95 protein-coding genes and 1 pseudogene are annotated in these 111,649 nt (G+C 42.7%); 48 read left to right on the top strand and 48 right to left on the bottom strand.

Translation table 11 applies throughout. The features are described from left to right. Window positions 1-650: 650 nt before the first annotated feature. The 5 genes from BUC07_RS12020 to BUC07_RS12000 all read left to right on the top strand — a co-directional run bounded on the left by BUC07_RS12020 (window position 651) and on the right by BUC07_RS12000 (window position 7,384). Window positions 651-2,186, top strand: a complete 1,536-nt coding sequence (locus BUC07_RS12020; protein ID WP_073169744.1) for an SUMF1/EgtB/PvdO family nonheme iron enzyme — start codon at window positions 651-653, stop codon at window positions 2,184-2,186. A gap of 41 nt (window positions 2,187-2,227) precedes the next feature. Then, window positions 2,228-3,580: a Gfo/Idh/MocA family protein gene (locus BUC07_RS12015; RefSeq protein ID WP_073169742.1), complete on the top strand. Its 1,353-nt coding sequence runs from the start codon at window positions 2,228-2,230 to the stop codon at window positions 3,578-3,580. Between the two features lie 245 nt (window positions 3,581-3,825). Then, window positions 3,826-5,262, top strand: coding sequence for an asparagine--tRNA ligase (asnS, locus tag BUC07_RS12010; protein WP_073169741.1), 1,437 nt, complete (start codon window positions 3,826-3,828; stop codon window positions 5,260-5,262). Window positions 5,263-5,323: 61 nt separating this feature from the next. After that, window positions 5,324-6,778, top strand: coding sequence for an RNA polymerase factor sigma-54 (rpoN, locus tag BUC07_RS12005; protein WP_073169739.1), 1,455 nt, complete (start codon window positions 5,324-5,326; stop codon window positions 6,776-6,778). A gap of 3 nt (window positions 6,779-6,781) precedes the next feature. Next, window positions 6,782-7,384, top strand: coding sequence for a hypothetical protein (locus BUC07_RS12000; RefSeq protein WP_139279559.1), 603 nt, complete (start codon window positions 6,782-6,784; stop codon window positions 7,382-7,384). Between the two features lies 1 nt (window position 7,385). On the opposite strand, the gene BUC07_RS11995 is transcribed toward BUC07_RS12000, so the two are convergent. Together BUC07_RS11995 and BUC07_RS11990 are read right to left on the bottom strand one after the other, a co-directional pair. Next, a complete protein-coding gene (locus BUC07_RS11995) occupies window positions 7,386-8,084 on the bottom strand; it encodes a response regulator transcription factor (protein WP_073169734.1) in 699 nt (232 codons plus the stop codon). A 94-nt stretch (window positions 8,085-8,178) separates the two neighbouring features. Beyond that, a complete protein-coding gene (locus BUC07_RS11990; RefSeq protein ID WP_073169732.1) occupies window positions 8,179-9,219 on the bottom strand; it encodes a sensor histidine kinase in 1,041 nt (346 codons plus the stop codon). 211 nt (window positions 9,220-9,430) lie between these two features. On the opposite strand from BUC07_RS11990, the gene BUC07_RS11985 reads away from it, so the two are divergent. After that, on the top strand, window positions 9,431-11,701 hold the full coding sequence (locus tag BUC07_RS11985; RefSeq protein ID WP_073169730.1) for an inorganic phosphate transporter: 2,271 nt from the start codon (window positions 9,431-9,433) through the stop codon (window positions 11,699-11,701). Between the two features lie 209 nt (window positions 11,702-11,910). Here BUC07_RS11985 and treY read toward each other — a convergent pair whose 3' ends face one another. The 5 genes from treY to treZ all read right to left on the bottom strand — a co-directional run bounded on the left by treY (window position 11,911) and on the right by treZ (window position 23,897). Next, a complete protein-coding gene (gene treY / locus BUC07_RS11980) occupies window positions 11,911-14,595 on the bottom strand; it encodes a malto-oligosyltrehalose synthase (protein WP_073169728.1) in 2,685 nt (894 codons plus the stop codon). Between the two features lie 132 nt (window positions 14,596-14,727). Continuing rightward, window positions 14,728-16,713: a 1,4-alpha-glucan branching protein GlgB gene (gene glgB, locus BUC07_RS11975; RefSeq protein WP_083578227.1), complete on the bottom strand. Its 1,986-nt coding sequence runs from the start codon at window positions 16,711-16,713 to the stop codon at window positions 14,728-14,730. A gap of 29 nt (window positions 16,714-16,742) precedes the next feature. Then, window positions 16,743-20,060 carry a maltose alpha-D-glucosyltransferase gene (gene treS, locus BUC07_RS11970; RefSeq protein WP_073169725.1) on the bottom strand — a complete coding sequence of 1,106 codons (3,318 nt, stop codon included), beginning with the start codon at window positions 20,058-20,060 and terminating at the stop codon, window positions 16,743-16,745. Between the two features lie 11 nt (window positions 20,061-20,071). After that, window positions 20,072-22,063, bottom strand: coding sequence for an alpha-1,4-glucan--maltose-1-phosphate maltosyltransferase (locus tag BUC07_RS11965; RefSeq protein WP_073169723.1), 1,992 nt, complete (start codon window positions 22,061-22,063; stop codon window positions 20,072-20,074). 1 nt (window position 22,064) lies between these two features. Then, window positions 22,065-23,897 carry a malto-oligosyltrehalose trehalohydrolase gene (treZ, locus tag BUC07_RS11960; RefSeq protein ID WP_073169721.1) on the bottom strand — a complete coding sequence of 611 codons (1,833 nt, stop codon included), beginning with the start codon at window positions 23,895-23,897 and terminating at the stop codon, window positions 22,065-22,067. A gap of 265 nt (window positions 23,898-24,162) precedes the next feature. Between treZ and glgX the strand changes: the two genes are divergently transcribed. The 4 genes from glgX (at window position 24,163) to BUC07_RS11940 (ending at window position 29,712) form a co-directional block, all read left to right on the top strand. Beyond that, the gene (gene glgX / locus BUC07_RS11955; protein WP_073169718.1) at window positions 24,163-26,322 is read left to right on the top strand and encodes a glycogen debranching protein GlgX; all 2,160 of its coding nucleotides are present in this window, start codon (window positions 24,163-24,165) and stop codon (window positions 26,320-26,322) included. 743 nt (window positions 26,323-27,065) lie between these two features. Further along, a complete protein-coding gene (locus tag BUC07_RS11950; RefSeq protein ID WP_139279558.1) occupies window positions 27,066-28,022 on the top strand; it encodes a hypothetical protein in 957 nt (318 codons plus the stop codon). An 82-nt stretch (window positions 28,023-28,104) separates the two neighbouring features. Next, window positions 28,105-29,061 (top strand): hypothetical protein, encoded by a 957-nt coding sequence (locus BUC07_RS11945; RefSeq protein WP_073169714.1) that lies wholly within the window; start codon window positions 28,105-28,107, stop codon window positions 29,059-29,061. 150 nt (window positions 29,062-29,211) lie between these two features. Beyond that, window positions 29,212-29,712, top strand: coding sequence for a DUF6933 domain-containing protein (locus BUC07_RS11940; protein ID WP_073169712.1), 501 nt, complete (start codon window positions 29,212-29,214; stop codon window positions 29,710-29,712). Between the two features lie 141 nt (window positions 29,713-29,853). On the opposite strand, the gene BUC07_RS11935 is transcribed toward BUC07_RS11940, so the two are convergent. Continuing rightward, complete coding sequence (locus BUC07_RS11935; RefSeq protein ID WP_073169710.1) at window positions 29,854-31,164, bottom strand: hypothetical protein; 1,311 nt, start codon at window positions 31,162-31,164, stop codon at window positions 29,854-29,856. 9 nt (window positions 31,165-31,173) lie between these two features. Continuing rightward, the gene (locus BUC07_RS11930) at window positions 31,174-32,169 is read right to left on the bottom strand and encodes a hypothetical protein (RefSeq protein ID WP_073169762.1); all 996 of its coding nucleotides are present in this window, start codon (window positions 32,167-32,169) and stop codon (window positions 31,174-31,176) included. A gap of 139 nt (window positions 32,170-32,308) precedes the next feature. Here BUC07_RS11930 and BUC07_RS11925 point away from each other — a divergent pair, with 139 nt between their 5' ends. The 6 genes from BUC07_RS11925 to BUC07_RS11900 all read left to right on the top strand — a co-directional run bounded on the left by BUC07_RS11925 (window position 32,309) and on the right by BUC07_RS11900 (window position 41,154). Next, on the top strand, window positions 32,309-32,992 hold the full coding sequence (locus BUC07_RS11925) for a response regulator transcription factor (RefSeq protein WP_073169707.1): 684 nt from the start codon (window positions 32,309-32,311) through the stop codon (window positions 32,990-32,992). Between the two features lie 23 nt (window positions 32,993-33,015). Then, window positions 33,016-34,782, top strand: coding sequence for a sensor histidine kinase (locus BUC07_RS11920; RefSeq protein WP_083578224.1), 1,767 nt, complete (start codon window positions 33,016-33,018; stop codon window positions 34,780-34,782). A 236-nt stretch (window positions 34,783-35,018) separates the two neighbouring features. Further along, window positions 35,019-37,757, top strand: a complete 2,739-nt coding sequence (locus tag BUC07_RS11915; RefSeq protein WP_073169705.1) for a TonB-dependent receptor — start codon at window positions 35,019-35,021, stop codon at window positions 37,755-37,757. 41 nt (window positions 37,758-37,798) lie between these two features. Further along, window positions 37,799-39,745 carry a hypothetical protein gene (locus tag BUC07_RS11910; protein ID WP_073169703.1) on the top strand — a complete coding sequence of 649 codons (1,947 nt, stop codon included), beginning with the start codon at window positions 37,799-37,801 and terminating at the stop codon, window positions 39,743-39,745. Window positions 39,746-39,909: 164 nt separating this feature from the next. Then, the gene (locus BUC07_RS11905; protein ID WP_073169701.1) at window positions 39,910-40,368 is read left to right on the top strand and encodes a toxin-antitoxin system YwqK family antitoxin; all 459 of its coding nucleotides are present in this window, start codon (window positions 39,910-39,912) and stop codon (window positions 40,366-40,368) included. Window positions 40,369-40,806: 438 nt separating this feature from the next. Beyond that, window positions 40,807-41,154, top strand: a complete 348-nt coding sequence (locus BUC07_RS11900) for a carboxypeptidase-like regulatory domain-containing protein (protein ID WP_073169699.1) — start codon at window positions 40,807-40,809, stop codon at window positions 41,152-41,154. Window positions 41,155-41,277: 123 nt separating this feature from the next. On the opposite strand, the gene mnhG is transcribed toward BUC07_RS11900, so the two are convergent. The 8 genes from mnhG to BUC07_RS11860 are packed head-to-tail and all read right to left on the bottom strand — an operon-like array spanning window position 41,278 to window position 47,696. After that, window positions 41,278-41,595, bottom strand: a complete 318-nt coding sequence (gene mnhG, locus BUC07_RS11895) for a monovalent cation/H(+) antiporter subunit G (protein WP_073169697.1) — start codon at window positions 41,593-41,595, stop codon at window positions 41,278-41,280. Further along, a complete protein-coding gene (locus BUC07_RS11890; RefSeq protein WP_083578223.1) occupies window positions 41,588-41,863 on the bottom strand; it encodes an MrpF/PhaF family protein in 276 nt (91 codons plus the stop codon). The genes mnhG and BUC07_RS11890 overlap by 8 nt, the downstream gene beginning before the upstream one ends. 3 nt (window positions 41,864-41,866) lie before the next feature. Then, window positions 41,867-42,199 (bottom strand): Na+/H+ antiporter subunit E, encoded by a 333-nt coding sequence (locus BUC07_RS11885; RefSeq protein ID WP_073169692.1) that lies wholly within the window; start codon window positions 42,197-42,199, stop codon window positions 41,867-41,869. Further along, window positions 42,196-43,692, bottom strand: coding sequence for a proton-conducting transporter transmembrane domain-containing protein (locus BUC07_RS11880; RefSeq protein WP_073169690.1), 1,497 nt, complete (start codon window positions 43,690-43,692; stop codon window positions 42,196-42,198). Before BUC07_RS11880 ends, BUC07_RS11885 begins: the two co-directional genes overlap by 4 nt. Next, the gene (locus tag BUC07_RS11875) at window positions 43,692-44,036 is read right to left on the bottom strand and encodes an NADH-quinone oxidoreductase subunit K (RefSeq protein WP_073169687.1); all 345 of its coding nucleotides are present in this window, start codon (window positions 44,034-44,036) and stop codon (window positions 43,692-43,694) included. Before BUC07_RS11875 ends, BUC07_RS11880 begins: the two co-directional genes overlap by 1 nt. Further along, complete coding sequence (locus tag BUC07_RS11870) at window positions 44,036-44,455, bottom strand: MnhB domain-containing protein (protein ID WP_073169684.1); 420 nt, start codon at window positions 44,453-44,455, stop codon at window positions 44,036-44,038. Before BUC07_RS11870 ends, BUC07_RS11875 begins: the two co-directional genes overlap by 1 nt. Further along, window positions 44,452-46,758 carry a hydrogen gas-evolving membrane-bound hydrogenase subunit E gene (gene mbhE / locus BUC07_RS11865; RefSeq protein ID WP_073169682.1) on the bottom strand — a complete coding sequence of 769 codons (2,307 nt, stop codon included), beginning with the start codon at window positions 46,756-46,758 and terminating at the stop codon, window positions 44,452-44,454. The genes BUC07_RS11870 and mbhE overlap by 4 nt, the downstream gene beginning before the upstream one ends. A gap of 26 nt (window positions 46,759-46,784) precedes the next feature. Further along, window positions 46,785-47,696: a universal stress protein gene (locus BUC07_RS11860; protein ID WP_139279557.1), complete on the bottom strand. Its 912-nt coding sequence runs from the start codon at window positions 47,694-47,696 to the stop codon at window positions 46,785-46,787. A 196-nt stretch (window positions 47,697-47,892) separates the two neighbouring features. Here BUC07_RS11860 and BUC07_RS11855 point away from each other — a divergent pair, with 196 nt between their 5' ends. Then, window positions 47,893-50,655: a phosphoenolpyruvate carboxylase gene (locus tag BUC07_RS11855; RefSeq protein WP_073169678.1), complete on the top strand. Its 2,763-nt coding sequence runs from the start codon at window positions 47,893-47,895 to the stop codon at window positions 50,653-50,655. 5 nt (window positions 50,656-50,660) lie between these two features. Here the strand turns inward: BUC07_RS11855 and BUC07_RS11850 are convergent, their stop codons facing one another. Next, window positions 50,661-51,809, bottom strand: a complete 1,149-nt coding sequence (locus BUC07_RS11850) for an AraC family transcriptional regulator (protein WP_073169676.1) — start codon at window positions 51,807-51,809, stop codon at window positions 50,661-50,663. 114 nt (window positions 51,810-51,923) lie between these two features. Here BUC07_RS11850 and BUC07_RS11845 point away from each other — a divergent pair, with 114 nt between their 5' ends. Genes BUC07_RS11845 through BUC07_RS11835 form a run of 3 tightly spaced genes read left to right on the top strand, consistent with a single transcriptional unit; the run spans window position 51,924 to window position 54,468 of the window. Continuing rightward, a complete protein-coding gene (locus tag BUC07_RS11845; protein WP_073169674.1) occupies window positions 51,924-52,424 on the top strand; it encodes a hypothetical protein in 501 nt (166 codons plus the stop codon). A gap of 2 nt (window positions 52,425-52,426) precedes the next feature. Next, window positions 52,427-53,074 carry a hypothetical protein gene (locus BUC07_RS11840; protein ID WP_073169672.1) on the top strand — a complete coding sequence of 216 codons (648 nt, stop codon included), beginning with the start codon at window positions 52,427-52,429 and terminating at the stop codon, window positions 53,072-53,074. 17 nt (window positions 53,075-53,091) lie between these two features. After that, window positions 53,092-54,468: a T9SS type A sorting domain-containing protein gene (locus BUC07_RS11835; protein WP_073169670.1), complete on the top strand. Its 1,377-nt coding sequence runs from the start codon at window positions 53,092-53,094 to the stop codon at window positions 54,466-54,468. 115 nt (window positions 54,469-54,583) lie between these two features. On the opposite strand, the gene BUC07_RS11830 is transcribed toward BUC07_RS11835, so the two are convergent. Together BUC07_RS11830 and BUC07_RS11825 are read right to left on the bottom strand one after the other, a co-directional pair. Continuing rightward, window positions 54,584-55,507 carry a hydroxypyruvate isomerase family protein gene (locus BUC07_RS11830; protein ID WP_073169668.1) on the bottom strand — a complete coding sequence of 308 codons (924 nt, stop codon included), beginning with the start codon at window positions 55,505-55,507 and terminating at the stop codon, window positions 54,584-54,586. A gap of 212 nt (window positions 55,508-55,719) precedes the next feature. After that, window positions 55,720-56,649, bottom strand: coding sequence for a hydroxypyruvate isomerase family protein (locus BUC07_RS11825; protein ID WP_073169666.1), 930 nt, complete (start codon window positions 56,647-56,649; stop codon window positions 55,720-55,722). A gap of 319 nt (window positions 56,650-56,968) precedes the next feature. Between BUC07_RS11825 and BUC07_RS11820 the strand changes: the two genes are divergently transcribed. From BUC07_RS11820 to BUC07_RS11810, 3 genes are all read left to right on the top strand, one after another. After that, a complete protein-coding gene (locus BUC07_RS11820) occupies window positions 56,969-58,129 on the top strand; it encodes a Gfo/Idh/MocA family protein (protein ID WP_073169664.1) in 1,161 nt (386 codons plus the stop codon). 143 nt (window positions 58,130-58,272) lie between these two features. After that, on the top strand, window positions 58,273-59,274 hold the full coding sequence (locus tag BUC07_RS11815; protein WP_073169662.1) for a sugar phosphate isomerase/epimerase family protein: 1,002 nt from the start codon (window positions 58,273-58,275) through the stop codon (window positions 59,272-59,274). Between the two features lie 84 nt (window positions 59,275-59,358). Next, window positions 59,359-60,666 carry a Gfo/Idh/MocA family protein gene (locus tag BUC07_RS11810; protein ID WP_073169660.1) on the top strand — a complete coding sequence of 436 codons (1,308 nt, stop codon included), beginning with the start codon at window positions 59,359-59,361 and terminating at the stop codon, window positions 60,664-60,666. Window positions 60,667-60,704: 38 nt separating this feature from the next. Here BUC07_RS11810 and BUC07_RS21335 read toward each other — a convergent pair whose 3' ends face one another. After that, window positions 60,705-60,866 (bottom strand): DUF559 domain-containing protein, encoded by a 162-nt coding sequence (locus tag BUC07_RS21335; RefSeq protein WP_262509497.1) that lies wholly within the window; start codon window positions 60,864-60,866, stop codon window positions 60,705-60,707. A gap of 323 nt (window positions 60,867-61,189) precedes the next feature. Between BUC07_RS21335 and BUC07_RS11805 the strand changes: the two genes are divergently transcribed. Then, entirely contained in the window at window positions 61,190-61,987 is a 798-nt protein-coding gene (locus BUC07_RS11805) for a restriction endonuclease (protein WP_073169658.1), read from the top strand. 135 nt (window positions 61,988-62,122) lie between these two features. Continuing rightward, the gene (locus BUC07_RS11800) at window positions 62,123-62,545 is read left to right on the top strand and encodes a hypothetical protein (RefSeq protein ID WP_139279556.1); all 423 of its coding nucleotides are present in this window, start codon (window positions 62,123-62,125) and stop codon (window positions 62,543-62,545) included. Between the two features lie 36 nt (window positions 62,546-62,581). Here BUC07_RS11800 and BUC07_RS20665 read toward each other — a convergent pair. Further along, window positions 62,582-62,740, bottom strand: a pseudogene (locus BUC07_RS20665) (IS1595-like element ISBaba1 family transposase); the annotation flags it as partial. Between the two features lie 223 nt (window positions 62,741-62,963). On the opposite strand from BUC07_RS20665, the gene BUC07_RS11795 reads away from it, so the two are divergent. The 5 genes from BUC07_RS11795 to mgrA all read left to right on the top strand — a co-directional run bounded on the left by BUC07_RS11795 (window position 62,964) and on the right by mgrA (window position 66,885). Next, entirely contained in the window at window positions 62,964-63,758 is a 795-nt protein-coding gene (locus tag BUC07_RS11795; protein ID WP_073169654.1) for a sulfite exporter TauE/SafE family protein, read from the top strand. 4 nt (window positions 63,759-63,762) lie between these two features. After that, window positions 63,763-64,494 (top strand): phosphatidate cytidylyltransferase, encoded by a 732-nt coding sequence (locus BUC07_RS11790; protein WP_073169651.1) that lies wholly within the window; start codon window positions 63,763-63,765, stop codon window positions 64,492-64,494. 4 nt (window positions 64,495-64,498) lie between these two features. Next, on the top strand, window positions 64,499-65,173 hold the full coding sequence (locus BUC07_RS11785) for a phosphatidate cytidylyltransferase (RefSeq protein ID WP_073169649.1): 675 nt from the start codon (window positions 64,499-64,501) through the stop codon (window positions 65,171-65,173). Between the two features lie 47 nt (window positions 65,174-65,220). Further along, window positions 65,221-65,817 carry a CDP-alcohol phosphatidyltransferase family protein gene (locus BUC07_RS11780; RefSeq protein WP_073169646.1) on the top strand — a complete coding sequence of 199 codons (597 nt, stop codon included), beginning with the start codon at window positions 65,221-65,223 and terminating at the stop codon, window positions 65,815-65,817. An 81-nt stretch (window positions 65,818-65,898) separates the two neighbouring features. After that, the gene (gene mgrA / locus BUC07_RS11775; protein ID WP_073169644.1) at window positions 65,899-66,885 is read left to right on the top strand and encodes an L-glyceraldehyde 3-phosphate reductase; all 987 of its coding nucleotides are present in this window, start codon (window positions 65,899-65,901) and stop codon (window positions 66,883-66,885) included. 133 nt (window positions 66,886-67,018) lie between these two features. Here the strand turns inward: mgrA and BUC07_RS20940 are convergent, their stop codons facing one another. Further along, window positions 67,019-67,186 carry a hypothetical protein gene (locus BUC07_RS20940; RefSeq protein ID WP_175552525.1) on the bottom strand — a complete coding sequence of 56 codons (168 nt, stop codon included), beginning with the start codon at window positions 67,184-67,186 and terminating at the stop codon, window positions 67,019-67,021. A gap of 245 nt (window positions 67,187-67,431) precedes the next feature. Then, on the bottom strand, window positions 67,432-68,451 hold the full coding sequence (gene pheS, locus BUC07_RS11765) for a phenylalanine--tRNA ligase subunit alpha (RefSeq protein ID WP_073169757.1): 1,020 nt from the start codon (window positions 68,449-68,451) through the stop codon (window positions 67,432-67,434). A gap of 643 nt (window positions 68,452-69,094) precedes the next feature. Here pheS and BUC07_RS11760 point away from each other — a divergent pair. The 3 genes from BUC07_RS11760 (at window position 69,095) to BUC07_RS11750 (ending at window position 71,259) form a co-directional block, all read left to right on the top strand. Next, window positions 69,095-69,358, top strand: coding sequence for a YkvA family protein (locus tag BUC07_RS11760; RefSeq protein WP_217652689.1), 264 nt, complete (start codon window positions 69,095-69,097; stop codon window positions 69,356-69,358). 367 nt (window positions 69,359-69,725) lie between these two features. Then, complete coding sequence (locus tag BUC07_RS11755; RefSeq protein WP_073169637.1) at window positions 69,726-70,466, top strand: sulfite exporter TauE/SafE family protein; 741 nt, start codon at window positions 69,726-69,728, stop codon at window positions 70,464-70,466. A gap of 88 nt (window positions 70,467-70,554) precedes the next feature. Continuing rightward, the gene (locus tag BUC07_RS11750) at window positions 70,555-71,259 is read left to right on the top strand and encodes a class I SAM-dependent methyltransferase (protein WP_073169635.1); all 705 of its coding nucleotides are present in this window, start codon (window positions 70,555-70,557) and stop codon (window positions 71,257-71,259) included. Window positions 71,260-71,261: 2 nt separating this feature from the next. On the opposite strand, the gene atpG is transcribed toward BUC07_RS11750, so the two are convergent. From atpG to panC, 13 genes are all read right to left on the bottom strand, one after another. Beyond that, the gene (gene atpG, locus BUC07_RS11745; protein ID WP_073169633.1) at window positions 71,262-72,143 is read right to left on the bottom strand and encodes an ATP synthase F1 subunit gamma; all 882 of its coding nucleotides are present in this window, start codon (window positions 72,141-72,143) and stop codon (window positions 71,262-71,264) included. Between the two features lie 6 nt (window positions 72,144-72,149). Beyond that, entirely contained in the window at window positions 72,150-73,748 is a 1,599-nt protein-coding gene (gene atpA, locus BUC07_RS11740; protein WP_073169631.1) for a F0F1 ATP synthase subunit alpha, read from the bottom strand. Window positions 73,749-73,781: 33 nt separating this feature from the next. Further along, on the bottom strand, window positions 73,782-74,321 hold the full coding sequence (atpH, locus tag BUC07_RS11735; protein WP_073169629.1) for an ATP synthase F1 subunit delta: 540 nt from the start codon (window positions 74,319-74,321) through the stop codon (window positions 73,782-73,784). Between the two features lie 11 nt (window positions 74,322-74,332). Beyond that, window positions 74,333-74,827, bottom strand: a complete 495-nt coding sequence (gene atpF, locus BUC07_RS11730) for a F0F1 ATP synthase subunit B (RefSeq protein ID WP_073169627.1) — start codon at window positions 74,825-74,827, stop codon at window positions 74,333-74,335. Between the two features lie 89 nt (window positions 74,828-74,916). Next, the gene (atpE, locus tag BUC07_RS11725; protein ID WP_073169625.1) at window positions 74,917-75,189 is read right to left on the bottom strand and encodes an ATP synthase F0 subunit C; all 273 of its coding nucleotides are present in this window, start codon (window positions 75,187-75,189) and stop codon (window positions 74,917-74,919) included. A gap of 24 nt (window positions 75,190-75,213) precedes the next feature. After that, the gene (gene atpB, locus BUC07_RS11720; RefSeq protein WP_083578222.1) at window positions 75,214-76,332 is read right to left on the bottom strand and encodes a F0F1 ATP synthase subunit A; all 1,119 of its coding nucleotides are present in this window, start codon (window positions 76,330-76,332) and stop codon (window positions 75,214-75,216) included. 151 nt (window positions 76,333-76,483) lie between these two features. Then, on the bottom strand, window positions 76,484-76,870 hold the full coding sequence (locus BUC07_RS11715) for a hypothetical protein (RefSeq protein WP_073169623.1): 387 nt from the start codon (window positions 76,868-76,870) through the stop codon (window positions 76,484-76,486). Beyond that, window positions 76,867-77,088, bottom strand: coding sequence for an AtpZ/AtpI family protein (locus BUC07_RS11710; RefSeq protein ID WP_073169621.1), 222 nt, complete (start codon window positions 77,086-77,088; stop codon window positions 76,867-76,869). The genes BUC07_RS11715 and BUC07_RS11710 overlap by 4 nt, the downstream gene beginning before the upstream one ends. Beyond that, window positions 77,057-77,455: a bactofilin family protein gene (locus BUC07_RS11705; RefSeq protein ID WP_073169751.1), complete on the bottom strand. Its 399-nt coding sequence runs from the start codon at window positions 77,453-77,455 to the stop codon at window positions 77,057-77,059. Before BUC07_RS11705 ends, BUC07_RS11710 begins: the two co-directional genes overlap by 32 nt. A 318-nt stretch (window positions 77,456-77,773) precedes the next feature. Then, the gene (gene rpmF, locus BUC07_RS11700; protein WP_073169618.1) at window positions 77,774-77,959 is read right to left on the bottom strand and encodes a 50S ribosomal protein L32; all 186 of its coding nucleotides are present in this window, start codon (window positions 77,957-77,959) and stop codon (window positions 77,774-77,776) included. Between the two features lie 13 nt (window positions 77,960-77,972). Next, window positions 77,973-78,524, bottom strand: coding sequence for a YceD family protein (locus tag BUC07_RS11695; protein ID WP_073169616.1), 552 nt, complete (start codon window positions 78,522-78,524; stop codon window positions 77,973-77,975). A gap of 153 nt (window positions 78,525-78,677) precedes the next feature. After that, window positions 78,678-79,028, bottom strand: a complete 351-nt coding sequence (gene panD, locus BUC07_RS11690; RefSeq protein ID WP_073169614.1) for an aspartate 1-decarboxylase — start codon at window positions 79,026-79,028, stop codon at window positions 78,678-78,680. Continuing rightward, the gene (gene panC / locus BUC07_RS11685; RefSeq protein WP_073169611.1) at window positions 79,009-79,869 is read right to left on the bottom strand and encodes a pantoate--beta-alanine ligase; all 861 of its coding nucleotides are present in this window, start codon (window positions 79,867-79,869) and stop codon (window positions 79,009-79,011) included. Before panC ends, panD begins: the two co-directional genes overlap by 20 nt. Before the next feature lie 186 nt (window positions 79,870-80,055). Between panC and BUC07_RS11680 the strand changes: the two genes are divergently transcribed. The 3 genes from BUC07_RS11680 to BUC07_RS11670 all read left to right on the top strand — a co-directional run bounded on the left by BUC07_RS11680 (window position 80,056) and on the right by BUC07_RS11670 (window position 82,987). Then, window positions 80,056-80,859, top strand: a complete 804-nt coding sequence (locus BUC07_RS11680) for a glycogen/starch synthase (RefSeq protein WP_073169749.1) — start codon at window positions 80,056-80,058, stop codon at window positions 80,857-80,859. A 149-nt stretch (window positions 80,860-81,008) separates the two neighbouring features. Then, window positions 81,009-82,364, top strand: a complete 1,356-nt coding sequence (locus BUC07_RS11675; protein WP_175552524.1) for a DUF4270 domain-containing protein — start codon at window positions 81,009-81,011, stop codon at window positions 82,362-82,364. Window positions 82,365-82,417: 53 nt separating this feature from the next. Further along, window positions 82,418-82,987, top strand: coding sequence for a manganese efflux pump MntP (locus BUC07_RS11670; RefSeq protein ID WP_073169607.1), 570 nt, complete (start codon window positions 82,418-82,420; stop codon window positions 82,985-82,987). A 274-nt stretch (window positions 82,988-83,261) separates the two neighbouring features. Here the strand turns inward: BUC07_RS11670 and BUC07_RS11665 are convergent, their stop codons facing one another. The 4 genes from BUC07_RS11665 to BUC07_RS11650 form a co-directional block, all read right to left on the bottom strand. After that, window positions 83,262-85,211: a glycoside hydrolase family 97 protein gene (locus tag BUC07_RS11665; protein ID WP_073169604.1), complete on the bottom strand. Its 1,950-nt coding sequence runs from the start codon at window positions 85,209-85,211 to the stop codon at window positions 83,262-83,264. A 316-nt stretch (window positions 85,212-85,527) separates the two neighbouring features. Then, a complete protein-coding gene (locus BUC07_RS11660; protein ID WP_073169602.1) occupies window positions 85,528-87,015 on the bottom strand; it encodes an aldo/keto reductase in 1,488 nt (495 codons plus the stop codon). 96 nt (window positions 87,016-87,111) lie between these two features. Then, on the bottom strand, window positions 87,112-88,746 hold the full coding sequence (locus BUC07_RS11655; RefSeq protein ID WP_073169600.1) for a glycoside hydrolase family 9 protein: 1,635 nt from the start codon (window positions 88,744-88,746) through the stop codon (window positions 87,112-87,114). A 186-nt stretch (window positions 88,747-88,932) separates the two neighbouring features. Continuing rightward, a complete protein-coding gene (locus BUC07_RS11650; RefSeq protein ID WP_073169598.1) occupies window positions 88,933-90,162 on the bottom strand; it encodes an LL-diaminopimelate aminotransferase in 1,230 nt (409 codons plus the stop codon). 143 nt (window positions 90,163-90,305) lie between these two features. Here BUC07_RS11650 and dapF point away from each other — a divergent pair, with 143 nt between their 5' ends. From dapF to BUC07_RS11625, 5 genes are all read left to right on the top strand, one after another. Beyond that, a complete protein-coding gene (dapF, locus tag BUC07_RS11645) occupies window positions 90,306-91,166 on the top strand; it encodes a diaminopimelate epimerase (RefSeq protein ID WP_073169596.1) in 861 nt (286 codons plus the stop codon). A gap of 105 nt (window positions 91,167-91,271) precedes the next feature. Continuing rightward, the gene (gene lysA / locus BUC07_RS11640) at window positions 91,272-92,537 is read left to right on the top strand and encodes a diaminopimelate decarboxylase (RefSeq protein ID WP_073169593.1); all 1,266 of its coding nucleotides are present in this window, start codon (window positions 91,272-91,274) and stop codon (window positions 92,535-92,537) included. 66 nt (window positions 92,538-92,603) lie between these two features. Continuing rightward, the gene (locus tag BUC07_RS11635) at window positions 92,604-92,930 is read left to right on the top strand and encodes a nucleotidyltransferase domain-containing protein (protein WP_073169591.1); all 327 of its coding nucleotides are present in this window, start codon (window positions 92,604-92,606) and stop codon (window positions 92,928-92,930) included. Then, entirely contained in the window at window positions 92,920-94,035 is a 1,116-nt protein-coding gene (locus tag BUC07_RS11630; RefSeq protein WP_073169589.1) for a glycosyltransferase family 4 protein, read from the top strand. Before BUC07_RS11635 ends, BUC07_RS11630 begins: the two co-directional genes overlap by 11 nt. A 5-nt stretch (window positions 94,036-94,040) precedes the next feature. Then, on the top strand, window positions 94,041-94,604 hold the full coding sequence (locus tag BUC07_RS11625; protein ID WP_073169587.1) for an L-threonylcarbamoyladenylate synthase: 564 nt from the start codon (window positions 94,041-94,043) through the stop codon (window positions 94,602-94,604). An 83-nt stretch (window positions 94,605-94,687) separates the two neighbouring features. Here the strand turns inward: BUC07_RS11625 and BUC07_RS11620 are convergent, their stop codons facing one another. The 7 genes from BUC07_RS11620 to BUC07_RS11590 all read right to left on the bottom strand — a co-directional run bounded on the left by BUC07_RS11620 (window position 94,688) and on the right by BUC07_RS11590 (window position 101,188). Beyond that, a complete protein-coding gene (locus tag BUC07_RS11620) occupies window positions 94,688-95,395 on the bottom strand; it encodes a head GIN domain-containing protein (RefSeq protein ID WP_073169585.1) in 708 nt (235 codons plus the stop codon). A gap of 120 nt (window positions 95,396-95,515) precedes the next feature. Then, window positions 95,516-96,052 (bottom strand): ribosome maturation factor RimM, encoded by a 537-nt coding sequence (locus tag BUC07_RS11615; protein WP_073169583.1) that lies wholly within the window; start codon window positions 96,050-96,052, stop codon window positions 95,516-95,518. Between the two features lie 81 nt (window positions 96,053-96,133). After that, complete coding sequence (locus tag BUC07_RS11610; protein ID WP_317039648.1) at window positions 96,134-96,934, bottom strand: 30S ribosomal protein S16; 801 nt, start codon at window positions 96,932-96,934, stop codon at window positions 96,134-96,136. 425 nt (window positions 96,935-97,359) lie between these two features. Beyond that, window positions 97,360-97,629 carry a hypothetical protein gene (locus tag BUC07_RS11605; RefSeq protein ID WP_073169581.1) on the bottom strand — a complete coding sequence of 90 codons (270 nt, stop codon included), beginning with the start codon at window positions 97,627-97,629 and terminating at the stop codon, window positions 97,360-97,362. Window positions 97,630-97,858: 229 nt separating this feature from the next. Then, window positions 97,859-98,413: a crossover junction endodeoxyribonuclease RuvC gene (ruvC, locus tag BUC07_RS11600; RefSeq protein ID WP_073169579.1), complete on the bottom strand. Its 555-nt coding sequence runs from the start codon at window positions 98,411-98,413 to the stop codon at window positions 97,859-97,861. After that, window positions 98,413-99,303, bottom strand: coding sequence for a DMT family transporter (locus BUC07_RS11595; RefSeq protein WP_073169577.1), 891 nt, complete (start codon window positions 99,301-99,303; stop codon window positions 98,413-98,415). Before BUC07_RS11595 ends, ruvC begins: the two co-directional genes overlap by 1 nt. Beyond that, window positions 99,290-101,188 (bottom strand): tetratricopeptide repeat protein, encoded by a 1,899-nt coding sequence (locus BUC07_RS11590; protein ID WP_175552523.1) that lies wholly within the window; start codon window positions 101,186-101,188, stop codon window positions 99,290-99,292. The genes BUC07_RS11595 and BUC07_RS11590 overlap by 14 nt, the downstream gene beginning before the upstream one ends. A gap of 109 nt (window positions 101,189-101,297) precedes the next feature. Here BUC07_RS11590 and lipA point away from each other — a divergent pair, with 109 nt between their 5' ends. The 7 genes from lipA to BUC07_RS11555 all read left to right on the top strand — a co-directional run bounded on the left by lipA (window position 101,298) and on the right by BUC07_RS11555 (window position 111,292). Continuing rightward, window positions 101,298-102,161, top strand: a complete 864-nt coding sequence (lipA, locus tag BUC07_RS11585) for a lipoyl synthase (protein ID WP_073169573.1) — start codon at window positions 101,298-101,300, stop codon at window positions 102,159-102,161. 223 nt (window positions 102,162-102,384) lie between these two features. After that, a complete protein-coding gene (gene lipB, locus BUC07_RS11580) occupies window positions 102,385-103,050 on the top strand; it encodes a lipoyl(octanoyl) transferase LipB (protein ID WP_073169571.1) in 666 nt (221 codons plus the stop codon). A 40-nt stretch (window positions 103,051-103,090) separates the two neighbouring features. After that, window positions 103,091-103,888, top strand: coding sequence for an endonuclease/exonuclease/phosphatase family protein (locus tag BUC07_RS11575; protein WP_073169568.1), 798 nt, complete (start codon window positions 103,091-103,093; stop codon window positions 103,886-103,888). A 533-nt stretch (window positions 103,889-104,421) separates the two neighbouring features. Continuing rightward, window positions 104,422-107,337, top strand: coding sequence for a SusC/RagA family TonB-linked outer membrane protein (locus BUC07_RS11570; protein WP_073169566.1), 2,916 nt, complete (start codon window positions 104,422-104,424; stop codon window positions 107,335-107,337). 22 nt (window positions 107,338-107,359) lie between these two features. After that, the gene (locus tag BUC07_RS11565) at window positions 107,360-108,958 is read left to right on the top strand and encodes a RagB/SusD family nutrient uptake outer membrane protein (RefSeq protein WP_073169565.1); all 1,599 of its coding nucleotides are present in this window, start codon (window positions 107,360-107,362) and stop codon (window positions 108,956-108,958) included. An 81-nt stretch (window positions 108,959-109,039) separates the two neighbouring features. After that, complete coding sequence (locus BUC07_RS11560; protein ID WP_073169563.1) at window positions 109,040-110,338, top strand: Gfo/Idh/MocA family protein; 1,299 nt, start codon at window positions 109,040-109,042, stop codon at window positions 110,336-110,338. Window positions 110,339-110,356: 18 nt separating this feature from the next. Continuing rightward, entirely contained in the window at window positions 110,357-111,292 is a 936-nt protein-coding gene (locus tag BUC07_RS11555) for a 3-keto-disaccharide hydrolase (RefSeq protein ID WP_073169560.1), read from the top strand. The last annotated feature ends 357 nt before the right edge of the window (window positions 111,293-111,649 follow it).

Below are 111,649 nucleotides of genomic sequence, written 5' to 3'. Positions count from 1 at the left end.
CTTAACAACATCAGGAAACTAAGAGGGAAAACATCAAGGTTAATAGCTAAACTTCGTGCACATAAAATAGTCACTAAACTTCCCAAAACTTTTAGATATAGGGTTACAAAAACCGGTGAAGAAATTATAGCACGAATATTAATGTTTAAAAAAATGGATCTAAAATTTTGTTAAGAAAACAAAGTTTTTGAGGATGATAACATAAAAAATATTTTTGAATTGGTAAAATGCTATTTGTAAATGATTTGTAAAACAGACCAAAGAAAAATATTTTTCACAAGTGCGTTTATTTTAATGCATCTGCTTCGTTGCGAAACCCTTGAAATAAATAACTATGTCTGCGGGTTCCGACGCCTCGCATCTACATCAAACTAAACGCATGAATTAAACAGGTTAGATTATATTATGAAAAGTTGGATTGAAATAAATATGTTTTACAGCACAAAAAAATTCACTTTATCCGTTGGGTAGAATTGTTAAGTACAACGTCAGAAGGTTAATATAAACGGCAACTGCATTGCCATGATGAAATTTGATTGGTTCTAAATAAGCTTTAAAAGCATCAATCGCTCATCAATACTTCAGGAAATTATTATTTTTGGGATTTTTGATGAAATTATACAGCCTGTAATTTACAAAACCATTAAAGAATGCTGAAGAAACTGGGGAAATACTTAAGAAAGAAGTTGCTGCTTGTGCTTTTTGCAGGATTTGTAATTGGATTGCTATTTACCATTTACACCAATAAGGCACTGGAATATACCTCAACTAACGAATCGTGCGAGATGTGCCATGTGCACCCACATGTTTTCGACTCATGGAAATTATCTACACACTACGATAATCCATCGGGGTTTCAGGCACGATGCGTTGACTGCCACCTTCCACCCAAAGGAGAAGGGTACCTGAAAGAAAAAATGATAGCCGCCGCAAGAGATGTTTACGGCGTGGTATTTAAAGACAGCGCCGATTACAACTGGGAACAAAAATCGACACTGGAATATGCACAACACCATGTTTTTAAAGAATCGTGCACGCATTGCCATCAAAATTTATTCCCGCTCACGTTAACAAAAGAAGGACAGGATGCCCACCTTTACTATTCTCAAAAAGAAGACGAACTACGCTGCATCAACTGCCACCTGCATGTTGGCCACTACGATCCCAATGCACTGCATGCCAAAAATGTAGAATTTGGAAGCACGGGCGGCGAAAACCTTGAAGTATTCACCGAGCCGGCCCAGGTCATCCAACATGAAAATTTTACCGAAACAGTACCAAATACAACCATCGCTTTCAACATGAAGGCCATTCCGGGTGGTTCATTTAAAATTGGCAGCCCCCAGGAAGAACAAATGCGGGAACCTGACGAAGGGCCACAGAAAGAAGTAGAAGTTAGTCCGTTTTTTATGGCCGAGGTGGAAGTGACATGGGATGAGTTCCTCGCATTTTACGAAGCCACTGCTGCTGAAGGCCGCTCAACCGATACCGAAGGCTCACGCACCGAAGATGATGAAGTAGATGCCATTTCAGGACCTACTCCGCCCTATGGCCAACCCGACCAAAACTGGGGATTGGGCAAACGGCCTGCCATAACTATGACTTACCATGCAGCCGAAACTTACTGCAAATGGTTATCTGCAGTTACCGGAAAAACATACCGACTGCCCACAGAAGCCGAATGGGAATACGCGGCGAGGGGAGGTACAGAAACCCCCTTCTTCTTTGAAGGAGAACCCAAAAACTTCTCTCAAAAAGGTTTCTTCGGAAAGATATTTGGAAAAGAAAGTGACATTATTAATAATTATGTAGTTTACGCTGGGAACAGTGCAGGAAAAACCGAAAAGCCCGATTTGGTTGAACCCAATCCGTACGGACTCAAAAACATGCTGGGGAATGCAGCCGAATATTGTTCTGACTGGTATGCTGAAAACGCTTACGAAAAAATTACTGATGGAGCGGTAAATCCAAAAGGCCCTGCATCAGGCGAAGAACGGGTAATCCGGGGCGGATCGTTTAGAAGCCCTGCAGGAGAAGTAAGAAGCGCTGCACGCGATTATACAAAAACCGAAGAATGGCTGAAAACCGACCCGCAAATGCCAAAAAGTATCTGGTGGTTATCCGACTGTAATTATATAAGTTTTAGAGTTGTTTGCGAATTTGATGAGAAAACCGGAAAAAAATAACTATTTTTAGAATCCTAAATTCAACTAAAAACATATCTGTTATGAGTGAAAATAATTTTTCGAGACGTAAATTTTTAGCCGGAGCAGCCGCAGTAGGTGCTGCCGGAGCTATGGGAGTTGGAACCTTATCTTCTTGTACATCAGGTGGCGGGTCGTCATCAGGTGGTGGTAACTACGATTGGCAACCACACGAAATTGTTCATCCTCCGCTGAGGCAAACCGCCCCGGACGGAAAGGAACTGAAAGCTGGTGTAATTGGCTGCGGTGGCCGCGGATCAGGTGCTGCCATGAACTTCCTCGATGCCGGACCAAATCTTACTATTGTTGCCTTAGGCGATGTTTTTCAGGATCGTATTGACGACCTTCAAAACAAACTGAAAGAACAAAAAGGTGTTGAAGTGCCTGATGAAAAATGTTTTGTAGGTTTCGATGCTTATGAAAAAGTAATCGATGCCGGTGTTGATGTTATTATTCTTGCCACTCCACCAAAATTCCGCCCTGAGCAATTCGAAGCTGCCGTGAAAGCAAGAAAACACGTTTTCATGGAAAAACCTGTTGCTGTTGACCCGGTTGGTATTCGCCAGGTAATTTCTGCATCAAAAATGGCCGACTCACAAGGGCTGAAAGTAGTTACCGGAACACAACGCCGTCACCAGCACAAATACATTAACCTGCTGAAAGAGCTTGAAAATAACGCGATTGGAAACATCGTATCGGCTGATGTTTACTGGAATGGCGGACAACTTTGGTACCGTAACAGCAATCCCGACTGGAGCGAAATGGAATGGATGATTCGCGATTGGGTAAACTGGTGTTGGTTGTCGGGCGACCACATTGTTGAACAGCACGTTCACAACATCGATGTGGCACACTGGTACATGGGGAAATACCCGGTAAAAGCATTGGGCTTCGGTTCAAGGCAACGCAGGGTAACCGGCGACCAGTACGATAACTTTGCCGTTGATTTTGTACTCGACGACGGAAGAAAAATACTTAGCACCTGCCGCCAGATAAACGGTTGTTCAAATGGTGTTTACGAACTTTTCCACGGAACAAAAGCAATGGCCACATCATCACAGGGAGGTACCGCCCGCATCTTTGATGACCAGGGCAATGACATTGCCACTTTCGAAGATCATGAAACCAGTCCTTATGTGCAGGAACACATCAACCTTGTTACCGCCATCCGCGAGGACATAGCGATGAATTATGCCGAACAGACTGCCCTTTCAACTATGGCAGCAATCATGGGAAGGGTTTCAGCATATACCGGAAAAGAAGTAACCTTTGAAGAAATGATGAACTCCGACCTGAAACTCGGACCGGACACCTACATCATGGGCGACATTGGCTACATCGAAAAAGCAAAAATACCTGTACCAGGAGAAGGCTGATAAATGCTACAAAACGATTTAATTTCGGCAGAACTAAAGTTCAGAACTGAAATTTAAATCGAGAAAATAATCAATCAAATTGGTAAAAAACTATTCGTCACCCGACGGATAGTTTTTTTATTTTATTAATTCTTCAAATCTCCAAAAATTGCCACAACCATTTTCCATTTATAACCATAAAAACTTACTTTTGTACCCTTTACAATCAAAACACTTTAAAAAATATCACAAAAAGTAGTTGAACCATGGTAAGACTGAAAATCAAGGACATTCTTCAAAACGGAAAAACCGGTGAAAAAACACTGGTAAAAGCATGGGTGAGAACAAAACGCGGCAGTAAAAACGTAAATTTTATTGCATTAAATGATGGTTCAACTATTCATAACCTGCAGATTGTGGCCGACACTGAAAAATTTGACGAACACCTGCTGCGTGAAATAAACACGGGAGCCGCCCTGGCAGTTGAAGGATTACTTACCGAATCGCAGGGAAGTGGCCAGAATGTGGAGCTGGCAGCCGAAAAAATTGAACTTTTGGGAAAAGCAGATCCCGAAAAATACCCGATTCAGCCGAAGAAACATACGCTCGAATTTTTGCGCGAAAATGCACACCTCCGCTTCCGCACCAACACATTTGGAGCAGTTTTCCGGATGCGCCATGCCATGGCATTTGCTATACATAACTATTTTAATCAAAAAGGTTTTTATTACCTGCACACGCCAATAATTACTGCCAGCGATGCTGAGGGAGCCGGCCAAATGTTCAGGGTTTCAACTTTCGACCCGTTAAACCCGCCACTTACCGAAGAGGGAAAGCCCGATTACAGCAAAGACTTTTTCGGCAGGCCAACCAACCTCACAGTTTCAGGACAGCTCGAAGGCGAACTTGGGGCACTTGCACTGGGTGAAATTTACACTTTTGGCCCCACTTTCAGGGCAGAAAATTCAAACACCACACGCCATCTGGCCGAATTCTGGATGATTGAACCTGAAATGGCTTTCTACGATCTGAAAGATAATATGGACCTGGCAGAAGAATTTTTAAAATACCTCATCCGTTACGCGCTGGATAATTGCCGCGACGATTTGCAGTTCTTAGGCAACAGGCTGAGCCAGGAAGAGAAAAACAAACCCAAAGAGCAACGCTCGATGGATTTGGTTGAGAAACTGGAATTTGTGCTGAACAGCGAATTTGTGCGCATTACATACACCGAGGCTATTGATATTCTGAAAAATTCAAAACCTTATAAAAAGAAAAAATTTCAGTTCCCGGTTGACTGGGGCGTTGATTTACAAAGCGAACACGAACGCTACCTGGTGGAAAAACATTTTAAATGCCCGGTTATTTTAACCGACTACCCCAAAGCCATTAAGGCGTTTTACATGAAACAAAACGACGACGATAAAACAGTTCGGGCAATGGATGTGTTGTTCCCGCAAATTGGCGAAATTATTGGTGGCTCGCAGCGGGAGGAAAGCCTCGAAAAACTGGAAAAACGCATGGACGAAATGAATATTCCGGCAGAGGAAATGTGGTGGTACCTCGACACCCGCAGGTACGGAAGTGTAGTTCACAGCGGTTTCGGACTGGGCTTCGAGCGTTTTGTACAGTTTGTTACCGGAATGGGAAATATTCGCGATGTAATTGCTTTCCCGCGGACTCCCAAAAGTGCAGAATTCTGAACCGGCATGCTTGAAGTCCTTCGAAAAAATAGTAATTTTACGGAGATAACTAAAAAGGGATATGGAGCAAAAACTTTCGTTACAACAAAAGTTGCTGCAAAAGCTTTCACCACAGCAAATTCAGGTGATAAAGCTTTTGGAAATCCCTACTATTCAGCTCGAGCAACGAATTAAAAAAGAGCTGGAAGAAAACCCGGTGCTGGAATATGAGTCGGACTCACCGGACGACAACGAGGACAACGAAAGTTCAGAATCGGAAACAGACCGGGATAACGATGAGTTTTCGTACGACGACTACATTAATGAGGAGGACGATGATATCCCTTCCTATAAAACCTCGGCTAACAACTACTCAAAAGACGACAAGTACGTTGAAATTCCTTTTTCGGTGGGTGCCACTTTCCACGAAAACCTGCGCGAGCAGCTGAGCATGATAAGCCTTCCGGAAGGAGACCAGAAACTGGCCGAATACATTATTGGAAATATTGACGACGATGGCTACCTGCGGCGCGACCTGCTTTCAATCAGCGACGACCTGGCTTTCAACCTGAACCTGGAAGTTCCGGAAGAAAAACTGCTTGAAATACTCCGCATCGTTCAACAACTCGACCCACCGGGGATTGGTGCCCGCGACCTCCGCGAATGCCTTTTACTGCAACTGGACCGCAAAAAAAATGGTTCGCATGTTTTGGCCAGGACTATTGTAAAAGATTTTTTCGATGAATTTACCCGCAAGCACTACGAAAAGATCAAGAAAAAGCTGGACTTGTCGGAAGAAGATCTGAAAGAAGGAATTGGGCAGGTACTGAAGCTGAACCCAAAACCGGGCAGCTCGTACAGCAATCCGCTCAATAAATCGAATCAGCATATAATTCCTGATTTTTTGCTCGATAATGTTGATGGCGAACTTCAGCTTTCGCTAAATCAGCAAAATGTTCCTGATTTAAAAATCAACGACACCTACCTTGAAATGATGCGCTCGCTGGCCGAACGAAACAAAAATAAATCGAAAAACCAGAAAGAGGCCATGCTTTTTGTGAAGCAAAAGCTTGACTCTGCCAAGTGGTTTATCGATGCCATCAGGCAGCGCAACCACACGCTCTTGCACACCATGTCGGAAATTATCGATTTTCAAAAAGAATTTTTCAAGGAAGGCGACGAGTCCAAACTGCGCCCCATGATTCTGAAAGATATTGCAGAAAGGACCGGGCTCGATATTTCAACCATTTCAAGGGTGTCGAACAGTAAATATATTCAGACCCACTTTGGTATTTACCCGTTAAAATATTTCTTCTCCGAAGGATTACAAAAGAATGACGGTGAAGAAGTTTCCACCCGTGAAATAAAAATGATCCTGAAAGAATGTATTGAAAACGAAGACAAACACAAACCCCTGACCGATGAAAAACTCACCCAGATACTGAAAGACAAATCGTATAATATTGCCCGGAGAACCGTTGCCAAATACCGCGAGCAGCTGGATATTCCGGTTGCCCGCCTGCGCAAAAAACTTTAAATATTGAAAAAAGCAGCTCAGATACTATCCATTCTTTTCCACCCGGTTCTACTACCCACCTTGGGATTTGTATTGCTATTCAACTCCGGGTTTTATTTTTCATTTTTATCATGGGAAGCCCAACGCTACGTTTTACTGGTAGTGTTTTTCACCACAGCGGTTTTACCCCTGATTGGAGTGGCTCTTTTGGCACTCCGGTCTAATTTTGATCTGTCGCTTAAGAAAAACAACGACCGCATAATGGCCCTTTTTTTTACGGGAATTTTTTATTACCTGGGATTCTTATTGCTCGGCAGAATAAAAGCCTTCCCCATTTTTAAGGTCATCCTATTAGCATCAGTCCTGGTAATTATTGCCATTTTGCTCCTGTCGCTGAAATGGAAAATCAGTGCCCACATGGCCGCCCTGGGAAGCCTTACCGGGGTTGTTTTCGCTATCGCGTTTCGCACAGGTATAAATCCGTTTATCCCAATTTTAGTATTGATTTTGGCATCGGGGTTGACCGGAACTTCACGGTTAATGCTCGAAAAAAATAACCTGCCACAAATTGCGACAGGTTATATTCTGGGATTTTTAATCGTTTACCTGACAATTTTTTTCGTTTAATTTACTCTACAAATTTGTACCCGATGCCTTTCAGGGTCTTAATGTGCGCACTTCCAATTTTTTCGCGCAGTTTGCGTATGTGAACATCAATAGTACGATCGCCAACTACCACATTTTCGCCCCAAACCGATGAATAAATCTCTTCGCGGGTAAACACTTTCCCGGGTTTTGAAACCAGCAACGAAAGTAGCTCAAACTCTTTACGCGGAAGAACCATTTCTTCGTTGTCAATGCGAATAAGGTAACGCTCTTTATCGATGAGCAGGTTACCAATGGTCATTGTATTGGAATCTTTGTTGTAGGTAACCGGGCCGCTTTCGCCGGTGCGTTTCAACAAAGCTTTTACTCGGCTTATCAACACTTTGGGCCGCACAGGCTTGGAAATATAGTCATCGGCACCAGCCTCAAACCCGGCAATTTGCGAATAATCTTCGCCGCGGGCGGTTAAAAAGGCAATAATGGTATTGTTGAGCGTAGGAATTTTGCGAATTTCTTCGCAGGCTGCAATCCCGTCCATTTCGGGCATCATTACGTCCAGAATAATCAAATGGGGTTGTTTTTTCTCGGCCATTTTAATGGCATCGTGCCCGTTTTGCGCAGTGTAAACGGTGTAACCTTCTTTTTCGAGGTTGTAGCTGATGAATTCGAGAATATCGATTTCGTCATCAACCAGCAGAATTTTAAAATTATTTTCAGTCATGAGATAAAAGTATTACGAACTGTATAAGTAGTTGATTCTTTTTTGCAGTGAGATTAATAAATCTTTAAGCTTACAATAAACAAATTTATTGTTATTATTTGGCTTTTTCAAGTGTAAAGTTAAAAGTTGTTCCCTGATCCACAACACTACGCAAATTAATTGATTGATTATGTGCTTCAATTATGTGTTTTACGATTGAAAGACCGAGCCCGGTTCCGCCCTGTTCCCTCGATCGTGATTTATCTACACGGTAAAAACGCTCAAAAACGCGCGGCAGGTTTTTCTTTTCTATGCCAATACCGTTATCGGTAATTTCAACCATAATGTTCTCATCGAGGTCATGAAACGAGACATGAACAAAACCTCCTTTTTTACCGTATTTAATAGCATTCACCACCAGGTTTGTCAACACTTCCAGTATCCGGTTACGGTCGGCTTTTACATAAATTGGCTTGGACGGTTTATTGATAATTTCGAGTGAAATATGCCATTCATCGGCTTGCCACTGCTCCATTTCCAGCACTTCTTTCACTGTTTTTACAATATCGAAACTAACCATCTTCAATGTTAATTCACCCGATTCCAACTTGGTTATCGACTCCAAATCTTCGACTATCGAAATCATCCGGTCGATACTTTTTTCGGTGCGTTTCAGGTAGAGCATGTTAATTTTATCGTCTTCAATGCCACCTTCCAACAGCGTGAGAATATACCCCTGAATATTAAAAATAGGCGTTTTAAGTTCGTGCGACACGTTCCCCACAAACTCTTTACGGTAGCGTTCCAGCTCTTTCAGCCGTTCAATTTCTTTCATTTGTGTCCGGGCCCACTCTTCCACCTCAGATTTTACATTTGCAAGAAGGTTGGCCGAGTCTGCGGGTTTCTCTTCCATTTTCTTCCCGCTAAGCGGCATATCCTTTATGGCTTTGTAAACCGGGCGGATTTTATCTAAAATATACCGGTTCACAACAAAAAGAATAGAGTAAAAAGAAACCAGAAAAAAGGCAACGGTAAACAGCGCAATTATCCAGATTGCCGGCCCAAGCCACCACGTTAAAAGCAGAAAAACAGCCAACAACAATGTCAACAAAACTGATATATAGGTTGTTAACCTTTTCGAAGAATACGTTTTCATAAATCCCCTTTTTATAAGATGATACTGTTTATTGCAAAAACAGTTTTAATAATCAGATTGATTTCCAACTTGTTTGCGGCTTCAAAAATATAAAAAATTAGGCTCATATCGTTTAACAGTAAATTCATTGTAACTTAATGATTTTTTAATATTTTAGTGGAGTTTAAAGGTTTAATTCGCACCAAAAATTATTGCCCGTAAAACTTAGATAATGGAAAATTTTTACCTTATCATTGTAGTAATCCTCTTCGCACTTGCAATTTCTGATTTAGTTGTTGGAGTAAGTAACGATGCCGTCAATTTTCTGAATTCGGCATTTGGTTCGAAAGCAGCCCCCAAATGGCTCATTTTTTTAATGGCTGGCATTGGGGTACTTATTGGGTCAACCTTTTCCAGCGGCATGATGGAAGTTGCCCGGAAAGGAATTTTTCACCCCGACATGTTTGTTTTTTCCGAGATCATGGTCATTTTCCTTGCGGTAATGATTACGGATGTTATCCTGCTCGATTTGTTTAACACATTTGGGTTGCCCACCTCCACCACGGTTTCCATTGTTTTTGAATTACTGGGTTCGGCTGTGGCTGTTTCTATCGTTAAAATTAAAATGATGGGCGGTACCATTCTCGAGCTTTCAGAATATATCAACTCCGAAAAAGCACTTGCCATTATTACCGGAATTCTACTTTCGGTTTTTATTGCCTTCACCGTAGGCGCTATAATACAGTATATTACGCGGTTTATTTTCACTTTCAATTACCGGAAAAGAATGAAATATTTCGGTTCAATTTTCGGGGGTTTGGCCATTTCGGCCATTGTTTATTTCATTCTCATCAAAGGAATTAACGGTTCTGCATTTGCCGAAATGACAGTGCCAAGCGGCGAACGATTTGGTGACTGGGTTGCCACCCACACCGGACTGATACTTCTTTATAATTTTATCTTTTGGGTTATAATTTTACAAATACTGAGTTGGTTATTCAAAATTAAAATACTAAGACTAATTGTTTTGGTAGGAACTTTTGCACTTGCAATGGCTTTTGCAGGTAACGATTTGGTAAATTTCATAGGTGTGCCGCTGGCTGGGTTTAACTCGTTTAAAGCCTGGGTAGCCGGAGGCGCAGGTTCACCTGATGAATTCACCATGGAAATGCTTGCAGGAAAAGTAGATACCCCCACTTTCATGCTGGGAATAGCCGGCTTAATCATGATTGTCACATTAATTTTATCGAAAAAAGCACAATCGGTTGTCACTACTTCGGTTGATTTATCGCGTCAAAGCGAAGGTACCGAGCGGTTTAACTCTTCGCTTGCAGCCAGGGTAATTGTACGTGGAACCACCAAATTTAACCGGGGCATAAGAAGCATTATGCCTTCCTCGATGATTGATTCAATTCAGGCCCGTTTTACTCCGCCCCCTGCCGGCGATGCCACTAATCCTGACGCACCCGCTTTCGATAAAATTAGGGCGGCAGTTAACCTGGTAGTTGCTAGTGTTTTAATTGCAATTGGAACTTCTTTAAAACTCCCGCTTTCAACCACTTATGTAACTTTCATGGTGGCAATGGGAACATCCCTTTCCGACCGTGCATGGGACCGCGAAAGTGCAGTGTATCGTGTATCGGGCGTATTTTCAGTAATTGGTGGCTGGTTTTTAACAGCTATACTTGCTTTTACTGTTTCAGCTGTAATTGCTTCCTTAATCTCCGTTGGCGGAAAATTTATGATTTTCGTATTCGTTGCTATTGCCATTTTTATGGTTATCCGCACGCATTTGCTATTTAAGAAAAGAAGCCAGGAAAGCCTGGAAGATGAAGAAGAGGCAATTACCGAAAAAGATGCCACCGACAAAGTAATGGAAAAATGCATCAAACAGGTGAGCAAGTCAATTGTGCAGGCGAGTACAGTTTACGACGACAGTATTAAACATTTCCTGAAAGAAAACCGATCGAAACTAAAGGATGCCCTGGAAGTTAAAGATAGCCTGAATAAAAAAGCAAAGAAAAAGAAAAACAAGGTGTTGAACACCCTTTCAAAAATTGAGGAAAACGTAGATTCAGGGCACTTTTACGTTCAGGTGGTTGACTACCAGCGCGAACTGGCCCACTCGCTCAATTTCCTTACCGAACCACTTTTTGAGCATCTCGACAATCAGCATAAACCATTCATAAAAGCCCAAACCGAAGAGATGCAGGCACTGAAAGAAAAAGTGGATCATTTCTTCAACTTTGCACTGAATATTATAAAAGAGAACGAGTTTAACGAAATTGAAAAACTCATTGAGCTGCGCGACAAAATATTACAGGATCTGGAAAAAATGGAAATTGCCCAAATCAAGCGAATTAAAGCCAAAGAGGTGAATACCCGCAACTCGATGCTCTATTTCAACACCATAACAGAAACTAAAAATATGTTGCTGCACGCCATTAACCTGCTCAAATCGCACCGCGATTTTATTACGGTTACCATGAAAGAGCGGGATTGAAAATATTCAGAAACTGAAATTTTCAAAAGGGCATCCATCAGAATTAATCGAGTGTCGTGTTAATCATGTTTTGTCATTTCGGTTATCCACCCAATTTTGTTGGGCACAATGAGGTGATGACAATGAAATTCCAATATGCAAATCGCAAAAAAAAGCAATTTGGAAATACTCTAAATTCCAGGATTCTCAGATTTATCTTGCTTTAAAATTCATTTTGGATTCCTCAAAAACCCGAACGGAACAACATCAAACAAATCTTCCACATTCAAAGCTTTTTCAGCTTCAAGTGTTTGTTTTGTTAACCGGTTTTCCAGCGCGAGAACGTTCGTTCCCGGAAGTTCAACCAGTGTATCCTCCCAGTCAGGATTGGCTGGCATGCTTGCCGTATTCAGTGGCAATATGACTATTAAATGCTGATGGCCAAACTTCCGGGAAAAAGCAATGATGTGCTTTTTGTATTTCCCTGAAACTTTAAACGGAGTGTAGCTTCCTTGCTGAAAAAGATCCGGATATTGATTGCGTTCATTCAGCGTCAGCCAGTTCATCCACTGTTTCAGTTGGCCATCCAACGGTTGATGCCACAAACTTTCAGCCAGATTGGCGGCATCGGTTTGGTAATTTTTGATGATCCAATCCAGGTCAGCCGATAACTGTTCAAAATCAACTTCCCGACGGTTATCAGGATCCACAAAACTTAAGTTCCACTTTTCTGTCCCCTGAAAAGTATCAGGAACTCCGGGGAGGGTATTTTTTAGAATAAGTTGCGTAATGGAATTGGTAATTCCGTGCGGAATGATTTCTTCCATGAACCGTTTCAAACTCGCGGGAAATTTTGCATCGGGTGAAAGGATTTTTCGTACAAATGCAATGGTTTCATTTTCATAAAACTCATCCGGGTCGCTCCACGATGAGTTGACCTTTGCTTCGCGCATCGCCTTCACCAGGTATTCCTCCAGTCGCTTTTTAAATGATTCATCGATTTTTGCATCCATCGGAAAATGGGCACACAACACCTGGTAAATCAGATATTCGTCGTTGGGAGTCGGGATCTCTTTGTTGCCGTCAAATTGTTTGAAGTCACGGTTCAGTTTGTGCCATTCTTTGGTGGCGGCCACCCATGCTTCCGGCACATCGCTGAGCACATTCAGCCGCGCCCGCGCATCTTCGCCGCGTTTGGTGTCGTGGCTTGAAATGACATTCATGGTCAGCGGCATTTTCTCGAACCGCTCTTTCATATAGTTGTGAAACGTTTCCGTGCGAATACCAAAATACGACGGCGAGTCGCCCACTTCGTTGTGACAAATAAACGGGTTGTACGAATAAAACGCCGTGTCCTCAATTCCCTTGGCCATCAGCGGACCGGTAAACTGCATGCAGTGCCTGAAAAGACGATCGGTTTGCGGCACTTCATTTTCCATGCCGGGCAGCTTCAACAGAAACAAATCTTCCAGCAGCAGGAGGGGTTTTTCAAGCGCCGGATTTTTTTCAGCTGCCTGCCCAATAATTTCGCGCACCATCGATTTTTCGTGATCCATAAATTTTGAAGGCGAACGGTAAATCTTGTAAATCGGGCAAAAAACGAGGAATTCACCGATGGCTTTTTTAAGTATTTTTTCATCAGTTTCTGTTTTCATAACAGCACTGAGTGATATGCATTCGCGGGTGAGGTTGTCCAGTTCCCCCTTCAGCCGGTGGTATAAAATGAAGCTGTTTTTCTTGTAAAACACATCCTCAAAATCGTCGGTTTTATCGATCCACTCGTTGTAATATTCATAGAAAAACGGGCCTTTTTCGGGATTGGTCAGCAAGTTATTTACCATCCCCAGAAAATCGTAGCCTGTGGTTCCCTCCACCGGCCAGTCGGCAGGAATCTCCTCATCTTTCTCCAGAATTTTCTCCACTACAATGTAGGTTTTGTCACCCAGCAGTTTTCGCAAACGTTCGAGGTATTCGCCCGGATTGTACAAGCCATCGATGTGATCGATGCGCACGCCGTCAACCAACCCATTTTTCACCCAGTTGGCAATCAGTTTATGGGTGGCTTCAAAAACGTGTTCATGCTGAATGTTTACACAAATGAGCCCGTTGATGGTGAAAAACCGGCGGAAATTAATTTTGGTTTCGGTGTCTTTCCAATACGACGGATAATAATATAATGCATCGATAATTGTTTTCAGCCTTTCCGAATCACTGTTTGCGGTGTGCAGGCAATCATCAACATATTCTTTTGTTTTAATTGATTCCGAATAATCCGCCACCAGTTTTTGCCGCAACTCATCAAAATTGCGAATATTCCGTTCCGCATTCAGAAATGCAGCCACTGTTAACGGAATGTGTACCCGGTTTTCGGCATCCAGTAATTTTGGATACGCCGGAACCGACAGCGGATAACAGTTATCAAAATAATTCAGCCTGAACCCGTTTTCATCCAAACCGATTGACAGTTCTCCGTCTTCAATCAACTGCTCGAGCGGTTTTCCGAAAAATGGCAGCATCAGTTTCCCGTTCAGGTTTTCGTCCGGGTGGGTTTCCTGAATGTCGAAAAAATTGTAAAAAGCAGAATCGCGGCCTTTTTCCAACACATCGTAAATCCACGGATTTTCGGGCGAAAAGGCCATGTGGTTTGGCACGATGTCCTGCACCCAGCCAATTCCGTTTTCATGTAACTTTCCAACCAGGTTTTCAAAATCCTGTTCCGTTCCAATTTCAGGATTAATTCGCAACGGGTTGGTTACATCGTAACCGTGCGTACTGCCTTTCACCGCCTCAAAAACCGGCGAAGCATAAATGGTTTTTACGCCCGATTTCTGCAGGTACGGAATCAATTGTTCGGCATCCTTCAGTGTAAATTCTTTATTAAACTGAAAACGGTAAGTTGATATTGGATTATACATAAGAAGCCCCCTTTTGTTCCCCCATAGGGGAAAAATAAGAATTGGATTTTAAAAATTGTGAAACATGCAATCAAGTCATTTTTCTGTCATTATAATCCCGCGAAGCGGGATAAGGTCCCCCAATTGGGGGATTTAGGGGGCCGCAAACATTACCACTCCCAGTGGTGGCAGCAATACATTAATCGACTGCTCCTCACCGTGGAAAGGAACCGGGTTGGCTGCCACGCCGCCAAAATTTCCCTGGCCGCTTCCGCCATACTGTGTGGCATCGCTGTTCAGAATTTCCAGCCACTTGGTATCTTCCGGCACACCAATCCGGTAGTTGTGCCGCGGAACCGGAGTCAGGTTCACCACCACAATTACCGGATGCTCTTTTTTCTTGTCGTAACGCACAAAGCTCAAAATGGAATTTTTCGAATCGTTGGCATCGATCCATTTGAATCCTTCTCCTGAAAAATCATTTTCATATAATGCCGGAAACCGCCGGTAAACGCTGTTCAGGTCTTTCATGAAAAACTGCAATCCTTTGTGATTGTCGAAATCGAGCAGGTGCCAGTCGAGGCTGCGTTCGTGGTTCCACTCGTTCCACTGGCCGAGCTCCATTCCCATGAAATGCAGCTTTTTGCCGGGATGCGCAAACATGTAGCCAAACAACGCACGCAGGTTGGCAAACTTCTGCCAGTCGTCGCCGGGCATTTTGTTGATGAGACTGCCTTTTCCGTGTACCACCTCATCGTGCGAAAGCGACAACATAAAATTCTCGTTAAAGGCATACATAATACTGAATGTCATCTGGTTGTGATGATAACTCCGGTGAACCGGCTCATGTGCAAAATAACTCAGTGAATCATGCATCCAACCCATGTTCCATTTCATGCCAAACCCCAGTCCGCCGGTATAAACCGGTCGGGTCACCATTGGCCAGGCGGTTGACTCCTCGGCAATGGTTTGAATGTCGGGGAATCGGGTGTACAACGATTCATTCAAATCGCGCAGAAACTGAATGGCTTCCAGGTTTTCGCGCCCGCCGTGTTCGTTGGGAATCCATTCGCCGTCTTCCCGCGAATAATCGAGGTAAAGCATCGACGCTACGGCATCCACCCTGATTCCGTCGATATGAAAACGCTCCATCCAGCTGTGGGCACTGCTAATCAGAAAATTCCGAATTTCGTTGCGTCCGTAATTAAAAATGTAGCTGCTCCAGTCGGGGTGGTAACCTTTACGCGGATCCTGGTGTTCGTACAGGTAGGTGCCGTCAAAAAAGTGCAGCCCGTGCTGGTCGCCCGGGAAATGGGAAGGCACCCAGTCCATAATCACGCCAATATCGTTTTGATGCATGTAGTCAACAAAATACATAAAATCATCCGGCGTTCCGAACCGGCTGGTAGGCCCGAAAAAGCCGGTGACCTGATACCCCCACGAACCCGAAAACGGATATTCTGTAACCGGCATCAGTTCCACATGAGTGTACCCCATTTCCCTGACATAGGCAGTCAGTTCTTCGGCAAGTTCGGGATAACTCAACGGACGGTTGCCTTCTTCGGGCTTCCGTCGCCACGATTCCAGGTGGACTTCATAAACGGAAAACGGACTGTCGAGGGCATTGGTCTTTTTCCGCTTTTTCATCCACTTTTTATCGTTCCAGTTGTAATTGTAATCCCACACCACCGAGGCTGTTTTGGGCGGCTGCTCGCTGTAAAACGCCACGGGGTCGGCCTTTTCAACGGCGTAATTATTGTGCTGCGACCGGATAAAATACTTGTAAGCTTCCCCTTTCCCCACAGCGGGAATAAATCCCTGCCAGATGCCGGATTCATCTTTGCGGCGCTTCAAATGGTGGGCACCTTTCACCCATCCGTTAAAATTGCCGATAACTGAAACCGAATCGGCATTTGGTGCCCACACGGCAAAAAAGGTGCCTTTCACGCCTTTCAATTCCATCACGTGAGCCCCCAGTTTTTCCTGCAGCGAAAAATGCTTTCCTTCTCTGAAAAGGTAAATGTCGTATTCAGTTATAAATTCCACCACATCCTGCACCGCATTGCCGGTTTCAGGAATTTGGGCTTCCTCTTTTTGAACTTCTTTATTTAAACCTGATTTATTTTCTTTTTTACTCATATTCATATTTTTAATCGGTTTCAGAATAATTATTCCACCAAATCATCGAGGATTTTTTTCAGTCCATTCAACGGAATGTGCAGCCAGTCGGGCCGGTTATTGAATTCATAATCGGCTTCGTAAATGGCTTTTTCGATGGTATATACCGAAAGCAGATCGTTTATTTCCCGCTCTTCTTTGGGAATAAATGATGCATCGCCGGCTGTTTCGAGGTAGCTGTCGATGAATGTTTTACGTACAATTTCGTACCACGCTTCAAGCCAGGGATTCAGCAGATCGGCACTTTCCGGAATCTTCGACTGGTTCTCGAGCTGCCCCATGTAAATGGCGTAGTGGAACGAGCGCAGCATTCCGGCCACATCTTTAAACGGGCAGTGTTTCAGTTTCCGGGCTGTGAGCGAGCGGGTTGGCTCGCCTTCAAAATCAATAATCACAAAATCCTTCCCGGTAAACAGCACCTGCCCGAGGTGGTAATCTCCATGAACACGCGTTTTTGAAGTGTGAATTTTTTTCTTCTCGAGCGTATGCTTAATCGTTGACAGCAGCAGACTTTCATTGTCGATGATGTCGTCAATCAGTGCTATTTGCTCTTCGTTCAGTTTCCGTTTCGATGATTTCATGTCGTTTAACGTCCGCTTAATCAGCGTGCGGAACGACTGGTAAAGCGATTTCTGATAAAGCAGTGAGAACGGTTCGGGCTTGAACTCTTTTTTGCTCTCAACCGAAGCGAGCGCGAGGTGCATTTCTGCAGTGCGCTTGCCGAGCAGTTCAATCATCTCTATGAAAAACGGCCCGAGCAGGTCGCGCATCTTTTCTTCGCCCACATGTTCCACCAAATCGGTGGTGGAGTCAATCGGTTTGTCGCTCATCAGGTATTCCTTGTCCTCGATTATCCGGTCGAAATACCGGTCGATGGACGATTGGATAAATTCCCAGGCATTCCCCTCATTATGAACAAAATCAACCAGAATACCGAGTGCCGAACTTTCAGCATTGGGTTCGCGGTATTCCAGTGCGCCTGCAAAAGTCGGGAAGTTGCGGAAACGGGTATTTTCAGTCAGTGTTTTTATGATTTCCAGCTCTGGGTTGTTGCCCTCCTCCGGACTGCGGTACATCTTGAAAAAGAACCTGTTGTCGTAAAGAATCGAGGTGTTCGACTGTTCGGCCAGCAGCACACGCGAGTTGAGCGGCAGTTCGCTTTTCTTCACCTTCGATCTCATTTTTTTGCCGGGTACTCCCACAATACTACCCTTCCGGGTTTTCAGCATTCCCTTTTGGGTAATCAGTTGCAGGAAAATATCGCGCACTTCCTGGTTATACGAACCGTCGTACATCACGCCTTCGTGACCATCCACTTCCACATAGGCAATCATCGCCTCGGGGTGCTTGAATTTCACATCGGCAATAATTTCGCCTGTTTTTATTGAAATCGGTATGACGTACTGTTCGGGTTTGCCTTCAATATACTTTGTTTCAATAATTACGATGTACGAGTTCAGGTTTCCGGTAGAAAACGGAATGGTATTTTTGATGTCGATGGCTTTAATTTTTTTTGCCTTGCCTCGAAACCAGCGGTTTTTACGCACGTAACTGCGCATCAGCTTTTCGAGCGAATTTCTGGTGGTTCCCTGCATTTTGTTCCATTCTTTGGAAGAAAGTACCAGCTGATGATCGGGCGACAAGGTTTCAATCACTTCGTCTTCTTCCTGTTTGCGCAATTCAAACCAGAAATAGTTTTTAAACTGCATAGGAAATATGTAGGGATCTTCCCCGATAATCGCAAATTTATTCTGGCTGAAAACCTCGGTGGGAACATAGCCTTCGTATTCCGACAAATCGAGTTCGGCCTGCTGCGAGTAACGGGAAAGATTAATAATGACCAGTATTTTTTCGTCGTTGTAAGTACGGGTGAATGCCAGTATTTTGCTGTTGCTGGTATCGATAAACTGAATGTCGCCACGGCTGAATGCCCGGTACTGTTTCCGTTTGGCAATCACGCGCCGCATCCACCACAACAGGGAGGTCGGGTTCTTTTCGTGGTTCTCCACATTCACGGTTTCGTAGTGGTAATCGTGGTTAAAAATTATTGGCAGAAACAGCCGCTGCGGTTCGGCCGACGAGAAACCGGCATTGCGGTCGGCTGACCACTGCATGGGTGTGCGCACGCCGTCGCGGTCGCCAAGGTAATAATTATCGCCCATTCCAATTTCATCACCGTAATAAACAATGGGCGTCCCAGGCATCGAAAATAGCAGGATGTTCATCAGCTCGATGTTTTTCCGGTCGTTGTCGAGCAGCGGTGCCAACCGCCGGCGGATACCGAGGTTGATTCGCTGTTTCGGATTTTGTGCAAACGACTTATACATGTAGTCGCGCTCCTCGTCCGAAACCATTTCCAGCGTCAGCTCGTCGTGGTTTCGCAGAAAAATAGCCCACTGGCAGTTAGCGGGAATGTCGGGAGTCTGTTCCAGAATGTCGATGAGCGGGAAACGGTCTTCCATGCGCATGGACATGTAGAGGCGTGGCATCAGCGGAAAGTGAAATGACATGTGGCACTCGTCGCCTTTTCCAAAATATTCCGATGCATCGTCGGGCCACTGATTAGCTTCGGCCAGCAGCATTTTATCCTCGTAATTCTCGTCGATATATTTCCGCAGTTTTTTCAGAAATGCGTGTGTTTCGGGCAGGTTTTCGCAGTTGGTCCCTTCGCGTTCGTACAAATAGGGCACCGCATCCAACCGGAGCCCGTCGATTCCGATTTTAAACCAGAAATCGAGTACTTTAAAAACCGCTTTATGCACACTCGGGTTATCGTAATTCAAATCGGGCTGGTGCGAGTAAAACCGGTGCCAGTAGTAGGCTTTGGCCACCGGGTCCCACGACCAGTTTGAAATTTCGAAATCCTGAAAAATAATCCGTGCGTCGTTGTACTTATCGGGGGTTTCGTTCCACACATAAAAATCGCGGTAAACGCTGCCGGGTTTTGCATTGCGTGCCCGCTGAAACCATTTGTGGTCGCTCGATGTATGATTCAAAACCAGTTCGGTAATCACACGCAAATCGCGATTGTGTGCTTCGCGGATAAACCGCTTGAAATCGGCCATCGTGCCGTAATCTTCATGAATATGGGTAAAATCGGCAATATCGTAGCCGCCGTCTTTCAGCGGCGATTTGTAAAACGGTAAAATCCAGATGGCTGTCACGCCCAGCGATTTTAGGTAATCCAGTTTTTCAATCAGCCCTTTAAAATCGCCAATCCCATCGCCGTTGCTGTCTTTAAACGAACGCACGTGGGCCTGGTAAATAACCGCATCTTTGTACCAGCTTTTTGTATCTTGTTTATGCATAGTTTTCAGTTTTACATGAAATAATCGAAATCTCTTTCGGTACGTACTTTTTTGCGAACTTTAAAAATATGAACAGGCATCACGCCGGGGTCCAGTTCCACAAAATTGTGCTCCCCACTCCAAAGAAAATGGGCGCCGCTTATCAAGTCGTGAACCTGGTAGGAGTCGTGTTCATGCATTCCAAACTCTTTGAGCGGAAAGTGGAGCCAGCCCGAATGTGTGTGGTGCGGATCGAGGGTCACCACCACCAGAATGATGTTGCTGAGATCGTCCGATGCCTTGCTGTAACAAACCAGCGCGTCGTTATCAATTTTATGAAATTTCAGTGAATGCGTGTTTTGCAGCGCTGTGTTTTCATGGCGAATTTGGTTCATCCGCGCTATAATTTTCCGCAGGCTTTTGGGGTCGTCGAAATTCCAGTTTTTAATCTCGTATTTTTCCGAGTTGAGATACTCCTCTTTGCCTGGGGCTGCAGGTTCGTTTTCCATCAGTTCGAAGGCCGGCCCGTAAATTCCGTAGTTGGAACTCAATGTGGCGGCCAGTGTTAGCCGCTGAATGTAGCCGGCGCGGTTGGCCACCTGCAAAAATTCGGGTAAAATATCGGGCGTGTTGGGCCAGAAATTGGGACGGAAAAATTCGCGGGCTTTGGAATTCACCAGTTCGTTGAGGTAGGTTTCCAATTCGTATTTCGAATTGCGCCAGGTGAAATAGGTGTACGACTGCGTAAATCCCTGCTTAGCCAGGTTGTACATCACTTTGGGGCGGGTGAATGCCTCGGCCAGGAATATCACATCGGGGTGCTCTTTTTTGATTTCGCTGATGGCCCAACCCCAGAAGTTAAACGACTTGGTGTGCGGATTATCCACCCGGAAAATTTTCACGCCTTTGTCAATCCAGAAAAGAAAAACGCTTTTCAGTTCTTCCCAAAGGTTTTTCCAGTCATCGCTTTCAAAGTTAAGCGGGTAAATGTCTTCGTATTTTTTCGGCGGATTCTCGGCATACTGGAGCGAGCCGTCGGGCCGGTGCCTGAACCACTCCGGGTGCTCTTTCACCCAGGGATGATCGGGCGAACACTGGAACGCGATGTCCATGGCAATTTCAATTCCTTTCTCTTCTGCTTTCTTAATCAGTTCACTAAATTCGTCCATTATGCCAAGTTGCGGGTGAATGGATTTGTGGCCGCCTTCTTTCCCGCCAATGGCCCAGGGAGAACCGGGTTCCCCGGGTTGCGCCGTTACGCTGTTGTTTTTCCCTTTCCGCTTGGTTTCGCCAATGGGATGAACAGGCGGCAGGTACAGCACATCGAAACCCAGTTCAGAAACATACGGCAAAAAGTCAATAACATCTTTGAATGTGCCGTGCTTTTCGCCATACGGATTCAAGGAACGTGGAAAAACTTCGTACCAGCTGCTGAAGCTGGCGCGTTTCCGGTCAACCGTTATTTCATAATTTTTTTCAATTTGCGATACGTGTTGTTTCACCGGGTATTTCACCATCGTGCGGTACAATTTCCCGTCGAGTACAGATCCGATTTTCTTTTCCCAAACCGCATCAGAGTTAAACTCTTTTTGCACTTTTTTTAGAAAAGCAGCCTCTTTTTCGGCCATTGTTTCGTGTTCCTCCAGCGCTTCCTGAATGAGGTTGGCGCCAATCTGCAAATCGACATCAATGTCCACCTGCGCATCGATTTTTTTGAGGATGTCGCGGTGCCACGATTTAAAATGATCGACCCAGGCCCGCACCGTATAAAAATAGGAACCGATGGAATCAAGCGTAAATTCAGCCTTCCACTTGTCGTTGATAACAAACTCCATTTCTGCGGCTTTCCACTCTTTATCGACCTTAAATTTATGCAGCACTTCGGCGCTCAGCACATCGTGACTGTCGCAGTAAATATCTGCTGAAACTTTTATTGTGTCACCAATTACCCGCTTCACCGGGAAATCGCCGCAATTGACCTGCGGCTGTATATTTTCTATAAAAACACGTTGTTGTCCATTCATATTATACTCTGTTTGAAAATATTTGCATTGAATTTTCGGGCATCATAATCTCCTGGTTTGCCGCCACTTCTGTATTCTCCGGTTCGGCAATCTCATTTCTGCCAAAACTTTTTGAATCGAGAATTTTGGTCAGGGTTCCCACAATGTGCGCAGGAATTTTGCCGGTTCGCTGTTTGTCTTCAAAATTCATAAAAACCACTACCCTGCTTTCGTCCCGCCATCTTTCGAGAGTAAAGAATTTCCCATCTTCCGAAATCCGCAGGTTATCTTTGTCAGTCTCTTTCAAAACCGGATGTTCTTTTCGGAGCTTGATCAATTCCTTATAAAACCGGAACATGGCAGACTTTTCTGTATCATTTTCGATATTCCATGAAAGTTTTGAATTTTCGAAAGCTTGCAGATCATCAGCATTTGGAACATCGGCCGAATCGTCGTAAAAATCTTTGAACTCCCTTTTTCTGCCTTCACGCACCAGGCGGTTCAGTTCCTCGTCCAAATGGCTCACGAAATAGTAAAACGGATTGCGTTCGCCATACTCTTCGCCCATAAACAGCATGGGCACGTTGGGCGAAACAAACATGGCACCGGCAATTACTTTAGCATTTTCAAAGTCCGTCATCGAAATCAGCCGGTCGCCGTGCAGCCGGTTTCCCACCTGATCGTGATTCTGGTTGAAAATCACAAACTGCTCGCCCGGGTTGTTTTGCGTGGAACTGCCGTACGTTTTCTTCCGGAATTCAGAATACCGGCCGTCATAAACAAACGCCTCTTTTATGGCTTTTGAGAGTTGATGCGATTGCCCAAAATCCATGTAATACCCCTTTTGTTCGCCGGTTGTGAGGGTGTGTACCGCATGGTGAAAATCGTCGGACCATTGCGCCTCCAACCCGTATCCACCTTTTGATATGGGCGAAATGTAGCGCACGTCGTTCAGATGTGATTCTGCAATCAAATAGTGCCTCCTTCCGGTTTGTTCGCTCAACTGATTCAAGTTTTCTGCCAATTCCTGCATAATGTGCTTCGCGCCAAAATCGAAAATGGAGTGTACCGCGTCCAGACGGAGGCCATCTATATGAAAATCACGGCACCACATCAATGCATTCTGGATGAAATAGTTGCGCACACTGTCGGAATACGACCCGTCGAAATTGATGGGTTCGCCCCAGGGTGTGGAATATTTTCCCGAAAAGTAGTGGCCAAAATTCCCCACATAATTTCCTTCGGGTCCAAAATGGTTGTACACCACATCCAAAATTACGGCAATTCCCTGTTGGTGGCTTTCATTCACCAGCCTCATCAATTCTTTGGCGCCGCCATACGAATCCTGAACGGCAAACGGATACACGCCGTCGTAGCCCCAGTTTCGTTTTCCGCTGAACTGTGATACCGGAAGAATCTCAATAGTATTCACCCCAAGTTCTTTCAGATGATCCAATTTTGAGCGAATTCCTGCAAAAGTGCCCTCCGGGGTAAAAGTTCCGGTGTGCAGTTCATACTGAATCATTTCCTTCAGCGGGATGCTTTTCCAGTTTTGGTCAGTCCATTCAAAATCGTTCAAATCGATAACTTCCGAGGCTTCGTGCACTCCGTCGGGTTGTGAGAGTGAGGCCGGATCCGGAAATGCTTCGTTTTCGTCAATCAAATATTTATAGCGTGTTCCGGGGGATATATTATCAAGTTTGAGCGACCAGCAACCCAACTTCTGAGGGGTCATTTTGTACTTTTTTTCAGGATGTTGTGTAACCAAATGCACACTTTTGGCTTTGGGAGCCCAAACCGAAAACTTACAAGTATTCGCAGCAGAAAATACCGGAAAAATTTTTCTGTAATTCATTCATTTACTTTTAGGATTTTACAACTTTCCATCAACTCCTGAATACGTTTATTTACACGGATTGTTCTTTCCCGATCTGTTTTATACTATTCAAAAAACAAATTTCAGGATACCATTTTTCAGGTTCAGGTTCAAGAGCCTGCTTTAATAATTCAACAATAAAAATTATCTATTGTTTCAATGGACAGGATGGTGTAAATTGTTGATTGAAAAATCATTTGTTCACATCCGAATTATAAAAAAAACCAATATATTTAATTAAAAAATGGAAAACGAAGCAGTTCAACCAAAACAATACGAAGGAAAAGTTTTGCCGGGCAAACCTTATCCTCTGGGCGCTAATTACGATGATGACGGTGTAAATTTTGCCCTTTTCAGCGAAAATGCCACAGGCGTTACGTTGTGCCTTTTCCATCATCCGGACGACAACGAAGAATACGCCCAAATTCAATTTGAAGAAGTAACCGACTACGTGTGGCATGCTAATTTGCCGGGAATGAAACCCGGGCAGCTTTACGGCTACCGGGTTTCCGGAAAGTACAAACCGAAAAAGGGTTTCCGGTTCAACCCCAAAAAACTATTGCTCGACCCTTATGCCAAGGCCATCAGCGGCAGAATCACCGTTGAGCAAAGCATGTTTGATTATACGCTGGAAGAAGGCGAAAAAATTAAACTGCACAAAGAAGATACCGACAGCGCTCCGAGTATGAATAAATCGGTGGTAATCGATACGCGTTTCGACTGGGAAGGAGTGAAAAAACCCGACATCCAGATGCACAATTCCATCATTTATGAACTGCATGTGAAGGGATTTACACAGCTTCATCACGATATTCCTGAAAACGAGCGGGGCACTTACAAAGGGCTCGCCAACCCGAAAATTATCGACTACTTTAAAGAGTTGGGCGTGACGGCCATCGAGCTGATGCCCATTCATCATTTTTCGCACAATAAATTTTTGCTCGACAAAGGCCTTTCGAACTACTGGGGATACAACTCCATCGGTTTTTTTGCCCCGCATGCCGAGTACGCGGCTACCGGACAGAACGGCGAACAGGTGAATGAATTTAAAGAACTGGTGAAAGCTTATCACAAGGCCGGAATGGAAGTGATACTTGATGTGGTTTACAATCATACGGCCGAGGGAAATCACCTCGGACCAACACTTTCGTTCCGCGGAATCGACAACCACAATTATTACCGGTTAGAGCAGGAGCATCCGCTGTATTACACCGACTACACCGGAACGGGCAACACGCTGAATCTGCTCAGCAGCCGCACGCTGCAACTGGTAATGGACAGCCTTCGTTACTGGGCTACCGAAATGCAGGTGGACGGGTTCCGTTTCGACCTGGCATCTGCGCTGGCCCGCGGTTTGTTCGATGTGGGCAAGCTGTCCACTTTCCTCGATACCATTCACCAGGATCCCATTATTTCGCAGCTAAAACTGATTGCCGAACCCTGGGATTTGGGCGAAGGCGGCTACCAGGTGGGCAACTTCCCGGTTTTGTGGGCCGAGTGGAACGGCAAATACCGCGACTCGGTGCGTAAGTTCTGGCGGGGCGACGAGAGCCAGGTGAGCGAACTGGCTTACCGGCTGAGCGGCAGCAGCGATTTGTACCAGGACAACGGGAAACTGCCGTCGTCGAGCATTAACTTTGTAACAGCACACGACGGGTTTACCCTGCACGATTTGGTGAGCTACAACGAAAAACATAACGAAGCCAACCTGGAAGACAACAACGACGGCGAAGATCACAACATCAGCTGGAACAGCGGCGCGGAAGGACCAACCGATGATCCGGAAATTATTCAGCGGCGCGACAAACGCAAAAGAAACTTTTTGGGCACGCTGCTGCTGAGCCAGGGAGTGCCTATGATTAGCCACGGCGATGAATACGGCCGCACCCAGCAAGGTAATAATAATGCCTACTGCCAGGACAGCGAACTGGCCTGGATGCACTGGGACTGGTACGAGAACCAGCATAAACTGTTTGAGTTCACCAAAAAAATGATTTCCATCCGCCGGGAACACCCCATTTTGCACCCGCGGCGGTATTTTAAAAACCGCAAGATTCAAGGTGAAGGCGTATTTGATATCCGCTGGATCAACACCGATGGGAATGACATGAGCCAGGAGGAATGGGACACCAGTTTCATCCGGGTGATGGGAATGATGCTCAACGGCGAGCTGATGAAAGAGATGGATGAATTTGGCAACGACCTGAAACAGGAGATTTTGTTGATTCTGGTCAACAGCTACTGGGAAACTATTCCGTTTACGCTGCCCAAAGAAGGACTGGCCGAAGAGTGGGAAGTGCTGGAAGATACCAGTTGGGAGAAAAATCCGGATGCGCCAGTGCATGTAAATGGGGTTTTTGAATTGGAAGCAAGGACGCTGGTGTTGTTGCGGAATGTGAGGTAAATTTTGAGATAGCAGTGTAAAACCTTTTATCATTTACCCCAATCCGCTGATGATTCGCTTTAAATATTCCGACACCGAATTTTACAGCGAATACGAACGGGCCCGGACAATTGTGGACTGATAGCGTGTGGAACAGACGACGATAAATTCAAAGATGCCGGAAAGTTGTTCGAACTACCCGCCAACCCGTTCAAAGGTGTTGCAAAGTAGTTCGGACAACCCGGCGCTTTACTCAAAGAAGTACGCAATCCATGCATTTAACACGGCAACTGATGCATCGGCAGTCGCAAGCGACACATTGACAGCCGGAGTTCATTCAGAGAACTCCGGATGCCGTTCAGAGCACTCCGCGAGTTATTCAGAGCACTCCAAGGGTAATTCAAAGAACTTCCTTTCAGGGAGTTACGGGAGTTTGTTTTAATTTTTAAAAAATGGAAAGAAAGGAACTTATGGCGGTTTTAACCCCGAAAAAATCCGGCGGGCGGGTTTCCAAAACAGAATTTCCTGTTACCTTTAAAAGCTGAAAACCAATTTTTTTGATGCGCAAAAACGTTAAAAACCGGGTGATGAATTGGAAATATAATATTGATAAACCTTACAATAAAAACGGATATGACATTTATATGAAGGTTTATCTTCACAGACAAGCTAGTTGTCCAAGGCTGAGGAAAGACGAAATCTGTATAAAATGAAATTATAAAAAGGACACAATGTCACTACTGCTACTCGACAAACTACCACCAATGAGTAAACTCGAAATCCACTATCATTTTGATAATTTGGATAGTACTCATACAATGGACGCGTTTATTAGGAACAGATGTGAATTCGAGCTTTTACAAATTTCACATGAATTCCAGAAAAAATTAGACTTAGATATAAAAATTGAAACTGAAGCATTTGAAGAAGGCGGATTAACTGAATTTTGGACTTTTCTATCAGATAACGCAGTTCAGATAGCATTAATATTAACTTTATTATCACAAGTTCTTTCGAGAGTTCCATTAAGAAAATCACGTTTAAGCAAAAAGGAACTTGAACTTAGCGTTGCAGAGAAAGAGTTAAGCATTTTACAATTAAAAAAGCAAATTCAAGAAAGTGAAAAGCCCGATATTGACATTCAAGACCTAAATATTTTTATTGACACAAATCCCAAAATATTAAAACATATTTCTAATTTTTATAATCAACTTGACAAATATCTTAAAGTAAAAGAGTTATCCACAACAATACTAGACGATAAAAAATCAAAAGTAAATGAAACAGCTATTGTTAAACGAGAAGATTTTAAAAAATTCATTTTAGAAAGTGATGAACTTGAACCAATAGTTGATGAAGATGCCACGATTGAGATAATTTCTCCAGTCCTAAAAAGGGGAAAATATAAATGGAAAGGTATTTATAATAAAGTTGGTCATCCAATAGAATTCTTTATGAAAGATAAAGATTTCAAGGGAACGGTTATTGCAGAGGGGGTTGCCTTTAAAAACGGAACTTTCATAGATTGTATTTTGGAAATATCTAGAAAAATCAATGAAATAGGAGAAATCTTTGACTCTTCTTATTCTGTATTAACTGTCTTAAAAAAACATGATGAGAATGTTTCGGAGGAAACTCCCCAAGGGAAAAAATATAGAAAAGAAAAGGAAGCAGAGAAAGCACAAATGAAATTATTTGATGAGAATGATAAAAATGAATAAAACCCAACGCACACAAATTGCAAATTTGCGCCAACGAGGGAACAGAGAAAGAAGTTATGGCAAATTTTGAACAGATTAAAGAATGGAAAATTTTCCAAAAATAGATGAAGTCAAAAAAGCATTAAAGAGAATCAAAGAAAGAGAATTTCCAAATCTTGATTACTCTAAATCCGTAGATTCCTACGTCGAGCAGATTAAGAATATTATTACTGAAGAATTAGGATATTATTTCGCTCCAATTCAAGTTTTTAAACATCGTCAATTTAATTTAAATTTATTTCGTGCGAGAGAGTTTGAGTCATTTTCAAATATAAACCTTATAAGAGAACATAGTTATCCCCCTTCTAATTTAGTTGGACTTGGACGTTGTAATTTACCAAAATTCCCCGTTTTTTATTCCTCTAATGATGGAATGACTGCACTAATTGAGGCTGTTAAAGCAAATGGGAATACAAAACAATGTATTTCTAAATGGAGTATTACATCTCCAGAATCTGAATTAGTTTTCCAAAGTTTTTTGCAAATGGCTCTACCAGACGAAAATAATTATAGATTTTTAAGTGATGTTGTAAAAGACAAAATCAGTGAACCATTCTTAAAAGAAAATGGTCGACCACTTGAAAAAGAAAGAGAAGAAGGAGTCCTTGAATATTTAAAATTTGTGGATGAAATTTTTATAAATGACAAAAATTACAAACTATCAGCTGCATTTGCTCACTCATCACTTTATGCCCCACACAATTTCAGAACGGACATTCTTATGTACCCAAGCGTTCAAACAATGCACAAAGGAGTGAATCTTGCTTTAAGTCCAAATTTTGTTGAGAATTATCTAAAGCTTGATAGACTTTATGTCGTTTCATTAGACAATTTTAATTCTAATAATGGAAATGTAAAAGTTCAATTTCATGAATATGCAGAAGTGGACAAAAATGTTGTTATATGGAAAAAGATAAAACCAAACGATGAAGAATATATTGAGCTAATTAGAGAAGATTTCGGAGTACCATTAAAAAGTAAATTTGAAAAAATTATATAAAAACACACCGCTCGCGCCGATTTGCAACCGATGTGCAATTTGGTAAAATTGAAACCTCGTTCTTATAAATTAGGACACAAATTGCGCCGCAGGCATCACTTCGTGGCAAATTTGTGCCAGCGAGGAGAAAATCCTATACGCTTCGTAACTATGATTATAAGAGGAACAAATAAAATATTAAAAACATCGGGAATAAAACCCGTTAAAAACACGGATGAAATAACTTCGGAATTGCCGGGAGAATGGTATGCAGGATTGCTTTCGACTGGCAAGCAGGGAAAACTGGCTATTCATTTTTTACATCACCCCACCATGTTAACTGTACTGGTAAACGGAAAATCCTTAAACAAAGCATTACCGGTATTTCAGGAACGGTCTGAAAACCTTATAAAACGGCTGGGCTATGGAAAATTGCTTTTTCAGTATCAATTGCAAACCGAACCGCAAATATTTGCCACAAACAGCCGCAGCATGTTGTCTCACATGAACCAGTTACGCTACAACATTGAATATCATTTGGCAATGGCCGAAACAATTGAAGATACAAATTGGGATTACATTGAGGATGTCCATTTTAATTATATCTTTTCACGAAACAAGAAGTACATGACGCCAAAAGAAATTTTAGATGCATTAATGATTGACAAATAAATGGAACTACAACGAAAAATAAACAGGATTACCATAATGTGTACCGCGGGGATGCTTCCGGGCTCCGCTAGCGCGGATTTATAATCCGAATTAACACTATTGCAGTCGCGGTCGCTGGTGTTATTGCGAAATGTGAGGTAATTATTCCGCCAGCAACGTCCATCCTTCTATCCAGTTATCTTCGCCAAAAGCACCTTTAAAATCGACGCGTTGAAACCAGGATTCGGGGTATTCGCTTAAACTGCCGGTAATTTTTTGCTCGGGAACAAAATAGCCCGACTCCGGGTCAATGCCCGGGTTGCCCGTTTCGTTTTGTGCCGCCGAAAAATAAGCCGCCCACTCGTTTTCCATTTCGGATGAATAAACACCTGAAAGTTTAAATGGCGAACTGTTTTCAGCGCTGCCAACATCAAAAAACAGGTTGTTACGGATATCAAGCTTTCCGTTTTTCCACTGGCTGAAACTGTCGTTGGCACCATCAGTAACTTCTAACAGAATTCCGTTGGCATCGTTCATCATGACAGAATTGGCAATTACACCGCCGGCAAACCGCTCAAAAACAGCGAGCGAGCCGTTGCCGGTCAGTCCGTTGCCAATTAATGTGGCATTGTAAATTGTGGGCAAAGAATGTGGAAATCCAATCACAGGATTGGTTCCGCCACCCGCTTCAATGAGATTGTCGCCTACAAAATCATTTTCAATTCCGAGCCAGAACTGCCCATTTCCACTCCAGCCGAGGTCATAATCAAACGCATCGTCTCCACACCCAGCCACTACCATGTGTTTCAGGTTTACCGTGCCCCCGAAAATTTCCACTCCATCGTCTTCATTGGAAATCACTTCCACAAAATCAATTTCTGTTTTGTTTCCTACCCCGCCCAGGGTGAGGCCGTTAATTTCATTTCCCTCCCCAATATTGGTACCGCCGTGACGGATGGAAACATACCGCAGCACCCCCGAGTTGTCGTCTTCGTCGCCACCGCCAAAAATACCGCGCTGCTCAAAATACGGAATGCCTTCAACCCGCGCTTCACCACCGCTCACATTCAGCGGGGCATTTCCAAGGATTATCAGTCCGCCCCACAAGCCGCGTTCATCTTTTGCAACTGAGCCCTGCAGGTCGTCGTTCTCCGAAGTAAAGATGATAGGTTCTTCCTGGGTTCCTTCAGCAATAATTTTTCCGCCGCGGGCCACAATCAGGGCACTGGCGTTTTCGGCCTGTCCGCTGCGAAACCGCACAACTGTGCCGGGTTCGATGGTCAAAACCTGTCCGTCGTTCACAAAAACCAGCCCTTCCAGGATGTACTCATTGTTTTTGGTCCAGGTTACCGTCCCGGTGCCGCTACCATCGTCGCGAAACGATTCAGTTTTTTCTTCCAACAGGAAATCGCTTTTGCGGCACCCCGGAAAAACTGTTATCAATACGAATATAGCAACAACTATTCTCCTCATTTTCAACACTTACATTTTCACTTCCAAATCAAGAAAAATAAATCCGCCGCCCTCCATATTAGCTGCCCACGGGTACCAGTCGTGGTAATTGAGTGCCATTTTAATATTATTTATGGGTTTAAACTGAATGCCGGCCACCAGTGCAGTTCCGTCGTCAGCCAGTCGCCAGGGCAGCGTTTCGCCTTCCAGGATGTTCGACTCAATTTTATCGTACCGGGCAAACAGCTGGTACTTGTCGGTTAGGTTGTACTTTCCGTAAAACGACCAGGCATAAATATCGCGATTAGCTTTCCAACCGTCATTTTGCCGCAAAACAAATTCGCCGGCAATGTTCCATTTCTTCCGGAAATCGTATGACGTAAATATCGTCAGGGTTGTTTCTGAAATTTCGTCGTGCATGATATCGAAAACCACCCGCGAGGTAAAATTGCGCGGCACCCGAAAAGTTGTACCCAGGCTGTATTTGAACACATCATCCATCTGCAGGCTGCTGTAACCTTCGCCATTCATCATGGTAAAATCGGCATCTATTTTTGGGCTGAATTTATAATGAAAGTTTACACCCAAATCGGCGGAAGAACCCAGCCGGTGTTCGTCGACAATGGTTTTCATCAGGTAACGTCGCTCCCAAATCGTTTCCTGCAACTTAAACTGCTTCAAGCCAATCAACCCAAATTCAATTTGCAAATCAGCATTCGTATAGCGCAAATAAGCATTTTTAAAATAGGCATACCTCCTGATTTTTGAAAGTGGTGAAAGATCGTCGGGGCTGCCCACATCCAGGTTAATTTTTGCATAAAATTCGGGGCTGAAAGAATATTCGTAGCCCAGGTAGCCGCGTACCAGTTCAAATGCAGCCTGGTCGGTTGCACTGCCTGTAATGCCCTGGTGAAAATTGGCGAAAATACGGGCGAACGGTTTGCCCGAGGGTTCAAATTCGTCCTCCTGAGAAAAGGCCTGAAAAGTAAAAAACAGGAAAAAGGCAATTAAAAATTTTGTCTTCATTCCGGAATGTGTCATATTAAGTTTGCACAAATATAAATTAATCACTTTTAATATTTTCGTAATTGTTTTGTAATAAAAATAAAGAGTAAAAACTTTTTTAACCCTAACTTTGCAAAAAAAGTCTGAACTTCATTAAAAAATGGCTGATAACAAAAAAATCCTGATAGTTGATGACGAAGAAGATTTGTGCGAAATCCTTCAGTTCAACCTTGAAAGTGAGGGGTATAATATTGAAGTGGCCTATTCGGGCGAAGAAGCCCTGAAAAAAAAGTTGCATGAATTCGACCTGATATTGCTGGATGTTATGATGGGTGGCATGTCGGGCTTTAAGGTGGCCAACATCATCCGCAAGGAAAAAAAGTTGCCTGTGCCCATTATCTTTTTAACTGCCAAAGGTGAAGAAAATGACATACTTACGGGATTCAATGTGGGAGGCGACGATTACATTTCGAAACCTTTTTCAATAAAAGAAGTGATTGCCCGCATAAAAGCCATACTCAAAAGGGGTGCAAAAACCTCGGAGAATAACAAACAATTGGTTTTTAATAATTTGACTGCCGACACAAAACGCAAGGAAATTACAATTGACGGACAGGTGATTCACCTCACGCGTAAAGAATTTGAAATTCTTATCCTGCTCATGGACAACATGGATCAGTACATCGGCCGCGATGAAATTTTGAAACGAATATGGGACGACGATGTGATTGTTACCGAGCGCAATGTGGATGTAAACATTGCCCGACTGCGCAAAAAAATTGGCGATTACGGCGCCAATATCAAAGGAAAATCGGGGTACGGGTACTGTTTTAAAAATAGATAACACCAACTTAAACAGAATTTAAAGTGATTCGGAAAACATTCAGGGGCGAAATATTTTTCTACTTCATTATAGTTTTCATTCTGTTCACCATTTCCATTCTGACATTTCAGTTTCAGCGCGAAAAAAAATACCGCACAGCCCAACTCGAAAACACGCTTGACAATATTACTGAAATTACCCACCGTTTTGTGGAGCAAAATCACCTGCTGGAAACCGGTGAGGTTGACCGCATAGGTGAGCTGAAGCAAATTATTCCGCAGCCCAACATCAGAATTACCCTCATCGACTCCGACGGAGAGGTTATGTACGATAGTTCGGTGGAAGAATATACCCAAATGGAAAACCACCTGCACCGGCCTGAAATTGAAAAGGCGGTTCAAAACCAAACCGGCACCAACATCCGGCTTTCCGATACCACCCAGGAAGAATATTACTACTACGCTAAAAAATACCCAGGTTATTTTGTACGCACTGCCGTTGTTTACAACCTTCAGATTCAAAATTTTTTAAAGGCCGAACGTGCTTTTATCTTTTTCATCGTGTCGGTTTTTGCTATCATCGGTATTATTCTTTTCATTATAACAGGCAAATTGTCCGATGCCATTACCAAACTGAAAGATTTTTCGATTAAGGCAGGAAAAAATGAACTGGTAGAACCCGACACTACTTTTCCGGAAAACGAACTGGGCGTTATAAGCAGCCAGATTATTCAGATTTACCACAAACTAAAAAAAACCAAAGATGAGCTTTCGAACGAAAGGGAAAAACTCTTCAACCACTTGAATGCCCTGAACGAAGGGATTGCCTTTTTTTCGCCCGAAAAAGAAATCACACTCTCGAACAAACATTTTATTCAGTACATCAATATTCTTTCAAAAAAAGAGATTCACTCAGCTTCAGACATTTTCAAAATGAAAGAGCTCAAAAAGCTGAACAAATTCATTGACCAAAATTTAAAAAGCAGTCTCCCTGAGAATTTCGAAGAGTTGCCACAAACAAATTTCGTGGTTTCTCAAAGCGAAAAGTACTACAAGATCCAGAGTATTGTGTTTCCGGATAAAAGTTTCGAAGTAGTAATAACCGACATTACGCGGCTGGAAAAACGCCGGCTGATGAAACAGCAACTCACCTCGAACATTGCCCACGAACTGAAAACGCCGCTGGCCTCAATAAAAGGTTACCTGGAAACCATGATTGAGAACTGGCCGGTGCCCGAAGAAAAACAAAAATATTTTCTGGAGAAAACATTTTTGCAGGCCGAACGGCTTACTGATTTAATAAATGACGTTTCGTTGCTGAACAACATCGAAGATGCCGGGGAACTGTTTCGGTTCAAACCCCTCGATATAAAATCGGTTATTGATGAGGTTTATGAAAACTTTGCCAACCGGATGCACGAAAAAAACATCTCTTTTTCGAGCGATGTACCGCAAAACACAGTAATAGATGGAAATGATTCGCTACTGTTTTCAATCTTCCAAAACTTTGTTGAAAACTCCATCAACTACGGGGGCGATGGAATCAGCATCAATGTAAAAGTTTACCACGAAGACGAAAAATACTATTATTTCTCCTATTCCGATACCGGAACCGGAATTCCTGAAGAGCACCTGCCCCGAATATTCGAACGTTTTTACCGCGTTGACCATGGTCGCAGCCGCGAGAAAGGTGGTACCGGCCTGGGACTGGCCATTGTAAAAAATGCCATCCAACTGCATAAAGGAAACATCTCGGTAAAAAACAACCCCAAAAAAGGAGTGGAGTTTTTGTTCTCGCTCGCGAAGAAATAGAAATTCATTTTTTAGGATAATTTGCAATTCACCGGTAATATGCCAGACAACAAATTTTTTGCTGCTTTCCAGAAATCTCAAAAGCGAGTGCAGCCCGCAAAATTTTATTTCATTTTTATTACAGAAATGTAATTCAACCTTAAATGAATAGTAATCGCACTGTAACATTTTGCCCCTTCCTTTGCTGCCGACTTTAAAGAAAAAATGTCGAAAAAACACTGCAAACAAAAAAAAGAATGAAAACAATCTTTATTAGTAGTCTCCTACTAATTTTTTCTTTTATCGGTTATGCGCAAAAAGGAACAATAAAAGGAAGCGTAACCGATTCAAAAACACAGGAATCACTCATAGGGACCACCGTTTTAATTAAAGGAACAACACAGGGAACCATCACCGATTTCGATGGCAACTATATTTTGCCTGGCATTGAGCCCGGAACTCATACGCTCGTCGTTTCATTTATTTCGTATGAACCACAGGAAATTCAGGTGGAAATTACAGCCGGCGATGAAACAGAAATCAATGTGGCACTCGAACCTGCAACCCTCGATATTGGAGAAGTAAAAGTGGTGGCAAAAGCCAACCGCGAATCGGAAGCCATGCTGCTGCTCGACCAGAAAAATGCCACCGGAATTACCGAAAGCATCGGTTCGAGTCGTTTGTCGAGCCTCGGTGTTTCCGATGCGGCAACGGCTACATCAAAAATAACCGGGGTTACAAAAACCGAAAGCTCCGGCGACATTTACATCCGAGGGTTAGGTGACCGCTATTTAACTACAACCATGAACGGACTGCCGATTCCTTCGGACGATGTAAGTAAAAAGAACATCGACCTAAACCTGTTCTCTACCGACATCATAAAAAATGTGGGAATCGATAAAACTTTCTCGGCACAGAATTATGGCGACCAGGCTTCGGGTACGGTTAACATCAGCTCAAAAAGTTACAGCGAAACGTTGTCTGTTGGCGTTTCAGGAAAGACCAACACCAATGTGTTAAAAGACGGTGTTTGGAATAATTTCAAAACCACTCAAAACATGAACGATGTAAATTTTGGTTTTTACCAGCGCTCGTACACTACCGAAGAAGCCATCACCAACCAAAGCTGGAATACCGATACACGCAGCTTCCCGTTGGGATTCGATTTCTCGCTGACAGGTGGAAAACAGTTTGAACTTTTCAATAATGAATTGTCGGTTTTTGCAACGGTTGAGCACGAAAATTCTTACGACCATTACAAAGGCGTTTACCGGAAGTACCGTTCGAATGTACTGGACAATGAATTTACCGATGCCGAAACGTTCTCCACAAATATCAATACCACCGGGCTGATTAACGTGGCTTACAATTTTAATGATTACAACAGCCTGAATTTCAACAGCCTGGTAATTCTTAAAACGGTTGACCAGCTTTACGAGCAGGGACGAAACGGCGAAGGTTACGTTTTTGACCAGGATCCGCAGGAAACCGGTGCATTTGTTCGCGATCAGAACCTAAAAGAAACCCAGATATTTATTAACCAATTGCTGGGAAGCCATCGGCTTGCCGAAAGAAACCAACTGGAATGGGCTGCAGGATACAATTATGTGAATTCCGACGAACCCAACCGTATTCGCAACGAAGTAAATATTCTAAATGAAAATACCGTTCAGTTTGCACACGTTGGCGATTTTCAGCAACGGAAGTCACTTCAGAGTATTGAAGACGGCGAATTTAACGGCTACCTGAAAGACGAACTCTTTTTTAAAGACGAAGAACAAAAGAAATTGAAACTGAACTACGGTGCCAATTTCCGGATGAAAGAACGGGATTTTCAGTCGATGTTTATTGGTGTACGTGCAAAAGGCGTGCAGGTCAACTCTATTGACAACCTCGACAAAGCGTTGTTGAATGAAGCACTTTATGCCGGCAACGATTTAATTATCAGAGACAGAAAACCCGACAACTACAACGCCAACCTGAATGTTTACGCCGGATTTCTGAACGCTGATTTCACCCTCGGAAAATTTAGCGGGAATGTGGGTGCCCGATACGAACTGGACAATATTGAAGTGGACTGGGATGTGGCCAACTATGTGGGCAGACAGGGATCGGTTTCATACGATTACAATAACATTTTGCCGGGGCTGAACCTGAAATACCTGCTCACCGATAAAAGCTCGCTGCGGCTGGCAGCCAGCGAAACCATCACGCTGCCTGAATTTAAAGAGCTGGCGCCATTCGAATATGTATCGCCAACCGGCCGTGTAACAAAAGGAAACCCGGAACTTAAAAATTCGGAGAATTACAATATCGATTTAAAGTGGGAGTTCTTCCCTACCAACAAGGAACTGTTTTCAGCAACCGCGTTTTACAAGCAAATTAACGACCCAATCAACCTGGCTCAAACCAGGGGTTCATCCGGAAATTTCATTTATGAAAACACCGGCGATAAAGCCGATGTGTATGGCTTTGAACTGGAAACACGTTTCGATATTATCAAAGCAGAAAATACAGGCATGCCCGAATTGAACCTGACAGTGAACGCCACAAAAATGTGGTTCAACCAGGATTTACTGGAAGAATTTCAGTACAACAACAAAACCGAAACCGATTTACAGGGAGCATCCGATTTTATTGCCAACGGAATCCTTAGCTATTCAAATAACAAGGAAAACGAATTTGCAGCTACCATCAGCGGAAACTATTCGTCAGATAAAATCCTGGCACTGGGAGCCCCCGAGGATTTTCAAAACAGCGCCACGCTGTTTAACAACGAAATCATTGAAAAAGGATTTGTAACCCTCGATTTTATTTTGCTCAAAAAAATATCGGAAACCATTTCGCTGAAATTTACCGGTAAAAACCTGCTGAATCCTGAAATCAAACAAACTCAAGATATAAAGCCGTTTACCGGCGAACAATTTACTTCCACGGTGAGCTCATACAAAAAAGGAATGGAGCTGAGCCTGGGTGTGAAAATCAGTTTGAATTAAAATTCTTAAAAAATGAATAACATTTTAAAATCAATTTTGTCATGAAAAAAACAGTTTTCAAAATTTTTAGTCTTGCGCTGATAGCAACTTTGGTATTTACCAGTTGTGGCGATGATGATCCGGTTGTTGATCCAGTACCTGAGGTAATTGAAAACCTCGAAATGGGTGTAATGGCCGGAGAACTTCCCGAAGATTACACATTGGATCCAACCATGCAGTACAACCTGACTGGTTCATTTATTGTGCCCGAAGGAGTTACCTTAACCATTCCGGCCGGAACCAATATTCTGGCCGATAACGGCGGAACCGATGTTTACATTGCCGTGCTGAAAGGCGGCGATATTCACATCCAGGGCACCGAAAGCAGCCCCGTGGTGATGTCTTCAGCAAGTGGAAATCCCGGCGACTGGGGTGGCTTAACCATTTGCGGAAATGCTACAACTACTGCCGGAGTTGATGCTGAAGCTGAAGTAGGCGGTTTCATCTACGGTGGCAATGACGACGGCGACAATTCAGGCTCCATTTCCAACCTGGTAATTATTGGAACCGGTGCGCAAATCAATTCCGAGTCGCAGTACAACGGCGTTTCATTTTACGCAGTGGGTTCCGGAACTACAGTTGAAAACGTGGCTGTAATTAATGGCTCAGATGACGGAGTTGAATTTTTTGGCGGAACTGTGTCAGTTACCAACCTGTTTTTGCAAAACAACGAAGACGATGCCATCGACTGGACCGAAGGCTGGAGCGGCACTGTTACCAATGCTTATGTGGAGCATACCATCGAAGGTTTTTCAACAGTGGTGGAAGCCGATAAAGACAATGCAAATCCTAAACTTATCAACCTTACAGCGGTATCAACAGTTGGTGGAACCGCGCTTCAGTTCAAAAAAGAATCGGGTGCTACAATCACCGGACTTTCGTTGAGCGGTTATGCCACCAGTATCGACATGAAAGACGGCGGCCCTCTGGCAAATGTTATAATCGAAGGGGAAACGGCTGATCCTTCAAAAAGTTACAATGCTCCGGCAACCGTTGATCCCGGTAACTGGAGTTGGGTAGATGCCGAACTGGCAGAAGTAGTAGTATTAAACGGTGAAGTTACCAGCGATGTGGAGTTAGATGCCACAAAATCGTACCGCCTCACTGGTTCTTACATTGTAAAAGATGGCGCTTCACTGACCATTCCTGCGGGAACAAAAATTCATGCAGATGCCGGTGGAACAGAAGTGTACATCGCTGTTCTGAAAGGGGGAGGAATCTTTATCAACGGAACCGCTGACAATCCGGTTGTGATTGCATCCGATTTAGGCTCACCCGGCGATTGGGGTGGTTTAACCATTTGCGGAAAAGCAACCACCACAGCAGGTGTTGATGCTGAAGCCGAAGTTGGCGGATTTATTTATGGCGGCAATGCTGATGATGATAATTCAGGTGCAATTGAATACCTTGTCATTAAAGGAACAGGTGCTCAAATCAATTCTGAATCGCAATACAACGGAGTTTCATTGTATGCAGTAGGTTCACAAACAACATTGAATAACATTGCAGTAATCAACGGCTCAGACGATGGAATTGAATTTTTCGGAGGTACAGCAACTGTTGAAAATATTTACCTCGAAAACAACGAAGACGATGCGGTTGACTGGACCGAAGGCTGGAGCGGTGGAATAACCAACACCTACATTTCGCACACCATCGAAGGTTTCTCAACTGCTTTTGAAGGCGATAAAGTAAACAACAACCCCCAATTTACAAATGTTACAGCTATTTCAACCGTGGGAGGAACTGCCCTGCAATTCAAAAAAGAATCGGGCGCAACCATCACCAACCTGTACCTGGAAGGCTACGATAAAAATATCGACATGAAAGATGGCGGAGCACTTTCCAATGTTCAGATTGACGGAGCAAATGCGGACCCGGAAGCTAATTACACAGCAGGTACAAAAGTTGACATTTCGGCCTGGAACTGGATTGAAGCAAGCTTATAATTTATAATGAAACAAAAAACAATTGCAGTGTTTGAAAACCAGGCCGTTTCAGCCTGGCAAACTAAAGTCCCGGTTCATCCCGGGGCTTTTTTCCATTTTCATTCCTGCAATTGTTTTTAAAACGAAATAACACTGCAATTCAAACACTGTAACTTTACAAAATAATGAAACGAACAATTATCTTCTTGCTTTTTCTTCTGGGAGTTTCCGGGATTTCGATCGGTCAGGAATTAATTGAAAAAGAAGGCACTTATTTTCTGAACGGGGAACCTTACACCGGTAAATGGACGACGCACTACGAAAATGGCGTGGTGAAAATGACCGCCCGTTTCAAAAACGGGTTCAAACACGGTAAAACAAAAATCTGGTTTGAAAACGGCACCCTCAACGAAATCCGTTCATACAAAAACAATAAAATGCACGGCAAGTGGGTCGTTTACAACCGCAATAACATTAAAGTTTCCATCGCCCGTTACAAAAACGGGAAAAAACACGGCAAATGGAAAATATGGAACGACGACGGAAAACTTTTGTACGTGCTTCAATACAACATTGGAGAGAAAAGCGGAACCTGGAAAAACTACAACGAGAAAGGTGAGCTAATAAACAAGCGTGAATACTAGCACCATGTCAATCGTGAAACGTCATGCTGTCCGCCAACTGGCGGATTCAGCATCTCAGCTTGAAAAAAGCAGATTCCGAAACACGTTGCCAATGACAGATTTGCATATCGTTCTGATTATGTGAGAAATAACAAATAGCAAAAAGCAAACACCAAATAAGCATCAAAAAACAAAAACAAATCTCCAAACAATATGAATTTTGAAATTTAAAAAAATTGAGAAATTGGAGTTTATTTGTGATTTGTGGATTGAATTTTGGAATTTTTCTGTCATCGTCTCATTATGCTCATTCTAAAAATGAATGAAAACTCGGAATGGCGATGCGACTTTTGAGGCATGACACGAAACTAGTCTCAAATGTAATAAAACTGTAATAATTCTGTAACTCCCATTTAACAGCACCGCCTTACATTTACATTGAATTAAAATTCATAAAAGATGAAAAAATTACTATTCGCTACACTAATCGTATTTCTCGCATTTGTGGGAAATGCCGAAGAAAAAAAAGGGGAAGCAACAGCTGACACCAACAGTGAAGTTACCACCGTATTAACCGGAACCGTTGCCGACTCAGGTTCGGGTGAATTACTGACCGGAGTTGAAATTCAGCTCGAAGGTACTGATATGAAAACCTACACCGATTTCGACGGCAAATTCACCTTCAAAGTAAAGCCGGGTGAATACAAAATTGTCACCAATTATATTTCGTACAATAAAACCGCAGAAACGCTTCAAGTAGAAAACAATGAGAACTGCGTAAATATAAAGCTGGAAAACTCAAAATAGAAGTTGTTTACTCATCCTTTCGCAAAAAATTCCCTTAGCCGTTTCTGTCCCGCAGGAGCGGTTTTTTTATGTATGAAAAGTTCAGCAAAGAATTCACCACGGGGAAACCAAAGTTCTGAAAAATTAACTTTTAGGCTCCTTCTTCTGCAAAAATGAATTCGTATCCTTCTCTTTATCATTAAAGGATTTAACAATGGAATGAGCCGCCAGCGGTGCCGTGAGATATACGAAAACAATTATGAAAAAACCTTTCAGGTAAACAATTGGCATATTAAAAAACAGGCTCACACCCAGCACAATTAAAAAAATGCCAAACGACGGTGCTTTGGTACTTGCATGAAGCCGGCTGTACAAATCTTTAAACCGTACTATACCAATTGCCGCCACCAAAATAAAAAATGCCCCGGCAAGCATCAATGTTGAAATAATTATTTTATCCATACCTGTGTTTTAAATAGGTTGAAACGGCCACCGTGCCAATAAAAGAAATCAGTGAAATGATAACAGGTATATCGAAATAAATTGACTTGTTTATCATTACACTGTAAACCAGCACAAAACCCATAACCACCGCTGCAATTAAATCCATTGCCGCAATCCGATCGTTAATCGACGGCCCCTTTAGCAAACGGGCAAATGCAAGCACCAGTGCCGCCAAAAGCATCGAGAATGCAATTATCAAGACTGTATTTGAAACTGAATCTTCCATAATTTAACCGGTTACTCGTTTAATTTTATCCTGAATCCTGTTAAAATCCTTTAGCATTATATCATCGGTTGAATAATAGAGCACGTGCACCAAAACCGTTTTTTTGTCCGGGCTTATATCCATGCTCATCGTTCCCGGTGTCATCGAAAGCAGGTTACTGAAAAGCAGCAAACCCAGGTCTGATTTCAAAGTTACCGGAATTTCCATGAAAGCCGGTTTGGTATGCATTTTTGGCGTTAAAATATCCCATGCAATGTAAAAATTGGCTTCTACCAGCTTAACCAGATAGAACACAATAAATTCCAGGGTGAAATATATTTTTTTCAATAGCTTCATGGGTTCACTCTTTTCAAAACGGTTTCAATATAAAGTTCCGGATTGGTAAGCTGGGCGCCGGCTTCCATCGTAAAATCGAACACATAAAAAGCAAAAATTCCCATTAAAATGCTTACTGCACCTAAAAGCACCGACGGAAAATATTCGGCAAATTGCAGCTTTTTAAATGGCGTTTTGGCGTACTCATTTTCAGGTTGCTTTTTCAAAAAAGCTTCGTTCCATATTTTTATCATCGAGTAGAGTGTCAGCATTCCGGTTAGCACAGCCACTGCTGTAATCCCGTAATTTCCGTTTTCAATACCTGCCTTTATGAGAATAAATTTGGCAAAGAAACCCGAAATGGGTGGTGCCCCGGCCAGTGCAAATGCAGGAATAACAAACAGTACGGCCATCAGCGGACTCTGATTAAAAAGGCCCCCAACATCTTTCAGTTCATAAGTTCCCCGGGCTTTGTTAATCATTCCTGAAACTAAAAAAGTATTGGTTTTGGCCACCATGTTGTGGATGGTAAAAAACACTGCCCCGGCAATGGCCAGCGGGGTAAAAATGCCCAGCCCCATTATCATATAACCAATCTGACTGATGATGTGGTAAGATAAAATCCGGCGCGTTTCGTAGTGGGCAGCTGCTGCCATGCCACCTGCCACCATTGTAAGACCGGCAATAACAAGCAAAAGCTGGTGCCAGAACTGCGGGTCGTGTACAAAAAAAAGCGTAAAAAAACGAATAAAAGTATAAACCCCCACTTTTGTGAGCAACCCTGCAAACAACGACGAAATGGTAATATTTGGCGTGTGATATGAAGCAGGCAGCCAAAAGTAAAGCGGGAAAACAGCCGCTTTAATTCCAAATGCCACAAAAAACAGTACAGCCGAGGTATTCATCAGAATCGCCTGATCGTCGTTTTTCAATATTTCGGCCAGGTGCGCCATGTTGAGCGTACCGGTTTTCCCGTAAAGCAGACCCACCCCGGCAAGGAAAAACATCGATCCCACCAGGTTCAGCGCCATGTATTTTATGCCGCCTTCGAGTTGGTTTTTTGTGCGCCCCAAAGTAATGAGCACGAAAGACGACATTAGCATCACCTCAAACCAAACAAACAAATTAAACACATCGCCGGTAACAAACGCCCCATTCAGCCCCATAGTCAAACCAAAAAAGAAAATAAAAAACCGGTTCAGTTTAATGGTTTCGGGCAAAAACCGAAGGGCATAAACGGCAATGGAGAAAATTATAATTGCCGAAACTACAAGCATGAGGGCGCTCAGGTAATCAACCACCAGTGTAATTCCAAAAGGTGCTTCCCAGCCGCCCATTTGCAGGGCAATTACACCGTGTTCGCGCACCAGCACCAAAAGGTACACCGACAATAAAATCAGCAATCCGGCCCCCAGCGGGCCAACCCAGCGGGCCAGCTTATCTGAACGGATAATCAGCAAAGTGATTATCAGCACAAAAGGAATTAATATGGGCAATGCAACAAATGCTATCATTAGTCATCGGTTTTTTTAAGCTGATCCAAATCGTCAGTACCCGTTAATTCAAAAAACTTATATTTTAATGCCAGCGTAAACACCACAATACCCAGCCCGATAACAATAGCGGTGAGCACCAGTGCCTGCGGCAGCGGGTCGGCCATTACGCCATTGCCTACGCCATCAGGTTTTACAAAAGCCGGGCTTCCGGGAACCAGACCCGCCGAGAGAAAAACCAGAAGGTTGGTCGCGTTACTCAAAAGAATAAGCCCGATAATAAATTTCAGGATACTCCGCCGGAGCATCAGGTAAACTCCCGCCGTGTATAAAACTCCTACTACTATTGCCAGAATAATTTCCATTAATGTTGTTTTTGTGTTAATGAAAAAACAAAAAGTAAGGTCACTCCAATAACTGCAAAGAAAACCCCGATATCAAACAAAAAGGGTGTGCCCAGTTTAATCCCTTCGCCAACGGGTGTTGGTATTTTCACCCAAAGGCCGGTCATAATTGTTTTGCCCGCGAAAAGCGATGGCAGAAAGCTCAGGAAAATAGCAAAAAGTCCACCTCCGATATAATACCCGGGACGATCCTGCAATTCTTCTTTCACCTGAAAAGCATTGTATGCAAATCCGCGATACACAATGGCCAGTCCGGCCATTAGCCCGCCAATAAATCCGCCACCTGGATTATTGTGCCCCCTGAGCAGCGCCAGCACTGCAAAAACAATGAGCAACCATTTCAGGTATTTTGCCGCTATTTGTAATATAACCGAGTTCATAATTTCGATTTTTTGGTTTTCAGCAATAAATAAACCCCCAAAGCGGCAATAGTGAGTACCGTAACTTCGCCAAGTGTATCGAGCGCACGAAAATCAACCAGTATCACATTTACCACATTTTCACCAAAAGCCCTGTCGTAACTGTTCGCAATAAAAAAATCAGAGATGGATGGATTCAGATTCACATTCACCGCTTTTAATGCAAGTACTGTCATTACACTGCCAAAACCAAGTGCGATTAAAAAATCGCGAAATCGCGTGCGCTTCGAAGACAACACGGCAAACCGGGGCAATCTCTGTAAAATAGCCATAAACATGACCATCGTAAGCGTTTCAACCAATATTTGAGTAATGGCCAAATCGATAGCGCTGTAATAAAGAAAAATAAGAGAAATGCCGTAACCTGCCACTCCCATAGCGATTATGGTCACAATGCGGGAACGCGACACTGTGCTGGCTGCAGCGGCCAAAATAATAACCACAGCAAGTCCCGATATATAAAATGGTTTCATGCTAAATGCAATGCCAAAATCCCACGAGCGGGTTACAAAAACCTGGAACCAAAGCAGTAAGGTGGTAAAAACAAAAATGGTTAATATGTAATAGCGGTGATACCCATGCTGCACCGCTTTGGTTTTCATTTTCGAAATGACCACAAACTTATCCATTACCCATGCAAAAACATCTTCGAGCTGAACGGAAAAAACTACATCGTTCACCCTGCGCCAAATCTCCAGCACTTTTTTCTTTTTGAGCATGGCCCAAAAAAGCCCCACACCCAGCACAATAGTGAGCAGACTTAAATAAAAAACCTGGTTGAATCCGTGCCATATTTTCAGTTTTACTTCAACGGCCTCTGTAGAAACGACAAAAAGAGCTGGTTTTATAATAGCCGTTCCCAGCTTGTCGGGCGATAACCCCAACACAAGGCTTAACAGTGCCAGCACTGCCGGACCAATTAAAAAAGCAAAACCTCTTTCGTTGGGTAGTTTTTCATATTTTGGTGATTTTCCCAGAAAAACTTTCCGGGCAAAAAACAACGAAACTGCCACCATAAATACGTTGGATATAACGCCCAGCACCAATACCAGCGAAGCAATTCCGGGCGACTGCACCTTGGCTTCGTAAATCAGTTCCTTCCCTAAAAAACCAAGCAATGGCGGGAGACCGGCCATAGAAAGCAAGGCCAGCAAAGCAATAACAAAAGTGAAAGGCATGTATTTTATCAATCCGCCCAGTTTTGAAAGTTCACGCGTGCCGGTTTTTTTCTCGATGAGGCCGGCCACCATGAAAAGTGTGGCTTTGTAAAATGCATGAATAAACAAAAACAGCATGGCTGCTTTAATCGACTCTTTGGTGTCGATTCCGAGCAGTAACACCAAAACGCCCAGTGCATTAATGGTAGTATATGCCAAAATTCCTTTCAAATCGGTTTGGGTAATGGCAAAATAGGAACCGGTGAGCATGGTAAGCACGCCAACCATAGAAATAATATAAACCCACTCGGGAGTACCGCCCAAAACCGGGCTCAGCCTTGCAAGCAGAAAAACACCGGCTTTTACCATAGTGGCCGAATGCAAATACGAACTCACAGGTGCCGGAGCCTGCATAGCACCGGGCAACCAAAAATGAAACGGAAACTGGGCCGATTTGGTTAACACCCCAACCAAAATAAGTAACAATCCGGGCAGGTATAAATTACTCTCACGCAGTGCGTCAGCACCGGCAATCCAGTCGTTAAGCGCATAGCTATCGATTACACTGCCCAGCAACACAATTCCCGCCAGCATACTCAGCCCGCCAAAACCGGTAATATAAAGCGACTGGAAAGCGGCTTTTCGTGCCGATTCTTTTTCGTGGTAAAAACTGATTAAAAAGTAAGACAGGAAACTTGTCAGTTCCCAGAAAATAAAAAGCTGAATTAAATTGGCCGACAACACCAGCCCCAACATGGCAGCGCTGAACAGCATCAGGTAAAAGAAAAACTTATCGGTGCCCGAATAGCTTTTCATATAGGCCTTGGCATACAAAAACACCAGGGTTCCAATACCCGTTACCAGCAAGGCAAACACCATGCTCAGGCCATCGAGAACAAATTCAAGGTTGAGCCCGAGCCGGGGCAGCCAGCTTATAAAAATTTGTTCCGACGGCATGCTGGTAATCTCAGGAATGCGTGTTGCAAAATAGATAAATGCACCCAGCTGAACCAGGGTAAGCAAAAGTGCTTTCTGCTTTTTCAGCCAGCCGGGCAAAATAAATATCCCGAAAGAGACAACCAGGTAAACAATAAGAATATATTGCATTTCTTACAAAATTCTTTAAAAATTACTCATTTCTCACCTCTCATTAACACCCCCATGGGATCAACCAAAGATTTAAAAAACGGGGCAAAATCCAAATTGTTCTTCACCGAGGTAATACTCAACACCGAAATATTTGACAAGTTCAGAATATGATGAGCAAACGCCCCGATGTAATTATCGTAAGTATAACCTTCCTGGTGAGTCATGAGTAAAATCATTCCGGCATCTACTTTCTCGGCATATTCCAAAACCCTTTTAAACGGGGGAGTTTTTGAACGGTCGAACAATTTCATTTCGCATTCAACTCCATTCATTTCCAGGGTCTCCCTGGCGTCGTTCATTTTTTTGTAAATGCGGCTTTCTTTTTTGGCAATACCACCAACGAGTGCGGACACCAAATGGATTTTTGCACCATATTCCTTTCCATAAAACAAAGCTGCCGACAGCTTTTCGCGGGTCTCCTTGGTTAAGTCAAGCGGAACCACAATTTTATCCTTCATCCTGGTGGTGTCTCCTTTAAGGGTAAGAACAGGTACTCTCGATTTCAGCGTAACATGGTAAACCGTGGTTCCCAGTTCATCTTCCGGATCGCCACACTGATGGTTTTCTCCCAGTATAATCATCCGGGTGTCTTCGTTACGGCATGTTTCCAGTATTTTTTCGTATGGTTTCCCACGTGCTATGCGTGTGGAGGTTTTAATTTCGGGGAATTTGCTGTTCATCGATTTTGCCAACTCAATCAGTTTTTCTTTGGCCTCATCGGTAACTTTTACAAGATGATCGCCCGACGAAAAAAACTGGGCTAATATTCCGGGGGTATCAATTACATAAAGCAAAAGCAAACCGGCACCCATTTTTTGAGCCATTTTACAACCATAAGAAGCAGCATCGGCCGAAGGCTGTTTAAAATCAACAGGTACTAATATCGTTTTATTCATTAAATCTTTTTTCACTCATTTAATTATTGAAATTGAACAACATTATTCAATTTTAGTTTATACAATCAACATCGTGAGAAGAATAATTGACAGAACTGAAACAAATGTACCAAACTCCGGTTTTATTAATGAATATTTTTTTCAAACCGTCTATCCTAATTAATGAAAGGATAAATTTCTCAACCATGATTATTTTATGAAACATTTGTTGGATAAAGTTAAAATATTGATTGGAAAACCCTACGAAGATTTTGAATTTCTGCTGCAATGCCTGTCGGAAGTTTTAGTTGAAAACAACGAACCCGGTCTGGCCCGTCAAATTCCATGGATCTCCTCCCAGCCACCACGTTTTGATAAAGAAAACACTGAAAAATTATTGCACCTATATTCATTGAGTTTCCAGCTGCTGAACCTGGCAGAAGTGAACGGGGCGGTACAAAACCGCAGGACCAAACAGCAACAAAACGGCCTTTCGGGGGTAAGCGGGCTTTGGGGAAATGTGCTTGCCGATTTAAAAAGTAAAAACATTGACGAAAATACCATCGCCCGGGAATTGAAAAAGGTTGTTGCAGAACCGGTTTTAACTGCCCATCCCACTGAGGCCAAACGCCCCGTGGTTTTAGCCCTTTACCGCCAACTGTACCTGTTGATTGTTAAGCGCGAAAACTCCATGTACACCAGCTACGAACACGAAGAGATAAAACACGACATCAAACAAATATTGCATAAACTCTGGTTTATCGGGGAAATTTTTATTGAAAAACCCGCGGTGGAGTCGGAACTGGAAAACGTATTGCACTATTTCTATAAAGTTTTCCCCGAAATGCTTCACTATTTCGACTTTAAACTACGGCAGGCCTGGGAGGAAACCGGGTTTAACCGCGATCTGGTTGCCGATACCGGTAATTACCCCGTCATTGCTTTTGGAAACTGGGTGGGTGGCGACCGCGACGGACATCCGCTGGTTACAGCTGAAGTTACGGCAAACACGCTGAAAACGTTCAGGGTACATGCATTTTTGCTGCTCAACAAACTATTGGACGAACTTGCTGACAAACTCAGCATTTACTGCAACAGCAGCTGCCTCACAACTTCCTTCCAAAAACGCATGGAGATGCTGCAAAATGAACTGCAGTTTCAAAAACAGCCCGCTAAAAACGAGCCATTCAAAACATTCATTCAGCTTGTAAAACAAAAACTTCCTATTGTTGAAAATTCGAGTGGGGGAATTGAGCTTCACGAAACCACTACCTCCTATAAAAGCTCAGTTAAACTGGCCGAAGATTTGCTTTTACTCAAAGACACCCTGATAAATTACGGCGCTGAAACCATTGCTGTTAACGACGTACAGAAAGTTTTGCGCCACCTGAAAATTTTTGGGTTTCATTTGGCACATTTAGACATCAGGCAGAACAGTAAATTTTATGAAGATGCCCTGCGGGATATTATGAAGGTAAGCCAACCCCAAAAATACAAAGCAACTGCACAAAACCCCGAAGCATGGAAAACATTCATCCTGGAAGAACTTGGGAATAACCGTCCGTTTATCAGCAAAATAGATTTTCTGAAATCGGAAAAATCAAAACAAGTTGTCCGGACTTTCCAGGTAATCGAAAACCACATCAGCCACTATTCGGAAAGAGCCCTGGGCTCGCTGATTGTAAGCATGACCCGCGATGTTACCGATCTGTTTACCGTTTTTCTGTTTGTGCGGGAAGCCGGTTTATCGCATTACACATCGGGTGGTTTGGCGTGCCCGTTGCCGGTGGTGCCACTGTTTGAAACCATTGATGATTTAATTAAAAGCCCCGAAATACTGGATGCATTTTTAAGTCACCAGGCAACCAAAAACAGCCTGAATTACATTAAAGAGCAGAAAGGCTGGAAAAAACCGGTACAGGATGTAATGATTGGTTACAGCGACAGCAACAAAGACGGCGGGATTCTGGCCAGCACGTGGCATTTGTACAACGCCCAGATTAAACTCACCGAAATAGCGAAAAAACACGGTGTGAAACTTCGCTTTTTTCACGGGAAAGGAGGTACCATCAGCCGTGGAGCCGGGCCAACCCACTGGTTTATAAAATCGCTTCCGGCATCAACTTTAAACGGATTAATAAGGGTCACCGAACAAGGCGAAACCATAGAACGTAAATACGCCAACAAAGTAAATGCGGCCTATAATCTTGAATTGCTGGTTGCCGGGCTGGCTCACCAAACGGTGCTAAGCAATCAGATTGAACCGGAAAATGACCAGGTTAGAAATAAGGTATTCAGCTATATGGCAAATGAGAGCTACAAAGTTTTCAGGCAGCTTACCGACCACCCTTCGTTTATTGAATTTTACGACCAGGCCACTCCTATCGATGCCATTGAATCGAGCAAAATTGGCTCGCGCCCGGCACGCCGCACAGGAAAAAGGACACTGGCCGATTTGCGTGCCATCCCGTGGGTTTTCAGCTGGACACAGTCGCGCATGCACATTTCGAGCTGGTACGGTGTGGGATCCACACTTCAAAAAATGAAAATGGAAGAACCTGAAAAATACAGCGACCTGAGAAAACTGGTTAAAACCGATAATTTTGTGCGTTATGTTTTAACCAACATTGATACCAGCCTTGCTGCCACCGACGAAAAAATTATAAAACTCTACAGCGACCTGGTTGTAAGCGAAAAAGTAAAAAATGAAATTCTTACCATGTTGTTAAGCGAACTCGCGTTAACCCGCGAAATGATGCTCGCCCTGCTGGGCAGTTCCATACGTGAAAGGCGCAAAAACCACTATTATTCAACCAACTTAAGGGCCGATGCCCTGATGCCGCTGCATAAAGAACAAATTCGACTTTTGAAACAGTGGCGAAAAGCGCAACATTCTGACAAGGAAAACGCAGACGGGTTACTGCACAGCTTGCTGCGCAGTGTGAATGCCATTGCCAATGCCATGGGAACCACCGGGTAAAATTTTCAGTTCCTGCTGTTCTCGCGGTATCTGCCGGGCGTTACTCCCACCTTATCTTTAAAAATGCGGATAAATGAACTTAGCGATCCAAAGCCTGCCGCCTCCGATACATGATTTAATGAAAAAAGATGAGATGGATTTTGCGTCAGCAAAGTTTTCGCTTCCTCAACCCGGTAGCTGTTTACAAAATCGCTGAATGTGGAATTAAACTGATTGTTTATCAATTTTGAAATGTACGTCCTGTTGGTTTTCAGCCGATTGCAAACATGAGTGATTTTCAGGTTCGGATCGCGATAAATTTTTTCATTTTCAAATAACTGAACCACCTCTTTTTTTAGCTGTTCTGAGTTTGAGAAACTTAATCCGTGAGCAGGAACTTTCTGCTCGTCTTCAGCCAGCTCGGCCACTGAATAATTCTGTATATACCCCTGAAAACCAATAAAAAAAAGCAACAAACTAAAAATTAAAGATGGCACCAGCAGCCACCCCGTAAATTCGATAAAAACGGAACGCCCGATAACATTAAAAATGAAACTCATTAACGAGGTGGCTACAAAAGAATAAAGCAAATATTTTACCCATACAATAGTTTTATCCTCAAGATTGGAATAAAAATTGGCCACCTTTTTGTTGTACTGAATGACCAGTTTGCGACCGAAAACCAGGCTGTAAATAACTGTGGCTGCAAAAACAATCCGCCCGATAATAAAAATAATCCCCTGGGTTTGGGCAAGCGAAGAAAGTTCTGAAACCGGTTTTCTGTTCAGTAAAAAATGTTGGAGGTACTCCATCGTTTCTGCCTCACTCATTAACACATAAACGAATAATGTGGCTACCGAAACTACAAAAGCAGGCAAAAGTAACAGCAGGTTCCGGTAATTTATGGCGGGCTCAACTGTTAACAGCCTGATGTACCAGTAATACATTGGATAAACAGCAAGCGATGCAAACGTGTACACCGGATCCATTATCAAATACGCATCAAATTCCTGTTTGAAAAATAAGGTGTGCGACAGGTACAGTAAAAAGGCCACAACCATGAAAAGCCCCAGAAAATGTTTAGCCCGGTTTTTCTTAACAGGCGAAAGCAAAAAAACTACCGCCCAAAAGGCTGTAGCATACATTGGAGTGTACACAACCAGATCGTACCACATTATTTAGCCAGTTAGTATTTAGACAAAATATAATTAAGCCTGCAATTTACCTTTTAAGCATCAAATTTACAATATGGGAATAATTATTGAATCCTCCGTAAATATATTTACCACATGGATGATTCAGATAATCAAAATTTCTACTTTCCGCTGTTGAAGCACTGGTTCAGGTACGCCGGAGCAGCCTTGTTATTAATTGCCGGCCTGGCAGGGTACCTCTATTTTGCGGGAGGCAAACCCGATTTTTTTACCACGAAGGTCTTTGCTTTTCTGACATCATACATGGAAACACGCACTTTTGTTGTGGCACAAACCAATTTGCTCGATGAAACAGCAGCCGTTTTTCTAACTCTGGGTTTAATTTTTATTGGCTTTTCATCCGAGAGAAACGAGAAACCCGAACTAAATACGCTTAGGATAAAAGCACTTATTTATGCTGTATTTATTTCTTCCGGAATTTGGATTGCCTGTTTTCTTTTCATTTACGGCTGGCCGGTATTTCTCTTTGCCACATCGGTATTCCCATTATTTCTGCTTGCCTTTATCGTTGGATTCAGAATATTGATTTTCAAATTCCATAAAACAAAAAATAACCATTCATTTAAAACTGACTAATCATGAAAAATTACATTTTACCTTTTGCTGCAACTTTAATTTTAGCCGTGCTGGCATTTCCATCGTGCAGTTTAATTGATGGAGACGACAAACCCTTAGGCGGTGAACCATCACCCATGGGAGAAGTGAACACCAGTTACGGGATAACCGCTTTACCAAATGGCGTTACCGATGCCGACGCAGTGGTTACTGCCCGCAATGGCGAAGTATCAACAATTACCTATTCTGCAACCATCACCAACCCGGCAGTTTTGGAAATGATTTCGGCCATGCCAGATGTTACCGTGAGTGGCAACCGCGCAAGTGTAAGCCGCGACTACAGAATTACCACCAAGGGATTTCAAAGTGTTTACGAAGAAGGCAATCTAACTATTATGGACTACGATGCCAAAGAGGGCGACACCTACTCGTTGAAACACAACGGTAAAAAATTGGAAAGAAAAGTTTCGAAGGTTTCGAAAGAAGATGTTTACGAGTGGGGCTTTTTTCTTATTAAAACTATTCACGTACAGGAAACCGGCAGAGGGATTCCCGGCGTTTCCAAAATTGAATTCATTGGCATCCACAAATGGGGAATGGTTGGGTTAAAAGTTTACTTTGAAGACGGCACCGACCAAACTTTTGGTATTATCAGTTCGGCAAATAATTAACCTAAAACCGAATTACCATGGCTAAAACAAAAAAATCAGGCAGGAGGCAAACCCTACTTACCTGCCTACTTCTGACGTTCTGGGGTTTTATTCCATCCTCTGCACAAAACTGGGTTCCGGTAGGTGCCGAAGGTTTTTCAGAAGGTGAAACATTCAGCCAGTCCATCGCTTTTATAGGAGAGACTCCTTATGTTGCTTATATGGACCGTACACATGACGACAAAGCAACCGTAATGAAATTTAACGAAGAGGAGTGGGAAGTGGTAGGCAGTGCGGGATTTACCCCAGGAAAGGCCAACAGCCTGTGTTTTGCAATCTCAGGAAACACACCTTATGTGGCATTTTGCGATGTAGCAAATGGGCGCAAAGCATCGGTGATGAAATTCGACGGAACCGACTGGGTTTTCGTTGGAGGGCCCGGTATTACCGAAAATATAGCTGATGAGGTGAGCCTGGCAATTGAAAACGGCACCCTTTGGCTGGCCTTTCAGGATGCGGTGCAAAACAGCAAAATTACAGTCATAAAAAACGGAGGTGAAGGTTGGGCAACAGTTGGTACTCCCGGTTTCTCCACCGGTTTCATGACAAATGTAATCGACATTGCGGTGGAAAACGGAACTCCCTACGTGTCGTACAGAGATTACGGTGCAAACTACCGCGCCAGCGTGATGAAATACAACAGCGCAAGCTCGGCCTGGGAAGTACTTGGACAGCAGGGTTTTTCTGCGAGCACCCACGACGCCTACCAATGCCTGGCTGTGTATAACAACACTCCGTATTTGGCTACCAGGGGCACCGACGCAAAAGCCACACTTTACAAATTCGATGGATCCGGCTGGGTGCCGCTCGGAACAGACGGACTTTCAAAAGGAACTGCCTTTTATCCCACGGTGAAGTTCGCCCCAAACGGAGTTCCGCACATAGCTTTCAGCGACGACGGAGAAGGAGAAAAAGCCACATTGATGAAATACACCGAAACTGGCTGGGAACAGGTGGGTGAGGTTGCATCAAAATCAGGAGCAGATTATACCAGCCTTGCTTTTTCGGCAAGTGGTGTGCCTCATCTTGCTTTTCGCGATCATTGGAAGCTAAGACGGACAACCGTGGTGAAGTATGCAAATACCACCTCAGTTAAAGCAGCCAACACAAATGAAATGACGTTCCGGGTTTATCCCAATCCGAATACCGGAACATTTACAATTGAATTACCCCAAAAAGCAATCCATGGTTCCCGGGTTGAAATAACTGATTTGAATGGCAAAACTATTTTCAGCAAAAAAATGAATACGAGCACAATACAAACTATAGATCTGCCACCAAACGTGAAAGGATTTTACCTGGTAAAACTTAGCGGAAATGGTACCGTTTCAAATCAATCAATAATAATTAACTGACAGATAATTGCCAATCATTCAAATCAACGACATTCTCCAAAACCACATTAAAAAAGAGGCTGAAACAATGATAGAACCAGCCTCTTCCTTTTTTTATTTTAGCACAACTTTCGAATCACACTTCAAATGCATCCACTTCGCGGTATGCTTTTATCAGTTTCTTTTCTCCTTCAATCCCCGGCTCGGAGTTGCCGTGCTCCATGCCTACCACGCCGCTAAATCCTTTGTTGTAGATGTGTTTAAATATATTTTTGTAATTGATTTCGCCGGTCGTGGGTTCATTTCTTCCCGGATTATCGCCTAACTGAAAATAGGCAATTTCATCCCATGTCAGATCGATATTGTGAATCAGGTGTCCTTCGGTTTTTTGAAGGTGGTAAATATCGTACAGAATTTTACAGGCCGGGCTGTTTACGGCTTTGCAAATCATGTAAGTTTGGTCAGAAGTTTGCAAAAACAGATCGGGCGAATCGGAAAGCGGTTCGAGCACCATGGTAAGGCCGTGCGGCTCGAGAATTTCAGCCCCTCTACGCAGCGCTTCAATTACGTTGGCAGTTTGTACACCAATGGGCAGCCATCTTTCAAAAGCCCCCGGAACCACGGTCATCCATTTGGCATTCACGCGTTTTGCAACCTCAACCGACTGGCGGCATCCTTCCAGAAAAATATCGACATGTTCTTTTTTGCCCGCAGCCAGGGTATTGGCCATGTTTCCGCCCTTGGGTACCACAAAAACACCCATTGTCATTCCCAGTTTTTCGAGTGTTTCGCCAATTTTTTCCTGGGTTGCCACATCTCGTCCTGTCATACCGTTATCTTCGAAAGCTGTAAATCCCTGGTCGGCCATAAATTTTAGCTGGTCAATCAGGTCGTCGCCGGCACTGTGCCTGAACATTCCGAAATGCGGGGCATAATTTAATTTGAACGCATTGTCGTTGGAAATAACTGATTCAGATGCAGAAGCTCCCATTACACTACCCAGGCCTGACAATGCGATACTGCTTGCCGCCGTGTTCTTTAAAAAATTTCGTCTTTTCATGATTATATCGGTTTATGAATGAATATTCTGTACTCGTAAAAATAAAGAATTATCGACGAATTACTTCCCATTAATTTCAACTTCTTCAAAATATTACACGGCGGGGAGACCGGGTTTATGGATTATTGGAATTACCCCGTCTCTTTTATAACCCAAACAGGCTGACTCAAAATTTTGAATCAGCCTGTTTGGATTGCTCTCTTAACTTCGTTTTATACCTCAAAGGAATCTACCTCCCGGTAAGCCTGAATTAAGGCCATTTCGCCTTCTTTGCCGCCTTTGCTTTTTCCATGTTCGCAGCAGAGTGTTCCCTGGTAACCTTTATCGTAAATATGTTTGAATATATTTTTGTAGTTGATTTCACCGGTGGTGGGTTCGTTCCTTCCCGGATTGTCGCCAATGTGGAATGCTCCGATATAATCCCAGCACAAATCCATATTCCTTATCAGGTTTCCTTCGGTGATTTGCTGGTGGTATAAGTCATCCACAATTTTACAGCTCGGATGATTCACGGCTACGCAAATCATTTTTGACTGCGGCATTGATGTTAAAAACAACCCAGGGTGATCCACCTGGCGGTTGAGAGGTTCCATCACAAGTTCCAGCCCGGTTTTGCCGGCAATGTCGCAACAAAGGCGCATATTTTCAATCACATTTATGGTTTGGTAATCCAAGTCCATTCTTTCGTCGTACAACCCGGGAGTGATCAAACCGGTTTTTGCGCCGGTTCTCTTCTGAACTTCAAGTGCTTCGGTTGTCTTTTGCTTAAGCATCTCCTTAACTTCCGTATCGTTGGTAACCATATATTTTTTACCGTGGTCGGCATACACAATAAAAGGTCCCAAATCCATTCCCAGCCGGGCCAGTTCGTTTCCTATTTTTTCCTGAACCGCGGCTTCTCTCCAGGCAAGTCCGTTGTCGAAAACAGCTGTAAATCCCTGGTCGGCAATAAATTTGATGTTGTCAATAGGATCAGATCCGGCACTTTCACGAAACGTTCCCAAACCGGGAGCATATTTCAGTTTAAATTTAGCCGAGTTTGATGAAACAGTTTCGGAACCATAAGCTCCGGTTGCAGTTGCAAGTCCTGTTAACGCCATTCCGCTAACAGCAGTGTTTTTAATAAAATTTCTTCTCTTCATTATTTTGTCGGTTTATGTTGATTTGAAAAAAAAGCGCTTAAAAGTAATCATTTGTGGCCCAAAAAAACATTTAATTTCCTGAATACATGACTGATTTTTAGGAAACACTACCTAAAAGTAAAAACTGCTTTTTTCTATTTAATTGCTCTTACCTGCTGACTTTCAGGAAACGAAACAGTATCGGGCAATAGTAAATAATACCGGAAAATTTTTAACTGTTTCAAAATCTGAAAAGTCTGCATTCTGAAAATTGCTTCATTTCAAAAGAGTTGTTAATTTTAGGGTCTGATTTTGCCAAATCAACTAAAACAAAATAGATATGAATAGAAAACTTCGTATGGGAATGGTCGGTGGTGGAACCGACGCGTTTATTGGAGCCGTTCACCGGCTGGCAGCATTTATGGATAACCAGATTGAACTGGTTTGCGGCTGTTTCAGTGTGAATCCCGAAATTTCAAAAGAATCAGGCAAGCTGTATTACCTTCCTGAAAACCGGGTATATGAAACCTACCAGGAAATGTTTGAAAAAGAGGCACAGCTACCCGAGGGCGAACGGATGGATTTTGTAACGATTGTAACACCCAACTTCGTTCACTTCGGCCCGGCCATGATGGCACTCGAAAACGGGTTTCATGTTGTTATTGACAAACCGATTACCTTTACACTCGATGAAGCATTGAAGCTGAACGAGAAACTGGAAGAAACCGGTTTGACACTCGCTTTAACCCACACTTATTCCGGCTATCCGGCAGTGAAACATGCCCGCAAAATGGTTGCCGACGGAAATTTCGGTAAAATCCGAAAAATTTATGCGGAATACCCGCAGGGCTGGCTATCGGGGGCAGCTGAAAACGAAGGAAATGCCCAGGCCTCGTGGCGTACCGATCCGAAAAAATCGGGAAAAGCAGGTTGTATGGGCGATATTGGAACGCATGCCCACCAGTTGGCTGAATACATTTCGGGACTGCGCGTTACTGAACTTTGCGCCGACCTGAATACCTATGTTCCCAACCGCCGGCTCGATGATGATGGGGCAGCATTGCTCCGTTTTGAGCAAGATGCCACCGGAATTCTACTGGCAACCCAAGTTGCTGCCGGCGAAGAAAATGCCATCAAAATCAGAGTTTACGGTGAAAAAGGCGGCCTGGAATGGTTCCAGCATGAACCCAATTCGCTTATTGTAAAATGGACCGACCAGCCAACTCAAATCTTACGCGTGGGTGCCACGATGGACAGCGAAGTAGCTGCTCATAATTCGCGCACGCCCGGTGGACATCCGGAAGGCTATCTCGAGGCATTTGCAAATATTTACCGCAATTTTGCTCTGACAATAATGGCCAAAAAAGAAGGCAAACAACCAACTGCCGAAATGCTCGACTTCCCGGGAATTCAGGATGGAATACGCGGAATGCAGTTCATCGACACAGTGGTAAAGGCCGGATACGACGATGAAGTAAAATGGGTGAAATTCGGAGAGTAAAAGAAGCCCCCTCTAACTCCCCCAAAGGGGGAGAATAAACGGGTTTATAAATAAATCCGTAAAAAATTTGTATGAACTACAGCCGCTCCTACCCCCCTCTCCGTTGGAGAGGGTTTGGGGAGAGGCTCTTAAAAATATAAATCATGGCAAGACCAGTAACACTATTCACCGGACAATGGGCCGACTTACCCATTGAAACCATGTGCCAAAAAGCAAAAGAGTTTGGCTACGATGGCCTCGAGCTTTGCACCTGGGGCGACCACATGGAAATTGACAAAGCCGACCAGGCCTATTGCGACGAACGCAAAGCACTGCTGAAAAAATACGATTTGGATTTATATACCATTTCCACACACCTTGTGGGGCAATGTGTTTCGGATGCTATCATCGACGAGCGCCACAAAGGAATTCTTCCCGATTATATTTGGGGTGATGGCGACCCGGAAGGCGTGCGTCAGCGGGCAGCAGAAGAAGTGATAAAAACAGCCAAAGTGGCCAAAATGCTGGGCCTCAACACCGTGGCCGGATTTACCGGGAGCCCGATATGGCACATGCTGTACTCGTTTCCGCCAATACCTGCCGGCCGCATTGAGAAAGGCTACGAAGAATTCGCCAAACGCTGGATTCCTATTCTGGATGAATTCCAGAAAATAGGCGTGAAATTTGCATTGGAAGCGCACCCGTCCGAAATTGCATTCGATATTCACTCTGCTCACCTGACTTTGCAGGCGCTGGATAACCACCCGGCCTTCGGATTTAACTACGACCCGAGCCACTTTGGTTATCAGCATGTTGACTATGTGCGTTTTATTTATGAATTTTCCGACCGGATTTTCCATGTTCACATGAAAGATTCCTACTGGAGCGATGTACCAAAAGGCATCGGCGTTTTTGGCGGACATGCTGAATTTGGTGATAACCGCCGCTACTGGAATTTCCGTAGTTTAGGCCACGGAAGTGTGAATTTTGAAAATATCATCCGCGCATTGAACGACATTGGCTACAACGGACCGCTTTCAGTAGAATGGGAAGACAGCGGTATGAACCGCGATGCCGGAGCAACTGAAGCCGCCGAATTTGTGAAAAAAGTTGACTTTACACCTTCGGACGTGGCTTTTGATGATGCAATGCAAAAAAATAAATAAGAAGAAGAAGAAAGACCGAAGCCGGAAGTCAGAAAGATAACCAACAGACCTCCGGCTACCAACATTTAACCTAATAATTAAAAAATGACAGACAGAAGAAGTTTTATTAAAAAATCGGCACTGGCAACTGCCGGGGTGGGGGTAGCGGCATCAATGCCGTTAGCTTCATGCGTTGGAGCAAACGAAAAACTGGTTTGTGGCTTAATTGGTGCCAAAGGAATGGGATTTTCTGACTTGCAGGCTTTCCTGGGCCAGCCCAATACCGAATGCGCCGCCATTGCCGACGTGGATGAAAATGTTCTGAATCAGCGCATTGCAGACACTGAAAAAATCCAGGGTAAGAAACCCAAAGGTTTTAAAGATTTCAGAAAGTTGCTGGAAGAACCCGGAATTGATGTGATCATAATCGGAACGCCTGACCACTGGCACACCATCCCGTTTGTTAATGCGGCCCAGGAAGGGAAATACATTTACTGCGAAAAACCACTTGCCAACTCCATTGAAGAATTAAATATTATGGAACGGGCAGCCAGCCGCTACGGAAATGTAGTTCAGGTGGGCCAATGGCAGCGCAGCGATAAACACTGGCAGGATGCCGTGGAATTTGTCCACTCTGGCAAACTCGGAAAAATACGGACAGTACGCACTTGGTCGTACCAGGGCTGGATGAAGTCGATTCCTGTAAAACCCGATGGCCCCGTGCCCGATGGAGTGGATTATGATTTCTGGCTCGGGCCGGCCCAAAAACGTCCGTTCAATCCCAACCGGTTTCATTTTAATTTCAGGTGGTTTTGGGATTATGCCGGCGGAATGATGACTGACTGGGGCGTTCACATCATCGATTACGGATTATTTGGCATGAAAGCCAAAGCGCCGAAATCAGTTATGGCAATGGGCGGCAAATTTGCTTACCCCGAAGATGCTGCCGAAACACCCGATACGCTTCAGGCACTTTATGAATTCGACGGTTATACCATGTTGTGGGATCACGGAATTGGTATTGACGGTGGCTATTACGGCCGTTCGCATGGTGTAGGCTTTGTGGGCAACAACGGAACGCTCGTTGTTGACCGTGGTGGTTGGGAAGTAATTCCTGAAGGTGGGAATAACCCTGCAATGGAGCGGGTGGAATTGATTAAAGGTGATGGCCAGGGGCTGAATAATCACATGAAAAATTTCATCGAATGCATAAAAGACACAAGCAAAACACCAAATGCGAACGTAGCCATTGCAGCCAACACCGCAAGGGTTTGTCACCTCGGAAATATTGCATTAAAAACCGGCCGGCGATTATACTGGGATGCCGACAACAGTAAATTTATTGATGATAACAACGCCAACGAATACCTGACTCCTGACTACCGCGCTCCATGGGAGCTGCCAAAAGTTTAAATAGAATTATTATCATATTAAAAATCTGGTAACGAAAGTTACTGGATTTTTTTATTTTCGTATTTCTCGAAATTTTCAATATAATCTAAAATTTGATATAAAGATTTTCCAAATTCATTTTGTACTTGAAAATCCCAAAACCGGAGGACTTTCCAACCTTCTTTGATTAATAAGTTGTTATTTTGTTTGTCCCGCTGAATATTACGCTCAATCTTTGGGATCCAAAAATCCCTGTTTGATTTTATTTTTTCCTTCCCAATTAATAATCTGAGATAAAAAATAATATGAATGCCTGCATATATACCTAAAAAGTAAATCTCCCGCTGATTACGCAGATTTTCGCAGAAATTTTATAAAAAATCAGCGTTTATTTGCGGAATCTGCGGGAATACAATATAATACTTGATACATACGGATAACCATTAAAAATAAAACAGATTTTCTATAAATTATTTAATGAAATGCCAATTTTTATAATGAAATAATTAATTTAGAGTATTCGCAATTCTTACTAATATATAAAATGGTTAAAAAATTACCAACCAGAAATGAATTAATGGACCCCACAATAGAAGCTATAAGACAATTAGGAGGTTCTGCAAATACTGATGAAATCTACGAAAAAATAGTAGAAAATTTGAATTTGAGTGATTCACTTCTAGAAATAATCAATGGAAAAACTGGTCAATCCGATCTCAAATATAATTTAGCTTGGGTGCGAACAATGCTTAAAAACCAGGGTGTTATTTCAAATGTTGGAAAAGGTATTTGGGTATTAAAAAGTATCAATTCCAACTACAATAAAAAATCAAATATTTCTAAAATTAAAGAAACAGAAGAAGAGGTTGAAGATTCAGAAAAATGGAAAAGAAATGCACTAAAGATTATTACTGAAAAAATGTCACCAAGCGCATTTGAAAGGTTAATCCAAAGGGTTTTAAGAGAAACAGGATTTATTCAAGTTGAAATAAAAGGAAAATCAGGCGATGGAGGAATTGATGGTATTGGAATAGCAAAAATAAACGGAATATTAAGCTTCCATATTATTTTTCAATGCAAGCGCATCAAAGGAAAAGTTCCGTGTAGTGAAATAAGAGATTTTCGTGGTGCTATGGTTGGTAGAACCGACAAGGGTTTGTTTATTACAACTGGTACGTTTACTCGTGATGCAATAAGAGAGGCAAATAGAGATGGAGCACCTTCTATTGATTTAATTGATGGAGAAAAACTTGTTGAAAAACTGAAAGAATTAAAATTAGGCATCAAGACGGAATTGAAAGAACAGATCGATATTGACGAGAAATGGTTTAAAAATTTCTGAATAATTGTAATATGAGAGATAAATTATTCATTTAGATTAGATAACATTTTTATAATTTATATGATGGACAGTCAAAATTTGCGTAACATTTCAAATGTTCTAAAAGCTTCAATAATTTCATCAATTAAAAATAAAATGGAAAAAAAAAGAATAAAAGTTGATGGAAGAAAACTTTTTGTCATACAAACTACTTCAGAAAAATTGGTTAAAAGTAGTTATATTAAAGCTTTAACTTCAGAATCAATAATTTTAAGAAATAATGTTCATATTGAGTATGAACATATTAATAATATCTACAAATTGTTGGAAATACTAGAATTCATTGAACAATATGAAAAAAATGAAATTAATAGTTCATTTATCATCGAATGGAGTACTTTTGATCTTGAGGTATATGCTTCAGAAATTGAAGAAAAAATGAATAATTCCAAACTTCTATATGATAGAAATAGATTTCCCTTTGCATTAAAAATGATGGAAAAACGTTATGATTGCAATAATGGAATAACATGGATTGATATTGAAAATCATCTAAATGAGTTTTGCAGAATTAATTGAACTTTATTCTAAGAACTATTTTATTGAATTAGGCATTTAAGCAATAATTTGTTTATACGTCACAGATGGCGATTTGACCATGCTCCCCAACAGATTGTCAAAAATCCCTTCTTTCATAAAGCTGCGTTTAAACCGGTAGCAGTATTCATCAATGTATGCCTGCAAATGTTCTAACTGATGGTGCATTCCCCATAAGCCAGCTTCGTCCTAAATTTTAAGTCTGCAACTGCTCCATTGCCCTTATTTAATTTTTCTTTTAATACTGTCACCATGTCCCAGCGAAAATTCTCAATTTTTTTTCAACCGAGTCAAAAACATTATATTTAACAACCTGTATTAATAAATTTCATTTAGGTATTTTTTTAATACATTGGCTTAAAATCAATTATGGTTAAGTTGCAAGTTTGAAATTTGAAATATGTTGTTCTACTCAGCATTCCAGGAAAGCTACATTTGGCTGCCATTTATTGGCTTAATTGTTGGCGTTTTGGCCACCATGATTGGCAGTGGCGGAGGGTTATTCTTTCCGCTTATTCTCATTCTCCTTTTCCAGGTACCGGCCCATATTGCCGTTGCTACTTCGCTGGCAGCCAGCCTGCCTTTGGGAATTGCGGGATCAATCGGGCACTACCGGAAAAAAAATATTCATTTCCAGCTTGCTCTCCTTTTCGGAATTGCGGGGATTATTGGAGCTGTTTCGGGTACGCTTATCACCCGGCTTCTCAACCCTGAACAATTAAAAATAGCTTTTGGGATATACTCCATATTGCTTGCGATAATTATTTTTCTGAACAGCCGGAGAAAGAAAAAAGCTGATACTTCACCAGAAATATCAAAAAAGCTAAACCGAATAAAAATTTCAAAAGGTTCGGTTTTTGGATTTGCCGGGGGAATTATCAGCGGAACCTTTGGAACAAGTGGCGCAGCGCCTGTTCTGGCTGGGTTAATCGCATTGCATACGCCAATAAAACTTGTCATTGGAACTTCCCTTTTTGTAGTACTTGTAAACACTTTTTCAGCTTTTGCCGGACATTTTCTGGTTGGCGAGATTGATTTAACTTTGGTGCTTTTCCTAACAATGGGAACAATTGCAGGTGCCTTAACCGGGCCGCATTTATTAAGCAAAATTAATCTGGAGAAATATGAAACCGGAATTAAAAAAATATTTATTATAATTATTCTAATTTCGGGTATAGTGCTAATTTTTAAATAACTGCATGATTTTAACTATTTACATCATTATACTTTCATTCTTTGCACTGGGTGGCATTGCATTTTATATTATAAACCAAAAAAAAGATAAAAAAACTGCACGGGCCAGCTGGTTAAAATTTGGTGTGTACTTTATAATAATTAACGTCCTGTTTCTGTGCATTGCTTTTGCCCCCCAAGTGTTCAGGTATATTGTTCTGGTTATCATCTTAGTTGGTGCGGGAGAATTATTGTACCTTTTTAAACAGTCAAATTTCAGAAATATCACTTTTTTCGGTATCTCACTCATCATTTTTCTAATTTTCAGTGCAGGGTTCTATTTTTTCAGTCAGTTAGACTACAAGCTTATACTTTTCACTTTTCTGATTCTTTCCATATTCGATGCATTCAGCCAAATAAGCGGCCAGCTATTTGGGAAAAATAAGGTATTGCCACGGATAAGTCCCGGGAAAACCGTGGAAGGTGTTTTGGGAGGTGCAGTTATTGCAATAATTACTTCGTTTTTATTTCACAACCTCACCGGAAAGCAAACTTTAAATTCACTACTTCTTGTAATCGCCATAATCTTCTTTGCATTAACCGGCGACGCGCTGGCTTCGCTGTATAAAAGGAAGTATGGTGTGAAAGATTTCTCGCAATTACTTCCCGGGCACGGGGGATTCCTCGACAGGTTCGACAGCCTGATTGCCGGAGGTGCTGTTGTGGGAGTAATTGAAAATATTAGCACCAAAATTTAAAATTATGAGCGTACAAATTGGTCTGACAATCATATTTTTAATCGGGTTTGCGTTGTTGCTTACCTTCACCGAAATGATTTACCGGAGGCTACAGCTAACCGGGGAAATTACCCGTAAATTTGCTCATTTTACGGCTACCTTGTCCACCATAACTTTTCCCTATCTTTTTGATGATCACTGGTACGTATTGGCACTGGCCATCATATTTTTTATTCTGCTGTTTATCAGCCGCCACCGCACCTATCTGAAATCCATCCACGACATAAAACGAATATCCGTTGGAAGCTACTTGTTGCCAGTGTCCATTTATCTTACATTCCTGGTTTCAGTAAAACTTGAAGATAAATTCCTGTTCATCCTTCCCATCATGATACTTGCCATTTGCGATCCCATTGCCGGCATCCTGGGCATCAACCTGGAACAGTACAATAATAAAATCAAGATATTTAATTATCAGCTGCAAAAAACATGGCTCGGTTCGCTTTCGTTTTTTGTGTCATGCCTGACAATCAGCACCATTGCGCTGTATTTTAACCAAATGAAACTCAACCTCGAAATTTTTGGCATTGCACTGGTTATTTCTTTGGTAAGTACTATTGCCGAATTAATTAGCTGGAAAGGAATTGATAATTTACTCATCCCAATGAGCGTGTTATTGGTCATACTGCTGATGCTATAGTACAGCAAAATTATTATTTTTGAAACGCAAATTAACACTGACTTTTCATGAAGAAACTTTACTTCAAAGGAGAAAACATACTGAATATTCCTAATATTATCAGCTCTTACAGGGTAATTACATTTCCGGTAATTTTAGTACTGGCGCTTTTAGGAAATGTACAATGGTTTGTTATACTTTTATGTATTAACCTGGTAAGCGACATTATCGACGGGTTTATTGCCCGCAGATTTAATATTGTTACCCGGTTTGGTGCCGCAATCGATAACCTGGGCGATATTGGCACCTATATTCTGGCGCTTTACGGCTTGTTTGCTTTTAAGTGGGAACCGGTTAAACCCCACGCCTGGCTGTTATTCCTTTTCCTGGCTGTTTTTGTACTTAGCTATATTGTTGCTCTCATCAGGTTTAAAAAGATACCCGGCCTCCACCTTTACGGAGCAGTAATAACCGGATACCTGCAGGGAGCCTTCTTTTTCGTGCTTTTTGTTTGGGGCTTTAACCTCTGGTTTTATTTCATTGCAATTGGCTGGGGTGCTTTGGCCTATATTGAAAAAATAATTGTGCTGTTAAAAACAGATGACATCAGGCCCGGATTAAAAGGCATCTACTGGATTTTACAGGATGAAAAAAACCATAAATAATTACTACTATTTGTTAGCACATCTAAATTTTGATAACTTTCAGAAAGAAATAAAATTCATAACCAACAAAATTTTTGTACTATGACATATTTACCTGCTGAAAACCGCTACGATTCGATGCTTTATAACCGCTGTGGAAAGTGGGGTTTAAAACTGCCGGCTGTTTCACTGGGCCTCTGGCATAATTTCGGGGGAATCGACAATTTTGAAAACGGCCGCGCCATGCTTCACCGGGCCTTCGACCTGGGAATTACCCACTTCGACCTGGCCAATAATTATGGTCCGCCTCCGGGGTCTGCTGAAGAAAATTTTGGAAAAATACTGAAACAGGATTTCAGTGCCTACCGCGACGAACTGGTAATATCCTCGAAAGCCGGCTACCTGATGTGGCCCGGACCTTACGGTGAATGGGGCAGCCGCAAATATGTGCTGGCAAGCCTCGATCAAAGCCTGAAACGCATGGGACTCGATTACGTGGATATCTTCTACTCGCATCGTCCGGATCCGGACACGCCGCTGGAAGAAACCATGATGGCACTCGACCATGCCGTTCGTTCGGGCAAAGCATTGTATGTGGGCATTTCAAACTACCCGGCTGACATGGCCAAAGAAGCCGCCCAAATTTTGAAGGATCTTGGAACTCCCTGCCTGATGCACCAGCCACGCTATTCAATGTTTGAACGCTGGGTGGAAGACGGACTTCTGGATGTGCTGGAAGAAGAAGGAATTGGCTGCATCCCGTTTTCGCCGCTGGCGCAGGGGTTGCTCACCGATAAATATTTAAAAGGAATACCGGATGGTTCACGTGCCACCCGCGAAGTTTTCCTGAAAAAAGAAGATGTGGAATCGGCACACGACAAAATTGTTCAACTGAATGAAATTGCCCAAAACCGCGGGCAGTCGCTGGCGCAAATGGCACTGGCCTGGATATTGAAAGACAACCGGATTACCTCGGTTTTGATTGGAGCCAGTTCAGTAAAACAAATTGAAGACAACGTGGCCATGCTGCAAAAACGTTCGTTTTCAGATGAAGAACTGGGACAAATTGAAAAAGTATTAAAGAAATAATACTACCTTGTTTACTGGATAAATTAACATCCGAAATGGCATAAAAACAGATTGGAGGCAAAGAGAAAGCCCCGCCGGTTGGCGGGGCTTTTCAGCTTAAACATATATTTCTAAATCATTCTGTTCACCTTAATTAAAGGCTTAAAAGCATTTCTGCCCCCCAAAAGAGACCGAAGATAATTGCCATGCCAGCAATTGCTCCTGCTGCCAGTGACAGGATTAAATTTACCGGCAGCTTTTGTTTTTCATTCTCAGCACTTGTTGTAATAACAATCTGATTCTGATTTGTTTTTGTTTCCATTGTTTTCCGTTTTTGTTTAAAAAAGACAAATTTGTCTTTTGCAAAAGTATCTATTTTTCTCAAACATGTTTCAAAACATAAATAAAAACAGCTCTCTGTTAAATTACTGTTAATGTACCGGTTACGATTACAGTAACGAATCCTTCCCCAAAAAAGTTTACGGAAAAAATTTGAGATATCAACAATATACTTCCTTAAAGCCTGCCTGGCTTTAGGTAGCGGGAGTTTAAAACGGTTAATAAATTTTAGATTGCAGACTCAAACTGCTTCAAAAACCGGATATCATTTTCGAAAAAGTAACGGATGTCTTTAATCCCATATCGGAGCATTGCAATCCGTTCAATTCCCATTCCGAATGCAAAACCGGTATATTTGCGGCTATCGATGTTACAGGCTTCCAATACATTTGGATCGACCATTCCGCAGCCCAGAATTTCGAGCCAGCCGGTATATTTACACACGTTGCAACCTTCGCCTCCGCAAATGGAACAACTCACGTCCATTTCGGCGCTGGGCTCTGTAAACGGGAAATACGAGGGGCGCAGCCTGATTTGGGTTTCTTCGCCAAACAATTCCTTCGCAAAATACAACAGCGTTTGTTTCAAATCAGCAAACGATACATTTTCGTCAACGTACAAACCTTCAACCTGATGAAATATACAATGTGAACGTGCCGAAATGGCCTCGTTGCGAAATACTCGGCCCGGGAAAATTGCACGAATAGGTGGTTCTTTTTGTTCCATCACCCTGATTTGCACGCTCGAAGTATGGGTGCGAAGCAGAATATCCGGATCTTTTTCGATAAAAAAAGTGTCCTGCATATCGCGGGCAGGGTGCTCGGGCGGAAAGTTCAACGCCGAAAACACATGCCAGTCGTCTTCAATTTCAGGACCTTCGGCAACGGCAAAACCTAACCGGCCAAAAATGTTTATTATTTCGTTTTTCACCAGTGCCAGCGGGTGGCGTGTTCCCAGCTTTACAGGTTCCCCCGGGCGGGTTAAATCCAAACCGTCGGTACCCGAATCGCTTTTACTGAAAGAATCGCGCAGGTTATTGATTTTGTCGAGCGTAAAATTTTTCAGGTCATTAATGGCTTTCCCAACTTCTTTTTTTTGCTCGTTGGGCACATTTTTAAAATCGGAAAAAAGCTGATTGATTTTCCCTTTTTTGCTGATGTACTTAATTCTCAATTCATCTACCTCTTCAAGAGTGGAAGCTTTTGCTTCATCGATTTCCTGTTGTAAAGCCTTGATCTTTTCTAACATTTCGGGCCAGTTTTTTTTATTGAAACGACAAAGATAATCATTCCTGCTAAAATCAAAGTTCAGCAAAATAAAAGCTCCAAATATAAATTTAGCATGAAGGAAAGCAGCATTTACGAAATAAATGTTTTGCTTAAAAAAAAAGGCGGTACCTTTAAAGAAGATACCGCCGGGAATTAAAAGCCAACCTTTCAGGATGGCTGAATTTATGTAGTTCTAACTGAGCACTAAACAAATGTCCCACGCCACATTAATTCCTACAAATTTTATGCCAGCCCATCCAATACATCAATGCGCCAAGTGCTTCACCTCACTGTTTTTTCCCGCATAATTTTCAACGGTTTAAATAATTTCTAAAACCTGAAACCAGGACAGAATTCAATTCCAGTTCCAATAGGCATTTATAATTGAATAAATAGTGAGATGAATTAAATTTGCAGAAAAACAGCGTTTTAATTACTTTTCGAGAAAAATCATCAGGCGCAAGTGTGCGCTGTGTTAAAGATTAGACTCGTTTAGGACGATTAAAATGCAAAACATATATTCCAAATATTTCTCTGAGGAATCGCTCTGGAAAAAAATCCAAAAGTTTTCAAAAACTGCGGGAGCAACTGTTGTGTACGCTGTTCTACTTCTTTTTTACGTTATGAAATCAAAGGAAGTAACGGTTAAAACAAAAGTATCAATTGCTGCCGCACTCGGTTATTTTATCCTCCCCACTGATGCCATCTTCGACTTAACACCATTAGTTGGTTATACCGATGATTTGGGGGTGTTGATCTTTGCCCTCTCGCAGGTTTCATCAAGCATCACCCCTGAAATTAGAAACAAAGCAAGAACAAAACTTGGGGAGTGGTTCGGCGAAATAGATGAAGATGAACTTCAGGATTTAGAAAATAAAATATTCTAAACAAAAGATTTAATCACCACTATTTCACCCCCTTAATAAATGTTAATTTTTAGCAGTTGCTAGTTTATGGCACTTTTTTTGGATTGATTCAAAACAACAATACTTAACACTGTTACAATTTTGACTGTTAAGTTTGTTCTGTTTAACATGACTTTGATCCGTAATTTATGCGGAAAGTTTTTCTGTTTTTTAACGAAGGATAAACAACCCCTTCGAACTTGTTTGGTAAATAGCCGGTTAAAAGCCGGCTATTTTTCAATTGTAAATTTTGCCAATCCCTTATCTTACAAAATGTGCCTCTTATGGCTGAAGTAAAATTTTCAACATGGGTTAAATCATTTACCTTTGCCGTTTAAATTCCTACGAAATGATTGATTTTACACTTTTACAATGGGTGCTCCTGTTTTTTTGCGCAATGTTTATTGGCATGTCGAAAGTTGGAGTTCCCGGAGTATCAATGATTGTTGTTCCTGTTCTGGCAATTATTTTCGGTGGCAAGGCATCTACAGGTGTTTTGCTGCCAATACTTATGATGGCCGATTGGTTTGGAGTAGGTTATTATCACCGTCATGCAAAATGGAACTATTTATGGAAACTGCTCCCCTGGGCATTTGTAGGTGTAGGAATTGCCTTGTGGGTAGGTGAAGTGGTCAACGACGAATGGTTTAAAAACATCATTGCCCTACTCGTTTTTATTTGCATTGGCTTAATGCTTTGGAAAGACCGTAAAAAAAGCGCAAACTTTTTCCCCGACACCTGGTGGTTTGCTGCATCGATGGGAGTTTTGGGAGGTTTTGCCACTATGATTGGAAATGTTGCCGGCCCTATATTTGCTATCTATTTATTGGCCATGCATCTTCCAAAAAACAATTTTATTGGCACCCAGGCCTGGTTCTTTCTAATCATTAATGCCAGTAAATTCCCGCTGCATATTTTAATATGGAAAACCATTAACTGGCAAACACTAAAACTGGATTTGATGCTTTTACCCGGAATTGCGCTGGGAGCTTTCCTGGGAATTTGGCTCGTAAAAAAAATACCCGATAAAACATATCGTGCGTTCGTAATTATTGTTACTGTGTTATCTGCTTTTCTTTTGCTGATTTAATGTGTAAACATAAAATGTGTTTTTGTACATTTGCAAAAAATAAAGTCAAAACACAAACCAGTTAAAAAACTGCTAACAACAAAAAAACATGGAGCCACTCACTCTTTTTTTCAAGGATATTAAAATTGAAAATATACTTGATATTGGAACCGGCAGTGGAGATTTCATTCACACTTTGAAAGAAACATTTACAGATGCCAAAATTACGGCCGTTGACCCTGATAAGGATTCGTTAGCAACGGCACGAACCAGGTTTCCTGACATCGGTTTTAGTGAAATGGTTGCAGAAAATCTTCAATTCAACGATAATTCGTTCGATTTGGTAAGTATTTCAATGGCCCTGCACCACCTGAACAAAATCAGAAAAGGGCTGACCGAGATGAAAAGAGTGGTAAAACCGGGAGGTTGGATAATTATAAATGAATTGATAAGCGACAATTTAAATCCGGCGCAGGAAGTGCATAAGATGTACCATCATTTTAAGAGCCGCATCGACCGCATGACAGGCATTTGCCACCGCGAAACATTTACTAAAGCCGCGATTCTGCAAATGCTGAAAACAGCTGCAATTCCCGTACAGTTCTTTTTTGAATACAACCAAAAAATTAATCTTACTGAAAGCGATGAAGAACTTGAGCAAAGGGTAAAAAAAATGGAAGAGGCGCTTGAAAGAATAAAAGGCCGAAAAGAATACGATCTGATGAAACCCGAAATTGACACTTTCAAAGAAAAAGCAAGGGTTCATGGATTTCAGCCTGCAACAAAACTGGTAATTGCCGGAAGGATAAAATAAAATCAATCACTGCTTAACGCTTCGGCACCACTCACAATTTCAAGTATTTCGTTTGTAATTGATTCCTGCCGTTCTTTGTTATATTGAAGTGTAAGATCCTTAATTAATTCAGTTGCATTATCAGTTGCCTGGTGCATGGCCGTCATTCTTGCCCCGTGTTCGGCGGCGTGCGAATCGAGCAGTGCCTTGTAAAACTGAATTTTTAATGAACGGGGAATAAGTTCACGAACAATAAATTCTTTTGAAGGCTCAAAAATATAATCGGTAAATTCAGAAGTTTCATTTTTGTCATCCATTTCAACCGGCAAAAACTGTTCAGCTGTATTGATTTGAACGGCTGCATTTTGAAACTGATTATATACCAAGTCGATACGATCGTAATTTTTATCAGTAAAAGATTTCATAATGGCCGTTGCCAGCTCGGTCACATGCTCAAAATCGAGGTGGTCAAACAACTCACTTTTACTTTCAATCACGTTCATATCCCGCAATTTAACCTGTCGCTCGCCTTGCTTGCCAATGCACAAAAACTCCACATTCCCCAACCTGCTTTGCATGCTGTAATTTGCTTTTACATGCTCAACGGCTTTTTTGGCAATATTTAAATTAAATCCTCCACAAAGACCACGATTTGACGAGATAAGAATTATCAGCACTTTTTCAGGGTCCCGAGGTTGGGTATAAACTGAATCGGCCTCATTTTCCAGGCTGCCACTAAGCGAAACAAGAATCTCATGCAATTTGCCGGCATAAGGCCTGATCCTTAAAATAGCATCCTGAGCTTTTTTCAGCTTGGCCGCCGAAACCATCTTCATTGCACTGGTTACCTGCCGGGTGGTTTTTACCGATGCAATGCGCGTGCGTATTTCTTTTAAACCAGCCATACTTTATTAATCCTCTTCTTCAGTTTTCTTTTTGTATTTTTCGGCCACCTCCATTGCTACATCTTTCAATACTTTTTCAATTTTATCAGTTAAATTACCCTGCCTGATTGAGTCCAACACATCGCGATGTTCCATTTCCATCAGCTCAAGAAAAGCGTTTTCAAATTCTTTTATCTTTTCAACAGGAACAAACCTCAACAACTCCTTCACCCCGCAATAAATGATAGCAACCTGATGTTCAACCCGCATGGGTGAGTATTGCTTTTGTTTCAGAATTTCCACGTTTTTGCGGCCTTTGTCGAGAACCCGCATTGTTGCCGCATCGAGGTCGGAACCAAATTTTGAGAAAGCTTCGAGTTCGCGGTACTGGGCCTGATCGAGCTTAAGCGTACCCGACATTTTTTTCATGGACCTAATCTGGGCATTTCCACCTACCCGGGAAACTGAGATACCCACATTAATTGCCGGTCGCACTCCCGAGTTGAACAAATTGGAGTCGAGAAAAATTTGCCCGTCGGTAATTGAAATTACATTGGTTGGGATGTATGCCGAAACATCGCCTGCCTGTGTTTCAATAATTGGCAGCGCGGTTATTGAACCACCTCCTTTTACTCTGCCTTTGAGGCCTTCAGGAAGGTCGTTCATCTGTTTTGCAATTTCATCCGATTCAATAATTTTTGCTGCCCGCTCGAGCAGACGCGAATGCAGGTAAAATACATCGCCGGGATAAGCTTCCCTTCCCGGTGGGCGCCGCAACAACAATGAAACTTCGCGATAAGAAACAGCTTGTTTCGAAAGGTCGTCAAGGATAATTAATGCATCGCGGCCCGTATCACGGTAATATTCCCCGATGGCCATTCCTGCATAGGGGGCATAAAATTGCAAAGCGGCAGGGTCTGAAGCCGTTGACGAAACAATTACGGTATAATCCATTGCGCCATGTTTTTGCAATGTTGAAGCAATATTTGCCACGGTAGAACCTTTTTGGCCAACTGCCACATAAATGCAATAAACCGGCTCGCCTTTTTCAAAATTTTCGCGCTGGCTGATGATGGTATCGATTGCCACAGCTGTTTTACCGGTTTGGCGGTCGCCAATTATGAGCTCACGCTGGCCACGGCCAATTGGAATCATAGCATCAATTGCTTTCAAACCGGTTTGCAATGGCTGTTTTACCGGTTGCCTGAAAATTACCCCCGGGGCCTTACGTTCGAGCGGCAGTTCTGTTAATTCGCCCGTAACAGGTCCTTTCCCGTCAACAGGCTCACCAATTGTATTTATAACCCTGCCAATGAGTTTTTCCCCAACGTTTATTGAAGCAATGCGATTGAGTCTTTTAACTGTGTCGCCTTCTTTAACGTCTTCCGATGCGCCCAAAAGAACTGCACCAACGTTATCTTCTTCCAGGTTTAATACAATCCCTTTTATCCCGCTTTCGAATTCAATCATTTCATTCGATTCCACATCGGAAAGGCCGTAGATACGGGCAATACCATCGCCCACCTGCAAAACGGTACCAACTTCCTCCAGTTCTGCTTCTGACCTGAAATTTTCAAGCTGTTGTTTCAGGATTTCAGATATTTCAGCCGGTTTAATATTTATCATTCTACTATTTGTTTGCTATGAAAGTCCTTTAAATCATTTATTTATCATTTCCTGCTTAATTTTTTTAAGCTGCGTATTAATGCTTGCGTCGTATTGTTTGTCGTCTATGCGCAAAATCAGTCCGCCTATAATGTGCGGATTTTCGCGGGCTGTGAGCTCCACTTCTGTTTTCAGTTCATCCTCAAATATTTTTTTTGCCTTTTGCAGCAGTTTCTCATCAACAGGTTTTGCTGTGGTCAAAACAGCCGTTTTAATATTTTTTTCTTTACGAATGAGCGCGAGCGTGTTTCTGCACATCGAAGGGATATAGACTTCACGCTTTTTATTGGTAACCAGCACCAGAAAATTCATTGTTATTTCATGAATTTTCTTCCTGAATATTTGCCGGATTATGCTGATTTTTTTCGAAGTGGTTACAACCGGGCTTTTCAACAGCAGATTAAATTCAACCGAATGATTACAAACATCGGCAATCAAATCCATATCATTTTTCAGGTCAGCGAGAAAATCTTTCTCGTTGGCCAGCGAAAAAATGGCTTTGGCGTACCTAACTGATATTGCACTTTCATCCATAGTGTGTTGTACTAATTCAATTCTATTTCATCAACTATCCGTTTCACCATTTCCTGTTGATTTTTATCATCAGCCATTTCTTTTCTGATTACTTTTTCGGCAATCATTAACGAGAGTTGGGCCATCTGCTTTTTCATCTCGTTAACAGCTTTTGCCCTTTCGTTTTGAATTTGCTGACGGGCGTGCTCAATACTCCGCTGTGTTTCGGCCGATGCTTTTTCTTTGGCCTCGGCAATAACACTTTCTTTCAGGTTCATTGCTTCGCGTAAAATCGATTCTTTTTCTTTACGGGCCTCTGCCAGCAACTCTTCATTTCCGGCTTTCAGTTTATCCATTTCCTGGCGCGCTTCCTGGGCCGCATTTAATGCAGTTTCAATTGATTCTTCCCGCTCATACAATGCATTCAGAATAGGTTTCCAGGCAAATTTTTTCAGCACAAATGCCACGATTGAAATGATGATAACCATCCAAAATATCGTACCTAAATTCGGAGTAACTAATTCCATAGTCAGAATTTTTTATGATGAAAGAATTTTTTTCTAAAAAACGAAACAGCGCTACGGCAATCCCGCAGATCACTGTTTCGGCTTACTTGTTAAACAAACAATACCAACGCACAAACGATTACGGCAAAGAAGGATACGCCTTCAATCAGAGCTGCCGAAACAATCATGTTCGAACGGATATCTCCGCTGGCTTCGGGTTGCCGGGCTATGGCTTCCATAGCACTTGCCCCGATGCGGCTGATGCCATAAGCAGCACCGATTGCTGTAAATGCGGCACCGAATGCTGCCCCGAATTCAGCAAAATTTGCCCTGGCTGCAGCTTCGGTTGCTTGTAACAATACACTTAAAATAGCTGATAACATAGCAGTTAAATTTAAAAATGAATATTAATGACTATCTGCTGTTGCCATTCCAAAATAGATGGCCGACAACAGGGTGAAAACATAAGCTTGAATGAACGAAACCAATACATCGAGCAAAATCATAAAAACCCCAAAAATTATGGAAACAGGACTAACCCCATAACCAGCAGCAGGTCCCATTAAACTACCAAAAATAAAAATCAAACTCAGAAAGACTGTAACAATCATGTGCCCGGCCAGCATGTTGGCAAACAAACGTACCATTAGCACGAATGGTTTGGTTATCATTCCCGTTATTTCCAGCAATGGCATTAACGGAATGGGTATTTTTAGCCACATGGGAACATCCGGGTTAAAAATTTCTTTCCAGTAATGTTTGTTCCCCCTGATATTGGTTACAAAAAAAGTAAAAAGTGCCAAAACCATTGTTACGGCAATGTTCCCTGTTACGTTTGCCCCGAATGGAAAAATGGGAATTAATCCCAGCAGGTTATTCAAAAGAATAAAAAAGAACAACGTAAGCAACGGCGGCATAAATTTCCGGTATTTTTTTTCGCCGATTGAAGGTTTTGCAACTTCATCGCGAATAAAAACGATAACCGGTTCGAGCAAATTTTGTACTCCAGATGGGGCCCTGCCCCTGTTTTTCTTTGCATTGCTGGCTGCCGAAAATAATAGCCAAAACAAAACGATTACAGAAACAATAGCTCCGGTAACTGTTTTGGTGATAGAAATATCTAATGGCCGGCCAATTTCGTACCCCTGGCTGTCAACTTCTACTATTTTTCCTTTAAAGTCTTCACTTTGGGAGATGCGGAACCCACGGTAATCATCATGGCCGTGATGAAATTTGGTGGACATGAAAACATGCAGTTTTTTTCCCTCGTGAAGTTCCGGGTGATTGCTATACAAAATAATTGGGAGGGGCACGCTTATGTGCGTGTCGCCAAAAGAGGCAATGTGCCATTCGTAGGCATCCAAAACATGCTCAATAACAAATTCACCGGCATCAAATCCTTCTTCTGAATGGGCTTCTGCAGTGTTTGAATTTTCGTGTGTTTGTTGCTCTTGTGCTGTTGCCGGACTGAACCAGAAAACGGCACTTATAAGTGTTATTAACAAACTTTGGATTAGTGTTGGCATAGCCTAATCTTGTTTTTCAAGCAACTGCAAAATTAAAAGTTTTTTCCATGCATTTGCCGAAATTGATATATAATTCTATAAATATTTATATATGTCTTCTCCAAACAGCTGACAATATTGTAATTTCTTAATTTACAAATAAGTTTTGATTCTACCTGTCTTTTTTTGTGATTCGGGCTAAATCAGCCACTTCAATAAAGGTAAAAACCAAATAAACCACTACAATTGAGACAATAAATGCAGGGATATTTTCGGAATGAGTAATAAGAAACACAATGGCAACACCGGAATAGAGCACCAGCCGTAAAAGCGAAACAATCATACTACTGCGGGTAAAGCGTCCTAAATCTTTTTTTAACAGGGAAAGCTGCCAGGCATATATTAAAATAGTAACCACGGCAAAAAATGCCAGCATCCACGGCAAAACAGGGAGATAATGACCGGGAGCAAACTTTGTGAAAATTGCCCAGCCCGCTGCGGCCAAAACAACTACAGCAATTAAAATTTTAACAATGAAACGCTTTAACTCCCTGCTCATTTTTTTAAAATATTACGGGTTGAATAAAAAACTGCCCCAACAACCGATAAAATCATCAGCCCAAGTGTAAAACCTTTAAATTCGTTATCCATCCACTGGTCAATTTTATAGCCGAGAAAAGTTCCCAAAGCTATCATAGCCATCATTTCAAAAGCCAGGCTGGAATAACGGATAAATGCATCGAATTTATTTTTGTTCTTTTGTTTGCGCTTTTTCATTCTTTCCTTTGGAATCGCCCATGGTGCAGTTTCCGGTAAAAATTGAACCGGGCTCAACCGATAATTTGCCGGCAATAATATCACCCTCGATTTTGGCAGAAGCTTTCATTGTAACCAGCTCGTAAACAGTAAGTTTACCCTTCAAAAAACCGGAAACTTCGATGTTATTACAATTTACTTCACCATTTACTTTGCCTTTAGGTCCTATTACCAATCGCCCTTTTGCTTTAATATTCCCAACAAGTTCTCCATCAATTCTAATATCGCCATTTGAAGATATGTCGCCATTTATTAACGTGCCTTCGCTTATTATATTAATTGACTGGTTTTGAAGTTCACCATACGATTTCCCCGATTGTTTTGCCATTTTAAATTTCATTTGTTTAAAACATAGATATCCTTTTTCAACTCCTGTATTGGGAAGGGCGGCTGAAATTACAAATTTTTTACGATCACGGCAAAGGCATTGCGGAAATTATGTATCAGCAATGCCTGATAAAATTTACCAACACAACTATTCTGATTCTGTTTAAAAAAATAAAGGCGTGAATATAGAAGAAAAAATGAGGGGCCGCAATGGAAGGGTTAAAGCATTAATAAAAACTTAAGTTTTTGCAGAACAATCAATTAAAGCGCTCGAAAAGTCTGCAAAAGGGCAAAAAAAAAACCAGGTTAAAACCTGGCTTTAAACTGCAATTTCTTTTTCAATTACCTGCTTGCCCCTGTAATATCCACACTCAGGACAAACGGTGTGGTATTTTACTGTTGCCCCACAATTTGAGCAAGTGGCAAGTGTAGGAAGCGACGCTTTGTAATGTGTGCGTCTTTTATTCCTTCTCGTTTTTGATGTTTTGCTCTTTGGATGTGCCATTTTATTTCAATTTTTAATTATTATTTTTCAGTTTTCTCAAAGCCTCCCAACGAGGATCGATATCATTTTCTTTTTTCTCTTCTTCGCTCTCTTCTGCGTGGGTAAAATTATCCAATCTTTCAATCATGTCAGTATCGCATCCGCTTTCCCCGTTCTTTTTGTCGGGGTGAACATGCTTTAAAGGAATGCTCAACACAATATATTCGTAAATTAACTGGGCAAGGTTAATGCGATGTTCTTCTGGTAAAACCCAGAAAATTTCATCATCGTCGATATTATTGCTGGTATCACCAAATTTCACGTAAACCTCAAATGAGTTTTTAATTTTCTGGTGATAATTTTCGAGGCAACGGTCGCAGGTAAGTTCCACCCATCCTTTAATTTTGAAATACAATTTCAGGAAGGTGTTTCGCTTTTCCAAATCTACCTTAACGGCCAGATTGCCAACACTCACCATGCCCTGATCAAAATGCTCAAAGAACTTATCTTCAATTTCATATTCGAACTCATGCAGGCCTTCTTTAAGGCCTTTAAACTCCACGTCGTATTTTGTTTTCCAGCCCATGTTCGAAAAAAGTGTTGCAAAAGTATAAAATTTTTATAAACGCATGAAGGATTCTGCAATTTTTAAAAATTTAACCTGTTGGTTTTTACGCAAAAGTTACAGTCAATAATTTTTCGTCTGAAAATAATTGTTTCTTAAGCCGTTAAAAACAGCCTATACAAGTTGATTGGTTTCCACATCAGGGAAAATTATGGAGGGTTTAAAAGATTTGGCCTCTTCAAAATCCATTGATGCATAAGAGATAATAATCACCACATCGCCAACAGCAGCTTTCCGGGCTGCCGGGCCGTTGAGGCAGATTGTTCCCAAGCCGCGTTCTCCTTTAATAATGTAGGTTTCAAGCCTTTCTCCATTATTAATGTTAACCACCTGCACCTTTTCGTTTTCAATTAAATTGGCGGCATCCATCAAATCTTCGTCAATAGTGATGCTCCCCACATATTGCAGGTTTGCCTCGGTAACGGTTACTTTATGTATTTTCGATTTACAAACTTCTATTTGCATAATTCGTTAATTCAATATTATCTATCAAACGTATTTGACCACAAAATACAGCAATACAGCCCACTTTTTTAGTATTACCGCTCCAGTTTTCAACAGGTTTAAGATTTTCTTCATCAACTACCTCAAAATATTCAACATCGAGAAACGGGTTTTTGTTGATTGTTTCGGTCACCCATTTTTTTAGCTCATATACGGATTTTTCATGGGTTTGTTTTTTTGCCGCCGAAAGTGTTTTGTAAATCAAAGCAGCATTTTGCCTTTCTTCGCTGTTGAGCAGTTCGTTTCTCGAACTCATAGCCAGGCCGCTTTCCTCGCGCACAATCGGACAGGGAACAATTTCAATATCCATGTCCAACATGCTCACCAGTTTATTAATTATGGCCACCTGCTGAAAATCTTTTTGCCCGAAGTAGGCCCTGTCAGGGTTAACCAATTCAAATAATTTACTCACCACTTGCGCCACTCCGTTAAAATGGCCCGGCCTGTGCGCTCCTTCCATTACCTGTTCCATTTCCCCGAAATCAAATTTCCGGGTATCGGGCTTCGGATAAATCTCGTCGGGCTCAGGTGCAAAAACAAGGTCACATCCCGTAGGTTCGAGCATCTTTAAATCGGCCTCAAGGTTTCGCGGATATCGTTTTAAATCGTTGGCATCGTTAAACTGGGTAGGATTTACAAAAATACTTACCACTACCCCATTGTTTTCTTTCATGGCCGCTTCAACCAACGACAGATGGCCGGAATGCAAAGCTCCCATTGTGGGAACAAAACCGATTGCTCCATTTTTCCTGAGTATCGCTAATTTCTCTTGCAGCTCATTATTTGTTTTAACCAACTTCATCCGATGAAATTTTACCCTGCAAAGTAAATAAATTTAGTTGTTAGTTAATCAGCCCCGGAATTAGTTTATCGTCAGCAGGAAGCAGAAAAAATATATTGTCGTTACAACACGATGATAACGACCGAATTGATTATTACCGATATTTTTATTACCTTTGCGCATTGTATAAACCGCGCTTACAGGTCAATGGAAAAGAAAAAGATCCTTTATATTTCGCAGGAAATCACCCCCTACTTACCCGAAACAGAAATGTCGGAAATTGCCCGCTATTTGCCACAGGGCATTCAGGAAAAAGGCAGAGAAATAAGAACTTTTATGCCCCGATATGGTTCGGTAAACGAGAGACGTAATCAATTGCACGAAGTAATCCGCTTGTCGGGGATGAACATGGTTATCGACGATACCGACCATCCGCTGATTATTAAAGTAGCCTCGATACAGGCTGCCCGGATGCAGGTTTATTTTATCGATAACGAAGATTATTTCCACCGCAAACATGTTATCACCAATTCAAAAGGCGAAGAATTTGAAGATAACGACGAACGTGCGCTGTTTTTTGCCCGTGGCGTGCTGGAAACCGTAATTAAATTACGCTGGGCTCCCGATTTAATTCACTGCCACGGTTGGATGACAGCACTGGTCCCGCTTTTCATAAAAAAATATTACTACAACGATCCGCTTTTTGAGCAATCGAAAGTAGTTTACTCGTTATACAACGACGACTTTAAAAAACCACTGAACAAAGATTTTAATAAAAAAGTACTGCTCGAAGGAATTAAGCCGGATGATGTGAGTAAATTAAAAACGCCAACTTACGAGAACCTCAGTAAAATGGCTGTCGACTACTCCGATGCGGTAATTAAAGGCACGGAAAACATTAACAGCGAGGTGGAAAAATATGTAAAATCTTCTGAAAAATTATTTTTAGACTACCAGCCAAAAGAAACTTACATTGATGCTTACAACGATTTCTACGAAAAAGTTTGGTAAGCCCATTCTGTTAAAAGATCAAATTTAATCCTAAAAAATTCAAATTTAAATTCAATTGCACAGTACCCTCAACGTTTTTTTATACGTTTGTGTAATTTTCAGAGTTCAAAAACCGTTACAAAAGAAAATACTACGTGATACGCAGAATAATGAATAGATACCACTTGATTACCGGGACAATAGCATTGCTCATTTTGTTTGTTTCGTGCGAAGAAAATAACGATTTGGGCATGGATCTTCTCCCGTCCGAAGATTTGATAGAGGTAAGAAGTCTTGTTGAGAAAAGCAGCATCTCATCATACACCTACCGCGAAGATTCAATACAAACCGATGAAAGCTCCAAAAGCCTTATCGGAACCTTTAACGACCCCGAATTTGGGGAAACAAAAATTGATTTTGCGGCGCAGTTCAGGCTGCAGGCTTATCCCGAATACGGAACCAACCCGGTGGTGGATTCAGTAAAACTTTTTCTCTATTACCGCGGAATTTACGGCGACACGGTTACCCCGCAAACTTTTAATGTGTATGAACTGGAAACGGCCCTCGATGTTGACGCTGACTATTACCAGGGAACAGACCTGAAAAGCCTGGCTTCCGACCAACTGATTGGCCAGCTGGAATATACGCCCCAAATCAGGCTCGACTCTGCGTCGGCCGATACATTTTTTCAGCTCATTTCCATTCCGCTCGATAACTCGCTGGGCAATAAACTGGTAAATGCCGATTCACTTCAAATGGTAAACAACGATGTTTTTCTTGAATATTTCAAAGGGCTTTACATTGAAACTGAGAAAGATACTGATGAAGGGGGTGCCATTTTACAGCTCGACGCGGCATCAACCTCTGAGTTCCAGGGATCAGCAATGGTGGTTTATTATAACAACGACGAAAATATGGAAGCCGATGAGCCTGACACCCTGCTGAACCCCTATGTAATTACCCAGTTCAGCGCCCGGGTAAATTCTATTCAACATGATTATTCGGAAACAGCTTTTTTCGACAACCTGAATGCTGACACCGGGGATGATTCGCTGATTTACGTGCAGTCAACCGGCGGGCTAAAATCCAAAATTTATATCGAAAATCTTACTCATTTGATAGATTCAATAAAAGTTAATGAACAAGGAGATTCTGTAAAGATAGCTATTAACAAAGCCGAACTTGTTTTCCAGATTGACACACTTGCTTCCGAAGTGGAAAAATACCCTCCCCCTCGCCAGCTACTGTTTACCGTGCTGGATGAAGAAGGGCGGGAGTTTTTGCCGGCCGATTACATGTTTAGCCCGGTATTTTACGGAGGTGCGATGAACCCCAATGATTATACATACAAATTCAACATTACTCAACATATCCAGCAAATAATTGATGACAAAGATGTTAAAAACCTCGGTTTCTTTTTAACCACCGCGCAAAAAAACAACGAAGCCAACAGGGTAGTAATAAAGGGCAGCGGAAGCCAAACCGGCATTAAACTGATAATTACTTACTCCAAGTTTAATCAGTAGCTAACAGAATTTAAAAATTTCATGTATCCCCTGTTTTTGCGATTGCTGAAAAAATGGGAACATTGGATCTTATAACATACTTGCTTATTGGTATTGGTTTGAGTTTCGACTCATTTGCCGTATCGGTTTCGTGTGGCCTGATGAAACAGGAAATACGATTTAAACAAGCCATTCCCATTGCATTTTCACTGGCGCTGTTTCAGGCCATATTTCCAGTAATTGGTTGGTTTGCCGGGAGCACAATCCAAAATCTTATCAGCTCAGTTGACCACTGGATAGCATTTATTTTACTTGCCATTATAGGGATTAAAATGATTGTGGAGGGGGTAAAACCAAACGGCACCCTGCAAAATTTCAATCCTTTCAGTATCCGTTTGGTTCTTAGTCTCTCTGTTGCCACCAGCATCGACGCACTTGTAGTAGGCCTCAGTTTTGGTTTCATGGAAATACCAATATTATATCCTGTAATAATTATTGGAGCTGTAACATTCATTGCCTCAATGCTGGGCATGTTGTTTGGAAAAAAAATCCCTGCAAAATGCAGCCACCAATCGCTTATTTTAGGAGGAATAATCCTGACCGGAATGGGTTTAAAAATACTGATTGAACATCTGTGGTTCTAACCTGTTTAATTCATGCGTTTAGTTTGATGTAGGTGCGAGGCGTCGGAACCCGCAGACATAGTTATCTATTTCAAGGGTTTCGCAACGAAGCAGATGCATTAAAATAAACGCACTTGTGAAAAATATTTTTCTTTCATCTGTTTTACAAATCATTTTCAAACAGCACTTTACCAATTCAAAAATATTTTTCATGAATTAAACAGGCTAAATCAAAAAAAAGAATGACATACCGGTAGTACATCATCCTTTTCAATCGGGTCAATCCAAATTTGTTCTAATTCTTTTTGATAATTGCCACCCAACCGCCGCCGGGTGCCATTTCAATATTTATCTCTGAATTGTTGGTCACATTTATTTCCTGCTGTGCAAAATCAGCAGCATGTTTGGCTGCATTGATGCCGTCTTTCCAAACTTCCATATTATAATTCCCCTCGGGAAGGAAACTCAGGTCGAAATCCATTTCTCGTGGCGACCAATTGGTCATGCCGCCCACAAACCAGGTATCGCCCGAGCGGCGCGCCATTAAAATATATTCTCCCACTTTGGCATCGAGCACTTTGGTATCGTCCCAAACGGAGGGAACTGCTTCCAGAAACTCCATGCACTCCGGCTCGCGGTAGTAGTTCGATGGATTGTCGGACAACATTTGCAGCGGACTTTCAAACACCACGTACATTCCCAACTGATGGCAGCGGGTTCCGGGGCTCATGGGCTCAGTAAAAATATCGCGGAAATTTTCCTTGTTTTTGTTAATCATGGCTCCCGGCGTGTAATCCATAGGGCCAGCAACCATTCTGATAAACGGAAGTAAAAGATTGTGATCCGGATCAGGCTGGTCCGACCATTTACAGTTCTCCATTCCCATCACTCCTTCGTATGAAATTACATTCGGGTACATGCGGTCGAGCCCAACGGGTTTGTAGGCTCCGTGGTAATCCACAAGCATTTCGCGTTCGGCACATTCCCTTGCAATTTTTTCATAGAAATTCACCATCCACTGGTCGTCGCGTTGCATAAAGTCGATTTTAATTCCTTTCACGCCCCATGCTTCAAACTGGTCGAGTGCCTCGGTGAGCTTATCGTCGAGTGCTTTCCAAACCACCCAAAGAATAACGCCAACACCTTTGTCTTTCCCGTAATCAACCAGTTCCTGCACATCAATTTCATCTTTCACATGCATGATGTCGTCGAGGTGGTACCAGCCTTCGTCGAGGATTATGTAATCCAGGCCGTATTCAGCCGCAAAATCGATGTAATATTCATACGTTGCATTGTTTACACCCGACTCAAAATCAACGCCGTAAACGTTCAATGCGTTCCACCAGTCCCAGGCTACTTTCCCGGGTTTTATCCACTCTGTATCTTCCAAAACATTTTCGGGAGCCAGCTTGTAAATCAAATCCGATTCCACAAGTTGTTTGTCCTCATCGGATATTATCATAGCCCGCCACGGGAAGCTTTTCGGCCCGGTCAGTTCGGCAATGTAATCGGCATATTTTACCGGCGCCACATCGCGATCAGTGCGCTGTTCTTCCTCCAAAACCACTCCGGCAAATTTGCCTTCGAGCCGGAAAGGATTTTCTTCAGAACCTCTTAAAAACATACCAGCGTAGTCCGTAATCAAATCCGATTCGGAGATGTACACTTTTACGTTGTTTCCGGCATCTACCAGCAAGCCGGTTGACGCAAACCGGTCGGGTGAAATATCCGAGAGTTTTACATCAAGGTAGGAACGCTCCTGGTGGGTAAACATGCTTTCCTCTTCCGGGAACCACACTTTGTGGTTGGCAGGAAAAGTAAAAGTAGCCAGTTCATTCATCACTTTCAGCGGTCCTTCTTCCGTAACTTCCCAGCGGTAAGCCACACCTTCGTCGTACGCCCTGAAATGCAGGTTGTAACCCTTAAATCTCAGGGTCAATTCATTGTACACATCCGGAATTTTGGCATACTTCCGCTGAACGGTTGGAATTATCACCTCATCAACCGAGGTTGTTTGTGCACGCCTGACTTTTGCGTCTTCTCCCAACACTTCATCTTCGAGTGTCATTGAAATGGGCGAGGGGGAAATAATCTCTTTGTCTCCCAAAAAAACAGAATAGTGAATGCCTTCCTCCACAGCAACTTTAACCATTATTCGGTCAGAGGGCGAATTTATGGAATAATCCTTTGCTAATAACTGGTTCATAAAAAGAATAGATAAGAACAAAAGTGCATATTTTTTCATGATAATTTATTTTTGATTTACAGGCCACAAGTTAAGAAGAAATATGGAAAAAGGATAGCATCGACCGTAGCAAAGTCAGCGCTTTTCACAATATATCATCCAACCTTTTGGAATTTTGGCGGTTGTCGAAAAATGTCAGCAGATAAATAATTTGTAATTTAAAAATACAATTTTTTCAAAAATCCCAGGTCAGTCAGTAGCCTGCCTTTTACTTAAGAGCCGGGGCTATTTTATTGTTTTTTCAACATTCAATATTTTTTTTAGCTGATAAGCCACAGCCTCACTCTTCGTGAGACTATGACTTTGTCAAAACCTTCTATCCCAGTTTTGTTTCGGAACGGTTGCCGGCTTTATCTACGGCAGCAATGAGTATCTCGCTGCCTGTCTTTTCGGTTTCAAAAACAAAGGGCCTGCTTTTTAAAGTTTGCGGCTGATGGGGCACCTCACCTGCTTTTTGGCCGTCAATAATCACCTCGTAATGCGAAACGGGTTCGTCGCCGGCCAGGGCAGTTTGCCAAATAATTTTATGCTTGCTTCCTTCCTCTTGTATCGCGGGATTCCGGGGAGCGCTCAAACCTTCATTTTCCAGTGCCTGGAAATAGTTGGTTTTCCCTTCTTTTACTTTGGCTGCATGGGTTTCAATTTTTCGGCGCTCTTCGGCCGATAATCCGTCGGATTCAATCTGCGCGGCATAAAAATTCTGCACCAGCTGGCACTTCATGGGATCGTCGTCAATCTGGCCGATACCAATAATCAACGTGTGAATTCCCGGCGTGGTAAGTGCATACTCTACCAGCGGGCGGCTGGGCAGTTCGGGCGCTCCTACTTTCCGGTACACATCGGCAGGCACGTTCGACCATTTCGGTTCTTTATGATACATGGCCGCATCGGCAAAAACTTTCATGCCGATTATTCCCATGCCTTTGGCTTCGGCAACCGGGATAACATTGTGCTGCATGTTCATTTTCAGCTTGTCGTTGGCATTGATGGCCACAAGCATTCCGTCGAGGAGTCCGTATTCATCGCGCTGGATCATCTCCATCATGGCAGGCGGATGGGCGTGCCCCGAGAAACCGATATGACGGATCAGTTTTTCATTTTTCGGGTTCATCCCGGTATGATTGGTACCGTCGCGTAAATCGCGCAAAGCCACGAGCGCACCAAAATTTCCTTCCGGATTGAGAGGCGTATCCAGGCCTTCATACAACACATCCACTTCATCCATGTTATGCAGGGTATGAATCAGCACCATATCGAGGTAAGCCCCCTCGGGATACCAGCCTTTGTTATCGCCAAACAGTTGGGTGAGCGAGCGTTTTACATCGTCAACGGCGCATTGCACTTCTTCCCCGTTCGACCAGTTACTCACATTTTCCCGCTCCGGCCAGCCGGGTTTTCCCCAGCGCATAGCCGTTTTGCTGGTCAGCCAGATGGATTTGCGCAGTTCTTCGTTGTAACCGTCTTCACCGGGAATCAGGTTCAGCTTTTTAAAGGCTTTGTTGTAATTCAGCTGACTGTCAGCGTACAGGTTGGACGTGTCGAAATAATTGACACCCAAATCGAAGGCTTTTAGAATGATGGGAACAGGATCGACATCTTCGGGAGTCCACTGCAGCGATGCCTGGCCACCCAAACCAAGTGTTGTTACATTGAAGCCCAGTTTACCAAACGGGCGCTTCATGGGCGCGGGAACATTCTCCACGTTACATCCTCCAAATGTCATTGTTGATACCGCGGCTGTAGTTGCGGCCGAAACTTTTATAAAATTCCTTCTCGAAATCGGGTATTTTTCTTTTTTCTCCATAGCATTGTTTTTTTTATAAAGATACAAAAAATGATCGAATTACCTTCAATCCGTAACTTTAAGTATCAGGTTGTCAACAAGTAAACTTGCAAACTTTTAGTTCACAAAACCCGCAAGGGCATAAACCAGGGCAGCCTGCCAGTTGATGGCCACTTCGTTGTGGCTGTACGATTCTTCTTCATCCACCCAGTCGGTTGCCGAATGGCCGCCACCTACGATGTACCCCGGCCAGGGTGCTTCCACATCGTCGGCTCCGGATCGGCGATCGTGCGGATTCATGGGCGGGTTCAATCCCAGACCGGTCACATACGAACGGTTGTAATAATTATGCCCAAAAATATGGTTCACAGCATCCAGCGCAGTTTCAATATATTTTTTATCGGGCTGAAGTTTATTGGCCACCTGCAGGTTAACAGTTTGCCGTGCTACAGTGCCGTTGCAGCCCCAGTAGTAGCGGCCTGCCAGCGGACGGTTATACACATCTTCCTGTGCCTTTTTTACCAGATCACCAGCATTTTCAAGAATATCTTTACGAATGGTTTGCGCTACCTGTGGGTTTTTTCCTGATCTTTCTGAAAGGGCGTAAGTGAACATCCCCAGATTGGAAACATCGCTCCAGTCCCAGTTTTCGTCGATTTCAAACTCCATGTCAGCAGCCCGTTTTTCGAAGTCGGCCAGGCATTCCGGATCGCCGGTGGTTTCCCATAGTTCGGCAGCGGCCCACAGGCGGTCGTCCACATTCCGCGACTGGTAGCCCCCCGTTTGAAAATCGCCCTGCTCAAAGCGCTTATATTCGGGATTTTCCTGCAGAAACCGGTAACTCACCCAGGCGGCATCGAGGCATTTTTGGGCATATTCTGCATCGTAAGATTTGAAATGGCGGGCAGCCATGGCCATCAAAGCCACGAAATCGGCAGTGGCCGCCGAGCTCCATTCAGTGAAATACCGTTTTTCGTGGTCGTCCTGTGGCATAATAAACCCAGAAAAGTTGGTGCGGGTAAGTTTGTGCGACACTCTGCCCGAGCCGTCGGGGTACTGCATTTTCAAAATCCAGTCGGTTTCCCATTTCAGCTCTTTCAAAAATTCAGGATACCCCGGCGCAGTTTCCGGAAGTTCATACTCAACCTTTTCCAGGTTTACCTGAAAATGATCCCAGGCATAAAACAGCACACCCAGCGTTACTCCTGCGTTCACCACGTATTTTCCGTGGTCGCCGGCATCGTGCCAGCCGCCGGTGCCGTTGCGCTGCGAGCCGGGTTTACCTATGTAATCTTCATAAGCATCTTTCAAATGGCAAGCCTCTGTTTCATACACATTTCCTTCGTATTCACCGTGGACTCCCATTCCGCAACGCCACAAATAAAAAGCCCGCATGCTAGTTTTTGCCGCAAAACGAAAAGCATCGTCTGCAATTTCAAATTCAGTGGATTTGCCCAAGCCTGGCACTTCCAGATAATATTTTCCGGGTGTTTTAACTTCTGAAAAATCGGCGATCCACACATTCTGGTCCACATCTTTCTGAAATTTGGGACCGGTGGATTTGCCCGTAAAAACCTCTTTGGCGGTTTCGGCATTCACCACTTTAAACGATTCACATTCATGCGGAATAGCTGCTGATTTTTTCAACTCAGGTAAAAATCCGATTGAATTTAGATGCACCGGATACGTTTGGGCAGCAACTGAAAATGAAAGGGTTAACAAAACAAAAAGGGAGGGAATCACTCTTCTCATCGCTATTGATTTAGGTTATTAATTTTCACAGGGTTGAAGTTATGCAATTTTTTTAATTGTGGAAAATACAAAAAGAAAAACCATAGTATCGAACGCTCATATCCTTCACATAAAAAATGCGGCTGGAAAATTTCAGCCGCATTTTTTATGTTATTTCTCCTCCCGGGAAAATATAGGAATTACCTTCTATTTCAGGTTTTTAATCCGATCCATTGCTTCAATTGTGCTTTCGCGGTCGGCAAAAGCGGAGAAACGGAAGTAACCTTCGCCGGCCGGGCCGAATCCGGAACCGGGGGTTCCCACAACATTGGCTTCTTTAAGCACTTTATCGAAAAAGTCCCACGAAGTCACTCCCTCTTTTGTTTTTACCCAAATGTAGGGCGCATTTACACCGCCAAAAACTTCATACCCAATTTCAGTAAGGCTTTCTTTCATAATGCGGGCGTTCTCAAGGTAATACCCGATTACTTCAGCAATTTCTTTTTTACCTTCTTCGGAAAACACGGCGGCTGCGGCTTTTTGCACCGGGTACGAAACGCCGTTGAACTTGGTCGATTGCCTGCGGTTCCACAGCGGTTTAACTTTGTGTGGGTTGCCGTCCGAGTCGTAACCCACCAGCTCTTCCGGGATTACGGTAAAAGCACAGCGCGTTCCTGTAAATCCTGCAGTCTTAGAGAAGCTGCGGAATTCAATAGCCACCTCTTTTGCGCCTTCAATTTCATAAATAGAATGCGGAATGTTCTCTTCCGTAATAAACGCCTCGTAAGCTGCATCGAAAAGAATAATGCTTTTGTTTTCGCGGGCATAGTCCACCCACTTTTTCAGCTCTTCTTTTGTGGCTACAGTCCCCATCGGGTTATTGGGATAGCACAGGAAAATCAAATCCGGTGTTTCTTCCGGCAGTTCCGGCACAAAGTCGTTTTCAATGGTACACGGCATGTACACAATTCCTTCGTAGTGGCCGTTGGGCTGGCCTTGACCTGTTTTGCCCGACATTACAGTGGTGTCAGCATAAACCGGGTAAACCGGGTCGCAAATGGCGATTTTATTGTCGTGCCCGAAAATCTCCTGGATGTTCCCGGTATCGCATTTCGAACCGTCGGAAATAAAAATATCGTCGGCCGAAATCTCGACTCCCCTGCTTTGGTAAGCATTTTTGGCGATGGCTTCGCGCAAAAAGGCATATCCCTGCTCGGGACCGTACCCTTTAAACGTTTCGGCTTTGGCCATCTCGTCCACACCTTCGTGAAATGCCTTTACCACACTCGGAACCAGCGGCTGCGTAACATCACCGATGCCCATTTTAATTACTTTCTTATCCGGGTTCGCTTCCATGAATTCACTCACCCTTCTCCCTATTTCCGGGAAGAGATAGCCCGCCTGAAGTTTCAGGTAATTTTCATTAATTTTTGCCATAAATTATTCTTTTATTCAATTATTTGCTCTTTTGTGTACATACGTGCAAAGTTAAAAATAAAATTATCAGCAATGAATTCACTCTCTGGTACGGGAACAATATCGGCAATGTTTAATACTTTTGTAAAATTAAAACAACTGTTATGAAGAATTTCTTTGTGAAATCGCACGGTTTAGGAAACGATTATATTATTTTAAACCAAAGTGAAATTGATTTTGACCTGACCGAAAAAGCGATTCAACGAATATGCGATGTGCATTACGGCATTGGTTCCGACGGGATTTTGCTGAAAGTGCCCAGCCTGAAAGCCAATTTCGGAGTACGTATTCTGAATCCCGACGGATCGGAAGCGGAGAAAAGCGGCAACGGACTGCGAATTTTTGCCAAATACCTCCACGATTACAAAATTGCCAAACCGCCGGTTTTTACAATCGAAACTGCCGGCGGACTGGTGCAGGCCGAAGTTACAGAAGAAATTAACGGGAAAGCACAATCGGTAAAAGTGGATATGGGAAATGCCATTTTTAATTCGCCTGAAATCCCGGTGAACTGTCAAAACCCGGAGTGCATCGACGAAACGTTGCACCTCGAATACAAAGATTACAAAGTTAGCTGCGTATCGGTAGGCAACCCGCACTGCGTGATTCTTACAGATAAACTCGACGAAAAAGAGGTAAAAACCTTCGGTCCGCAAATTGAAACCAACCCGATGTTTCCCAATCGCATCAATGTACAATTTGCAAAAGTACTTTCGCCCACCGAGGTGGAAGTTATGATATGGGAACGTGGCGCCGGCTGGACCCTGGCCTCCGGAAGTTCGTCCTGCGCAGTGGCATCGGTTTTGGTAAAAAAAGGATTGGCGCAGCCCAATCTGACGGTAAAAATGCCCGGCGGAAACCTGAAAATTGAAATTGACAGATCATGGTATATCCGAATGACAGGTGCCGTGAGGGAAATTGCCAACGGAACACTAAGCAATGAATTGCTGGAAGATATCCAATAATAGCAGAAGAATTATTAATTCTCCACTAAATTTCCTGTCTTTATTTAGATTAATTCCAAAATATTTAACACAAACACTATTTTTGTGTAGCAAAATTTTAAAGTTATGGCCGAAAAAAATTTACCTTTTTCAAAAGAACAACTGGAAAATATTATTGAAAATCACCCAACTCCTTTTCATATTTATGATGAAAAGGCAATCCGTGAAAATGCACGAAAATTCAAAAAAGCTTTCGACTGGAATGAAGGGTTTAAAGAATATTTTGCTGTTAAAGCAACTCCAAATCCTTACCTGGTAAAAATTTTGAGGGAAGAGGGTTTTGGTGCCGACTGCAGCTCGGAGGCTGAACTGGAACTGGTGAAACGTGTAGGTATGAGCGGCAACGAAATTATGCTGACTTCCAACGACACACCAGTGAGCGAATTCAGCAAGGCAAAAGAGATGGATGCCATAATCAACCTCGACGATATTTCGCACATTGAGTACCTGGAGAAAAATATAGGACTGCCCGAAACCATTTGCATGCGCTACAACCCGGGCGATTTAAAAGAAGGCAACCTGCTTATTGGCCACCCCGAAGAAGCCAAGTACGGTTTTACACACGAACAGATTATTGAAGGTTACCGAATACTGAAAAGCAAGGGAGTCAAAAATTTTGGCGTGCACACCATGGTGGCTTCCAATGAACTCGACCCCGACTATTTTATTGAAACAGCCGAACTGCTGTTTAACCTGATTGCCGAAGTGAATGAAAAAGCCGGCGTGGTGATTAGTTTTGCCAACCTGGGCGGAGGAATCGGCATTCCATACAAACCGGAACAGAAAGCCGTGGATATGGAATATGTAAGCGAAGGAATCAAAAAACTGTACGAAGAAAAAATCACTGCCAACGGTCTGCAGCCACTGAAACTGTATTTTGAATCGGGCAGAGCAATAACAGGGCCTTACGGCTACCTGGTAACAAAAGTGCTGCACCTGAAAGAAACGTACAAAAGGTTCGCCGGGCTCGACGCCAGCATGGTAGATTTAATGCGCCCGGGAATGTACGGTGCTTATCATCATGTTACTGTTGCCGGAAAAGAAAAAGAACCACATACCGAAAAATACGACGTAACCGGCTCGCTGTGTGAAAACAACGACAAGTTTGCCATCGACCGGATGCTGCCCGAGATTGAAGTTGACGATATTGTGGTCATTCACGATACCGGCGCCCACGGCCATGCCATGGGATTCAACTACAACGGCAAACTGCGCTCGGCCGAATTGCTGCTGCGCGAAAATGGGGAGGTGACTCAAATCCGCCGCCCACAAACGCTCGAAGATTATTTCGAAACCCTCGATTTTGACGGACTGAAAGATTTTAAAGCTTAAAAACTAAAGTCAGAATATTTCGCAGGCCGGGCAATTTTACCCGGCCTTTTTTGTAATTTTGTTTTTATGGCAGACAAAATTGAAATATTAAATCAGCTGAAAAAAAACCTTAAAGCAACTTTGGGCAGTAAAATTCAAAAAGTAATCCTTTTCGGTTCATATCTCCGAAATGAAGAAACTGCTTATTCTGATTTGGATGTATTAATTGTTACAAATAATATCCCCACCTGGAAAGAAAAAAATACCATCCGTGATATCTGTTTTGATATTTCTGTGGATTATGAAATAATGGTAGATTCAAAAATTATTTCTCAGAAAGAAATTGATAATAAATTTTGGGGGAAACACCCGATGATCACCGAGGCATTAAATAAAGGGGTGTATGCATTTTAGGATCGGGTTCGATGCAAAACGGGCATTTCTAAACTCCTCCGGGCTGGGTAACTACAGCCGCAACACATTAAATGCATTAAATAACTATTTTCCTGAAAATAACTACCTGCTTTTCACCCCAAAAGTGAAACCGGAACTTTTTGAAAACCACGAGCAGTTTCAGGTAGTTTCTCCACCCGGACTGTACAAAGGTTTTTTGAAATCAATTTGGCGCAGCTTTTTCCTTGCAAGGAAGCTGAAAAAATTCAACCTGAACCTTTTTCACGGACTGAGCAACGAGCTGCCTTCCGGCATTCAAAAAACAGGCATCCCTTCAGTAATTACCGTTCATGATTTAATTTTTATGCGCTATCCCGAATTTTACAAGCCGCTGGATCGCAAAATTTATTTCCGGAAGATGAAATATGCCTGCCAGTCTGCCGATAAAATCATAGCCATCAGCCGGCAAACCAAAAGCGATTTGGAATCTTTTTTTAAGGTTGCCCCGGAAAAAATTGAAATTATTCACCAGCCCGTTGCAGCCACTTTTTTCGAAAAACAGAATGCATCAAAAGTTTTCACCAATCACATTATTCCCGAAAATTATATTCTCTCGGTTGGAACAATTGAACCACGCAAAAATCAACTTGCACTGCTCAAAGCTGTTCAAAATTCAAAAATTGGAACCCCAATTGTTTTTGTAGGCAATCAAACAACCTATATTTCTGAGCTGAAAAAATTTATTGACAGAAACAACATGCAACGCCAGGTCTTTTTTCTTTCCGGATTGGCAGAAAATGAGTTGGCGGCACTTTACCGGAAAGCGCTGTTATCGGTTTATATTTCTGTTTTCGAGGGATTCGGACTTCCTGTCATCGAGTCGATGGCAAGCGGCTGTCCGGTGCTCACCTCATCAGTTTCCTGTTTGCCAGAAACAGCCGGCGATGCAGCCGTTTTATGCAATCCGGGAAATGTGGAAGATATTGGTAAAAAATTAAAATCATTCCTTGATGATGAAGCACTCCGAAAACAAATGATTCAGAAAGGTGTTGATCGGGCGAAGGATTTTCATCCTGAAATTTATGCTAAAAAATTAATTTCTTTGTACACCAGTTTATTGAAGTAAAAAACATGCAAAACGACATTAAAAAAGCGCTTGAAGTATTAAAAAGCGGTGGAGTAATCCTCTACCCCACCGACACCATTTGGGGGCTGGGCTGCGATGCCACCAACCCCGAAGCGGTACAAAAGATCTATAAAATTAAAAAGCGGGAAGATTCAAAAAGTATGCTGGTGTTGATGGAAAACCCTGCACTGCTTGAACGATATGTTGATGAAGTGCCCGAAGTGGCGTGGGATTTGGTGGAAATCAGCACCACACCGCTGACAGTGATTTACCCCGGCGCCAAAAACCTGGCAGCCAATTTAATTGCCAGCGACGGAAGTGTTGGCATCCGGTTTACAAAAGAAGATTTTACTACTAGACTGTTGCAGCGGTTTCGCCGCCCGATTGTCTCCACATCAGCGAATATCAGCGGGGAAAAAGCCCCGGCATTTTTCGATGAGATTTCAGAAGACATAAAAGAGCAGGCAGATTACATTGTGGAATACCGGCAGGATGATGTAATCCCGGCGCAACCATCGAGTATCATCAAACTGGGTCCCGGTGGGCAAATTGATATTATCCGGAAATAAAAAAAAGGTACTTAAAACTCAATTGAACAAAATCGATTGAACCTTAATTTCCAGGCACTTTTTTCGGTTCAGTTTAAATGTTTTTATCGACTCCGTACCCGTCCCGAACCGGACACCGAAGAATCGACCTGTGGATTTCCGCTGTAATAAACACTTCCCGAACCTGCGACTCGTGCTTTGAGTGTTTCAATTGCGTGAATACTGCAATTACCCGAGCCCGAAATATGTACCTCCACATTTTCAGCTTCAAAATCTTCAGCCTTCACATTTCCCGAACCGGAAATGCTGGCATTAAATTCTTCAGCCATTCCACCGTTTTCAATTACTAAACTGCCGGAACCCGAGACGGAAGCTTTTACACGTTCGGTACGCAAATCATTAAGTTTTATGTTACCGCTTCCACTCACTGCCATTGCCATTCTGCGCGAAGTAATGCGCTTGTCGGCAATAATATGGCCAGACCCGGAAACGGCCAATCCTTCAATGTCCGGAACCCGCACAAAAATTTCGATGCTTCCGGGATTAAACGACTGCCAAAAAAAGTTTCGGTTTTTAAAACGTATAACCAGTTCTCCGTTTTTGACTTCGGTTACAATGTCTTCGAGTGTTGACGATTTGGCCACAATTTCCACCCGCTGAGGATCGCCTTGTTCCAGATAAAGTTTTCCGGAAACATTCAGTGAAATACTGGAAAATTCAGATACATCCCGGACTTCTTTTTCTGCCAATGCGGGCAGCACAAGGATAGAACAAAAAAGAATCAGAAAAAATGAGGCAAATTTAGGTTTCATATTTTTACGTTTTTGTGATTATTACAAAGTTGACTTTGTAAGGACGCACGAAACCTCCGAATGTTTCAGATTTGAGGAAATAAAATTTTGAATCTCCAGAACGGGTTGGAATAAAGGAAACTAAACTAATCCTCCGATCAAACCTTCAGGTAAATCGAGGATTAAAATTTTGTTTTCAGGATCGAGGGAAACCATGAAATCTTCGTTAAACGGAACAAGGATTTCTTCATGTCCGCTGCCAACTGTCAGCACTGTGTTTCCCGAGAAATCTTCCACGTGGGAAATGGCACCGATTTCTCCGGTGTTTTTATCAAAAAGAGTAAACCCCTGCAACTCCGCCAAGCCGGAATCTTCTGGCTCATCAACTAATTCAGAAGTAAAAAGATACACATCAGTGCCCACAAGCCGCTGTGCGTATTTTTCAGAACCGACCCAATCAAAATTAACAAAAGCAGCTTTACCCGTTTTAACTTGCAGCCCGTTTTCGGCCACATAAAAAGGAACCAGTAAACCATCGATTTCCAGGAAAAAGCGGGTAGCCTCTTCCACCGAAAATTCAAACTGTTCTTCGAATTCGAGCACCAGCTCACCATGAACACCCCGTGTTTTCCGGATGAACCCGATTTTCGTGCAATCAGCTTTGGGTATTGTTTCCATAACGGCAAATATAGTTAACTACAAACAAAAAAACCACCGGCCTCATGACCGATGGTTTTATCCGTGGTAGAAATTTTTTCGTTAAGAATCGGCGCCCTTGTCTTTCGGAGCTTCTTCTTTCTTTTCTTCCTTTTCAGCTTCTTCAGATTTTGCTTCAGCAGCCGGAGCTTCAGGTTTTTCTTCCTCTTTCTCCTTTGCTTCTTCTTTTTCTTCAGCAGCTGGTTTTTCAGCACTTTCTTCTTTTGCCGGAGCAGCTTCTTCAGCCTTTTCTTCTTTTACAGGCTCAGCAGCTTTTTCTTCCTTTTCAGGTTCTTCGGTCGCTTTCGCTTTTTCTGCAGTTTCTGTTGCTTCTTCCGTTGCAGCAGCCTCAGTAGATTCTTCAGTGCTTTCTTCGGTAGTTGCAGCTTCTTCCTCGTCTTCCACTTCGCCTGCTAATTCGGCATTTTTGGCAGCAATTGCAGCAGCTCTTTCCTCGTTGAGTTTTGCTTCAGCCTCAAGTCGTTTTTTAAGCTCTGCATTGGTTTCGCCTTCAATACGTTCTTTTTGAGCCTGGATTTTGGCTTCTTTTTCAGTTAGCCATTTTTCCAGTCTGCGTTCAGCTTCCTCTTCGTCGAAAGCTCCTTTTTTCACTCCACCCATCAGGTGTTTTTTGTAGAGGACACCTTTGTAAGATAAAATTGCTCTTACAGTGTCAGTCGGTTGGGCACCTTTTACAAGCCAGTCGTAAGCCTTGTCAAAATCGAGATCTATTGTAGCAGGATTAGAGTTCGGATTATACATACCAATCCGTTCAATGTACCTGCCATCTCGTGGCGCCCTGCTATCTGCTACCACAATGTGGTAGAAAGCATAACGTTTGCGGCCATGCCGCGTTAATCTCATTTTTACTGGCATAATTCTAAAATTATTTTTTTGAAAATGTGGCGCAAAGATAGTATAAAATTCTGTTTGAGAAATGGATGCGATACTTTTTTCACCCATTTTTAAAATTGTAGCGATTGACACAAATGGTTCAATGCACGTAAATTAAAACACTACTTACTGCAAATGCCAACTGGCACTGAAAACTGTTCACTGCAACGGATCACTCCTTTAGGCTGGCAGCCGGGCTTTCCGCTTTACCTGTTTTCCACGCTCCCGTTTTTGCCGGGCCGTGCGTGGGCTCATTTCAATCGCCTCCGCCGGCCTGCAAAACTCTGGTCGCGGTGTGCAACAGGGTGCCGCTCCAATCCCTGCCAGATCGCTTCGGTCAGCAGATGTTCATCAAGTCATACCCTCACTTCGAGTGAGGGTATGAATAACTTCCCTTAAAAATGAAAAGCAAACCGCGTAAAAACCAAAACAGCAAAAATAATGACCAGTGCAAGGATTACAAACAGGTAATCATTTTTGATATTCTTCGAAATCAAAATCAGCACAGGAACCATAATCCCAAAAAACAGCGCATCCCTGATTCCGGCCGATGTTATTTCCAGCGTTCCGGATTGAATCCATTCAAAAACAATGGGGATAAAAAATGCCAGGATGATTGAAAAGATGATCAACTCAATCCACTTTACGATTTTTCTCGTGTTCATATTTTGTTGTGCTGTCCGTCTGGCGGATCAAACCGCCTGACGGGTTTTATCTGTTCGTGCAAAGATAGAAGAGAAATGTTTTTTTTATCCGTCTAGCGGTTGGATCCGCTTGACGGGTAATGCATGTTGATTACTGTTTGCGTTATACCAAAAAATAACATTGACAAATTGTTGCCGGTTTGTATAGACGCAAAATTTTGCGTCTCTGCACACTGCGCCTGATAACTGCCTACTTCACTCGCCCCGGGTTCTTTTTCACAAAATCGCCCCAGCTTTTGTACTCCTTGTTTTTTTGCGGTTTGCCTTGCTGAATAAAATGGCAGATGGCCACGGCTACGGCATCGGTTGCATCCAGCCCCTGGTCCAGGTCGGTTAAATGATACACCTTTTGCAGGAAATATTTCACCTGCTCTTTGGAGGCGCGCCCCATTCCGGTAATCGACTGTTTTACCAGCAGCGGCGCGTACTCATGAATGGGCACCGAGTGATGCAGTGCCGCCGCCATAATCACACCTTGCCCGCGCCCCAGTTTCAGCATACTCTGCACATTTTTCCCGTAAAACGGCGCTTCGATGGCCATCACATCCGGGCGGTACTCTTCCACGAGGTGCAACGCCCGTTCGTGCAAATGTTTCAACCGCTGGTAGTGGTCGGAAAATTTACCCGGTACCAGCGTTCCCATGTGCAGAATGACCGGCTGGTTGTTCCGGATTTCCACCAACCCGTACCCGGTAACCGTAGTCCCGGGGTCGATACCCAGTATTTTTAGTGGTTTTGTATCCATCAGGTTTTGCGGTCTTTTTTATCTAATTGCTGTACAAATATTCCTGAAACGATAAAGATCAATCCAATAAAAGTAGTGACGAATATGGTTTCTTTCAAAATAAAGTGAATAAAAATGAGCGAAACAAATGGCGCCAGAAACACGAGGTTGCCTATTTTGGCGTTGTTGGTGCTCAGGTGCATGGCTTTTAACCACAACACGTAGGTGATTCCCACTTCGAAAATCCCCACATAAATGGCGGCGTAAAAACTCTCGCCTGTCTCCACCCTGAAATCAGAAAACAGTGCCACAGCAATGGTGAGGTAAATTAATCCGAAAAAAAAGTTCAGGAAGAGTTTCACAATCTGGTCGCGTTTATCGCGCACGCTGAAAATCCAGTAAACCGACCAAAGGATGGAGCTGCTCAATGCCAGAAAAACACCATAAATATTGGTATTCTCAAACCCACGGATTCCGCCCTGCGATGAAATAAAAATCACCCCGATAAAACTGATAAAAAGTGCCACAATGCTCAATTTTCCGATTTTCTGCCCCAAAAACGGCACCGAAAGCAATGCCAGCACAATGGGCCAAACCATGTTGAGTGGTTGCGCCAGTTGGGCCGGCAAAAGTGAGTAGGCTTTAAACAGCACGAGGTAGTAAAAAAGCGGATTGAAAGCCCCCAGAAAAATAGAATTAAGCCAGTGTTTACGCGACTGCCGGAACAGCAATCGGGTCTTATTCTGCATAAGTAAAATAGCCAGCAATACAGCTACAGTAGTAGCCGAGGCATAAAAAATAAGCTGGATAAAATCCAGTTCGCGCAGGGCAATTTTAAAGGCGGTTGCTACGGTGGACCAGAAAAACACGGCCAACGCAGCATACACAAAAGCTTTGTTAGTCGAATTCATCCGGTTCAGTTTCCTCAGACATAAAAAACTCTTCTTCCGGGGTGGTTGTTTCATCGGGAAATACTTCGCGCAATTCGCGGTATTTCTCCCGCGATTCATCCACAAATACACTTCCCGGGTGGCTGGTAAGCATTTCTTTGTACAATATTTTTGCTTCCTCTTTTCTGTCTAACTGATAATTGTAAAGTTCGGCCTGTAAAAACAGTGCATCATCGGCCAGCAGTTCGTAGGCAAAATCGGTACGGATTTGCTCGAGGTATTCCGCTGCTTTTTCGTAATTGTTCCGTGATACTTCAATTTTCGATTTACGAAATAAAATATCATCTACCAGCGAGTGGTAAGTGTAGGTTTCGGCAATGGAATCGAGTGTTGCCAGGGCCAGCGAATCTTTGTTACGGAAGAAAAGCAGGTCGGCGCGGGAAAACATTTGCAGTGGAACAGCCGTGGTATCGAGGTTAAGGTTGTTACCAATGAGCATGGAAAGATCCATGGCATCGTTGGCGGTGAGTTTCGAAGTGCTCGCTTTCAGTACATCCAACTGTGCCTTGGCCCAGCTGAAGTTGCCCATATAGTAGCCCAGTTTGGCTTTTTTCAGTTTCACCTCGTCGCCCAGAGTATTCTTTTTATTGGCATCAATCACCTGCGAGTAGAGCAGCATGGCCTCCCACGGGTCGCCGGCATAAACGTAAATATCCGCCATCTCTGTTTTCAAAACTCCGGATTCTTCGGATTTTAACCGCGGAATTTCCAATCCCCGCTCTAAAACGGAAACAGCCTTTTCGGTTTCATCAAGGTAAAAGGCGAGCAGATGGGCATATTCCTGCATAACATTTAACGTGGCTGGTGAATATCCCAGCAGTTCCAGTCCTTCCTGAAATTCCCCGGCCAGTTTATCTGCTTCTGAAATATCATCCGGATTTTCCAGGGTAAAATGCATATATGATGCGTGAATTTTCTGGACAAACGACTGATTATAAAATGGGTTTGCTTCACCTTTTTCGAGAAGATAATCAAATGCGTTCCCGGCACTTTCATATTCTTTATTGTTCAGGGCCATGAGTCCCAGACGATAAATCTGAGCATCCTCTTCTCCGGTTCTCCGGTCGAGGGAAACCGATTGCCGCAGTGCCGCCGAGAACTGCCGTTCCTGGAGGAGAAACCAAATCATCAGCCGGTTGTAGCCGGTAACTTCAGGTTCATTTTGAATACGCTTTAAAACCTGTGTCCTGAATTTATCGCGCAGCGAGTCATCAACATCGAGGCGCATTGCAGAGGCCAGGCTGCTTTGCACTCGGTTAATCTGGGTTTCATCCTGCCGCACCAGGTTAAGGTACTCCTCCATCATATTTTCATAATCGCGTAAATACAGGTAAGATCTCGCCAGTTCATAATTAAACTCCTCGCCGGGAACAGTTTCGCGGCCTTGCAGGTAAACATTTTTCGCCCATTCATATTCACGCCACTGCAAAAAAGCATTGGCTGTAATCAGGTAATTTCCTTTGTTCCCAGGTATCATTTCAATAGCTTCGTTGTACTTTTCATCGCCTTCTTCAATATTCCCGCGCGCTCTTAAAACATAGCCCTGGTGAATTAAAAACTCGGGCGATGGCCGGTTAAATTTTTCAATTTCTTTTTTCACTTGCTCTTCGGCTTCATCAAATCGTTCGAGCTCGATGAGGGAAGTTAAATACATCCTGAAATAGTAGCTGTTTCGCGACAAATTGTACACCTCGAGCAACAGGGGAGCCGCCTTTTCATACTCATTTGAATTAAAATAGGAAAGCGCCAGTCTCGAATTGGTTTGTATTTCCTGTTGTTTGGTATTCTGTCCTGAAACAACATGTAAGCAAAACAGCATCAGTATGGTAAACAGAAATCGTTTCATATTCATTTTTGCAATACTACAAAAATAACATTGAAAACCGAACAATGGTTTTAGCAGTTGGTTTTAACATTTGAATTTTAAAAATTACTTTTGCATAAAAATATATGTTATGGCACATGAGCTGAGAGAAAGGCATAGACTGCCACGTTGGATGAAGATGAAAATGCCAAAAGGCGAAAGCTACTCCAAAGTCAAAAATCTGGTAAACGAGCACGGTTTACATACCATTTGTACCAGCGGGAATTGTCCGAATATTGGAGAATGCTGGAACAGGGGCACTGCCACTTTTATGATTCTGGGCGACATTTGCACCCGGCGCTGTAAATTTTGCGCGGTGAAGAGCGGCAAACCGCTTCCTCCCGATGAAAAAGAGCCTGAAAAACTGGCCGAATCAGTACGGATTATGGGTGTGAAACACTGCGTGATTACTTCGGTTGACCGCGATGATTTGGACGACCAGGGAGCCGGAACCTGGGCACGCACCATCCGGGAAGTGAAGCGGGTAAACCCCGAAACGCAAATCGAAGTGTTGATTCCCGATTTCAGGGGAAAAGAGGAATTGATTCAACAGGTTATCGATGCCGGCCCGGAAGTGGTTTCGCACAACCTCGAGACAGTGGAACGACTGACACCTTTTGTACGTTTTGCTTCGAAATACCGCCGCAGCCTCGATACTATAAGATACATCGCACAAAACCACAAAGTGGCCAAATCGGGCATCATGCTCGGACTGGGCGAAACGAAAGAGGAAGTGCTGCAAACCATGGATGACCTGCGCGAGGCCGGCTGCAAAGTGATGACAATCGGTCAGTACCTGGCGCCTACCGCCACGCACATGCCGGTAAAAGAATACATTAAACCGGAACAGTTTGCGGAATACCGCGAAATCGGCCTCGAAAAAGGATTTTCGTTTGTGGAAAGTTCGCCGCTTGTGCGGAGTTCTTACCGCGCAGAGCAGCATGTGAATGCATAGGGGAAAGCCCCATCCCAACCTTCCCCGAAAGGGAAGGAGAAAGATGAAGATGGTTTTTAAGGGTGAAATTTTTGATTTATAGAAATATTTAAGATACTGACCAAAACCTTATTTTTATTTTAAACTTTAGTAGCCAATTTTGCATGAATAATAGATGTAACCTTATTACCTTATTATTTTTTTGACTTAGGAAAAATGGCTTTATTTCAAATTTGTAGCAATAATGGCACAATTTAATTACAACGATATCGGTCTGAAAGACTACAAAGTAGTTTGGGACCAGCAGGAACAAATCCTTGCAGAAATAATTGCAGAAAAACGGGCAAGCAAACAACCGACTTCAAAAAACCAGTTTATTTTGGTGGAGCATCCGCATGTTTATACGCTTGGGAAAAGCGGCGACGAAAAAAACCTGCTGGCACACGGCGATTTACTGAAAAAAATTGAAGCCACTTTTTACAAAATCAACCGTGGCGGCGACATTACCTACCATGGGCCGGGCCAGTTGGTGGGCTATCCCATCATCGATTTGGAATATTACAAAATCGGGGTGCGCGAATACATCGAAAAAATGGAAGATGCCATAATTGCCACTATCGCTGAATACGGTTTGGAAGGTGGACGAAAAGAAGGTGCCACCGGCGTTTGGCTCGATTTTGATCACCCTTCCCGCGCCCGGAAAATCTGCGCCATTGGTGTGCGCGTGAGCCGCTATGTGACCATGCACGGCTTTGCGCTCAATGTAAATACCGACATGCGCTATTTCAGCTACATCAACCCCTGCGGCCTCACTTTTGGTGTAACTTCCATTCAGCAGGAACTCGGAAAAGAAATTCCGATGGATGAGATGAAAGAGATTGTAAAAGAAAAGTTTAACCAGATTTTTTAACAGGTTAAATCTCAAGTGAGATAAAATAAATTTTAAAATTATGATTAGAATAAAATATTGGATTATTATCTTTTCAATTTTGGGGCTGGGGTTTTTGTCTGTTTCTACATCTGCGCAACACACTGAAGATAAAGGGCATCCTCTAAAGGTATTAAGTTACAACCTTCGGTTTGGAGAACTTGCTTCACTGGAAGAACTGGCAGAATTTATTAAAAGTGAAAACCCCGACGTGGTTGCTCTTCAGGAAGTTGATGTACGAACAAACCGGGAACGGGCTCCACACCAAAATGGGAAAGATTTTATTACTGAACTGGGGTTCCGTACCGGAATGTTAACAGCTTATGCCCGAACAATTGATTACTCGGGAGGATATTACGGAATAGGAATTCTGTCAAAATATCCGTTTGAAAAAACCCGGAAAATTTTGCTTCCTGTTCCCGAAGGTTCGAATGAACAACGTGCACTTTTATTAGCTGATGTCGAATTACCTACCGGCCAACAATTCACTTTCATTTCTACTCATCTCGACCACTCTTCATCCAAGGTGCGCACTATTCAGGCAAAAGCAATTAACAAGGCCCTCAAAAAAATTAAACAACCGCTAATAATTGCCGGCGACTTTAACGGACAACCTGATTCTCCCGAAATTAGCAAGGGCATGAGAAACTGGCTCCAGGCCTGCAGCCCTGATTTTACCATTCCTTCACAAAATCCAAAATCCAAGATTGACTACATTTTTTACCGACCAGCCAAAAACTGGAAAGTGAAAAATTCATATACACCACAGGTTACCTTGTCAGATCATTTGCCTGTAGTTGCAGAAATGGAAATTCATTAATCAACATAAAAGAAACACCCCCTAACCTGCTCAAATTCAACAGGAAGCTTAAATTTTAGTATTTTGGCTACTACCCCAATTGAATTTCCTCACATCGCTTTGAAATAAATTAACGATTAGTCAATTGGCTTATTGTAAATTTTACTACAAGCGCGCAAATTGCTAAAAAATAACAAATTGTGATTTTAACTTAAAGATAAATTTAAAAAGATATTGTGATTAATGTTAAAATATGTTTAAGTTTATTATTTTTATGCCTTCTTTGCAATAACACAAACAAAAGAAAGAAACATGGATTTAGAAAGAATTTCAGTTCAAACACTTAACAATAATACCCCATAGAAAAGCTTAGTTAAATAACATAAAAAACAGGAAGGAGGTAGCTATGAAAAAATAGCCAAAATTCATTTTTGGTTAAAAACATTAAAAAATTGTTCGAAAAGAGTAAAATTCAGATTAAAACATGTTTTCAAAATTTCACACAAACTTGTTTGAGTAAATAAAATCCAATTTAAATTTTAAAAATTAAATCAATGAATAAGTTGAAAATTATAACGTTACTAGCATTTTTGTTTTTCGCTTTTCAGGGATGGGCGCAACAAAAAACGGTACATGGTACCGTTACTGATACAAGAGGAGAACCCATTCCGTACGTAAATGTGGTTATCAAAGGTGCAACAATAGGGACCGCAACCAACGAACTGGGAGAATACGAATTATCAGTTAATGAAGATGTTACACTTATTTTCAGTAGCCTTGGATATAAAGACAATGAAATAAACACAGCTGGTAAAACACAGATTGATGTAGTACTTATAGAAGACAACATTGATGTGGGTGAAGTTGTGGTCATGGGTTACAACTCGGTTGAGCGACAGCACCTTGCTTCATCCGTTGAAACGGTTGAAATGGATAAAGTAGAAAACCGTCCTATATTTAAGCTCGAGGAAGCATTTAGTGGTACCGTAGCCGGTGCAACGCTTATGCAGGGGAGCAACTTGCCGGGTAGTGTGCCGGGTACAATCTCTATCAGAGGGCTTAGCACCTTACAAGACGCTGAACCACTGGTAATTGTGGACGGAATGGAACAATCGTTAACCGATATCGATCCAAATCAGATTAAGAGTATCAGCGTATTGAAAGATGCGGCTTCTGCTTCGATGTATGGCTCCCGGGGGGCCAACGGTGTAATTATTATTGAAACAGAACGCGGTAGCACCGGTGAATTCAAAGTTAACCTGCACAGTTGGGCGGCTTTTCAAAAACCAATTGATTTGCCCGATTTTGTAGGCTCCTCCAATTACATGCGCCTGAATAACGAAGCCAGGCAAATGCAGGGACAAGAGCCTCTTTTTACACAAGAAGAAATTTCAATGGCTGATAACGGCAATTATACCAACACCGATTGGCTGGATGCCGTTATGCAGAAAACAGCTTACTCGCATAATACTTCGGCAAACATTTCCGGTGGTGGGGGTGTCGGCACATTCAACTTAATGTTAGGATACGTGGAAGAAAGTGGACTAAATACTATTGAAGGGACACAGAAATTTAGTGCACGATTTAACACAAACATTAATATTGCTGATCGTTTTGTGCTCCTTGCCGATTTTTATGCCCACAGGCTCCAGGTTGACAGGCTTTATGCCAACGACGACGGGCATGGCCTTTATCAAATTGCCTGGCGAATGAACCCAACACAAGACATTTTCTATGACAAAGAAAATTTAGACATTGAAGACCATTATATTCTTCATAATAACATGAACCCAATGGCTTCAATTAAATATGGAGGAACAAAAAACAACCTGCACGACAGAAGTACAATCAACCTGAGACCAAGATATTACATTAATGACAATCTGCATATTTCAGGTAATGTGTCGTATATGATTAATAAATCAGCGGATAAATATAAAAGGGAAACCTTTAAATTTTTTGATGGCGATGGCAAACCTGTCGATGTTTGGTCAAATGCAGTAGGTGCTTCTCAGGGAGTAAGTGTGAGTCAAATTACAGCACGAGGCCTTCTGAACTACGAAAAAAACTTACGCCAGGAACAGGATAAAATTTATTTAGTAGTTGGTTCTGAAATAATGAATTATACCTACACCGATTACCGGGAAATTGCGAAATCTTCATTTTTCGGAAAATTAAACTACTCTTTTGATAACCGCTATCTTTTAGAAACCACAGTGAGAACCGACGGCAGCAGTAAATTTGCGCCAGGCAAACGCTGGGGATTCTTCCCCTCGGCATCTTTGGGATGGAACCTTCATAACGAAAGTTTTATGGAATCACTAAAAAGCCAGGGAGTTATTGATAATTTTAAAATACGTGCTTCGTATGGTTTAATTGGAAATGAAAACGTTTCACCTTATTTGTGGCAGGAAATTGTGAATACCTGGGGCTGGACAATGCGTGTGCCCAATCCAGATTTTACATGGGAAAAACAACGCCAGGCCAACCTGGGAGTTGATATTACCACCCTCAAAAACAGGCTGAACATCACATTTGATGCCTACAATAAGTATTCTTATGATTTAATTTACTCTGATTTCCCGGTCCCGCCACTCACTGGGTCATATTATCTAACTTCTTCAGTTAATATTGGTGAAGTTGAAAATAAAGGATGGGAAGTTTCTGCAAACTGGTCAGACAAAATAGGTGAATTCTCCTATAGTATTGGCGCGATGGTTTTTGACAATCAAAACAAGGTTTTGAAAGCCGGTTATGCAGAATCTGATACCTTAATTTTCAAAAATAATAACGATAAAATCTGGTTTAAGGGAATTCCGGTAGATAATTATTACGGATATGAAAGTGATGGTTATTTCAGCAACGAAGCTGATGTAGAAGCAACCGAAGCCAAATTGCCCAATACCCTTCCGGGTGACATCAAATATGTTGATCAAAACAACGATGGAATTATAAATGACCAGGATAAAGTAATTCTTGGCGATCCATTCCCGCATTATAATTATTCAGTAAGTATCGATCTGCAATATAAGCGCTGGGACTTTTCAATCCTTGGTCAGGGTGTTGGTAAACGTACCGGTCGTTTGAACGGAATGGAAGGTTATCCTGTATTAATGGATGGTTCAAGTAATTCACTGGGGGCTCCCCGGGAATATTACATGGAAAACCGCTGGACTCCTGATAATCAGAACAGCCGCTTCCCCCGCGTATGGACAGGTTCAAGCACAAATGCCCGCCTTAGCGATGTATGGTTAAGTGACGCTTCATTTTTCAGGATGAAAACCATCCAGTTAGGTTATTCTATACCAAAAATAGGGGATAATATCAGAAACGTACGCTTTTATGTCAATGCCCAGGATGCCATCACCTTTACCAACTGGGAAGGGCTGGAACCTGAAAGAAATGGTGGAAATGGCAATTATCCAAGGATGGCGACATATAGTATCGGTGTAAAAGCAACAATATTTTAAAAATTTAAATAGATTTTTCAAGATGAAAAAAATAATATTAATTCTGCTTATAACAACTACGTTAGTTGGATGCGAAGATTTTCTGGATAAAAGAGATCCCACAGCCACTTCATTTGTTGAATTTTTCAATGATGAAGAAGACCTGCGAAGAGTGATTTACAGTAGCTACCTGGATGTTTTTACTTTAACATCAAACCGAAGGACCATGATCTACATGCATGACGGTAAATCGGACAATGCCTACAGCCGACTTGAGGGAGACCACCACCAACGATTGGCAAATGGCAACTTCAATAGCAATACAGATGCTTTCCTCTATTATTACGAGTTACAGATGAAACACCTGGGGCGTTTGAACACTTTTATTGCTAATGCCGATGTGCCTTATGTTGAGAATGAGTCTGTACGACAAAAATACAAGAGTATTCTTGAAGCATTACGCATTTGGCATTACTTCAAATTGACTTTCCGCTGGGGTGATGTGCCATTTCACCTGGAACCTGCCGATTTAGCTGATGCCACTCAGCCAGCTACACCAAAAGAGGAAATTTTAGATGAACTCTTCCCTCTTGCCGAAGAAATAGCCAGCAGATTACCTGCCGAAGAATATACTACTGACAAATACATGTTTAATAAATATTCACTCAAAGCGCTGACCATGCGTTATGCACTGTATAACGAACGGTACGAACTTGCAGCACGGCTGGCTAAAGAAATTATGGATAGTGGGAATTATTCGTTGCATCCTGTTTATGGCGATCTATTCCAATATGAGGCATGTTCAAACAATAACGAATTTATTATGCACCTGAACAGGGAAAGTAACGGAAACAGGGCAACCTATGGTTTCAGGGATCTCGGACCGCACTATCGCACAGGTCCCGGTCAGTCTTATCTCGTTCCGCTAAAATCGCTGGTTGATTCCTATTGGACCCTACAGGGTAATCCAATCAACGATTGCCCATTACATTCAAAAGAAGAATACGAATTAAATCCATCGCTTAATCGTGACCCACGCTACAGTTCAAGTATAATGGGGCACGGCGATATTTTCTATGGTGATACCATTGATATTTACAATGAAAATAATCCCATGTTCTACGAAAACCAACGTGCAAGTAGCTCAGGATATTGGTTCAAAAAGTATGTTTCGGAAGCCGATGCATTTAAGAGCAGTGGAAATATGGAATTTGCTTTTTTACGTTATGCCGAGGTATTGCTAACGTATGCAGAAGCAAAAATCATGATGAACGATGTAGATGAGCTGGCCAAAAGCTGCATAAACCAGATTAGAGAACGGGCAGGTTTGGATATGAGCGAGGCGGATGTTACGCTGCCAAAGTATGACTCATACAGCCAGCAAGACTGGATTGAATTAATAAGGAATGAACGTCGAGTTGAATTTGCCGCCGAAGGATTGCGGTATAACGATATCATCAGATGGCACACTGCCGAAGAGGTATTAAATCAACCCGCATTGGGCCATACCCGAAAAGAAAACGGACAGCTGGTATCGTTGAAAATCGAAGACAGGTCATTCAACTCTCACAACTATTTATGGCCTTTCCATGAAAATAGTTTACGGGTTAATCCGGGGTTAAGGCAAAATCCGGGTTACTAATAAATTTATAGCACAAAAGAGGGTTAATGAAAAAATTGACCCTCTTTTTCAATTTTTTATTTTTTAGCTAAATTGCACCGAATGAAACCAATAACTAAAATAAACCGAAGAAGATTTTTAAAAACCACAGGCATCGGCCTGGCTGGGTTACCGTTGGCAACAAATGCCATCACAAAAATTACTCCCGCCGACAAAATCAGAGTGGCACATATTGGCACCGGAAATATGGGCAGTTCGCACATCCGCTGGTTTTCTGCGTTTCCCGATGTGGAAACAATTGCACTTTGCGATGTGGACAAACTCCGGCTAAACGATGCAAAAAAGCTGCTCCAGTCGCGCAATCCGTCAGCAAACCCTGATTTGTATTCTGATTTCAGGTATATCATCGACAGAAAAGATATTGACGTGGTTACCTGTGCCACACCCGACCATTGGCATGCGATGGTGGCCATTATGGCGTTTGAATCGGGTAAAGACGTGTATGGCGAAAAACCTTTGTCGTACTCCCCCAGAGAAGGACAGGTGATGCTGGAAGCCTTGAAACACCACAACCGTATTTTTCAGTTGGGGACGCAAATTCATGCCGGCGAAAATTACCACCGTGTAGCCGAAATCATACAATCGGGCGCATTGGGAAAAATAAACACGGTCAGGTTGTGGAAAACAGGAGGAACAAAAGGACTGGGTTTTCCTCCCAACGAAATGCCTCCCGAACATCTCGACTGGGATATGTGGCTCGGCCCGGCTCCCTATTCTGAATACACCCCGGTTAAATGCCATGGCACCTTTCGCAGCTTTTTCGATTATTCAGGCGGTGTTTTTGCCGATTTCTGGTGCCACATTGCCGATATCATGTACATGTCAGTCAGTCCGGAAAACCTGACTTCCATTGATGCACGCGGTGAAGTTCCCGACGACGGTATTGCCGACACCCCAAAATGGATTGACGTGGATTTCAAATTCAAAGACCTGGACGTTTTCTGGACCACCAAACCACCCCAGGTGCCCAATGCTGAAAATATGCACATTGGGGCTCATTTCGAGGGAGAAAAAGGCACACTGACCTGCGATTATGAAAATCGCATCATTAAAATCGGGAACGAAACTTTTTCTGATTTGCCAGAGGTTCCTAAAACTTTACCCCGATCGCCGGGGCACCAGCGTAATTTTCTCGATGCTGTAAAATCGCGTAATCAACCCGAAAGCAACCTGGAGTATGCCCGAAAAATGACGCTTCCCATGCACCTGGCACTTATTTCATTCAGGCTGAAACGTAAACTCAGCTGGGACAGTACCCGGGAAGAATTCAAAAACGACTCTGCGGCCAACTTTTTACTGGCAAGAAAATACCGTTCTCCCTGGAAACTTCCGGATTATTAACATCAAAAATCAATTCTGATGAAAAGAATCTTAGCTCTTGCAATAATTTTAGCATTTTCAATTGGGGGATTTTCACAGGAACACAAGCAATTTATTTCCCTTTTCAATGGGAAAGACCTTACGGGCTGGACAATGCCCGGTGAAGTGCCCGGTTTTGAAGTAATTGATGGTATTATGGTTGCCGAACCATCCAACGGCAGCGATATTTTTACAAAAGAAGAGTTTGCCAATTATATTTTTCGGTTCGAATACCTGCTCTCAGAGGTAGGAAACAGCGGTGTTTTAATCCGTTGCAATCACGAAAATCCCTGGGAGACTGGCGTGGAGGTGCAGCTTTTGGCACCCTGGACACCATACCGCGATGATTTACATTGCACGGGGTCACTTTACGGACATGTAGCTGTTACCAACCGTCCCGACGAAACCACCGGAATCTGGCACCAAATGGAAATCAGGTGCGACAGGAACCTAATTACTGTTTCGGTTGACGGGCAAGTAACTACCAAGGCCAATATCGATACGGTGGGAAGCATGAAAAATAAACATATTACCGGTGCAATCGGGTTTCAGTCGAACCACAGTAAAAAAGGAGAATCTGCCCGTTTCAGGAATATTTCTATCCGAAATCTCGATTTGGAGCCGGAGTATGTGAAGGCAGGTTTTTTTGAAGAAGATGCCCGGTATAGAAAACCAGCCCATGCAGCTGCCCTTAAAATTGGAGCTCCCATGATTGAGCCGCTTGCTCAATTGCTTTCCGCTAAAAGTCCGGTGGCACAAAGCGGGGCCAAACAAGTGCTTTTTGACCTTGTTGCCGAATCAACCGCTCCCGATAGCTCAGGAGCAAAAAAAGATGCAGTTGCCAAAAGTCTGGAGAAAAGCCTAAGAAATTGTTCAGAAGCTAGTGCTTCTCAATTCCTTGAGTGGTTGCTAAAAATGACAAAAAGCGAAAATTAGTAAAAAAATTGCTGAACCAAAATGCGTTTATTGGATGAAATTTGGTGTTATCTGACATATCCCAAATTTTCCAAATAATTTAGCCCTTTCAAATTTGTCACATTTATTTTTTGTAAAACTGAATAAGTTCAAGCATAGTCATAAAAACTGGTAATCATTGAATATTAATCTATTTGAAGTGCCATCAGGTTTTTGTCACAAAAGTTTTTTATTTTTTTCAAAAGCAAATATTATCTTTGGAATTATTTCCTAAATGAGGGAGAATTCAATTTAAAATACTTATAAAATCAATACAATGAGTTTCGATAAAAAATCATCCAGAAGAAGATTTCTGAAAAGCGCATTGGTAGCCGGAGC

Source organism: Tangfeifania diversioriginum (assembly GCF_900141875.1).
Lineage (GTDB): Bacteria > Bacteroidota > Bacteroidia > Bacteroidales > Prolixibacteraceae > Tangfeifania > Tangfeifania diversioriginum.
Note: the sequence above shows the minus strand (reverse complement) of the source record. Positions and strands in the feature narration are given on the sequence as shown.

What these genes read in the sequence shown, in the direction of transcription:
- lipA (WP_073169573.1), top strand. Translation starts at nt 101,298, where the DNA reads ATGGCACATGAGCTGAGAGAAAGGCATAGACTGCCACGTTGGATGAAG.
- BUC07_RS12020 (WP_073169744.1), top strand. Translation starts at nt 651, where the DNA reads ATGCTGAAGAAACTGGGGAAATACTTAAGAAAGAAGTTGCTGCTTGTG.
- atpG (WP_073169633.1), bottom strand. Translation starts at nt 72,143, where the DNA reads ATGGCTGGTTTAAAAGAAATACGCACGCGCATTGCATCGGTAAAAACC.
- atpB (WP_083578222.1), bottom strand. Translation starts at nt 76,332, where the DNA reads ATGCCAACACTAATCCAAAGTTTGTTAATAACACTTATAAGTGCCGTT.
- mnhG (WP_073169697.1), bottom strand. Translation starts at nt 41,595, where the DNA reads ATGGATAAAATAATTATTTCAACATTGATGCTTGCCGGGGCATTTTTT.
- atpA (WP_073169631.1), bottom strand. Translation starts at nt 73,748, where the DNA reads ATGATAAATATTAAACCGGCTGAAATATCTGAAATCCTGAAACAACAG.
- BUC07_RS11615 (WP_073169583.1), bottom strand. Translation starts at nt 96,052, where the DNA reads ATGGAAACAATACCCAAAGCTGATTGCACGAAAATCGGGTTCATCCGG.
- BUC07_RS11705 (WP_073169751.1), bottom strand. Translation starts at nt 77,455, where the DNA reads ATGGCAAAACAATCGGGGAAATCGTATGGTGAACTTCAAAACCAGTCA.
- BUC07_RS20940 (WP_175552525.1), bottom strand. Translation starts at nt 67,186, where the DNA reads ATGGAAACAAAAACAAATCAGAATCAGATTGTTATTACAACAAGTGCT.
- BUC07_RS11850 (WP_073169676.1), bottom strand. Translation starts at nt 51,809, where the DNA reads ATGTGGTACGATCTGGTTGTGTACACTCCAATGTATGCTACAGCCTTT.
- treY (WP_073169728.1), bottom strand. Translation starts at nt 14,595, where the DNA reads ATGTATAATCCAATATCAACTTACCGTTTTCAGTTTAATAAAGAATTT.
- BUC07_RS11650 (WP_073169598.1), bottom strand. Translation starts at nt 90,162, where the DNA reads ATGGCAAAAATTAATGAAAATTACCTGAAACTTCAGGCGGGCTATCTC.
- panD (WP_073169614.1), bottom strand. Translation starts at nt 79,028, where the DNA reads ATGCAAATAGAAGTTTGTAAATCGAAAATACATAAAGTAACCGTTACC.
- lipB (WP_073169571.1), top strand. Translation starts at nt 102,385, where the DNA reads ATGGCACAATTTAATTACAACGATATCGGTCTGAAAGACTACAAAGTA.
- BUC07_RS11570 (WP_073169566.1), top strand. Translation starts at nt 104,422, where the DNA reads ATGAATAAGTTGAAAATTATAACGTTACTAGCATTTTTGTTTTTCGCT.
- BUC07_RS11815 (WP_073169662.1), top strand. Translation starts at nt 58,273, where the DNA reads ATGGCAAGACCAGTAACACTATTCACCGGACAATGGGCCGACTTACCC.
- BUC07_RS11625 (WP_073169587.1), top strand. Translation starts at nt 94,041, where the DNA reads ATGCAAAACGACATTAAAAAAGCGCTTGAAGTATTAAAAAGCGGTGGA.
- BUC07_RS11810 (WP_073169660.1), top strand. Translation starts at nt 59,359, where the DNA reads ATGACAGACAGAAGAAGTTTTATTAAAAAATCGGCACTGGCAACTGCC.
- BUC07_RS11780 (WP_073169646.1), top strand. Translation starts at nt 65,221, where the DNA reads ATGAAGAAACTTTACTTCAAAGGAGAAAACATACTGAATATTCCTAAT.
- BUC07_RS11880 (WP_073169690.1), bottom strand. Translation starts at nt 43,692, where the DNA reads ATGATAGCATTTGTTGCATTGCCCATATTAATTCCTTTTGTGCTGATA.
- BUC07_RS11885 (WP_073169692.1), bottom strand. Translation starts at nt 42,199, where the DNA reads ATGAAGCTATTGAAAAAAATATATTTCACCCTGGAATTTATTGTGTTC.
- BUC07_RS12015 (WP_073169742.1), top strand. Translation starts at nt 2,228, where the DNA reads ATGAGTGAAAATAATTTTTCGAGACGTAAATTTTTAGCCGGAGCAGCC.
- mbhE (WP_073169682.1), bottom strand. Translation starts at nt 46,758, where the DNA reads ATGCAATATATTCTTATTGTTTACCTGGTTGTCTCTTTCGGGATATTT.
- BUC07_RS11930 (WP_073169762.1), bottom strand. Translation starts at nt 32,169, where the DNA reads ATGAAGACAAAATTTTTAATTGCCTTTTTCCTGTTTTTTACTTTTCAG.
- BUC07_RS11575 (WP_073169568.1), top strand. Translation starts at nt 103,091, where the DNA reads ATGATTAGAATAAAATATTGGATTATTATCTTTTCAATTTTGGGGCTG.
- BUC07_RS11935 (WP_073169710.1), bottom strand. Translation starts at nt 31,164, where the DNA reads ATGAGGAGAATAGTTGTTGCTATATTCGTATTGATAACAGTTTTTCCG.
- BUC07_RS11800 (WP_139279556.1), top strand. Translation starts at nt 62,123, where the DNA reads ATGGAAAAAAAAAGAATAAAAGTTGATGGAAGAAAACTTTTTGTCATA.
- BUC07_RS11855 (WP_073169678.1), top strand. Translation starts at nt 47,893, where the DNA reads ATGAAACATTTGTTGGATAAAGTTAAAATATTGATTGGAAAACCCTAC.
- BUC07_RS11675 (WP_175552524.1), top strand. Translation starts at nt 81,009, where the DNA reads ATGAATAGATACCACTTGATTACCGGGACAATAGCATTGCTCATTTTG.
- BUC07_RS11695 (WP_073169616.1), bottom strand. Translation starts at nt 78,524, where the DNA reads ATGGGCTGGAAAACAAAATACGACGTGGAGTTTAAAGGCCTTAAAGAA.
- BUC07_RS11795 (WP_073169654.1), top strand. Translation starts at nt 62,964, where the DNA reads ATGTTGTTCTACTCAGCATTCCAGGAAAGCTACATTTGGCTGCCATTT.
- BUC07_RS11610 (WP_317039648.1), bottom strand. Translation starts at nt 96,934, where the DNA reads ATGAGATTAACGCGGCATGGCCGCAAACGTTATGCTTTCTACCACATT.
- BUC07_RS11945 (WP_073169714.1), top strand. Translation starts at nt 28,105, where the DNA reads ATGGAAAATTTTCCAAAAATAGATGAAGTCAAAAAAGCATTAAAGAGA.
- BUC07_RS11605 (WP_073169581.1), bottom strand. Translation starts at nt 97,629, where the DNA reads ATGAACACGAGAAAAATCGTAAAGTGGATTGAGTTGATCATCTTTTCA.
- lysA (WP_073169593.1), top strand. Translation starts at nt 91,272, where the DNA reads ATGGCCGAAAAAAATTTACCTTTTTCAAAAGAACAACTGGAAAATATT.
- dapF (WP_073169596.1), top strand. Translation starts at nt 90,306, where the DNA reads ATGAAGAATTTCTTTGTGAAATCGCACGGTTTAGGAAACGATTATATT.
- treZ (WP_073169721.1), bottom strand. Translation starts at nt 23,897, where the DNA reads ATGAATTACAGAAAAATTTTTCCGGTATTTTCTGCTGCGAATACTTGT.
- BUC07_RS11790 (WP_073169651.1), top strand. Translation starts at nt 63,763, where the DNA reads ATGATTTTAACTATTTACATCATTATACTTTCATTCTTTGCACTGGGT.
- BUC07_RS11825 (WP_073169666.1), bottom strand. Translation starts at nt 56,649, where the DNA reads ATGAAGAGAAGAAATTTTATTAAAAACACTGCTGTTAGCGGAATGGCG.
- BUC07_RS11560 (WP_073169563.1), top strand. Translation starts at nt 109,040, where the DNA reads ATGAAACCAATAACTAAAATAAACCGAAGAAGATTTTTAAAAACCACA.
- BUC07_RS11635 (WP_073169591.1), top strand. Translation starts at nt 92,604, where the DNA reads ATGGCAGACAAAATTGAAATATTAAATCAGCTGAAAAAAAACCTTAAA.
- panC (WP_073169611.1), bottom strand. Translation starts at nt 79,869, where the DNA reads ATGAAGTTGGTTAAAACAAATAATGAGCTGCAAGAGAAATTAGCGATA.
- BUC07_RS11785 (WP_073169649.1), top strand. Translation starts at nt 64,499, where the DNA reads ATGAGCGTACAAATTGGTCTGACAATCATATTTTTAATCGGGTTTGCG.
- rpmF (WP_073169618.1), bottom strand. Translation starts at nt 77,959, where the DNA reads ATGGCACATCCAAAGAGCAAAACATCAAAAACGAGAAGGAATAAAAGA.
- BUC07_RS11860 (WP_139279557.1), bottom strand. Translation starts at nt 47,696, where the DNA reads ATGAATAAAACGATATTAGTACCTGTTGATTTTAAACAGCCTTCGGCC.
- BUC07_RS11710 (WP_073169621.1), bottom strand. Translation starts at nt 77,088, where the DNA reads ATGAAAAAGCGCAAACAAAAGAACAAAAATAAATTCGATGCATTTATC.
- BUC07_RS11915 (WP_073169705.1), top strand. Translation starts at nt 35,019, where the DNA reads ATGAAAACAATCTTTATTAGTAGTCTCCTACTAATTTTTTCTTTTATC.
- asnS (WP_073169741.1), top strand. Translation starts at nt 3,826, where the DNA reads ATGGTAAGACTGAAAATCAAGGACATTCTTCAAAACGGAAAAACCGGT.
- BUC07_RS11620 (WP_073169585.1), bottom strand. Translation starts at nt 95,395, where the DNA reads ATGAAACCTAAATTTGCCTCATTTTTTCTGATTCTTTTTTGTTCTATC.
- BUC07_RS11805 (WP_073169658.1), top strand. Translation starts at nt 61,190, where the DNA reads ATGGTTAAAAAATTACCAACCAGAAATGAATTAATGGACCCCACAATA.
- BUC07_RS11555 (WP_073169560.1), top strand. Translation starts at nt 110,357, where the DNA reads ATGAAAAGAATCTTAGCTCTTGCAATAATTTTAGCATTTTCAATTGGG.
- pheS (WP_073169757.1), bottom strand. Translation starts at nt 68,451, where the DNA reads ATGTTAGAAAAGATCAAGGCTTTACAACAGGAAATCGATGAAGCAAAA.
- BUC07_RS11755 (WP_073169637.1), top strand. Translation starts at nt 69,726, where the DNA reads ATGATTGATTTTACACTTTTACAATGGGTGCTCCTGTTTTTTTGCGCA.
- BUC07_RS11595 (WP_073169577.1), bottom strand. Translation starts at nt 99,303, where the DNA reads ATGAATTCGACTAACAAAGCTTTTGTGTATGCTGCGTTGGCCGTGTTT.
- BUC07_RS11840 (WP_073169672.1), top strand. Translation starts at nt 52,427, where the DNA reads ATGAAAAATTACATTTTACCTTTTGCTGCAACTTTAATTTTAGCCGTG.
- BUC07_RS11940 (WP_073169712.1), top strand. Translation starts at nt 29,212, where the DNA reads ATGATTATAAGAGGAACAAATAAAATATTAAAAACATCGGGAATAAAA.
- BUC07_RS11565 (WP_073169565.1), top strand. Translation starts at nt 107,360, where the DNA reads ATGAAAAAAATAATATTAATTCTGCTTATAACAACTACGTTAGTTGGA.
- atpF (WP_073169627.1), bottom strand. Translation starts at nt 74,827, where the DNA reads ATGGAATTAGTTACTCCGAATTTAGGTACGATATTTTGGATGGTTATC.
- BUC07_RS11875 (WP_073169687.1), bottom strand. Translation starts at nt 44,036, where the DNA reads ATGGAAATTATTCTGGCAATAGTAGTAGGAGTTTTATACACGGCGGGA.
- BUC07_RS11760 (WP_217652689.1), top strand. Translation starts at nt 69,095, where the DNA reads ATGAAATCAAAGGAAGTAACGGTTAAAACAAAAGTATCAATTGCTGCC.
- BUC07_RS11870 (WP_073169684.1), bottom strand. Translation starts at nt 44,455, where the DNA reads ATGAACTCGGTTATATTACAAATAGCGGCAAAATACCTGAAATGGTTG.
- BUC07_RS11910 (WP_073169703.1), top strand. Translation starts at nt 37,799, where the DNA reads ATGAAAAAAACAGTTTTCAAAATTTTTAGTCTTGCGCTGATAGCAACT.
- BUC07_RS11680 (WP_073169749.1), top strand. Translation starts at nt 80,056, where the DNA reads ATGGAAAAGAAAAAGATCCTTTATATTTCGCAGGAAATCACCCCCTAC.
- BUC07_RS11630 (WP_073169589.1), top strand. Translation starts at nt 92,920, where the DNA reads ATGCATTTTAGGATCGGGTTCGATGCAAAACGGGCATTTCTAAACTCC.
- rpoN (WP_073169739.1), top strand. Translation starts at nt 5,324, where the DNA reads ATGGAGCAAAAACTTTCGTTACAACAAAAGTTGCTGCAAAAGCTTTCA.
- BUC07_RS11590 (WP_175552523.1), bottom strand. Translation starts at nt 101,188, where the DNA reads ATGAAACGATTTCTGTTTACCATACTGATGCTGTTTTGCTTACATGTT.
- glgB (WP_083578227.1), bottom strand. Translation starts at nt 16,713, where the DNA reads ATGAGTAAAAAAGAAAATAAATCAGGTTTAAATAAAGAAGTTCAAAAA.
- BUC07_RS11950 (WP_139279558.1), top strand. Translation starts at nt 27,066, where the DNA reads ATGAGTAAACTCGAAATCCACTATCATTTTGATAATTTGGATAGTACT.
- BUC07_RS11985 (WP_073169730.1), top strand. Translation starts at nt 9,431, where the DNA reads ATGGAAAATTTTTACCTTATCATTGTAGTAATCCTCTTCGCACTTGCA.
- glgX (WP_073169718.1), top strand. Translation starts at nt 24,163, where the DNA reads ATGGAAAACGAAGCAGTTCAACCAAAACAATACGAAGGAAAAGTTTTG.
- atpE (WP_073169625.1), bottom strand. Translation starts at nt 75,189, where the DNA reads ATGTTATCAGCTATTTTAAGTGTATTGTTACAAGCAACCGAAGCTGCA.
- BUC07_RS11995 (WP_073169734.1), bottom strand. Translation starts at nt 8,084, where the DNA reads ATGACTGAAAATAATTTTAAAATTCTGCTGGTTGATGACGAAATCGAT.
- BUC07_RS11905 (WP_073169701.1), top strand. Translation starts at nt 39,910, where the DNA reads ATGAAACGAACAATTATCTTCTTGCTTTTTCTTCTGGGAGTTTCCGGG.
- BUC07_RS11750 (WP_073169635.1), top strand. Translation starts at nt 70,555, where the DNA reads ATGGAGCCACTCACTCTTTTTTTCAAGGATATTAAAATTGAAAATATA.
- BUC07_RS11665 (WP_073169604.1), bottom strand. Translation starts at nt 85,211, where the DNA reads ATGAAAAAATATGCACTTTTGTTCTTATCTATTCTTTTTATGAACCAG.
- BUC07_RS11900 (WP_073169699.1), top strand. Translation starts at nt 40,807, where the DNA reads ATGAAAAAATTACTATTCGCTACACTAATCGTATTTCTCGCATTTGTG.
- ruvC (WP_073169579.1), bottom strand. Translation starts at nt 98,413, where the DNA reads ATGGATACAAAACCACTAAAAATACTGGGTATCGACCCCGGGACTACG.
- BUC07_RS11965 (WP_073169723.1), bottom strand. Translation starts at nt 22,063, where the DNA reads ATGAATGGACAACAACGTGTTTTTATAGAAAATATACAGCCGCAGGTC.
- BUC07_RS11660 (WP_073169602.1), bottom strand. Translation starts at nt 87,015, where the DNA reads ATGGAGAAAAAAGAAAAATACCCGATTTCGAGAAGGAATTTTATAAAA.
- BUC07_RS11835 (WP_073169670.1), top strand. Translation starts at nt 53,092, where the DNA reads ATGGCTAAAACAAAAAAATCAGGCAGGAGGCAAACCCTACTTACCTGC.
- BUC07_RS11670 (WP_073169607.1), top strand. Translation starts at nt 82,418, where the DNA reads ATGGGAACATTGGATCTTATAACATACTTGCTTATTGGTATTGGTTTG.
- BUC07_RS11845 (WP_073169674.1), top strand. Translation starts at nt 51,924, where the DNA reads ATGGATGATTCAGATAATCAAAATTTCTACTTTCCGCTGTTGAAGCAC.
- BUC07_RS11890 (WP_083578223.1), bottom strand. Translation starts at nt 41,863, where the DNA reads ATGGAAGATTCAGTTTCAAATACAGTCTTGATAATTGCATTCTCGATG.
- BUC07_RS11655 (WP_073169600.1), bottom strand. Translation starts at nt 88,746, where the DNA reads ATGAGAAGAGTGATTCCCTCCCTTTTTGTTTTGTTAACCCTTTCATTT.
- atpH (WP_073169629.1), bottom strand. Translation starts at nt 74,321, where the DNA reads ATGGATGAAAGTGCAATATCAGTTAGGTACGCCAAAGCCATTTTTTCG.
- BUC07_RS11990 (WP_073169732.1), bottom strand. Translation starts at nt 9,219, where the DNA reads ATGAAAACGTATTCTTCGAAAAGGTTAACAACCTATATATCAGTTTTG.
- treS (WP_073169725.1), bottom strand. Translation starts at nt 20,060, where the DNA reads ATGCATAAACAAGATACAAAAAGCTGGTACAAAGATGCGGTTATTTAC.
- BUC07_RS11715 (WP_073169623.1), bottom strand. Translation starts at nt 76,870, where the DNA reads ATGAGCAGGGAGTTAAAGCGTTTCATTGTTAAAATTTTAATTGCTGTA.
- mgrA (WP_073169644.1), top strand. Translation starts at nt 65,899, where the DNA reads ATGACATATTTACCTGCTGAAAACCGCTACGATTCGATGCTTTATAAC.
- BUC07_RS11830 (WP_073169668.1), bottom strand. Translation starts at nt 55,507, where the DNA reads ATGAAAAGACGAAATTTTTTAAAGAACACGGCGGCAAGCAGTATCGCA.
- BUC07_RS11820 (WP_073169664.1), top strand. Translation starts at nt 56,969, where the DNA reads ATGAATAGAAAACTTCGTATGGGAATGGTCGGTGGTGGAACCGACGCG.
- BUC07_RS11925 (WP_073169707.1), top strand. Translation starts at nt 32,309, where the DNA reads ATGGCTGATAACAAAAAAATCCTGATAGTTGATGACGAAGAAGATTTG.